This is a genomic window from Hyphomicrobium sp. GJ21 (assembly GCF_001006785.1).
Lineage (GTDB): Bacteria > Pseudomonadota > Alphaproteobacteria > Rhizobiales > Hyphomicrobiaceae > Hyphomicrobium_B.
Genome location: NZ_CDHO01000003.1, coordinates 505,769 through 621,111 on the forward strand (window position 1 = coordinate 505,769; position 115,343 = coordinate 621,111).

General features: G+C 60.4%; 104 protein-coding genes and 1 riboswitch (2 of these 105 running past the window's edge). Of the genes, 56 read left to right on the plus strand and 48 right to left on the minus strand.

Going from position 1 to position 115,343, the window contains the following annotated elements:
* Positions 1-712: the 5' portion of an SDR family oxidoreductase gene (locus HYPGJ_RS10770; protein ID WP_348270903.1), read on the minus strand. It extends 512 nt beyond the left edge of the window; the window shows 712 of its 1,224 coding nt (coding positions 1-712); the start codon lies at positions 710-712; its stop codon lies off the left edge, out of view.
* A 193-nt stretch (positions 713-905) separates the two neighbouring features.
* Here HYPGJ_RS10770 and HYPGJ_RS10775 point away from each other — a divergent pair, with 193 nt between their 5' ends.
* From HYPGJ_RS10775 to HYPGJ_RS10855, 17 genes are all read left to right on the plus strand, one after another.
* Entirely contained in the window at positions 906-1,187 is a 282-nt protein-coding gene (locus tag HYPGJ_RS10775; protein ID WP_013214598.1) for an acyl carrier protein, read from the plus strand.
* 12 nt (positions 1,188-1,199) lie between these two features.
* Positions 1,200-1,670 (plus strand): 3-hydroxyacyl-ACP dehydratase FabZ family protein, encoded by a 471-nt coding sequence (locus tag HYPGJ_RS10780; protein WP_046847173.1) that lies wholly within the window; start codon positions 1,200-1,202, stop codon positions 1,668-1,670.
* Position 1,671: 1 nt separating this feature from the next.
* Complete coding sequence (locus HYPGJ_RS10785; RefSeq protein ID WP_046847174.1) at positions 1,672-2,895, plus strand: beta-ketoacyl-ACP synthase; 1,224 nt, start codon at positions 1,672-1,674, stop codon at positions 2,893-2,895.
* 11 nt (positions 2,896-2,906) lie between these two features.
* Positions 2,907-4,190 (plus strand): beta-ketoacyl-ACP synthase, encoded by a 1,284-nt coding sequence (locus HYPGJ_RS10790; RefSeq protein ID WP_046847175.1) that lies wholly within the window; start codon positions 2,907-2,909, stop codon positions 4,188-4,190.
* 43 nt (positions 4,191-4,233) lie between these two features.
* Positions 4,234-5,298, plus strand: a complete 1,065-nt coding sequence (locus HYPGJ_RS10795) for a zinc-binding dehydrogenase (RefSeq protein ID WP_046847176.1) — start codon at positions 4,234-4,236, stop codon at positions 5,296-5,298.
* A gap of 11 nt (positions 5,299-5,309) precedes the next feature.
* The gene (locus HYPGJ_RS10800; protein ID WP_046847177.1) at positions 5,310-6,506 is read left to right on the plus strand and encodes a beta-ketoacyl-ACP synthase; all 1,197 of its coding nucleotides are present in this window, start codon (positions 5,310-5,312) and stop codon (positions 6,504-6,506) included.
* 7 nt (positions 6,507-6,513) lie between these two features.
* A complete protein-coding gene (locus tag HYPGJ_RS10805; RefSeq protein WP_046847178.1) occupies positions 6,514-7,788 on the plus strand; it encodes a beta-ketoacyl-ACP synthase in 1,275 nt (424 codons plus the stop codon).
* A gap of 236 nt (positions 7,789-8,024) precedes the next feature.
* Positions 8,025-8,132: a pyrroloquinoline quinone precursor peptide PqqA gene (gene pqqA, locus HYPGJ_RS10810; RefSeq protein WP_013214591.1), complete on the plus strand. Its 108-nt coding sequence runs from the start codon at positions 8,025-8,027 to the stop codon at positions 8,130-8,132.
* A gap of 62 nt (positions 8,133-8,194) precedes the next feature.
* Positions 8,195-8,482, plus strand: a complete 288-nt coding sequence (gene pqqD / locus HYPGJ_RS10815) for a pyrroloquinoline quinone biosynthesis peptide chaperone PqqD (protein WP_046847179.1) — start codon at positions 8,195-8,197, stop codon at positions 8,480-8,482.
* Positions 8,451-9,602: a pyrroloquinoline quinone biosynthesis protein PqqE gene (gene pqqE, locus HYPGJ_RS10820; RefSeq protein ID WP_046847180.1), complete on the plus strand. Its 1,152-nt coding sequence runs from the start codon at positions 8,451-8,453 to the stop codon at positions 9,600-9,602. Before pqqD ends, pqqE begins: the two co-directional genes overlap by 32 nt.
* Before the next feature lie 51 nt (positions 9,603-9,653).
* The gene (locus HYPGJ_RS10825) at positions 9,654-10,160 is read left to right on the plus strand and encodes a urate hydroxylase PuuD (RefSeq protein ID WP_046847181.1); all 507 of its coding nucleotides are present in this window, start codon (positions 9,654-9,656) and stop codon (positions 10,158-10,160) included.
* Positions 10,161-10,171: 11 nt separating this feature from the next.
* Positions 10,172-11,239 (plus strand): 3-phosphoserine/phosphohydroxythreonine transaminase, encoded by a 1,068-nt coding sequence (serC, locus tag HYPGJ_RS10830; protein WP_046847182.1) that lies wholly within the window; start codon positions 10,172-10,174, stop codon positions 11,237-11,239.
* Positions 11,240-11,286: 47 nt separating this feature from the next.
* Entirely contained in the window at positions 11,287-11,967 is a 681-nt protein-coding gene (locus HYPGJ_RS10835; RefSeq protein WP_244466095.1) for a dihydroorotate oxidase, read from the plus strand.
* A gap of 109 nt (positions 11,968-12,076) precedes the next feature.
* Positions 12,077-12,706, plus strand: coding sequence for an FmdE family protein (locus HYPGJ_RS10840; protein WP_046847184.1), 630 nt, complete (start codon positions 12,077-12,079; stop codon positions 12,704-12,706).
* A 68-nt stretch (positions 12,707-12,774) separates the two neighbouring features.
* A complete protein-coding gene (locus tag HYPGJ_RS10845; RefSeq protein WP_046847185.1) occupies positions 12,775-13,965 on the plus strand; it encodes an NnrS family protein in 1,191 nt (396 codons plus the stop codon).
* Positions 13,966-14,104: 139 nt separating this feature from the next.
* Complete coding sequence (locus tag HYPGJ_RS10850; RefSeq protein WP_046847186.1) at positions 14,105-14,413, plus strand: hypothetical protein; 309 nt, start codon at positions 14,105-14,107, stop codon at positions 14,411-14,413.
* Between the two features lie 260 nt (positions 14,414-14,673).
* Positions 14,674-16,362 (plus strand): CorA family divalent cation transporter, encoded by a 1,689-nt coding sequence (locus HYPGJ_RS10855; protein ID WP_046847187.1) that lies wholly within the window; start codon positions 14,674-14,676, stop codon positions 16,360-16,362.
* A gap of 311 nt (positions 16,363-16,673) precedes the next feature.
* Here the strand turns inward: HYPGJ_RS10855 and HYPGJ_RS10860 are convergent, their stop codons facing one another.
* The 8 genes from HYPGJ_RS10860 to HYPGJ_RS10900 form a co-directional block, all read right to left on the minus strand.
* Positions 16,674-17,747, minus strand: a complete 1,074-nt coding sequence (locus tag HYPGJ_RS10860; protein WP_159108295.1) for a TonB family protein — start codon at positions 17,745-17,747, stop codon at positions 16,674-16,676.
* Between the two features lie 89 nt (positions 17,748-17,836).
* Positions 17,837-18,181: an antibiotic biosynthesis monooxygenase gene (locus HYPGJ_RS10870; RefSeq protein WP_046847190.1), complete on the minus strand. Its 345-nt coding sequence runs from the start codon at positions 18,179-18,181 to the stop codon at positions 17,837-17,839.
* Positions 18,182-18,308: 127 nt separating this feature from the next.
* Positions 18,309-20,576, minus strand: a complete 2,268-nt coding sequence (locus HYPGJ_RS10875; protein WP_052750881.1) for a TonB-dependent receptor — start codon at positions 20,574-20,576, stop codon at positions 18,309-18,311.
* Positions 20,577-21,017: 441 nt separating this feature from the next.
* Positions 21,018-22,139: an aminomethyltransferase family protein gene (locus tag HYPGJ_RS10880; protein ID WP_046847191.1), complete on the minus strand. Its 1,122-nt coding sequence runs from the start codon at positions 22,137-22,139 to the stop codon at positions 21,018-21,020.
* Positions 22,140-22,316: 177 nt separating this feature from the next.
* Positions 22,317-24,092, minus strand: a complete 1,776-nt coding sequence (locus tag HYPGJ_RS10885; protein WP_046847192.1) for an APC family permease — start codon at positions 24,090-24,092, stop codon at positions 22,317-22,319.
* Between the two features lie 59 nt (positions 24,093-24,151).
* A complete protein-coding gene (locus tag HYPGJ_RS10890; RefSeq protein ID WP_046847193.1) occupies positions 24,152-25,117 on the minus strand; it encodes an electron transfer flavoprotein subunit alpha/FixB family protein in 966 nt (321 codons plus the stop codon).
* Between the two features lie 2 nt (positions 25,118-25,119).
* Positions 25,120-28,311, minus strand: coding sequence for a heterodisulfide reductase-related iron-sulfur binding cluster (locus tag HYPGJ_RS10895; RefSeq protein WP_046847194.1), 3,192 nt, complete (start codon positions 28,309-28,311; stop codon positions 25,120-25,122).
* A 133-nt stretch (positions 28,312-28,444) separates the two neighbouring features.
* Complete coding sequence (locus tag HYPGJ_RS10900) at positions 28,445-30,634, minus strand: FAD-dependent oxidoreductase (RefSeq protein ID WP_046847195.1); 2,190 nt, start codon at positions 30,632-30,634, stop codon at positions 28,445-28,447.
* 499 nt (positions 30,635-31,133) lie between these two features.
* Between HYPGJ_RS10900 and HYPGJ_RS10905 the strand changes: the two genes are divergently transcribed.
* Positions 31,134-31,910 carry an FCD domain-containing protein gene (locus tag HYPGJ_RS10905; RefSeq protein WP_046847196.1) on the plus strand — a complete coding sequence of 259 codons (777 nt, stop codon included), beginning with the start codon at positions 31,134-31,136 and terminating at the stop codon, positions 31,908-31,910.
* A gap of 59 nt (positions 31,911-31,969) precedes the next feature.
* Here HYPGJ_RS10905 and HYPGJ_RS10910 read toward each other — a convergent pair whose 3' ends face one another.
* Positions 31,970-33,244, minus strand: a complete 1,275-nt coding sequence (locus HYPGJ_RS10910; RefSeq protein ID WP_046847197.1) for an ABC transporter substrate-binding protein — start codon at positions 33,242-33,244, stop codon at positions 31,970-31,972.
* 568 nt (positions 33,245-33,812) lie between these two features.
* Between HYPGJ_RS10910 and gdhA the strand changes: the two genes are divergently transcribed.
* Positions 33,813-35,165 (plus strand): NADP-specific glutamate dehydrogenase, encoded by a 1,353-nt coding sequence (gene gdhA / locus HYPGJ_RS10915; protein WP_013214571.1) that lies wholly within the window; start codon positions 33,813-33,815, stop codon positions 35,163-35,165.
* Between the two features lie 68 nt (positions 35,166-35,233).
* On the opposite strand, the gene HYPGJ_RS10920 is transcribed toward gdhA, so the two are convergent.
* The gene (locus tag HYPGJ_RS10920) at positions 35,234-36,445 is read right to left on the minus strand and encodes a DUF937 domain-containing protein (protein WP_046847198.1); all 1,212 of its coding nucleotides are present in this window, start codon (positions 36,443-36,445) and stop codon (positions 35,234-35,236) included.
* Between the two features lie 667 nt (positions 36,446-37,112).
* Between HYPGJ_RS10920 and HYPGJ_RS10925 the strand changes: the two genes are divergently transcribed.
* Positions 37,113-38,045: a LysR family transcriptional regulator gene (locus HYPGJ_RS10925; protein WP_046848332.1), complete on the plus strand. Its 933-nt coding sequence runs from the start codon at positions 37,113-37,115 to the stop codon at positions 38,043-38,045.
* A gap of 11 nt (positions 38,046-38,056) precedes the next feature.
* Here the strand turns inward: HYPGJ_RS10925 and HYPGJ_RS19335 are convergent, their stop codons facing one another.
* The 4 genes from HYPGJ_RS19335 to HYPGJ_RS10940 form a co-directional block, all read right to left on the minus strand.
* A complete protein-coding gene (locus HYPGJ_RS19335) occupies positions 38,057-38,215 on the minus strand; it encodes a hypothetical protein (RefSeq protein WP_200185726.1) in 159 nt (52 codons plus the stop codon).
* Positions 38,216-38,260: 45 nt separating this feature from the next.
* Complete coding sequence (locus HYPGJ_RS10930) at positions 38,261-39,421, minus strand: ligand-binding protein (RefSeq protein ID WP_046847199.1); 1,161 nt, start codon at positions 39,419-39,421, stop codon at positions 38,261-38,263.
* A 762-nt stretch (positions 39,422-40,183) separates the two neighbouring features.
* Positions 40,184-41,491, minus strand: coding sequence for an MFS transporter (locus HYPGJ_RS10935; RefSeq protein WP_046847200.1), 1,308 nt, complete (start codon positions 41,489-41,491; stop codon positions 40,184-40,186).
* Positions 41,492-41,808: 317 nt separating this feature from the next.
* Positions 41,809-42,789, minus strand: a complete 981-nt coding sequence (locus HYPGJ_RS10940) for a catalase family peroxidase (RefSeq protein WP_046847201.1) — start codon at positions 42,787-42,789, stop codon at positions 41,809-41,811.
* A 170-nt stretch (positions 42,790-42,959) separates the two neighbouring features.
* Here HYPGJ_RS10940 and HYPGJ_RS10945 point away from each other — a divergent pair, with 170 nt between their 5' ends.
* The 5 genes from HYPGJ_RS10945 to HYPGJ_RS10965 all read left to right on the plus strand — a co-directional run bounded on the left by HYPGJ_RS10945 (position 42,960) and on the right by HYPGJ_RS10965 (position 46,503).
* A complete protein-coding gene (locus HYPGJ_RS10945) occupies positions 42,960-43,550 on the plus strand; it encodes a sigma-70 family RNA polymerase sigma factor (protein WP_046847202.1) in 591 nt (196 codons plus the stop codon).
* 2 nt (positions 43,551-43,552) lie between these two features.
* A complete protein-coding gene (locus HYPGJ_RS10950; protein WP_013214563.1) occupies positions 43,553-43,762 on the plus strand; it encodes a zf-HC2 domain-containing protein in 210 nt (69 codons plus the stop codon).
* A gap of 141 nt (positions 43,763-43,903) precedes the next feature.
* A complete protein-coding gene (locus HYPGJ_RS10955; protein ID WP_046847203.1) occupies positions 43,904-45,037 on the plus strand; it encodes a DUF2778 domain-containing protein in 1,134 nt (377 codons plus the stop codon).
* A 144-nt stretch (positions 45,038-45,181) separates the two neighbouring features.
* Complete coding sequence (gene msrB / locus HYPGJ_RS10960) at positions 45,182-45,628, plus strand: peptide-methionine (R)-S-oxide reductase MsrB (RefSeq protein ID WP_046847204.1); 447 nt, start codon at positions 45,182-45,184, stop codon at positions 45,626-45,628.
* A 59-nt stretch (positions 45,629-45,687) separates the two neighbouring features.
* The gene (locus HYPGJ_RS10965; protein ID WP_046847205.1) at positions 45,688-46,503 is read left to right on the plus strand and encodes a DNA-3-methyladenine glycosylase; all 816 of its coding nucleotides are present in this window, start codon (positions 45,688-45,690) and stop codon (positions 46,501-46,503) included.
* On the opposite strand, the gene HYPGJ_RS10970 is transcribed toward HYPGJ_RS10965, so the two are convergent.
* From HYPGJ_RS10970 to HYPGJ_RS11005, 8 genes are all read right to left on the minus strand, one after another.
* A complete protein-coding gene (locus tag HYPGJ_RS10970) occupies positions 46,403-47,146 on the minus strand; it encodes a DUF2470 domain-containing protein (RefSeq protein WP_046847206.1) in 744 nt (247 codons plus the stop codon). The two genes, HYPGJ_RS10965 and HYPGJ_RS10970, sit on opposite strands and share 101 nt — an antisense overlap.
* A gap of 174 nt (positions 47,147-47,320) precedes the next feature.
* Positions 47,321-48,418, minus strand: coding sequence for a glycoside hydrolase family 3 N-terminal domain-containing protein (locus tag HYPGJ_RS10975; RefSeq protein ID WP_046847207.1), 1,098 nt, complete (start codon positions 48,416-48,418; stop codon positions 47,321-47,323).
* A gap of 191 nt (positions 48,419-48,609) precedes the next feature.
* Positions 48,610-51,303 carry a TonB-dependent receptor gene (locus HYPGJ_RS10980; RefSeq protein WP_046847208.1) on the minus strand — a complete coding sequence of 898 codons (2,694 nt, stop codon included), beginning with the start codon at positions 51,301-51,303 and terminating at the stop codon, positions 48,610-48,612.
* Between the two features lie 419 nt (positions 51,304-51,722).
* The gene (locus tag HYPGJ_RS10985) at positions 51,723-52,442 is read right to left on the minus strand and encodes a type 1 glutamine amidotransferase (protein WP_046847209.1); all 720 of its coding nucleotides are present in this window, start codon (positions 52,440-52,442) and stop codon (positions 51,723-51,725) included.
* A gap of 137 nt (positions 52,443-52,579) precedes the next feature.
* On the minus strand, positions 52,580-53,914 hold the full coding sequence (gene glnT, locus HYPGJ_RS10990; protein ID WP_046847210.1) for a type III glutamate--ammonia ligase: 1,335 nt from the start codon (positions 53,912-53,914) through the stop codon (positions 52,580-52,582).
* Positions 53,915-53,966: 52 nt separating this feature from the next.
* A complete protein-coding gene (locus HYPGJ_RS10995) occupies positions 53,967-55,307 on the minus strand; it encodes an FMN-binding glutamate synthase family protein (RefSeq protein ID WP_046847211.1) in 1,341 nt (446 codons plus the stop codon).
* Positions 55,307-55,993, minus strand: a complete 687-nt coding sequence (locus HYPGJ_RS11000; protein WP_046847212.1) for a GXGXG domain-containing protein — start codon at positions 55,991-55,993, stop codon at positions 55,307-55,309. The genes HYPGJ_RS10995 and HYPGJ_RS11000 overlap by 1 nt, the downstream gene beginning before the upstream one ends.
* A gap of 22 nt (positions 55,994-56,015) precedes the next feature.
* Positions 56,016-56,909 carry a glutamine amidotransferase family protein gene (locus tag HYPGJ_RS11005; RefSeq protein ID WP_046847213.1) on the minus strand — a complete coding sequence of 298 codons (894 nt, stop codon included), beginning with the start codon at positions 56,907-56,909 and terminating at the stop codon, positions 56,016-56,018.
* A gap of 505 nt (positions 56,910-57,414) precedes the next feature.
* Between HYPGJ_RS11005 and HYPGJ_RS11010 the strand changes: the two genes are divergently transcribed.
* The 4 genes from HYPGJ_RS11010 to HYPGJ_RS11025 all read left to right on the plus strand — a co-directional run bounded on the left by HYPGJ_RS11010 (position 57,415) and on the right by HYPGJ_RS11025 (position 60,433).
* Positions 57,415-58,629 (plus strand): hypothetical protein, encoded by a 1,215-nt coding sequence (locus tag HYPGJ_RS11010; protein ID WP_070104065.1) that lies wholly within the window; start codon positions 57,415-57,417, stop codon positions 58,627-58,629.
* A gap of 150 nt (positions 58,630-58,779) precedes the next feature.
* The gene (locus HYPGJ_RS11015) at positions 58,780-59,553 is read left to right on the plus strand and encodes a ferredoxin--NADP reductase (protein ID WP_046847214.1); all 774 of its coding nucleotides are present in this window, start codon (positions 58,780-58,782) and stop codon (positions 59,551-59,553) included.
* Between the two features lie 167 nt (positions 59,554-59,720).
* The gene (locus tag HYPGJ_RS11020) at positions 59,721-60,080 is read left to right on the plus strand and encodes an SPW repeat protein (RefSeq protein WP_046847215.1); all 360 of its coding nucleotides are present in this window, start codon (positions 59,721-59,723) and stop codon (positions 60,078-60,080) included.
* 23 nt (positions 60,081-60,103) lie between these two features.
* Positions 60,104-60,433, plus strand: a complete 330-nt coding sequence (locus HYPGJ_RS11025) for a cupin domain-containing protein (protein ID WP_046847216.1) — start codon at positions 60,104-60,106, stop codon at positions 60,431-60,433.
* Positions 60,434-60,470: 37 nt separating this feature from the next.
* On the opposite strand, the gene HYPGJ_RS11030 is transcribed toward HYPGJ_RS11025, so the two are convergent.
* The 4 genes from HYPGJ_RS11030 to HYPGJ_RS11045 all read right to left on the minus strand — a co-directional run bounded on the left by HYPGJ_RS11030 (position 60,471) and on the right by HYPGJ_RS11045 (position 63,584).
* Positions 60,471-60,857: a hypothetical protein gene (locus HYPGJ_RS11030; RefSeq protein ID WP_046847217.1), complete on the minus strand. Its 387-nt coding sequence runs from the start codon at positions 60,855-60,857 to the stop codon at positions 60,471-60,473.
* A 12-nt stretch (positions 60,858-60,869) separates the two neighbouring features.
* Complete coding sequence (locus HYPGJ_RS11035) at positions 60,870-61,388, minus strand: hypothetical protein (protein ID WP_046847218.1); 519 nt, start codon at positions 61,386-61,388, stop codon at positions 60,870-60,872.
* A gap of 15 nt (positions 61,389-61,403) precedes the next feature.
* The gene (locus HYPGJ_RS11040) at positions 61,404-61,685 is read right to left on the minus strand and encodes a hypothetical protein (RefSeq protein ID WP_046847219.1); all 282 of its coding nucleotides are present in this window, start codon (positions 61,683-61,685) and stop codon (positions 61,404-61,406) included.
* Between the two features lie 84 nt (positions 61,686-61,769).
* Positions 61,770-63,584, minus strand: coding sequence for an AI-2E family transporter (locus tag HYPGJ_RS11045; protein ID WP_046847220.1), 1,815 nt, complete (start codon positions 63,582-63,584; stop codon positions 61,770-61,772).
* Between the two features lie 165 nt (positions 63,585-63,749).
* On the opposite strand from HYPGJ_RS11045, the gene rfbC reads away from it, so the two are divergent.
* From rfbC to HYPGJ_RS11065, 4 genes are all read left to right on the plus strand, one after another.
* Entirely contained in the window at positions 63,750-64,301 is a 552-nt protein-coding gene (gene rfbC / locus HYPGJ_RS11050; RefSeq protein ID WP_046847221.1) for a dTDP-4-dehydrorhamnose 3,5-epimerase, read from the plus strand.
* 33 nt (positions 64,302-64,334) lie between these two features.
* A complete protein-coding gene (rfbB, locus tag HYPGJ_RS11055) occupies positions 64,335-65,426 on the plus strand; it encodes a dTDP-glucose 4,6-dehydratase (protein ID WP_046847222.1) in 1,092 nt (363 codons plus the stop codon).
* 5 nt (positions 65,427-65,431) lie between these two features.
* Positions 65,432-66,325 (plus strand): glucose-1-phosphate thymidylyltransferase RfbA, encoded by an 894-nt coding sequence (rfbA, locus tag HYPGJ_RS11060; protein WP_200185752.1) that lies wholly within the window; start codon positions 65,432-65,434, stop codon positions 66,323-66,325.
* Between the two features lie 308 nt (positions 66,326-66,633).
* Positions 66,634-68,409, plus strand: a complete 1,776-nt coding sequence (locus HYPGJ_RS11065) for an ABC transporter ATP-binding protein (protein ID WP_046848334.1) — start codon at positions 66,634-66,636, stop codon at positions 68,407-68,409.
* On the opposite strand, the gene HYPGJ_RS11070 is transcribed toward HYPGJ_RS11065, so the two are convergent.
* Positions 68,406-69,608, minus strand: a complete 1,203-nt coding sequence (locus HYPGJ_RS11070; protein ID WP_052750882.1) for an MFS transporter — start codon at positions 69,606-69,608, stop codon at positions 68,406-68,408. The genes HYPGJ_RS11065 and HYPGJ_RS11070 overlap by 4 nt on opposite strands.
* A gap of 197 nt (positions 69,609-69,805) precedes the next feature.
* Between HYPGJ_RS11070 and HYPGJ_RS11075 the strand changes: the two genes are divergently transcribed.
* From HYPGJ_RS11075 to HYPGJ_RS11085, 3 genes are all read left to right on the plus strand, one after another.
* Complete coding sequence (locus HYPGJ_RS11075) at positions 69,806-70,048, plus strand: hypothetical protein (RefSeq protein WP_046848336.1); 243 nt, start codon at positions 69,806-69,808, stop codon at positions 70,046-70,048.
* 234 nt (positions 70,049-70,282) lie between these two features.
* Positions 70,283-71,728, plus strand: coding sequence for an HlyD family efflux transporter periplasmic adaptor subunit (locus HYPGJ_RS11080; protein ID WP_046847224.1), 1,446 nt, complete (start codon positions 70,283-70,285; stop codon positions 71,726-71,728).
* Between the two features lie 14 nt (positions 71,729-71,742).
* A complete protein-coding gene (locus tag HYPGJ_RS11085) occupies positions 71,743-73,713 on the plus strand; it encodes a glycosyltransferase (protein WP_046847225.1) in 1,971 nt (656 codons plus the stop codon).
* 15 nt (positions 73,714-73,728) lie between these two features.
* Here the strand turns inward: HYPGJ_RS11085 and HYPGJ_RS11090 are convergent, their stop codons facing one another.
* Positions 73,729-74,289: a histidine phosphatase family protein gene (locus tag HYPGJ_RS11090; RefSeq protein WP_046847226.1), complete on the minus strand. Its 561-nt coding sequence runs from the start codon at positions 74,287-74,289 to the stop codon at positions 73,729-73,731.
* A gap of 25 nt (positions 74,290-74,314) precedes the next feature.
* A riboswitch (cobalamin riboswitch) is annotated at positions 74,315-74,450 on the plus strand.
* Between the two features lie 36 nt (positions 74,451-74,486).
* Here HYPGJ_RS11090 and HYPGJ_RS11095 point away from each other — a divergent pair.
* From HYPGJ_RS11095 to HYPGJ_RS11130, 8 genes are all read left to right on the plus strand, one after another.
* A complete protein-coding gene (locus HYPGJ_RS11095; RefSeq protein ID WP_013214534.1) occupies positions 74,487-74,696 on the plus strand; it encodes a CbtB-domain containing protein in 210 nt (69 codons plus the stop codon).
* A gap of 19 nt (positions 74,697-74,715) precedes the next feature.
* A complete protein-coding gene (locus HYPGJ_RS11100; RefSeq protein WP_083984101.1) occupies positions 74,716-75,456 on the plus strand; it encodes a CbtA family protein in 741 nt (246 codons plus the stop codon).
* Positions 75,457-75,529: 73 nt separating this feature from the next.
* Positions 75,530-76,408, plus strand: coding sequence for a DUF1289 domain-containing protein (locus HYPGJ_RS11105; RefSeq protein WP_046847227.1), 879 nt, complete (start codon positions 75,530-75,532; stop codon positions 76,406-76,408).
* 115 nt (positions 76,409-76,523) lie between these two features.
* Positions 76,524-76,895, plus strand: coding sequence for a hypothetical protein (locus tag HYPGJ_RS11110; protein ID WP_046847228.1), 372 nt, complete (start codon positions 76,524-76,526; stop codon positions 76,893-76,895).
* A gap of 165 nt (positions 76,896-77,060) precedes the next feature.
* Complete coding sequence (locus HYPGJ_RS11115; RefSeq protein WP_046847229.1) at positions 77,061-77,321, plus strand: hypothetical protein; 261 nt, start codon at positions 77,061-77,063, stop codon at positions 77,319-77,321.
* 81 nt (positions 77,322-77,402) lie between these two features.
* Positions 77,403-78,266 (plus strand): hopanoid biosynthesis-associated protein HpnK, encoded by an 864-nt coding sequence (gene hpnK, locus HYPGJ_RS11120; RefSeq protein WP_046847230.1) that lies wholly within the window; start codon positions 77,403-77,405, stop codon positions 78,264-78,266.
* 99 nt (positions 78,267-78,365) lie between these two features.
* Positions 78,366-79,571 (plus strand): bacteriohopanetetrol glucosamine biosynthesis glycosyltransferase HpnI, encoded by a 1,206-nt coding sequence (hpnI, locus tag HYPGJ_RS11125; RefSeq protein WP_046847231.1) that lies wholly within the window; start codon positions 78,366-78,368, stop codon positions 79,569-79,571.
* Complete coding sequence (locus HYPGJ_RS11130; protein ID WP_046847232.1) at positions 79,564-80,598, plus strand: lysylphosphatidylglycerol synthase domain-containing protein; 1,035 nt, start codon at positions 79,564-79,566, stop codon at positions 80,596-80,598. The genes hpnI (HYPGJ_RS11125) and HYPGJ_RS11130 overlap by 8 nt, the downstream gene beginning before the upstream one ends.
* Here the strand turns inward: HYPGJ_RS11130 and dxs are convergent.
* Complete coding sequence (gene dxs, locus HYPGJ_RS11135; protein ID WP_046847233.1) at positions 80,595-82,541, minus strand: 1-deoxy-D-xylulose-5-phosphate synthase; 1,947 nt, start codon at positions 82,539-82,541, stop codon at positions 80,595-80,597. The genes HYPGJ_RS11130 and dxs overlap by 4 nt on opposite strands.
* A gap of 237 nt (positions 82,542-82,778) precedes the next feature.
* Between dxs and HYPGJ_RS11140 the strand changes: the two genes are divergently transcribed.
* Positions 82,779-83,408, plus strand: coding sequence for an ABC transporter substrate-binding protein (locus HYPGJ_RS11140; protein WP_046847234.1), 630 nt, complete (start codon positions 82,779-82,781; stop codon positions 83,406-83,408).
* A gap of 208 nt (positions 83,409-83,616) precedes the next feature.
* On the opposite strand, the gene HYPGJ_RS11145 is transcribed toward HYPGJ_RS11140, so the two are convergent.
* Positions 83,617-84,582, minus strand: a complete 966-nt coding sequence (locus HYPGJ_RS11145; protein WP_046847235.1) for a VacJ family lipoprotein — start codon at positions 84,580-84,582, stop codon at positions 83,617-83,619.
* A 134-nt stretch (positions 84,583-84,716) separates the two neighbouring features.
* Between HYPGJ_RS11145 and hpnI (HYPGJ_RS11150) the strand changes: the two genes are divergently transcribed.
* Together hpnI (HYPGJ_RS11150) and hpnJ are read left to right on the plus strand one after the other, a co-directional pair.
* Entirely contained in the window at positions 84,717-85,850 is a 1,134-nt protein-coding gene (gene hpnI / locus HYPGJ_RS11150) for a bacteriohopanetetrol glucosamine biosynthesis glycosyltransferase HpnI (RefSeq protein ID WP_046847236.1), read from the plus strand.
* 11 nt (positions 85,851-85,861) lie between these two features.
* On the plus strand, positions 85,862-87,280 hold the full coding sequence (gene hpnJ, locus HYPGJ_RS11155) for a hopanoid biosynthesis associated radical SAM protein HpnJ (RefSeq protein ID WP_013214522.1): 1,419 nt from the start codon (positions 85,862-85,864) through the stop codon (positions 87,278-87,280).
* Positions 87,281-87,296: 16 nt separating this feature from the next.
* On the opposite strand, the gene HYPGJ_RS11160 is transcribed toward hpnJ, so the two are convergent.
* Positions 87,297-89,924, minus strand: coding sequence for an MMPL family transporter (locus tag HYPGJ_RS11160; protein WP_046847237.1), 2,628 nt, complete (start codon positions 89,922-89,924; stop codon positions 87,297-87,299).
* 329 nt (positions 89,925-90,253) lie between these two features.
* On the opposite strand from HYPGJ_RS11160, the gene ispH reads away from it, so the two are divergent.
* Together ispH and hpnH are read left to right on the plus strand one after the other, a co-directional pair.
* Positions 90,254-91,183, plus strand: a complete 930-nt coding sequence (gene ispH / locus HYPGJ_RS11165) for a 4-hydroxy-3-methylbut-2-enyl diphosphate reductase (protein ID WP_046847238.1) — start codon at positions 90,254-90,256, stop codon at positions 91,181-91,183.
* A gap of 41 nt (positions 91,184-91,224) precedes the next feature.
* On the plus strand, positions 91,225-92,373 hold the full coding sequence (gene hpnH / locus HYPGJ_RS11170; protein WP_013214519.1) for an adenosyl-hopene transferase HpnH: 1,149 nt from the start codon (positions 91,225-91,227) through the stop codon (positions 92,371-92,373).
* Here the strand turns inward: hpnH and HYPGJ_RS11175 are convergent.
* The 9 genes from HYPGJ_RS11175 to HYPGJ_RS11215 all read right to left on the minus strand — a co-directional run bounded on the left by HYPGJ_RS11175 (position 92,317) and on the right by HYPGJ_RS11215 (position 102,324).
* On the minus strand, positions 92,317-93,000 hold the full coding sequence (locus HYPGJ_RS11175; RefSeq protein WP_046847239.1) for a phosphorylase: 684 nt from the start codon (positions 92,998-93,000) through the stop codon (positions 92,317-92,319). The genes hpnH and HYPGJ_RS11175 overlap by 57 nt on opposite strands.
* A gap of 3 nt (positions 93,001-93,003) precedes the next feature.
* Positions 93,004-95,001 (minus strand): squalene--hopene cyclase, encoded by a 1,998-nt coding sequence (gene shc, locus HYPGJ_RS11180; RefSeq protein WP_046847240.1) that lies wholly within the window; start codon positions 94,999-95,001, stop codon positions 93,004-93,006.
* Positions 95,002-95,030: 29 nt separating this feature from the next.
* Entirely contained in the window at positions 95,031-96,284 is a 1,254-nt protein-coding gene (gene hpnE, locus HYPGJ_RS11185; protein ID WP_046847241.1) for a hydroxysqualene dehydroxylase HpnE, read from the minus strand.
* Complete coding sequence (gene hpnD, locus HYPGJ_RS11190; protein WP_046847242.1) at positions 96,284-97,126, minus strand: presqualene diphosphate synthase HpnD; 843 nt, start codon at positions 97,124-97,126, stop codon at positions 96,284-96,286. Before hpnD ends, hpnE begins: the two co-directional genes overlap by 1 nt.
* Entirely contained in the window at positions 97,123-98,007 is an 885-nt protein-coding gene (hpnC, locus tag HYPGJ_RS11195; protein ID WP_046847243.1) for a squalene synthase HpnC, read from the minus strand. The genes hpnD and hpnC overlap by 4 nt, the downstream gene beginning before the upstream one ends.
* Positions 98,004-99,170, minus strand: a complete 1,167-nt coding sequence (locus tag HYPGJ_RS11200) for a glycosyltransferase (protein WP_052750883.1) — start codon at positions 99,168-99,170, stop codon at positions 98,004-98,006. The genes hpnC and HYPGJ_RS11200 overlap by 4 nt, the downstream gene beginning before the upstream one ends.
* Positions 99,167-100,177 carry a hopanoid-associated sugar epimerase gene (gene hpnA / locus HYPGJ_RS11205; protein WP_046847245.1) on the minus strand — a complete coding sequence of 337 codons (1,011 nt, stop codon included), beginning with the start codon at positions 100,175-100,177 and terminating at the stop codon, positions 99,167-99,169. Before hpnA ends, HYPGJ_RS11200 begins: the two co-directional genes overlap by 4 nt.
* Positions 100,178-100,325: 148 nt before the next feature.
* The gene (locus tag HYPGJ_RS11210; protein WP_244466096.1) at positions 100,326-101,624 is read right to left on the minus strand and encodes a PQQ-dependent sugar dehydrogenase; all 1,299 of its coding nucleotides are present in this window, start codon (positions 101,622-101,624) and stop codon (positions 100,326-100,328) included.
* Between the two features lie 85 nt (positions 101,625-101,709).
* Positions 101,710-102,324, minus strand: a complete 615-nt coding sequence (locus HYPGJ_RS11215) for a TetR/AcrR family transcriptional regulator (protein ID WP_046848339.1) — start codon at positions 102,322-102,324, stop codon at positions 101,710-101,712.
* A gap of 120 nt (positions 102,325-102,444) precedes the next feature.
* Between HYPGJ_RS11215 and HYPGJ_RS11220 the strand changes: the two genes are divergently transcribed.
* The 4 genes from HYPGJ_RS11220 (at position 102,445) to HYPGJ_RS11235 (ending at position 105,141) form a co-directional block, all read left to right on the plus strand.
* On the plus strand, positions 102,445-102,645 hold the full coding sequence (locus HYPGJ_RS11220) for a hypothetical protein (RefSeq protein ID WP_046847246.1): 201 nt from the start codon (positions 102,445-102,447) through the stop codon (positions 102,643-102,645).
* A 189-nt stretch (positions 102,646-102,834) separates the two neighbouring features.
* Positions 102,835-103,761: an ABC transporter ATP-binding protein gene (locus tag HYPGJ_RS11225; protein WP_046847247.1), complete on the plus strand. Its 927-nt coding sequence runs from the start codon at positions 102,835-102,837 to the stop codon at positions 103,759-103,761.
* Positions 103,758-104,519, plus strand: coding sequence for an ABC transporter permease (locus tag HYPGJ_RS11230; RefSeq protein WP_046847248.1), 762 nt, complete (start codon positions 103,758-103,760; stop codon positions 104,517-104,519). Before HYPGJ_RS11225 ends, HYPGJ_RS11230 begins: the two co-directional genes overlap by 4 nt.
* A gap of 256 nt (positions 104,520-104,775) precedes the next feature.
* Entirely contained in the window at positions 104,776-105,141 is a 366-nt protein-coding gene (locus HYPGJ_RS11235; protein WP_046847249.1) for a winged helix-turn-helix domain-containing protein, read from the plus strand.
* Positions 105,142-105,200: 59 nt separating this feature from the next.
* Here the strand turns inward: HYPGJ_RS11235 and HYPGJ_RS11240 are convergent, their stop codons facing one another.
* The 5 genes from HYPGJ_RS11240 to HYPGJ_RS11260 form a co-directional block, all read right to left on the minus strand.
* Entirely contained in the window at positions 105,201-105,923 is a 723-nt protein-coding gene (locus HYPGJ_RS11240) for an ATP-binding cassette domain-containing protein (RefSeq protein WP_046847250.1), read from the minus strand.
* Positions 105,920-106,618 (minus strand): molybdate ABC transporter permease subunit, encoded by a 699-nt coding sequence (modB, locus tag HYPGJ_RS11245; protein WP_046847251.1) that lies wholly within the window; start codon positions 106,616-106,618, stop codon positions 105,920-105,922. Before modB ends, HYPGJ_RS11240 begins: the two co-directional genes overlap by 4 nt.
* 33 nt (positions 106,619-106,651) lie before the next feature.
* Positions 106,652-107,458: a molybdate ABC transporter substrate-binding protein gene (gene modA, locus HYPGJ_RS11250; RefSeq protein WP_046848340.1), complete on the minus strand. Its 807-nt coding sequence runs from the start codon at positions 107,456-107,458 to the stop codon at positions 106,652-106,654.
* A 111-nt stretch (positions 107,459-107,569) separates the two neighbouring features.
* A complete protein-coding gene (locus HYPGJ_RS11255) occupies positions 107,570-108,571 on the minus strand; it encodes an NAD(P)-dependent alcohol dehydrogenase (protein ID WP_046847252.1) in 1,002 nt (333 codons plus the stop codon).
* 78 nt (positions 108,572-108,649) lie between these two features.
* Positions 108,650-110,038: a PLP-dependent aminotransferase family protein gene (locus tag HYPGJ_RS11260; RefSeq protein WP_348270900.1), complete on the minus strand. Its 1,389-nt coding sequence runs from the start codon at positions 110,036-110,038 to the stop codon at positions 108,650-108,652.
* 216 nt (positions 110,039-110,254) lie between these two features.
* Between HYPGJ_RS11260 and HYPGJ_RS11265 the strand changes: the two genes are divergently transcribed.
* Positions 110,255-110,674 (plus strand): DUF983 domain-containing protein, encoded by a 420-nt coding sequence (locus HYPGJ_RS11265; protein ID WP_046848341.1) that lies wholly within the window; start codon positions 110,255-110,257, stop codon positions 110,672-110,674.
* Positions 110,675-111,393: 719 nt separating this feature from the next.
* On the plus strand, positions 111,394-112,383 hold the full coding sequence (locus HYPGJ_RS19460) for a sugar transferase (protein ID WP_244466097.1): 990 nt from the start codon (positions 111,394-111,396) through the stop codon (positions 112,381-112,383).
* A gap of 105 nt (positions 112,384-112,488) precedes the next feature.
* Here the strand turns inward: HYPGJ_RS19460 and HYPGJ_RS11275 are convergent, their stop codons facing one another.
* The gene (locus tag HYPGJ_RS11275; RefSeq protein WP_244466098.1) at positions 112,489-113,952 is read right to left on the minus strand and encodes an O-antigen ligase family protein; all 1,464 of its coding nucleotides are present in this window, start codon (positions 113,950-113,952) and stop codon (positions 112,489-112,491) included.
* A 133-nt stretch (positions 113,953-114,085) separates the two neighbouring features.
* On the minus strand, positions 114,086-114,592 hold the full coding sequence (locus tag HYPGJ_RS11280) for a hypothetical protein (protein WP_046847254.1): 507 nt from the start codon (positions 114,590-114,592) through the stop codon (positions 114,086-114,088).
* 303 nt (positions 114,593-114,895) lie between these two features.
* On the opposite strand from HYPGJ_RS11280, the gene HYPGJ_RS11285 reads away from it, so the two are divergent.
* Positions 114,896-115,343, plus strand: partial view of a CpsB/CapC family capsule biosynthesis tyrosine phosphatase gene (locus tag HYPGJ_RS11285; protein ID WP_244466099.1) — the 5' portion only. The gene runs 350 nt beyond the window's last position; 448 of the gene's 798 nt are visible here — the first part of the coding sequence; its start codon is at positions 114,896-114,898; its stop codon lies off the right edge, out of view.

The following is a 115,343-nucleotide window of genomic DNA, read 5'->3' on the forward strand; positions in this document are numbered from 1 at the left end:
CGACGATTTCATCCATCAGCCGCGCGACATCGTCATCGCTCGTCACATCGCCGCGGATCGCCCTGCAAAACCCTCCAAGTCCGGAAAGCTCCTGCGCCAGACTTTGAGCGGTTGCTTCACTCCGCTGATAGTTGATCCAGACATTGGCGCCATGCTGCGCGAAAAGGCGCGCCGTCGCCCGTCCGATGCCGCGCGAAGCTCCGGTCACCAGCGCGGTCTTGCCTGCAAGAAGCGAAGACGACGCTACTTGCGGCCGCTCTACGCGCTTCTCCGCTTCCGCCAGACGAAGGACTTTGACTTGCGCCTTTCCGCGCAGGACGCATTCACCGCCGTTACGCAATATCTCTGTTCGCAACGTAACGAGCCGCGTCTCGTGGTCGATCGCTTCGATCGTGCCGCGAGCCTCAACCGTATCACCGATGAAGACCGGCCGCGTGAATTCGATGCTTTGCGAAACGTACAGCGCGCCGCGTCCGGGGATCTTCATTCCCACCAACGTCGACAGGAGACTCGCATTCAAAAAGCCGTGAACGACTCGCTCGGAAAACTCCGTCCGCGCGGCAAATTCATCGTCGACATGCAAAGCGTTGTAGTCGCCCGACAGCCTCGCGAATGCCGCGACGTCTTCCGCTGTAATAGTTCGGCTGAGGCTTTCCGTCTGACCGACGCTGAGTTCACTAAGGCGATCTGGCTGCAGCGGTGTGATCCTTATCGAGGTGCGAGACTACGGCGCAGCGATAGCCAGAAAATTCGCGTCGTCATTTGACATTCGTCAAACGGCACATAGACGGCCATTGCTAGAAGCCGATGCAGTGCGCAGGCAAGAATTGGCGCGCTGTTGACAGCGCAATTCCGGCCTAATTGCCCGCGCTGTGCTGCATGAACCCGATCCAGGAGAATGCCTGATGGCGTCCACGTTCGAAACCGTAGCCGGCATTATTTCGTCGGCTAGCGATATTCCTCTCGAGCGAATAACCCCCGACAGCCACGTCATGAAAGACCTCGAAGTCGACAGTCTATCGTTTCTCGATATAACGTTCGAAATCGACCAGAAATTCGGAATTCAGCTGCCGGTCGAGGAATGGCTCGCGGCGGTTAACGAGGGCAAGGCGAACGGCGCCGACTACTTCGTTCTTCGCAATCTCTGCACGCAAATCGACGGCTTGCGCGCCCCGGCTACCGTCTGAGGCGATCGACAAGTGCGGCTTGAATATTTTCAGATGCTCGACGAGATCGTCGAAGCGGCAACGGCTGATCGTCGAACGCTGATCGCACGAGCATTTGTTCCGGAGCACAGCCCGGTTTTCGAAGGTCACTTCCCTGGCCATCCCATAATGCCCGGCGTCCTGATGCTTGAGACGATGGCGCAGGCTTCGGGTTATCTCCTGCTGACGCTGAACGGCTTCTCGCGCATGATTTTCTTCGCGAGCGCCAAGGAAGCAAACTTCAGATCCTTCGTGCTTCCCGGTAGCACGCTCGAAGTGAAGGCCGAAGTCATCCACGAAGGCTCGGGCTATGCGGTGACGCAGGCCACCCTCAGCCAGAATGGCAAACGCGTCGCCGATGCCCGGCTGACCATGCGCAGCGTGCCCTTCACGTCGCCCGCTCTGCAAGCCCATGTGTTGAATGAGGGCTGGCGATTGAGCCTCGTTGCGACGGAGGCCCGATGATATGCCGAACGGGGACGAGCGCGAGCAGGTCTGGATCACCGGCATTGGCCTGATCAGCTCACTCGGCGTCGGCGTAGACGAGCACTGGAACAAACTTCACGGCGAAACCCCGCCCCGCCCTGTCATCGATGAACGCCGCTTCGCACCGTATACGGTGCATCCGATGCCGGAGATCGATGTCGCGCAACAGATCCCGCGCACAAGCGATCAGCGGCAGATGGATCGCTGGCAGAAATTCGGGGTTTATGCCGCAGGTCTCGCGCTGCGGGACGCAGGCATTGCTGGCAACGACGCTCTGCTCGACAAAACCGATCTTTGCATCGCGGCGGGCAACGGCGAGCGCGATATTGCGCTCGACTCTCGCATTCTCGCGACGGCCGATGCCGACGGGGACGCAGCGCCCCGTCTCAACACCGAGCTGATGACAGGCTTGCGCCCGACACTCTATCTCGTTCAGCTCTCGAACCTGCTCGCAGGCAATATCTCGATCATCCATAAGGCGACCGGCTCTTCGCGCACGTTCAAGGGCGAGGAGATGGCGGGCGTCTCGGCGATCAAGAATGCCGTCGATCGCATCAAAGCCGGACAAGGCGATCTCTTTCTCGTCGGCGGCGCACTCAACGCCGAACGCGAAGATTTTCTTCTCGGCTGCGAACTGACAGGCAGCCTGCATCGCGGCCCGCACAAATCCGTCTGGGACCGGCAAGGCGAAAACGGCGGCTTCATTCCGGGTAGCGTCGGCATCTTCCTCGTTTTGGAATCGAGCAGCCATGCGAAAGCGCGCGGCGCTATGCCCTACGCGCAAATAGCCGGAATAGCGTCGGATCGCTCGCCTCGCGCGCCGGGCGATATCGCGGCGACCGCGAACACACTTCTTAAAGAACTCCCCGTCGATACGAACAATCGCGAACTGTTCGTTATGAGCGGCGCAAGCGGCGCGCGCGAAACGACCGCCGAGGAATTGCAATTTCTTTCTGACGTGCAGAAAGTCGGGATTGAACCGGTTATCCGCGCCTGGGGAAGCATTTTCGGTCACACGCACGAAGCGCATTTTCTCGTCGGCATCGCGCTCGCGGCCCTGGCGCTGTCCAAAAGCGAATTCTATCCGCCCTTCGACACGTCCGGCGTCGAGCATACACGCAAGACATGGGCGGATCAGATCCTCGTCACGACGTTCGGCCATTGGCGCGGCGAGGGCTTGGGCCTCGTCCAGTCGGTCTGGTGAGGACGAAGCGAATGTCCAACGACAACCTCGATCACAAGGGACGGCCGCTGGTTGCCGTGACCGGCCGAGGTATCGTGACCTCGCTCGGCATCGGCAAATCCGACAACTGGAAGAAGTTGACGGCCGGTCAGTCCGGCATCAAACCCATTCAACGCTTCGATACGCGCGGCCTGAAAACAACGATCGCCGGAACCGTCGATCATTTCGACATTGATCCCTATTCGGCATTCGACCTCTCGACCGCAATGGCGGAAGCCGCAGCCGCCGAGGCCATCGAAGAAGCACGCATCGGCAGCCGCTCGTCGTTTCCAGGGCCGCTCATCATCGCGACGCCGCCCTCTGAACTGGAATGGCCGCACTTGCGTCAGCTGTACAATGGGCGGCCGGACTCCGACGTCTCCGGCTATGCGCGCCTGCTCGCCAGCGCGCGCTCCGGCAAGCACGCCGACCTCGCACGTCATGTTCGCTTTGACGCAATCGCCGAGCGCTTGAAAGACCGTTTTTCCACGCGCGGAGAACCACTCTCGATCTGCACGGCGTGCGCATCCGGCGCGACCACCATCCAGCTTGGCCTCGAAGCGATCCGGCGCGGCGATACCGAAGCCGCACTCTGCATCGGCACCGACGCCACCGTTCATCCCGAAGGCCTCATCCGCTTTTCGCTTCTCTCCGCGCTCTCAACCGGAAACGATGCTCCGCAAAAGGCATCGAAGCCTTTCGCAAAACGTCGGGACGGCTTTGTCATCGCCGAAGGCGCCGGCGCGGTCGTGCTTGAATCGCTCAGGGCTGCAAAAGCACGCGGCGCTCCGATCCTTGGCATCGTGCGCGGATGCGGAGAGAAAGCCGACAGCTTTCACCGCACACGTTCGAACCCCGACGGCGCCGCGATGATTGGCGCGATCCGCAAGACGTTGGACGACGCCGGCGCCACGCCAGAGCAGATCGACTACGTCAATGCTCACGGTACCAGCACGCCCGAAAACGATCGCATGGAGTATCTCTCGCTCAAGGCCGTACTGGGAGAGCATCTCGCAAATACGCCGGTCAGCTCCAACAAATCCATGATCGGTCACACACTGATTGCAGCAGGCTCGGTCGAAGCTGTGTTTTCGCTCCTTACGATCGAGACCGGTATTCTGCCGCCGACGATCAACTACGACGAACCCGATCCTGACCTGCCGCTCGACGTGGTTCCAAACACCAGCCGCTCCAAATCCGTCTCGACCGTACTGTCGAATTCTTTCGGCTTTGGAGGACAGAACGTCTGCGTCGTCTTCTCCAGCGAGCCCGCATGACGGACAGAAATCACAGCATCAAAACTATTTCCCGAGGACAGTAATGCAAACGTGTGAATGCACTCACGCTCAACAAACGACAGTCCGCGCGGTCCAGCTGACGGGCGAGCGCGCGCTGGCATTGACGCGCATCGCCGAACCTCCTGCGCCCGCTCCGGATGAAATCAAAGTGCAAATACGCGCGGTCGCGCTCAACCACATCGACGTGTGGAGCTGGCGCGGCATGGCCTTCGCAAAGCGCGAGTTGCCGATCGTCCTCGGCGCCGAAGCATCGGGCGAAGTCCTCGCGGTCGGCTCCGAAGTGAAGGACCTCGCGCCGGGAGACATCGTTGCATTTTACGGCGCCAAGACATGCGGCACCTGCCAGCCTTGCCGCGAAGGACGCGACAACTTCTGCGAAGGCGAGCGCGCGATGTACGGCTTCAACATCGACGGCTTCCTGCGCGACCGCATGAACATTCCGGCCCGCCTCGCCGTCAAAGCTCCGAAAGCCCTGGACGCGATTTCCGCAGCGTGCGCGCCGATCACCTTCGGAACCGTCGAGCATATGCTGTTCGATAACGCCAAACTGAAAGCCGGTGAGACGATCCTCGTCCAGGCCGGCGGCAGCGGCATCGGCACGGCGGCAATTCAGCTCGCGAAATCCGTCGGCGCGACCGTCATCACCACCGTCGGCAGCGACGACAAGATGGAGAAGGTGCGCGCGCTCGGCGCCGATCACATCATCAACTATCGCCGCGAACGTTTCGAAGGCCGCGTCCGCAAAATCACCAATCGCCGGGGCGTCGACGTCGTCTTCGAACATGTCGGACCGGACACGTGGGAGGGCAGCATCCTCTCGCTCTCGCGCGGCGGTCGCCTCGTCACTTGCGGATCGACGACAGGCGTCGCTGCTAAAACCAACCTCTATCTCCTGTTCCAGCAGCAGCTGCGCCTCATCGGCAGCTTCGGGTGCCGGATAGAGAACATGAAAACCGTGATGGGCCGAATGGCCGCCTCCCACATCGAGCCGGTGATCGACACCGTCATATCGCTCGACGATATCGAGGAAGGCCTGCGCCGGCTGGAAGAGCGCCGGGTCTTCGGCAAAATCATCGTCAAATTTTAAACGAGAGAAGCATGACCGAAGCGACAGCGCCACGCGAGGTTTGGATTACCGGGATCGGGCTTATCAGTTCGCTCGGGATTGATGCCGAAACGCACAAGACGCACTTCGAAACTGGCACGGGCCGCGTCTTGGACGAGTCACGTTATGCGCCGTACCCCGTGCATCCCCTCGCACCGCTGGAGTGGTCGAAGCAAATACCTAAGAATAGCGACCAGCGGCAGATGGAGACGTGGCAGCGGATCGGCGTGTATGCCGCAGGCCTCGCCCTCGCCGACGCCGGCATAGCAGGCAATTCAGAACTGCTCGACCGCACCAATCTCGTCGTTGCCGCGGGCAGCGGCGAGCGGGACACGAAAGTGGACTGCGACGTGCTGGAAGCCATTCACTCCGACGATGAAACCGCGCTCCTCGCCAAGAGCGTTCTTCCGAGCGCATTGCGTCCGACGCTCTTTCTGGCGCAGCTGTCGAACATGCTCGCCGGCAACATCTCCATCGTGCACCACGTCACCGGTTCGTCGCGAACGTTCATGGGCGAAGAATCCGGTGCCTTCGCCGCAGCCGAAAACGCCTTCCGGCGGATCTCGTCGGGTCAGGCCGACGTCATCCTCATTGGCGGCGCACTCAACGCAGAGCGCGAAGACCTGCTGCTTGGCTACGAAATCGGCCACAACCTATGGCGCGGCCCGTTCAAGCCGGCTCAGGAAAGAGGCGGGCAAGACGGCGGCGGCTTCATCCCCGGCAGCGTCGGCGCGTTTCTGACGATTGAATCTCGCGCGCACGCCGAAGCACGCGGTGCAAAAGCCTATGCACGCATTGCCGACATCCGAACCGATTACACCGCGCGCAAACAAGGCGACATCGCACGGTCGTTGACCCAGCTGTTCGAGACATTCCTTCCTCGCATTCCCGCCGGCCGTTTGCCCGTATGGGCGGGGAGCAGTGGCGTAGGCCCGTCAACGACGGAAGATCTGGCGTTCTTCGATCTTTTACCGGCCTACGACATCGCGCCCGACGTTCGCGTCTACGGCGACGATCTCGGCTACTCCGTCGAAGCTCACTTTTTCGCCGGTCTCGCGCTCGCAGCGTTGACGACCGATGGCAGAGGCGAGCGCAAGTCTCGCAACCCCGGAGCCGCGAGAAACGCGCTCGTGACGGGTACCGGCTATTGGCGTGGCGAAGCACTCGCCCTTATCGAAGCAATCGGGTGAGCTGAACATGTCTCAAGGTCACGATAAAAAAGGAAGACCGCTCGTCGCCGTCACAGGTATGGGCGTGGTCACTTCGCTCGGAAACGGCAAGGCCGACAACTGGGCCGCGCTGACAGAAGGACGCTCGGGCATCCGCTCCATCACGCGCTTCCCGACCGACGGTCTGCGCACGACGATCGCCGGCACAGTCGATACGCTGAAGGTCTCGCCGTATTCCGCACCGTCGCTCTCCATTGCGATGGCACTGGAGGCTGCCAACGAAGCCCTGCACGAAGCGCAAGCAGGCTCGAACGGCAAGTTCCCGGGTCCGCTCTTCCTCGCAACGCCGCCCGCCGAACTCGAATGGCCGCAGCGGCGAGCGCTTTATCAGAGCGCGCTGGATAAAAACGAGTCGGGATACCGGCGCCTTCTCGCCTCGGCGCGCGCCTCCGACTGGGACGAGATGCAGTCGCTGTTTCAGTTCTCGAGCGTCGCAAATCACGTTGCCGAACGGCTTGGTACGCGCGGACTGCCGACGTCCGTTTCCACCGCCTGCGCATCCGGCGCGACCGCGATCCAGCTCGGCGTCGAGGCGATCCGCCGTGGCGAAGCCGATGCCGCGCTCTGCATTGGAACTGACAGCTCCGTCCAGATCGAGGCGCTGATCCGTTTTTCGCTTCTCTCGGCCCTCTCGACCAACAACGCCGCGCCCGAGCAAGCCTCCAGGCCATTTTCGAAAAACCGCGACGGCTTCGTCATGGCCGAAGGCGCCGGAGCCTTGGTTCTCGAATCCTACGAGGGAGCCAAGCGGCGCGGCGCGCGCATCCTAGGCTTCATCCGCGGTTGCGGCGAGAAAGCCGATGACTATCATCGCACGCGATCCAAGCCGGATGGCACCGCCATCATCGGCGCGATCCGCAACGCCATCGACGACGCCTGTCTGTCGCCGGACGACATCGATTACGTGAATGCACATGGCACGAGCACGCCGGAAAACGACAAGATGGAATATCTTTCGCTGAAGGCCGTGATCGGCGACCGCATCGCAAACGTCCCGATGAGCTCGAACAAATCCATGATCGGCCATACGCTCTCAGCAGCCGGCGCGATCGAGGCAGTCTTCTCCCTCTTGACCATCCGCAACGGCACATTGCCGCCAACGATCAACTACGCAGTTCCCGACGCCGAGATACCGATGGACGTCGTGCCGAACGTCGCCCGGCAAGCGCGCGTTCAAACGGTGCTGTCGAACTCGTTCGGCTTCGGCGGACAGAACGCGGCGCTGGTCATCGCCGCACCCTGATCGACAATTGTTGAAGCAGTCTCTGCGCCTTCGAGGCCGCGTCTCCTCGGTCGCGCGCCTGCGCGATCGCGCGCTGCGCTCGCCACATCACGCCCATCTGACGCATTTTTGATCGGCGCCGCTTATCAACAATCAAGTTCGACCGCATCGACAAATGTGAATGTCGCGCCGGATGCTCGGTGCCGGCACGTACGCCCGCGCAATGGCATTCGACTCGATGCAAGGGAGGAAACACGATGCAAGAGAGCCTGCTTAAGGAGCCGGAAGCAAAGACATGGGTCGCGCCTGCATACTGCGATCTGCGTCTCGGATTCGAAGTCACGGCCTACATCTACGTTCGGTAGCGCAGTGCACGGGAGGCTGGGCTTTCTGTCGGCCTGGTCTCCCGGCGCATCGGAGAGAACACATGGAACCCGACCGGCAGCTCCAAACGTCGGACGTTGTGGAGTTGAATCCCAATTTTCATTTTCGTTGGGAGGAGCCGCAACAAGCCAACGTACTTCTCTACCCTGAAGGCATCGTCAAGCTCAACGAGACGGCAGCGGCGATTCTGGAAGCCTGCACAGGTGGCCAATCCATCGCGGTTGGCGTTGCAGAACTCGCCGAACGCTACGGCAAAGCCGATCTCACCGCCGACGCATTGAAATTTTTGGAGGTTGCGCATGCCAAAGGATGGATCCGGATTAAGTCTTGATGGCCTTGGCCTGCCGCTCTGGCTCGTGCTTGAGCTGACGTACAAATGCCCGCTGAAATGCCCCTGGTGCAGCAACCCCGTCGATTTCGATCAATACCGCAACGAACTCTCGACCGAAGAATGGAAGAAGGTTCTCCGCGCAGGCCGCCGCCTCGGATCGCTGCAATTGGGCTTCACCGGCGGCGAGCCCATGCTCCGCAACGATCTCGAGGAACTCGTCGCTGAAGCTGACAGCCTCGGCTATTACACGAACCTCATCACATCGGGCGTCGGACTGAACAAGGACCGCCTTCGTGCTTTGAAGAAGGCCGGACTGAAACAGGTCCAGCTCAGTATTCAGTCGAACGATCGCCAACACAGCACAAAACTCGTCGGCGTCGACGTGCTCGACCACAAGATCGATATCGCACGCTCCATCAAGACCGAAGGCTTTCCGATGGTGCTGAACGTCCCCGTCAGCCGCTTCAACATCGAACGTACCGAGGCTCTGATCGACCTCGCAGTCGATCTCGGAGTTGAGTATCTCGAGTTCGCCAATCTCCAATACTACAATTGGGCCCTGCTCAACCGCGCGGAACTTCTGCCGACGCGTGAGCAGCTGGCGAAGTCGGAAGCAGCCGTCAACGCCGCCCGCGCGCGGCTCGGCAAAAAGCTGACGATCTTCTTCGTCGTTCCTGACTATTACGATGACCGTCCGAAAGCCTGCATGAACGGCTGGGGCGCCGTGCATCTGACAATCGCGCCGGATGGCACCGCGCTGCCCTGCCAGGAAGCGCGGCTGATCAAAGGCATCGAATTTCCGAGCGTACGCGATCACGAACTCGACTGGATCTGGCACAAGTCCCCGGCATTCAACAAGTTCCGCGGCGACTCGTGGATGTCGGAGCCGTGCCGAAGCTGCAGCGAAAAGGAAAAGGACTTCGGCGGCTGCCGCTGCCAGGCGTTCCTGTTCACAGGTGATGCAGCAAACACCGACCCTGTCTGCTCCAAATCGTCCCACAGGCACCTGATCGACAATCTCATCGCACGCGCCGAACAGCGCGGCATCCCCGAGACGGCGTGCGACGGCACGTTGAAAATGCGCGAGACGAAGCGCCGCCAGCGCTCGGAGGCTCAGTGATGCACCGCCCCTCGGTCGATCATCATCAGGCTTTGCGCGGGACCGCATAGAATGGACATCGCACTGCTCGATCTCGCGGCACGTGTGCTTCACGTTGCCGGCGTGATCATCTGGGTCGGCCACAACTGGGTCAACGTTGTGCAAATTCCAAAGTTTCGCCGCGTGCTTCCCGACGCGCCACAAGAGGCCGTGAAAGGCGTATTCATGGCTGCATCAAAACGCGAGCACGGAATATTCCGCCACGCCTCGCTGGTCGTACTCGCAACCGGCCTTTTTATGCTGTGGCGGCGGGGAGATTTCGTGGAGGCACTATCGCTTTCAGGATCGTCGGCAATCATCGGTCTCGGAGCTTGGACCGGCACGCTCATGGTCTCGAACCTGTGGTTCGTCCTCTGGCCGCATCAGAAAAAAGTCCTCGGCTTCATTGAGGCATCGACGGAGGAGCGCCTGCGCTGCGCCCGCATCACCTTTCTCTCGTCCCGCGTGAATACGGTTCTATCCATGATGACGCTCTTTCTCATGATCGCGGGAGCGCACGGCGGCATCCCACCCGGCTGAGCAGGAGTGAGATGCGTTTCAGCTTTGCCTCCGCGTCGTCCAAGCTCCCACCGCCGGTGCTTGCAGAACTCACCGCGGATATCGCCGAATGGCGAACAAGCTGCATGTCGGCGCTCGAGTTGCCGTTCAACGGAAGCGATTTCGCCGACATCCTGTCCGAAGCCGAGCATGAGCTGAGATCACTTCTCCAGCTTCCGCAGAGCTACAAGGTTCTCTTTCTTCAGGGCGGCGCCTCGACACAATTCGCAGCCTTGCCGATGAACCTCGCAGCCGAGCATCAACCTTGTGATTATGTGCTGTCAGGCCACTGGTCGCGCCGCGCAATCGAAGTCGCATCAGATTGGCGCGATGTCCGCACCATTGTATCCGAACGCGACGGCTTCCTGCCCGACCCCGCATCGTGGCGCCGGTCGCCCGGCGCAGCGTATTGCCACGTCACCAGCACCGAAACCGCCGAAGGGTTGCAGTATCACGAGTTTCCGGAGACGTCGGGAGTTCCCCTGATCGCCGACATGACAGCGGACTTTCTCACACGTCCCCTCCCGATCGAGCGCTTCGGACTTGTCTACGCAAGCGCACAAAAAAACCTCGGCGCCGCGGGTTTGACGATCGTGATCGTAGACGAGAACCTTCTCGGCAAATCGAAGCGCAAAGTTCCACCCCCGCTCGACTACGCGCACCAGGCCTCAGCAAACTCGAAGGTCAACACTCCGCCAACGTTCGCGATCGTCGTGGCGCTCCGAATGTTGCATTGGCTCCGTCAGGAAGGCGGGCTCGATGCCGCCGCCGCGAAGAACCTCGCCAAAAGCAAAGAGCTTTACGCCGTGATCGACGAAAGCGATTTCTATCGCTGTTTCGCTAGCCCTCGCGATCGCTCGACAATCAGCATCTGCTTTCACCTTCCCGATCCGAAGCTCGATCAATTGTTCCTCGATGAAGCCGAACAAATTGGCCTCATGCACCTCAAGGGTCATCCCAACGTCGGCGGCATCCGCGCCTGTCTCTACAATGGCGTGACGGCGGACGCAGCGTCGGCGCTCGCGAATTTCATGTCCGATTTCAAGCGCCGCCGAGGATGACAAGCATCCGGCCATCATTGTCAACGCGATCAGCGCCGGTGGAAGCGATGGGCTTGCACTTCCCCAATCCCATTGGATTAGCCGCAGGGATCGATCGCACTGGGGAACACGCTCCATCGCTTCTTGGCTCAGGCTTCGGCCACGTCGAAATCGGCACCATAAATTCTGAAACAGGATTGGTCGCGCCGCTCCGGCACTCCGCCAACGGTGCTCGCCTCGGCATCAATATCGGCAGCCTGCGACCCGGCCTTGACGATCTCGTCATCGCAGACTTCGAGACACGCCTGAGGCAGGCATCACCCATCGCCGACTACGTCGTCGCAAATCTCACCGCGCCGGCAATGCAGAGAAGTGGAAATTCTCTGCGTGTCGAACAGCTCGTAAGGCGCCTGAGCAAAGTCCGTGACGAAATTTCCGAAGCTCGCGGAAGGCGAACACCACTTCTCGTCAAGCTCGACGGCGGCGCGATCGGCAATCCGATCCCAGCAGCCGTGACAGCAGCGCGCGTGTATGGCCTCGACGGCATCGTTCTCGTATCGGATCGCCTGCGACGCATTGAAGAGATCAGCAATCACATGGCCGCGCTGACCCTGATATCCGTCGGCGGCATCCAAACGGCTGCAGACATTCGCACACGCCTCGTCGCCGGAGCATCGCTGGTCCAGATTCACCGCGCATTCGCCGACGGCGGAAAGCAACTGCTTCTCCGGATGCTCGCCGAGCTCTGAAGCCCTGACACATCGTCAACTCATATTGATGTGCAGCAAATGGGTGCCCCTCCGACATCCCTATCGTTCTTGAAATCTTCACCGGAGCGCGTACGCAAAGAGGTTCGCCATGAGCTTTCCCGACTTCTTCGATAAGGTGCCAGCGATTTCGCTGCGCGAGCCGTTGGCCGTTTTCCTCGGCGCTTCGACGACCGGCGAGATCACCTACACGTACGCCGACGCCGTTAAGCTCGCCGGTCACTCCTGCCCGACCGTTGCCGCCGCCTACCTCATGGTGCGCGAGGGCCTGCGCTATCTATACGGCGATGATCTCCCCGAGCGCGGCGGCATCGAAGTGTACATGCGCGACGGACGCGAGAGCGGAACAACCGGAGTAACCGCATCCGTCGCGACACTGCTGACCGGCGCGGCATCAGAAACGGGATTCGGAGGCATCGGCGAAAGGCAACGGTTCGGCCGTCGCAACCTGCTCCAATTCGATGCCGATATCGATGGTGTCCTCGCACTCAGGCGGCGCGATACGGGACGCGGCGTTAGTCTCGATTTCAATGGGGCACGTGTTCCGCCCGATCCCGGCATGAGAACATTATTCCCAGACGCCGTGTCAGGTCGCGCAGACGAAAGCCAGCAGAAGCGTTTCGCACAGCTCTGGCAAGATCGCGTCGCCCGCATCCTGCTCGATCACGCTGACGATCCCGAACTTGTACGCGCCAGAGCGTGGGCTACCGCATCTAGCTGACAATGCGCTTAGTACGTCGTACACCGCCACGGTTCGCGCTGCGCCAGCGAAGATGCTAGAGTCGATCCATGAAGACGACCGCACAGATTCTGCGCGACTACCGCGGCCCTGCGCTCTTCAGTTTCGGATTTCGTCCCTTCTTTCTTCTCGCCTCGATCTGGGCGGCGCTTTCGGTGCCGTTGTGGTTGCTGTCCTATCTCGCAGCCGGTGACACGGCAGCGGCGATCTTCACGCACGACTGGCACGTCCACGAAATGCTGTTCGGTTACACGGCGGCGGTCATCGTCGGTTACATGACGATCGCCGGAGCAAACTGGACGGGACACTATCCCGTTGCAGGCCGGCCCATCGTCGTGCTCGTCGCCATTTGGATTGCCGGACGCGCCGCGATGCTGGCCTATCCGATGCTCGGTCTCGCAGCCGCTATCGTCGACTCGGCCTTTCTCGTCCTGTTTTCACTTGCGCTCTGGCGCGAACTTCTCGCCGCGACGAACTCGCGTGTCGTTGCTCCCACCGTCGTCATAACGCTGCTCGCGATCGCCAACATCGCGTTCCACGCACGCACGATCTTCCCCGGCATCGGCCCCGTGTCGGAGCGCATGACGATCGGCCTTATCACGTTCCTCATCGCGCTGATGGGCGGACGTCTCCTGCCGAGCTTCACGCGAAACTGGCTAGCGCAGCGGAAGATCACATCGCAGCCTGCACCCTACGGGCGTTTCGATATGTTATCGCTCGTCGCAACTGCTGCAGGACTCGCGGTGTGGGTTGCCTCGCCGGACTCGCGCCTCAGCGGCACGCTGTTGCTGATCGCGGGTCTCGGACTACTGATCCGCCTGGCGCGCTGGAGAGGATGGATTGCCGCGCGCGACGGCATGGTTCTGATCCTGCACCTCGCCTATTTCTGGTGCGCGCTTGGCGTCGCCATGCTCGGCGCATCGGTGCTGTTTCCGGCTGACATACCTGCGACGGCCGCAATCCATGCGCTGACCACCGGCGCGATCGGCGTCATGACTCTCGCCATGATGACCCGCACGACGCTCAGCCACACAGGCCGCGAGCGCCGTGCCGACCGTCCGACGCTGCTGATCTATTGTTTCGCAAATCTCGCAGCGTTGATGCGCACGCTCGCACCGTTGATCGCATCGGCGTATTCCGAACTATTGCTGCTATCCGCGATCTTCTGGTCGTTGGCGTTCGCCGTCTTCGCGTTGAATTATGGCCCGATGCTCACAAAAGCGTGGCATCGCGCATCCTAGGTCTTGAACGATCAAAAAAGCGCGATCCGCAAGCGACGTTCACAAACCCCTCTATTGCGCTGCAACTTAGTTTCGCGGGAACTTTCACCTGCGCGCGGCCGTACCTCTGTTAGCTTCAAAAACAGCCCGAGGATTTACTATGCTTGGAAAACACGGAATCGTCGCCTTGACCGGCGTGGCAGGCGCACTGCTGATCGGCGCGACTGTAGCATCCGCTGCAGACGCACCGTCCTCGACATCTCAACCTTCGGCGTCTTCCTCCAGCACCACACCATCGGCGGCTGGCGGTGAAGTCAACACCGAGCCCGGAAGCCAAGGCAAAACGTCGGATCGCACCCCCGGCAAACGCGATCCTGAGCGCACGCCGAACGCCAGCTCGACCGGCAACACGGGTACGGACGCCGGGCAGACGCACGAAGGAACGTCGGACCGTTCTCCGCAGAAATAAGATTGGCTTGAGGCGGGATCGGACCCTCGATCTCGCCTCTACAGCCGTCACGGGACTGCTGCTTGCTCCTTCCGTTATCGCGACGGAAAGCAAAGCAGCAGATCTTTTTCCCTTCCCGCCAGCTCTGATGTATATTTCAAGGCGCAGAGCCTGCATCGTCTGCAGGCTGTTTTGAAGTTGCTCGATCCCTGTCACGGTACTGTCGCAGAAGCGACATACGGGTTGCCCCGATTTGACCTCGCTGCCATCCGGGTGGGCCGATGCTGGACGAAGTACGAACTGCCGACCAAATCCGACTGGACGCGCAGCAAGGCGTTGCGGAAAAGCGCATTCAGACGTTTCGCCAGATTCTGCTCTGGCCCATCCAACTCGTTCCCGAAAACAACACCACGATCGTAGAGGACTACGCCGCAATCCTGGAGACGCTCGGCCCAGACAATCCCTGGTATGAAATCGCCGACGAATTCACGGGCGACCCCAAAGATTTCCAGCAGCGTCACTACAGCGAATTCGTGACGTTCCTGCCGCCCGTGCAGCGGCTGCTCTACGGCAGCGGCCGCGGCAAACCGGGATCGGTCTGCGCCGAAAGCCCGATCAAAGCCTTCCGCCGAAGCGACGTTGCCAAAATCCGCATCACGCTCAGCGCAGGCGCAGCCCCACTTGAACTCGACGTAACGCACATCGATCTCTACTTCTTCTACGAGATCGACGTCGCGATACTCGCATTCGAGGTCCACGCCAGCGATCTTCCTCTTGTCACCGTGCAAGATCTGATGTTCCGGCTTGGCCGAACCTATCCCGCGTACTGGGAGGAAAACGGCTCCGGCGGACACTGCCCCGACAAGGTCGAATTCATCGGCAACGACGGCGGCGTCCTCGCAGTTTCAGACCACAACGATCAAGCGAAATTCCTCGCGCAGGTCTGTTTGAAGCGTGCAGCGCGCGTCGCTTCGCACTGGCAATTCCTGCTGCACCCTTTGGTGCCGCACCATTCGGATCTCCCCGGACAGATCCGTTACAAACAGCTCGAATATTCCCGCATGCCGCAGATGGATTTCCTAGCGGCAAGCGCCGGAACGGCACTGACGCGCGCCGATTACGTTCGGCTCGCCTTTGCCTCAGGCCCCGGCAGCTGCGATGAGCTTCCTTTCTCGGAAAGCCATCTCTCCAGTTTCGAATCCGCCTTTTGCTACGATCGCTATTACGGACAGCACAACGGCGTCGAATGGCCGGAAAGCCGCTACATGTCTTGCGGGCACACGCTCGTCGTCACCGGCAACGCCGACAATCCGTTTTTCACCGACATCAATCACGGCTGCCAGAACAGTTTCCGGCACGAGCATTTTCTCGTCTTTTTGCTCGCGCATTTTCACAAAGCCGCGCTGCTCATGTTTTCCGACCAGCTCACCGAAGCCATGAGCCGCCTCGATGCGCACGACAAATCAGCCGTTCTGTCCTTCCGGATGGCATCGCGCCGAGCGCTGGAAACATTCCTCCGCTTTACCCATCGCTACTGGTTCCACTCCGTCAGCAATCAGACGCAAGCGCGAGAACTCTTCACGCTCTGCCGCTCGCAGCTCGAGCTTGACCGTCTCTATGACGACATTCGTCAGGAGATTCAGGAAATGAGCGAATTTCTCGAAAACGAAGCGTTGCGCCGGCAGAACGATACGATGACGAGATTGACCGTCGTGACGACGCTCGGCTTGATTGGCACGACGGTGACCGGCTTCCTGGGCATGAACGTCCTGGCTTGGGCCGATGAGCCTCTGCCCTGGCGGATCTGGGCATTCCTCGCCGTGCTCATCCCGACCATCCTGCTGACGCTACTGACGATCGTGAATTCCCGGTCGCTTTCAAATTTCATGGAACGTCTGTCCGATACGGAGCGTACTAAGAACGTCCGTCCGAAACGCCAGAAACGAGCACCGCTCCCTCGCAACGACTGAAGAACGGATTCCGTCGTTTCTCGCGGCGCGCGTTCTGCGGGTGGGCGATGAGCGTCTCGCCTGAGCGAAGCCTGCAACCGCCACGCTACCACTGCGTTTTATTTCTGAGATTTCAGCGCGAACGTGTTCGCCACCGATCGCACCGCTTCATTCAAGTCCGGAACGAGCCATATGATGTAAACGGAGTTACGCAATGCCAACCAGCGAAGCGTTTCCTGTCATCTTCTTCATGCTCAGCTTCTACGCATTTGCAATCGCGCTGCTCTACGCACTCGCGCGCGCTTGGGATCAGACGGCGACACATCGCCAGACTAACGGAAATAGAAGGGAATTGTGAACTGAAGCTGGTTCGGCGTTGCGCCGGACGGTGGATCGCCAAACGGCGCGGCTTTTCGAACCGCCGTCAACGCCGCCTGATCGAGCTTGCCCTTACCCGATGAAGTTGCGATCTCCGCGTAACGTATTTCTCCGGACGGCGTCAGTCCGAACGAAATGCGCGTCGTGCCCGTATAGCCATCGCCGCTCGGCTTGTTACGCGAGAGAATAGTGCGGATGCGCGCCGCATAGTTCAAAATGCTTCCGCGGCTTGCCGAAACTTTGCCGCTAGCCTCGGACTGCGCCATGCTCGCACGCGATGTCGTGCTGCCGGCCGTCGATGCGCGAGACGCCGCTTGCGCCGTAACCTGCCGTTCCTTCCGTTCGGCGTCTTCCTTCTTGCTATCCTCTTCTGAGACGTCCTTCGACTCGATCTCGGTAGGCTTCACCTCTTCGATCGTTTCCGAGGTCTGGATCGCTTTGGTCTCGTGCACCTCGTCGGGCGGTGCCTGCCCGCGAATGACGTGCAGCGGGTCGTCCGTCGGAATGGCCGCGGACGGCGTCACGTCTGCGACGTCGACCGGCTCCGGCGGTGGCTCGGTGGCTTCAACCGCTTCCTTCACCTCGGTCAGAGGTTGCGGAACCGACTCGGCCGCCTGGACGCTGCCCGCCTGCGACTCGGCCGAAGCAGCCGACGCCGTCTGCACATGCTCTGTCTCGATCGACTCCAAGACGACCGTTTGCTCTGTCGCCAAGCTGATCGCATCGGTCTTATCGGACAGCGTTCCGAACGTATCGTCGCTTCCCGACCAGTCGAACATCGTCGAAGCGATCGCCGTATGCAGGCATATTGAAATGACGATCGCGGCGGTGCGCAGCCATTTCAGCGGTTGCTTCGAAGCACTGTCCGAAACGGACGCCAACTTGATCGCTGGCGACGACACATCGGCATGCGCCGGTCGCTCCTGTCTCGCAGTCGGAAGCATCGGCATGCCGCCGTCTGCGCTGACGAGCGTCAGCGTTCGCGGCATCCGCTGCAGCGGCTGCAATGACGCGTCACGTGCGAGCACATGCGCATTCGAATTTCGCGTCGAGGAACTGGAGGAGGCCACAAAAGCCATCTGAACCTGACCTGTGCGAGTCCGGGGGAGCATGTGAGTTAGGCAGCGTCGACCAAGCGCGCGCCTTCAGGCGTAACTTCTTGAAGCACGGTGAAACCCTCGAATTCAGGGCCGGAAATCAGAGAGAATTTTTGCTTGCCATCCGCGTTTGCGTGCGCGTGGCGGAACTGATCGGATTTTGTCCAGGCATCGAAGTCGGCGCGCGAACGCCAGACGGTATGCGAAGCGTAAAGAACATGATCGTCGCGCTCCGGACCCTTCACCAAGTGGAAGACGACGAACCCCGGCGCTTCGTTGAGCGTGCTTTTGCGATTGAACCAGACCTGTTCGAACTCATGCTCCGAACCCTTCACGACCTTCAGCCGGTTCATGGCAATAAACATAGTCACCGCTCCTTTACACATCAGACCGCGCATCGCGATCCGAAACGCCGTATCGGCGAGCCATTCAACCCGCCGATACTCAACTCATTTGCAGCGATCGACCCTTCCAGCCGCGGTTGCCCGCGACTTAGAACTGTGCCTTCGCTGTTAGATAGAACGTGCGGCCCATACCGGTCGAATTGCAGCCCGGAAAATTCGAGCCGTAGCAGGTCGGACCATCGAAGAACGCGGTCGTGAGAGCCGGCGTATAGTCTTCGTTGAAGACGTTATCGATATTGAAGCCGAGCTCGAAGTTCTCGGTAACCTTGTAGGTCGAGAAGAAATCGACCAGCGTATAGCCGGGCATGTACTTGCTGGCATAGAAGCTGCCAACGTTCATGTCGCCGACATCGCTTTCCGAAAAATAGGAAACGCGGCCGCCGAGCGTCACCCTGCGATCGAGAAGTCGAACGCCCGCGGACGTGACGACTGTGTGCTCCGGAACGTAGCTATGCGCGCCAAAACCATCCGTCTGCGACGGCAGGTTGGTGTGCGTATAGGTGTAGCTCAATCCCGCAAAGAAATACCCGGCATCATACATGCCCTGGAGTTCGACACCCTGGACCGTCGAAATGCCTTCGGTGTTGCAGAAGTAGTTGCTGCCGAGCGTTGTCGTGCACGACGCAATATAGTTGTCGACGTTCATATGATAGTAGTCGCCCTTGAACCGGAACGAGTCCGCAGGCGTGAACAGTCCATCTTTCCTGATGTTGGCGCCGACTTCGATGCCTTTCTGGCTTTCAGGATTGAGGAACGGGTTCGGAGCAAACCCGACACCGGCTGCACCCGGATGCGTTCCACCCGCAAACAGCTCACTGACCGAGGGAGCACGCATCGATTCCGAATACGTGATGTAGGGCTGCAGCCAGTCCGTTACCTGAGCTGCGAGCGTAACCTTCGGATCGAACGAGCCGCCGTCCTTATCCAAAATATAGCGTCCAGGAACATATGGCGGATTGGGCAATCCCGCAGCGGGATTGATGTTGACCGAACCGTTCAGGCCGTACATGTCGTAACGCAGGCCGACGATCAGGTCGAAGATGCTCTTGGAGAACGTAGTCTCGGAGAAAAACGCGCTCGTCGACGTATAGCCCGAGCCGTTCACGCCACCGCCAGCCACCGGCCTAAAGCGATTGTACGTATCGACGTCATCGCCGAAGAACTCGTAGCCGTATTGAGATTTGACTCGAATACCGCCGAGATTAAATCGCGACGTGTTCGTAATGTCAGCGCCCATGCCGGTATCGTCGACGACACGTCCCCAAGCAGTGCCCTGCGGTGGTGTACCGACTGTCGGACTGGAATCCGTCCCGTAGCGCATGAGCGCGTGATTATAGTAACCGTTCACCCGCAAATCGATCAGATCGTTCCCGATCGGATTGAAGGCATACTTGGCGGTGTAAGTTTGCGTCTGAACGTTCTGGAAGTACGAGTTGGCGAAGAAGTCATTGTTATAGAAAACGCCGCCAAAGCGAAGCGATTGCTCCGAGTCCGGCGCCAAGTTCACTTTGAACAAACCTGACGTCAGGTCCTGGAATGTCCGCGGAATCACAACGCCGCTGGCATTCTCATAGCTGTCGGGATCTTTGTGGCTCACCGCACCGGCGACACTGATGCCGCCGACGGCTGCCGCGGCCGCGCCCATCTCGGAGAAGCCTTGTCCATTGCTTCCCCAGGTCAGCTTCGAAATTCCACCGAAGTTCTGACCCGGCCTCAGAATGTCTTCGACGTCGAGCGTGCGCATGTTGACGACGCCGGCCAGCGCACCTGCGCCACCAGCTGTCGACACAGCACCGCGCTGAACATCGATACCGCCGATCAAAGCGGAATCGACATACGCGAATCCGGATGCCTCGTGACCGAGGAAGCGGAAATTCTGCCGAGCGCCATCGATCGACATGTTGACACGGCCGTTACCCTCGAAGCCGCGGATATTGACGGCAACCCCGGCGTTCTGCGGACTGATGCGCGTGAAAGTGCCGGGCTGCGAGCGCAGCGCGTCGTTGAGATCGCCGTTGCCGTAGGTCGAGAGCTCGTTGCTCGTGACAACGCTGATGCCGGCCGGCGTGTTGTAGGGCGCATCAGGGTTCTGCACTGACGGTCCCGAATTCTGCGCAACAGGCGCCTCCTCCACCGGCTCGGGCGCCGCAGCCTGCACAGGCTTCGGTTTCGGCTTGCTCTTGGGAGCGCTCGACTTCTTCGCCTTGGCGCTCTGAACGTTGATGCCCGGCAGCTCGGTCTCTTGCGCGTGCGCTGCGCCGGCAACCGTCAGCGCAGCAACGGAGAGACCGAGAGACAGCGATCTGGCGAACGTTCTGAAACTTGGCGACCTATAAAAACTATCGATACGGCACATCGCGATAAACAACCCCCGTTGTTCCTGAATTGAGAAACGGGCTGGCTGGCTAGCGCTGGTCGCGCACCGGGCGGGCTTGCCTCGTTTTCGTCGCACCCTCACTCATCGGGATGCGGGCGAAGACCCCGGACCATGACGAGCATGGTCGGGCATAATTACCCTGATAAACATTACAGAATAAGTCAACAAAAAGAGCAGAGAAACACCCTCGCCCGGAACGTCGCATCTGGATCGCAGATACGCGTTTTGTTGGGGTTTTCGCTCACTTCACGTGGCGGGGCAGAAGACTGGAATTATTCCACGACCACTGGTGTTGCAGATTTCACTCAGAATGGCGGTCGTTGCCACAGCCGCTAACCATTCGAGCGGCGGACGCTAAAAGAAAAATGGCCGGAGGACGCTGACCTCCGGCCAAGGTGCGCGCACGGGAAGGAATGCGCGCTAAGCGACAGGGTGCGTCCTCAGACGCATCGGGTCATAGAAGGGCATACGGACGACGGTTGCGGTGAAGTCGCGGCCGTTGTCGCGGATGGTGAGTTCCGTGCCGAGCTTGGTGAACGCCGGCGCGATCTGCGCCATCGCCAGCGACTTCATCAGATGCTGGCTGTAGGTCGTGCTCGTGACGATGCCGACCTCTTTGCCGTCCGAGAAGATTTTGGACAGCGGCGCAATCGCTTCGTTATGCAAAACCTCAAGGCCCGTGATCAGCGAGCGCTCTTTGCCCTTCTTGGCGGTCAGCGCTTTCTTGCCGATGAAGTCGGGCTTGGAGAGATCGACGGTCCAGTCCGCACGCACTTCCCAAGGTGTCGTGTCGCCATGCGTCATGTCGAAGGGGAAGAACAGAAGGCCGCCTTCTACCCGGACGATGTCGAGGCACGACCACGAGATCGGCGTCACGCCCTGGTCCTTGCCCGCTGCAAGGATCGAATCCCACATGAATTCCGCATCCTTCGCGCTGCAGAATACTTCGTAGCCGCGCTCTGCCGAATAACCGCCGCGCGCGATCTCGACCGGGCGCCCGAACAGCGTTGTCTTCTCATGATGGAAATACGGAAGCTCCGCGAGCTTCATCGGCGTGTGCGGCGCAAGAACTTCCAGGGATTTCGGACCCTGCAGCGACAGGATATGTACATCGTCGTCGCGAGCGACCGTAACGTTGAAACGGCCTTTCGCCGCCGCAGCCGCTTCTTCGAACGAACCGCCGCCGTGCGAGACGCGGTATTTGCCGTCGCCATCGACATAGACGAGCACGTCATCGATCAGGGCGCCGTCTTCATTGACGATATTGCTGATGTGCGAGTCGCCGCGCTTCGCCTTCGAGATATCGGAGGTCAGCAAGTGATTGAGAAACGCCAGTGCATCGGGACCCTCGACGTTGACCATCTTCAGGGCCGACACATCGAATAGGCCGGCCTTGCTGCGGACGATTTCCGTCTCGGCATAAGGGCAGGCGTTATAATTCTGCGGAATTGGCATGTCGTTCCAGGACGACGACAGATCTGAACCCAACGCGCGATGGCGGTCGTTGAGAGCGGAACTTCTTTTCTGAATTGTGCCGTGCATTGAACTTCTCCGACTTACCGATTGTTGTTCGTCTGTGAACGCGCCTTTTCAGAACAAGCCCGCACAAATTGGCGTCAGTGCACTTCGCTAAGGCAGATACTGAGTGGGCGTGAATGGGTGATGGGTATTGTCCGTCCGGACCGAGGAACCAGATCCGGACGGACGACCCCGCTGCCGCTACATATGGAAGAACCAGTTGGCGAACAGCACCGTGCCCAAGCCCGCGAGAAGCGTCAGGTACGGCAGAATTCCGGCCTTGCGGCTGACCATCTCGCCAGGAGCAACGCCGAGGTCTTCATACATGTGCGCCGGGAACCGGCCCTTGTCCTGGACGTAGTGACGGAACCAGAACACCGGCAGGATCAGCGACGCGGTGAACAAACCGGACCACAGAGCATTCGGATTCCAGACCTTCGCGCCAGCGCCCATGAACGTTGCGTTGACGAATGCGAGGATGGCTCCAAGCGCGATGAGGATCGTCGGCGCTTTCCACGGACGCGGACGGTCGGCGTTGTCGATACGATGGATCCAACCCGAGTTCAGGTTGAGGAAGTTGAAGATGATGTAACCGCAGTTCGAAACCGCAAGAATGAAGAAGAAGCTTGCAGCATCGGCACAGGCGATCGCCATCAGGCAGAGGTTGGCGATAAGGTCGGTCCACATGGCGCTGGTCGGCGCACCGTGGTGGTTCGTGTGGCTGAGATAGCGCGGCAGCCAACCATCGACGGACGCCTGGTAGAGCGTACGCGAAGAACCCGCCATCGTGGTCATGATCGACAGCATCAGCGCCATGATCATCATCATCACGAGGAGGCCGGAAACCCAGCCGCTTCCGCCGACCATTCGGCCCATGGCTTCCGCGACACCCGAACCATCGACAACCGACGGAGCGAGCATTCCATCGAGGCCAAGAACGCCTTGGAACGTGAACGGAACGAGGATGAAGAGAAGGAGGCAAAGCAGTCCCGAGAAGAAGATCGCTTTGAACGTGTCGCTGCCCGGATTGCGGAACTCAGCCGTGTAGCAGACGGCCGTCTCGAACCCGTAGGTCGACCAAGCCGCGATGAAGAGACCGCCGAGCACCAGCGTCCAGCCGGGAATATCCCACTGGCCTGCAGCCGGAGCGTACGCTTCCTTCAAAGGCAGGATTGGAGAGTAGTTCGACCAGTCGATTTGGCCCGTCAGGATCGGAACGATACCGACGATCAGCATCGGGATGATGACGACCAGACCGATATACTTCTGGACGTTCGCCGTACCGACGATGCCTCTGTGCTGGATCGCGAAGGTCAACAGCATCAGCGCTGCGCCGATGAAGAACGCGGAGTTGAACGAGAAATGCACCGGTCCAATCGCGCCGGATGCGAGGCTCCACTCGCGAATTGCCGGCGTGAAGGCCGCGACGCCATCCGCGCTCAGCAGTGCCGAGATCGCATCCTGAGCGGTTTTTCCGCTGTTGGCTGCGAGCCATTCGATGACACGCGGGCTATCCGGAGCGATGCTCGAGGCGTGCGCGCTGATCCATGCCGCGACTTGCGGTGCATCAGCTGGCGGAATTGGCGCCAGAGCATTCAGAATGTAAGCGGCCGCGATCGACGAACCGAGCGACAGCACGGGCGTCCATGCGAACCAGTTGCACCACACGGACAGCGGCGCAATCCACTTTCCATAGCGGAGCCATGCAGCGGCGCCGTAAACGGAGGCACCACCTGACTTGTTGGGAAAAAGGCCGGCGATTTCAGCATATGTGAAGGATTGGATAAATCCCATGATCATCGAAACCGTCCAGACAAGGAAAGCAACCTTGCCGACCGTTCCGGCGATCCCGCCGATCGAGAACAACACCAGAGCAGGAACGCCGCTCGCAACCCAGAACGCCCCCCGCCAATCGATACCTCTTACTAGTTCTGTAGACGCGGGCTCACCTATTGCCCGACTCGCCGTATGGTCCATTTTTCGCTCCCATGGTTTCTTTCATTTTTTCCTGCTTTGGATAGTTTTTCGTGCCGTAATCAGTTGAATTGTGCTTCGAGCTCCTTTGCGAATTCGAAGATGTCCATGCAGACGCCGTAGGTTGCGACGTTGAAGATCGGCGCTTCCGGATCGGTGTTGACGGCGATGATGGTGTCGACGTGCTTCATGCCGTAGAGGTGCTGCACGGCGCCTGAGATGCCGAGCGCGACGTAGACTTTGCAGGCGCTCGCGACCTTGCCGGATTGCCCGACCTGATGCGGCTTCGGCAGCCATCCGGAATCGACGATCGGGCGCGAGCAGCCGAACGTGAAGCCGAGCCGGTCGGCGAGCCCTTCGAAGCGCGGGAGGTTGTCTTTTTCCTGGATGCCGCGGCCGACGGAGAGAATGTATTCGGCTTTCGCGATATCGATGTTCGACTGCGGCGCTTCGATGTAGCCCGTGTGCTGCATGCTCTCGGAGGCCTGGATGAGATTGGGCTCGATCGCCGTGCGCTTGGCGCTGCCTTTGGCGTCGGGCACCGGATACGTCGCGCCGCGAAGCGCCAGCACGACGATCTTGCGGTCCGGGAACGCCACCTCGAGGTTGACCTTGTTGCCGTAGGCGCCGCGCGTCGCGGTCAGGCCGGTGGCGTCGGCCGAAAGCGCCAGCACGTCGCTCGCAAAGCCCGCGCCGAGCCGCGCCGCGATGGCCGCCGCGAGCGCCATGCCGTTGACGGTATGGCCGAGCAGGATCAGCTCGGGCTGGTACGTCTTGCCGAGTTCCAGAACGCACTCTTCATAGACGTGCGGATCGAAGTGATCGGCCGGCGCCTTGACCTGCACGATCTCGTCGACGCCCGCGAGGTCGAGCGAGTCGGCGATCGCGCCGATGTCGTTGCCGATGACGGCGACGACGACCGGACCGCCGAGGCCCGCCTTCACCTGCTGCGCCGCCCCGATCGCTTCCCGGGTGATGTCGCGAACCACGCCGTTCAGATGTTCGGCGACGATGAGAATGCCGGCCATGATCAGCCCTTCTTTTCACGAATGAGGTTGGCGATGAACTTCGCGATCTCCGCCGGCGTGCCGGTCAGCATCTCGGCTTTCGACTGCTCGGGGATGTACATGCGCTTGACGACGTAGCCGCCGCTGCCGTCGACGACGCCCGCGCCGCTGACGACGACGAGCGGCTTCTGCTTCGCCTGCTTGACCATCTTCATGGTCGCGAAGCGCGGCGTGTTGATGCCGGTCTGGATGGCGACGACGGCCGGCGCCTTGAGATCGAAGTTGTGCCGGAGGCCGCCTTCGAGTTCACGCGCGAGCTTCAGCGGACCCTTGCCGTCCCACTCGAAGCCGACGACGACAGCGGCATGCGGCAGGCCGAGAATGCGTGCGAGCGCGGTACCGGTGGCGCCGTGCGCCTGGTCGCCCGACTGCACGCCCGAGAACACGAGATCGGGATCTTCCGCCTTCGCGACGCCGGCGATGGCGCGCGCGATGGTGATCGGATCGGCGTTGGCGAGCGAGTCGTCCCAGATCCGCACCGCCCGGTGCGCGCCTTTAGCGAGCGCCTTGAGCAGCGACGCATCGGCATCGCCGTCGCCGACGGTGACGGCCACGACTTCGCCGCCGCCCTGCTTCTCGACGCAGCGGAGCGCTTCCTCGAGCGCCGCGTCGTCCCACTCGTTCAAGGAGAACTCCATGAACTCGCGGCGCACGTCGCGGCCGTCGGCGGTGAAGCCGTATTCGTCACCGAGCTTGGCGACGTTCTTGATGGTGACGAGAATGCGCAGGCCGGTCTTCGGCGGCGCCTGATAGTCGGCGAACGTCGCCGGCGTGACGGGCTTCAGTCCGTCCCACGAGACCGGCGTCAGCTTCTGTTCGACGGCCGGTGCCGCGGGTGCCGCGGCAGGTGCAGCATCCGGCGCCTTCGCTTCCGGTGCAGGTGCTACTTCGGCGGGAGCTTGCGTTGGTGCAGCTGGTGTCGCCGGAGCCTGCTCCGCAACGGCGGCCGGAGCTGCAGCGAGCGCCACGGGGGCGGCCGCCACCGGCAGGCTCGCGAGCCGCGCCGAGATCACGGCGTCGAGCTTCGTCGCCACCGCATCCGAGATGTGCGTTGCGATCGCGGCGACGAGGCGGTCGGCGAGCGGCGGCAGATCCTTGAGGTTGAGCGACTTCAGCTCGATGGCTTCCGCGACCAGCTCGGCCAGATCCTGGACGACGAAATCCTTCTCGTGCCCGCCGGTCTTTCGAGCATCCTCAAACATGGTCAGGTCCTTTGGACAGCAAGTGACGAAGATATCGATGTTGAGCGCCGCCGCTTCGTGCACGCGGTTCTCGGAGGGCTTCTGCGTGCCCTGCGTATCGGGGATCCAGATGCGTCCGCCGCCGGCGCCGCAGCAGAACGAGTTGTCGCGATTGCGCGGCATCTCGATCAGCTCGCAGCCGATCAGCTCCAGCACCTTGCGCGGCGCGTCGTAGCCGCCGTTCAGGCGCCCGAGATGGCACGGGTCATGGAACGTGACGCGCTTGTTGAGCGGCTTTTTGACTTTGAGGCGGCCGCTGGTCAGAAGGTCGGCGAGCACGCTCGAATAGTGCTCGATCGGCGCGACCTCGCCGAAGGCCGGGTATTCGTTCTTGATCGTGTTGTAGCTGTGCGGGTCGGTGGTGATGATGCGCTGGAACGGCTTCGCGCCCTGCATCTGCTCGATGTTGTGGCTCGCGAGTTCCTCATAGAGGCCCTCTTCGCCGACGCGGCGCACGTCGTTGCCCGCCGTCTTCTCGCCCTCGTGCAGCAGCGCGAAGTCTTCGCGTGCGGCTTTGAGGAGCCGCGCCACCGTCTGGCTGACCTTCTGGTTGCGCGGATCGAAGGAGGCGAAGTCGCCGACGAACCACAGCGTCGGGGCGGCATCCTCGCGGATGTCCTTGACGCGGAACTCGAGCGCCTTCGTCCATTGCGAGCGCTTGCGCGAGTTCTCGCCGAAGCTGTTGCCGGTGTCGCCGATCTGCACGATCGTGTTGCGCAGCAAGGGGTCCATCGTGCCCTGCTCGACGAGATGCCGACGCATGCGCACGATGAGGGACGGATGTTCGATGCCGACCGGGCAGATCTCCTGGCAGGCGCCGCAGGTGCGGCAGGCCCAGAGCGTCTCCGGCGCGATGACGCCGCCGACGAGATCGAGCGCCGGCGACGAGCAGCCCTTGGCCTCGTCGTTGTAGGCGCGCAGATCGAGAATGAAGTCGCGCGGGCTGAGCGGATATCCGGCCGTCCGCGCCGGACAGGCTTCATGACAACGGCCGCACTTGGTGCAGGCGTCGAGATGCAGCATGTCCTTCCAGGTGAAGTCCTCGATCGCGGAAATGCCGGCCTTCTCGGCGTCCTTGGGCTCGCCCGGCAACAGCGCCAGCGGCTGCTTGTTGCGGAAGATCAGCGATCCGACGGCGGCGATGATGTGCTTGGCCTTGTACCACGGGATCGCGGCCGTGAACGTCAGCGCCAGGATGCCGTGCATCCACCAGTTCGTATGCCGGATCGCGGCCGCCGTTTCTTCCGTCACGCCGGCGCCGGTCAGCACCTTCGACAGCGCGAGGCCGACCGGCGACCACGCCGCCCACGCGGGCTTGTCGATGATGAGGCCGCAGGCTTCCTGCAGGAAGCCCGAGCATTCGATGAGCAGCAGCGAGACGACGAAGACCCAGTCCTCGATGCGCCAGCCTTCGGCGACGGCGCGCAGCTCCGTCTCGCCGCGATAGTTGCGCACGTAGTCGAGCTTCTTGGGCTTGATCAGCGCCCGGCGCACGATCATGTAGACGAGGCCGATGATCAGGGACAGATGTCCGAGATCGAGCAGCAGGCTCATGATCAGATAGAACTTGCCCTTGACGAACGTGATGCCCGTCAGCGGCTTCAGAAGATCGACCTCGATGAAATAGAGCGTCGTCGCGATGGCGCCGAACAGATAGCCGTAGAAGATGCCCTTGTGCGCGAGGCCCGCCCAGCGATCGCGCCGCCTGAGCGTGCGATGCGAGAAGATGTCCTTCAGCCCACGAACGACGCGGTCGTAAAGCTCGAGCGGCTCGACCAGCGACTTGCCACGCGCATACTTCGCGATGTGCGCATACGCCCCGTACAGGAACACCGCCATCGACAGCGTGCCGAGCATGTAGAACATGATCAGCTGCTGCGTGTTGATGCCCCAAAATAGCTCGCGCGATTCCACCGATTTGTTCCTATCGATCCACGGCAGTGGGCCGTGGCGGATGCATCAATGCAAATGAATGCGTGGCGACAGCAATGCAGTCGCATGGAAATGCCGAGCCGGCACTGGACGCCGGCTCGGCAAGGATAGGCGCTTAACCCACCGTTTCGCGGTCAGAGATCTTGGGATAGGTCTCGTGACCCCAAACCTGGCGCTCACGGATCCAAGGCTGCGCACGCTGCGGGTTGGAGGACTCGAATTCCCGAGCGATGCGATGCCCTTCGAACACGGCCTGTGCAATGAGGCCGGGAGCGAAACAGTCACCTGCTTGATAGACTGCCTGGATGTCGCGCTTCTCCCATTCGTCTTTACGCTTCGCGAGTTCGCGATAGAGACTGTCGTTCGGAACGCGCGCCGTGCAGACCACGAGCGTATCGAACGGAACCTCGACGACATCCGTACCTGCGCGACGCGGAAGCTCGCCCGTCTTCGGTCCGAGATTGCGCTTGTAGCCGTCGCGGAAGAGATAGTACGCGGTGGCCTTCCCGGGCTCGACCTTGGTCAGCCAATGGCTGGTCAGCTCGTGGATCTTCTTCTCGTACATCATGCGGTGAAGGTTCGGCGCTTCAAGCGTGAAGTGCGTGTACGGCGCGACACCCTTGAGCGGAGACAGGATCTTCACGTGCTTGCCGCGATCGGCGAGATATTCCGCGATCGAAACGCCCGTGAAATAACCGTCGCAGTCGACAACGAGAACATTGTCGCCAACCGGCTTGTTCTGCATCAGGATTTGTTCCGGCGTGCAGATGTACGGCAGCGAGGCGTCGATGCCCTCAACGGGACCATGCGTGACGAAGTTCGTGCCGTCGGTCGCCCAATGCGAACCGGTGGCGAGCACAACCTTGTCGGCGCCGTAGTTGAGGATGTCTTCCGCCGTCATCTTGCCGATGCCGGTGTGAACCTCGACCGACTTCAGCTTCTGCAGCTGCAGCTGGCGATAGATCGCAACGCGACCCCACTCTGCGAGACCCGGATACTTGACGACCTTACGGATACGGCCGCCGATTTCGGCGTCTGCTTCGCGAAGGTGGACGTCATATCCACGCTCACCGAGAACACGGGCGCATTCCATGCCGGCCGGACCAGCACCGACCACCAGAACCGAGCACGTGTCTTTGGTTTTGGCGAACTTCTCAGGATGCCAGCCACGACGATATTCTTCGTTGGCCGTAGCGTTCTGCGTGCAGATCATCGGCGGGCCGCCGATTTCCCAGCGCGAGATGCAGACGTTGCAGCCGATGCATTCGCGGATGTCTTCGTAGCGGCCTTCTTCGATCTTCTTCGGAATGAAGGGATCGGCGATCGACGGACGCGCGAAGCCGAGAATGTCGAGACGGCCTTCGCGAATGCGAGCGGCCATATCGTCGGGGCTCGTTTCACGGCTGACGCCGAGAACCGGCACCTTCGCCGCCTTTTTGCAATCGTCCGTCCAGTTGCGCTGATGACCTGCCTTGTAGAAGCGCGACGGACCAGCGTCTTCGCCCCACTCAGCGATGTCGCCGACGTTGAGGTCCCAGAGATCGAGCAGGCCCTTGCTGTCGACGAGTTCGACGAACTTGATGCCTTCGTCCAGAGCTTCGACGCCGTCGGCGCCATAGAGCGTGTCGACCGCAAAGCGCGTGGCGATCGCGGCTTCATGACCGACGGCCGCCTTCACCTTCTCGAGCGTCTCGACCCAGAAGCGGGCGCGGTTTTCGAACGAGCCGCCGTACCCGTCGGTGCGATGGTTGTAGTATTTCGAAAGGAACTGCAGCGGCAGGTAGCTGTGCGCGCCGTAGACGTACACGATGTCGAAGCCGGCCTGGACCGAACGCTTCGCCGCCTCGACGTACAGGTTCTGGAGATGCTTGATGTCGTCCAGATCAGCTTCGTGGCAGTAGGTCAGATATTCGAACTCGGATGCCTGCGAAGTCGGGCCGTAGGAGATCGCGCGCGATTCCATGCACGGCGCGTGCGAGCCGCCGTACCAGAGTTCGACGCCGCCGAGTGCGCCGTGCTTATGCAGGCTGTCGTTGAGATGACGCAGGTTGATGACGTCGCCTTCGTCCCAGATGCGCGCGGAAACGCGGTGGCAGTCGTCGGATTCCGGCGAAATCGAGCAGTACTCTGTGCAGCAGGCGCCCCATCCCCCTTCAGCCTTCATGCCACGATGGGCGGCCTGGGTTCCGGGCTTCTCCGATCCGGCGCCGATGCAATGCGGCACCTGGTAGAACCGGTTCTTCATCGTCTTCGGACCGATCTTGATCGGCTCAAAAAGAATGTCGTGTTTGGGGTTTCTTGCCATGGGCGATCCTCTCCCTCATCAGGGAACCACTTTGGACCATTATTGTCCATTTTGGTCGATAATGTCACTATCCATAGGTCCAAAATTTTCAACCTGGCAACCAGAAAAAAGTGGTTGAGGGCCCAAAATGGTCGTTCAGAAATGCATATTGCAACGCAACAAAGGCAGCAAAATCGCACAAAAAATTAGCACCTGCGACCAAAAAACACTGAAAAATAAAGTCGAATCCATTTGGTTTAAGATGGTTGATAATCGGCCAACAGCATGTTAGAATTTTTTAAATTCTCGCAACGCAAAATCGGTTGGTCGACCATGGAAAACCAAATGACGCAAAAAAGATCAGCTCACAGCTTATTCCTGCGCCAGTTGGCTGGCCCTGTGAGCTATCGACGACCGGTCAGATTCGCGGACGAGAACTGAGCAGGAGCAAGCCGCAGCCCATTCCGACGGGTTATGCGGGAACGTTCGATCGCAATGCCCTAACTGGAAGAAGCACAGCATGGACGACCGAGTGAGCGAAGCCCTACCGCCTTGGGAATTGAGCAGGGACAATCATCCGCTCATCAAGGAACGCGTGAAAGCTGCAGCCGACGCACTGTTTCATCAGATCGCGTCCGGCCAGTATTCGTATGGAACCCGCCTCGCTTCCGAACGTGATCTCGCCAAGGAATTCTCGCTCAGCCGCGCGGCGATCCGGCAAGTCATCGACTTTCTCGAAACCTATGCCGTCGTAAAGCGCCAGCCGAACAGCGGCACGTTCGTGAATTACGTCCCGCCGAAGAATGGCTTCTCCATCGCAAATGCGAAGACCGGAGAAAGCCACCTGATGGACATCCGGGCGATAGCCGAAACCGCATCACCGCTCGAAATGAACATTCTCTGCTCGATCATCGAGCCGGAGATGGTCCGGATCGCGGCGCTCTACATGTCGGTACGCGACCTCGCGAATTTGCGGAGCGTGTTCGACGAAATCGAAAAAATCGTCACCGACGCGGAACTCTTCGCACACCTCGAAAAGAAGTTCCTGATGACGATTGCCGAGGGAACGCATAACCGGCTGCTGATCACCGTCTACCGGATCGTGACGGAAGTTCGCCGGCAGCCGCACTGGTGCGCGACGCGCGTGAAATCCTTGACGCCCGAGCGCATCAGCGACACGCAGAACCGTTTGAAATCGCTTTATATGGCGTTGGAAAATCACGACATCGAAAGCGCGGTCGAGTTCATGAAGCTCGTCATTGCAGGCGCGCAGGATGACCTGTTGAACGCGCGCTGATCCTCGAAGCGCTCGCAGAATTGCGGGTGCGTCTCCGCGCTTCGAAAGCGACAAACGCGTTAGCGGCTCAACGCCAGTTTTTCTTCTCGCTGATCCCACATCAGATTAAGAGCACGCATGTGCTTGATCAGCAGATAGCCGTACGAGCTCCACCACTTGAGAGGCGAGCCAAACTCGACGATACGCGCCTTGCCGTTGCGGATGGCGACGACCGGCCAGTCACCGACAAGCGCGTTATCGATGCCGAACAGCTCATGCCCCCACCACGTGGCTTCGCCGAAAACGTGCTTGCCCTTCCCGCCGACTTTCATCATCGCGAGCACCGTTAGAGGCTCGATCGTGCGCGCACGTTCGACGGCAACCTTCCACATCTGAAGGATTGCCGCATACTCCCACGACACGGCGCTCCACTCGCCCGGATAACGCCGGCAGAACTCGCCGAAAAAGCCTGCAGGATCGCCGAAATTGATGTTCGGAACGTTGAGCAACGGATCATCGAAATCCGGAAATTGGAAGACGAAATTCTCCATGAATTCCGGGCTCGTCTTCTCAACCAGCTCCAGATAGTTATCGCACGTGCACGAAATGATCCGGCCCTTGAAGCCGCGCTTGTAGGCTTCGATGGTCATGGCATGCACGAACGGCTCGTACGCCGTATCCCAGCACAGCACGTCCGGGTTCTTTTCCAGCAATCGGCCGATGATCTCCGAAAAGTCGCTCGTCTGATTGGGAAACAGATGTTCGTCGACCAGCGTCAGGCCGGCGGCCTCGAAAGCTGCGCGGTACGTCGCAATCGACGGCAATCCGTGCTCGTCGTTCTGCGTGCACATCGCCACCGTCTTCAGGCTCGGATCGTCCCGCACGAGCCAATCGACGCCGGTCACGTTGTAGATCGGATGGACTTCGCACGGCGCGATCAACGTGCGCGCATTCGGCGATAGATCGCTCGGCAGCAGCGTCGTCACCAGCGCCTTGCGTTGATTGACGAAGTCGCGCAACGGCCGGGAAAAGTCGTTGCCGCCGAGCATCATCACCAACTGCACACCATGATCCATGAGCAGTTTGCGTGCACCCGCCAACGCCTTTTCAGGCCTGAACTGAGTATCGTAGGGAATGACGTCGACCTGATAACGGCGGTCGCCGATCCGGATTCCGCCCTTTCCGTTCACCCAGTCTTTCCAGATGAGACAGCCCATGAAACCGGGCTCGGCCCAGGATTTCATTTTTCCGGACAACGGCGCGAGCATGCCGACTTTGATAACTTTTTCGGCGTCGATGACCGTTCGAGGCAAGGCCAGCGATAGCGCTGATGTGACCGTGGTAGGAGACCGCATTTCTCGCCTTCTTTCATCCCAGCGCCCTATCTGGGATCGCATCATCGACTCTTAAAGCCGGCGCTCTCGATGGTCGCCACGATTCAGCGACGCTCGTTGTTTAACGCATCGGCGCCTAGCACGGCGCGGCCTCCGATGAAAATTTCCTCGCACCCTAACGTACGAAACACCACCTTTCGAAGCCGGGCGAGATGACATTGCGCGCAACGCACACGCGAACAATACCCGCAGGCATCGTTACACTCTATACTATACATTTTTTGTATACAAAAAGCCGAAACGCGACGTGGCTTAACGCGTCGCACCCATCTCGCGCTCGGACGCTTCGCACGCGCGCCGCTGAATACCAGACAATCGAAGTCCAAAACCGTCGGTTCGACGACCTCCCCTCAGGCGACGACGGCACGGCTCAGTCTTCGCAAAGCAATTAAAACTCACAGTTTCTTATGCCTGCGAGACAAGCAGAGGCGCCAATTTGCGCCGCAGCGAATGATAACAAATTGTTCACATTGCCCAGTAATTGGGCTAGGACCGCTACGCTTCAAACTCAAATCGGAACGCATAAACAGTGGTCAACATTGATGAAAAGCTGGCGCCAATCCTCGCGGAAGTTCTCCGCAGGAATGCCGGCGAAGAAGAATTCCATCAAGCCGTCAGGGAAGTCCTTGGAAGTCTCGGCCGCGTCGTCGCCAAACATCCCCGATATGCCAACAATCACGCTCTGATCGAGCGCCTGTGTGAGCCGGAGCGACAGATTATCTTTCGCGTTCCGTGGGTTGATGACTCCGGACACGTGCGCATCAATCGTGGTTTCCGGGTGCAGTTCAACTCGGCGCTCGGCCCCTACAAGGGCGGCCTACGTTTCCACCCGTCGGTCAACGTCGGCATCATCAAGTTCCTCGGTTTCGAGCAGACGTTCAAGAACGCGCTCACCGGAATGCCGATCGGCGGTGGCAAAGGCGGGTCGGACTTCAATCCGCGCGGCCGTTCCGACGGCGAAATCATGCGCTTCTGCCAGTCCTTCATGACCGAGCTTCATCGCCACCTCGGCGAATACACCGACGTTCCCGCCGGTGACATCGGCGTCGGCGGCCGCGAGATCGGCTTCATGTTCGGTCAGTACAAGCGCCTTACCAATCGCTACGAAGCCGGCGTCCTGACGGGCAAAGGCTTGACATATGGCGGCTCTCGCGCACGCACCGAAGCGACCGGCTACGGCACGACCTATTTCGTGCAGAGCATGCTCGCCACGAAAAAGCAGGCGTTCGAGGGACGCCGCGTCGTCGTATCCGGATCGGGCAATGTTGCGATCTACGCCATCGAGAAGGTCGCCGAATTCGGCGGCAAGGTCGTGGCGTGCTCCGACTCGAACGGCTACGTCGTCGACGAAAACGGCATCGATCTCGCCCTCGTGAAGGAGATCAAGGAAGTCAAGCGCGGCCGCATTTCCGACTACGCCAAGATCAAGGGCGCACCGGTCCGTTATATCGAAGGCGGATCGATCTGGGATGTCCCGTGCGATGTCGCAATGCCGTCGGCGACGCAGAACGAACTGACCGGCAAGGACGCGCAGGCTCTCGTCAACAACGGTGTTATCGCAGTCGGCGAAGGCGCCAACATGCCTTGCACGCCGGAAGCGGTACACATCTTCCAGCAGGCTGGCGTGCTCTTCGCGCCCGGCAAAGCAGCCAACGCTGGCGGCGTTGCCACCTCCGCGCTCGAAATGCAGCAGAACGCATCGCGCGATAGCTGGACGTTCGAGCAGACGGAAGCCCGTCTCGCGATCATCATGCGCGACATCCACGACAGCTGCGCCGAAACCGCCAAGGAATACGGCGCGCCAGGCGACTACGTCCTCGGAGCCAACATCGCGAGCTTCGTCCGCGTTGCGGAAGCGATGGAATCTCTCGGCGTTATCTAAGGCCTATCTATCGATCGGCCGGGCACCGCCAAAACGCGGCAGCGCCCGGCCAATCTTTTTTTGCGCAATCAAGCCGCGGACAACGTATCGAATTCAGCGCGTACGCTGTCGACGGTCGGCTTGATGAGCGCGCTGACGCCCGGGATCGCGAGCGCCTTATCGAACAGCTGATCGAGCATCGGCCGCGTCGCGGCGATCGCATTGACGACCGTTTTACGAACGTCTGGCGAAAGCTGATCGAGCATCTTTTTCAACCGTGAGAATTCCTCGGCCGATTTCGCCAGAGGTTGAGCAACCGCTTGCGCGGACGCCTCGTCTTTGATGCTCGAAAGCGACGAACGCATCCCGTCGACCGCATTTGCGATCTGCGCACCAAAGTCCGTATCTCCGACCTTGACTCCGCGAATACTGTCGAGCGCCTGGAATGGCGCCGGCATGATGTCCGTGCCTGCAGCACCCGTGCTCGTTCCAGTGTTCGACAGCGAGTTCGAATTGGCTTCTGTCTGCGCGGGAGTTTCCGTTGCCGGCGGCGGTGCGACCGCAGTCACGTCCGGACCCGAGCCTGTCCGCATGCTCCAGGCGATGCCGAGCAATGCAAGCACAGCAAGCGCCGGAAGTGCCCAGCGCCACGGCGACGACGCTTCGCGCGACTGATCGCTGTATCGCTCCGCTGTCGTGTATTGCGGCCGCGAGGCTGGGTCCGCAGCTGAGGCGGCGCGCTCAGGACCCATCACGCCGTCGAGAATTCCCGTACCTTGGAGATATTTCGAAAAGCCTGAAGGGATAGCCCGCGCGATACCGTCCTTTTGAGACTCGACGAGGTCAGCGAGACCATCGGCATCGAGCCCTCTCGCGCGTTGCTCTTGCCCGAGCACGCCCAACACGACAGGTGCAAGCAAGCCCATCAGACTTTTCGAGATGCCACCTCCCACGCCCGCGTATTGGCTGACGGCATTGGTGAGCGCCGATGACGTCGAACCGCCGAGAAGTGAATTGAGCAGGCTCGAGCCGCTTTCGACCACACTATTCTGCGTCGGACTGCCGATCACGTTTCCCAGGTTCGAGAGCAGACCCGGCGGCTGCTGCGCGATTGCGTTGTCGAGTGCAGAGACGCCGCCCGGCCTGGAAATCAACGACACCAGCGCGGCGAGAAGACCGGGAATACCGGCCTGCAAGGCTTTTTCTGCTTGTGACCTGTCGAGCCCTAGCCCCGAAGCGATGCGTGTTACGATGTTAGCGCTGAGAGCTTGGGTGATGCTGGAGATCAGATTTGCTGACATGGGAACCGTCCTTCCGGTTGCCCCCCGGATGCAGAACTCCCCTCAAGCTCGGTAATTAGACGCGCAAAGCTCAGCCGAGTCCATCCATTGCACGTCCATGCCACGAAGAAGATGGGGCCGCATTTGATTGAAGAACCTGCACGCGCAAACCTGAGCGCCGTTCAGCGGCGGCAGCTACAGCAACATCGCTTTTGAGAAAAAACGTCTGAGCGCAGCGCGTGAACCTGCGCGATCAGATTCCGTTTCACCGGAAAAAAACAAGGCCGACGCCCAGAGGGCGCCGACCCGTTCGTGGACATCGGGTACGGGAATGAAGAAGGGAGTACCCGACGAACAAAAAATATCTTCAGCCGGCAGACGAGTCAATTGCAAAGAAACTTTTTTTCTTTATAGTCACGATAAAGTGCATCCGAAACGATTTTATTCCGGGTGACCCATGGAATTCGAAGCCAAGAAATCTGAACGCATCATTGCAGATGGGTTGGGGTCAAAGCCGTCGAAGCATCGCGCGACTCCAAGCTGTTCCCAGGTCGCTCCATCTGTCGAAGCATCAGCGCACGACGAAATCGCCGCCACCACTTCGAGCACTAATCGGATCGTCCGTAAGCACCGTAATTCTAATCATGCACCTGCCGCCGAAAACTTACTAACGAATTTTCCGAAGGCCATGAAACTCAAGCACCGAACATTGCCGTTCGACCTTCGCTCGCTGGAGATATTTCTCGCCGTCTGCGAAACCGGAGGCATGGCCGCTGCTGCTAGCGAACTCGGGCTGACGCAGCCTGCCGTGTCACAAACGATTTCCGAGCTCGAGAAGCGCACGGGTACGGATCTGTTCGACAGAAAGTGCCGCCCGCTTGCGCTGACCCTCAGCGGATCGTTGATGCGTCAGCGCGCAACGGCGCTGCTGTCCGACGCACATCAGATCTCGCCTTTGCTACAAGATGCAAAGCAAGGAAAAGTCACGTTCATTCGCGTCGGGCTGGTCGACTCTCTCAACCGCGCCTTGACGATCAAACTCTCGGAATATTTGCAGTCTCGCGCCGGCAAGGTTGCCATCCTCTCCGGCTTGACCGCCGCACATGCGAGCGAACTGCTGACGCGCAAACTCGATTTGTTTTTGGGCGTCGATGATCTCGAAGAAACGGCTGGCCTCGAACGATGGGAGATCGGACGCGAGCCCTACGTTCTGTTGCTGCCCGCAGGCACGCGCATGGTTCAGACAATCGACGATCTGAAGCGCCTCGCGGAAACCAAGCCGTTCATCCGCTTCAGCGCGCGCTCACAAACGGGCGTCGAGATCGAACGTCATTTGCGCCGCCTTGGCATCGTGGCGGCGCAATCGTTCGAGTATGACAGTCCTTATTCCGTAGCCGCGATGGTTTCTGCAGGACAAGGCTTCGCGATCTCCACCGCTCTCTGCGTGTCGGAATCGCAGCTTGGCAGTGACGGCTTGGTCACCTGCCCGCTACCCGGTCCGATCGTCTCGCGAAAACTCTCGGTCGTCGCGCGCTTTCGCGAGCTGGGTCAGATCCCGCGCGACGTCGCGGACGTCACGCGCATCGCATTGGGCGAGCATATCTGCGCCCTGAATATCTGAAGCCTGACCGCTTAAGCCGAGTATTGATGCGCGACCGGCATGACGATGATCGGCTTCATCGGCCCTTCGAGGTTTTCCGTTTCCGGAACCACAACTTGGCCGCTCGTTGCGCTCTGCAACAAACTCTCGTTCGTTTCTGCGGTGGAGGATTTGTCGTCCGCATCGCTCATATCGAACAATCCTTCCCTGTCTGAGCTCAGTTGCGAGCAGCGGCGTTAGTTTGAGAAACTGGGAAACGCCGTCTGACGCTGCAGATTATCGCTTTTTGAAATAAAGACGATAGGAAAAGTCATTCGTTCCGTGTGTCCGAGAATTTCTGCATCGACGCGAAGATTGCTGTGATGCGCAGGCAGGGCAACGCGATCCCAATCGCCTGGAACGAAGCTATGCAAACTTTCGCCTGCCCGGATGCCGCCGGCCAGCGCGATGAGTTCGTGAACGGTGCTGAACACCGGCGCCTTGTAGATCCCAGGTCGTGAAACACACCCGAGCAACGCATAAAGCGTTTGCGGACCGGTCGCGGCATCGCCGTCGAGCGCATCACCCGTCGCAACGATTTCAGGCACCCAAGCGACGAACTCGGGATCGGCGATCAGTGCCGACGCGCTCGGCTCCTCGCTGTTCGACGTCAGACAGATCTGGCGCAAGCTCTGTTGCTCTGACTGGCTTTCGGCGTCGATCAGCGTGAAGCGAACATTCGCCCCAAGTCCACGGTCCTTTAGGAAAAGAAATTCCTTATAGAACTTGCGACACGCACTCTCATGCCTGCGGCTGTAGCAAAGAACGATCTCCGGTGCACCAAGCGCATGCGCGACAATCAGCAGGCCTTCAAGAACCCGTTGCGGAAACTGGCTCAGGAAGAAGGATTGCGCCATTTCGCCGGGCCCATGCTCGTCAATGAGCATCACGATTTTGACGGTCGAGTACCGGGCGCGAAGCTCTCGAATGCGCACGCCGAATGGCGCATCCGCCTTCTCGAACGAGCGAACCGCCGCCGAGGATAGTGAGCAGAGAACGCTTTCGAGACTGCGCCGCTTGGCCAGACAGCTTTTCAGAACCCCATAGCCGCCGGACGCGCAATACTGCTCGAACGACTCGGCTGGTCCGAAGTCCGATGTCTCGCTAGCGCCTGAGTAGATCCGTCCGTCGCGGCTGATGGCCGGCGCGCGCCAGCACTGTGCCAGACATGTCTCGCGCGTGATCTCGTCGCTTCGAACGAGCCCGGACTCGACGAGAGAATGGCAAAACTGTTCCGCTCCTGCCAGCGCGCAGGGCAGCCCCACGCAAACGCGGGCGCGATCTTCATCCGCTGCCTCGGCATCTTGGCTGGAAGCGTGCTCATCGTCCGGCTGCACCTCGCTGTCGTCGCGAAGCACGGACGCAAAATCCGCCTCACACACGTAGCCGCGGCACCGCTGGACAGCTCTGAGCCAGCCGGAAAGACATGAGCGTCTGTTCAATGGCGCCCCGATCGCTGCTGAAGGACTGACTGGTTCGAAGAGCGCGCACGTTTGCTATCCGGGGCGACGCTAGCGATTGCGAGCTCGAAAAAAGACGGCTGAGAGCGGTCACTCCCAGCCGAGTTAGACGCACAGTGGGAAAAAGGCTGTTTGTGCGCCGCGAGGACTAGTGGAACACAACGACCCCCCTTCACTTGCAGATCGACCAGGACGATCGAGGAGGAATACGTTCGCCCTGGCCATTCGCCACGAGCACGCGCCAAGGCCAGGCTGAACGGGACCTCGACACGTTCCGCGAAGAATTCCGATGCCGTCAGATCGCGCGCAGGTCTTGGCGCGCTCGAAAAAGCACCGCGAACTTGACGTGCTTTTGACGTGCCCGACATGAGGAACCACATGCGATCTGTACTGACGACCGCTCGCAGTATTATGTTGGAGAGCACGAGCACAAGTAAAAAAACTTTCTGGCTAAGAAATGATTTTGCATCTGCGAGAGGGACTTCGCGATGCGCCATAAAACGAGGTTTATGAACTCTGGCACGATATAACTGAATTCGCGAGTGAACTTAGCGATTGGTCGACTATGGTCGCAGACAGATAGGCGGAGCGCATGTGGCGTCCGCAAATCAATGCTCACAAATGAACGGGCAAACTGCGGAATAGACCGCCTGCTGACGATCAGCCAGCCTGCTCCTGCGAGGCCAAAGTCGCCGTCTGGACGCCGCGTGAATGCCGGCTGATTCCCCACAGAGCCAGAAATGTGATGATCGACGCCGCCGTCAGATAGAAGCCCACGGCCTGAATGCCGAACTTCGTCGCGAGCGTCGTCGCAACGTAAGGAGCCAGCGAAGCTCCGAAGATCCCGGCAAGATTGAACGCCAGCGACGCCCCCGTATAGCGCACGCCGACTGGGAACGGCTCCGAAAGCGCCGTGCCGAGCGGGCCGTATGTAAAGCCCATCAGCGCGAGGCCGAGAACCATGAAGCCGACGACGCTCGCCACGCTCCCACCGCCGAACAGCGGTTCAAACAACAGCCCGAAGATGCCGATGAGCGCCGTCGCCCAAAGCAGAACCGTCTGACGGCCGACCTTATCTGCGAGCCACGCAGACAGCGGAATAGTCAGCCCAAAGAAGATCACGCCGATCATCTGAATCGGCAGGAACTGCTGCCGCGTATAACCGAGGTTGCTGATCCCCCAGCTCAAGGCAAAAACCGTCATCAGATAAAACAGAACGAATGTCGCCAAAGCGCCGAATGTCCCAAGGATCAGCAGCCCGAAGTGCCGCGAAAATACCGTCGCCAACGGCACGCGCACGCGCTCGTTCTTCTCGATCGCTTTCTGAAACGCCGGCGTTTCCGAGATGCGCAGGCGCACATAAAGACCGACAAAAACCAGAACCGCGCTGGCGATGAAAGGAATCCGCCAGCCGAATGTGAGAAATTGCTGATCGGTCAGCAGTTCAGTGATCGCGAGAAAGATGCCCGTCGAACACAGAAACCCAATCGGCGCGCCGAGCTGCGGAAACATGCCGAACCACGCCTTCTTATCCTTCGGTGCATTTTCCGTTGCGAGCAGCACTGCTCCGCCCCACTCGCCGCCAAGCCCGAGACCTTGGAAAAAGCGACATAGCGCGAGCAGCAATGGAGCCCAGACGCCCGCCGTCTCATAGGTCGGCAGGATGCCGATCATGATCGTCGCGAGACCCATCGTCAGCAGCGCCGCAACCAGCGTCGCCTTGCGTCCGACGCGATCGCCGAAATGCCCAAACAGCATAGCGCCGACGGGGCGCGCGAAAAATGCAATCGAAAACGTCGCAAAGGATTGCAGCGTCGCCGTCGTCGCGTCGGCGCTCGGAAAGAACAATTGCGGAAAAACGAGAACCGCCGCCGTCGCGTAAATGTAGAAATCAAAGAACTCGATCGTCGTGCCCGCAAGGCTCGCAAACAGGACGCGGCGCGTCGAGACGTTCTTTGATCCGGTCAAAGGCTCACCCGATGATGTCTGGTGGATTACGATTCGGCTGCCGGAATATTTCAGCCAACGGAAGCCTCCGCAAGCGGAACCGGCTTACGAGCCCGCAGGCGCCGTCCACCTCACCAAGACACGCAGCTTTGGGCCAGTTTCGTGCCTGGAACTGCGCTGCCGCTAAGAAAAGCGGGCCAGGCCGTGCCAGCGACGGCTCTCCTTCGCGGTCAGCCTCCGCGAAGTCCAGAAAAATGGAGAGAGGCAACGTAGCCCGTGCCTCTCTCCACGGTGCGGGGGCTACCTTCGGCGCTGTAGCCTCCCGCCTTCTCGTCGGCTCAAGGATTTCTGCGCGCGAAGGACGCGGCATACACGGCCCCACGATCCGCAATCATCGGATCGGCAGCCTCTATCCCGGCCGGAACCGCATTCGGCATGAAGACGAGTTCTTTGTTTGCCGCATCGTCGCCCGCGCTTTTCGTCAGCGTGATTGTCCCAAGCGGGACCGTCTTGCGATCGGCGGGCCATGCGAGCGACGGATCGTCGACCTTGTCACCTGCATCCGCGATCTGCGCGACGAGCGTGAACGTCACCGGACCTTCGCCGACGCGCTTTTTGATTTCGTCGCTCAGGTAGGAAGCGGCCGCCGCCTTCGCATCCGCGTCGCTCAGATAGTGCTCTCCCCCAGTCGGCACGATTTGGTAGCGGACGAACGCCGCCTTGCCGTCCTTGTTCGTGAGCTTGAAGGCGTTCACCGCATAGTACGGCAGGCTGGCGAAGCTCACCGGATTGGGCTTCGCGGCAGTCAGGAAGGTCTTGGCAATTGGATGATCGCCAAGGAACGTATCGAGCGGCGTCGGCTTTGGCGTATCGGGCTTGCTCGTCCCAAGCGCGATGAGAAGCTGGCGGAACTCACCGGTAGTCGCGACGGGAAAGCCGTTGAACGAATGCGCGACGATGTCTGTCTCCGAACCATCCGCGAGCTTGAACTTCACGGCCATGCCGCGCGGACTGGCCAAGCCGTCATTATCCGCAATCGTCGGAATACCGGCGAAGTTCGACAACCGCACAGTGACCGGCACAGTCGAACCCGCCTGCAAATGCGGCGCCTTCGACAGCGCGGCGGCTTCGGGCGAGGCAGCGAACGTCCCGGTCAGAACCGTGCCTTTGGCATGAACGGCGCGCGCACCCTCGTGCACGCCGAATACGCCGTTGACGGCATCGACCATCGCGTCGGGCGGAACGTCCTCGGCCTTGGCATTGATAGCGAGCAATGAAATCGCGGCGGCAATCAGCAGCGGAATAGCAGCTTCCTTCATAACCGATCTCCCGTTTGGAACGACGCATTCGAACGAACCCACCCCGCACACACGACCACCGGTCGCGACTGCCGATCGCCAGCCGTGTCACGTAGATTTGCGTTTGGTTTGCTGATTAGTCGGGCGAGAACATCCGGACGTTACGCCCTGTTCGGACGAATTTTATCGACATGGACACCCGCCTTCGCAAAACGATCGCCGAGGAAGCCGCCGAATACAGGCCGCTGCTCTATCGGATGGCGCTGACGCAGCTGAAGAACGCGGCGGCGGCCGAGGACGCAACGCAGGAAGCGCTTCTTGCAGCGATCGAGAAAGCCGACAGTTTCGAACGCCGCTCGACGCTGCGAACGTGGCTTTTCTCCATCCTGCGCTTCAAGATTCTCGACATCATGCGCGATCAGTCCAAGTCGCGACGGCGTGACAGCGAGCTCCCCGCCGAACATGCCGCCATCGACGACGACAATTCCCGCACCTTCGACACGCTGTTCAATGACAGCGGCTGCTGGATCGACACCAAGGACGTCTGGACGAACCCTCACACCGTCGCGGAGCGCGATGCATTCTTCAAAGTCCTTGAAGTGTGCATGACGCGCCTTCCGGCCCGAACCTCACGCGCGTTTCTGATGCGCGAATGGCTCGAACTCGAGCCGCCCGAGATTTGCCGGGAACTCGGGATCACCCAGGGCAACCTGCGCATTCTGCTGTACAGGGCGCGGATGCAGTTGCGGCTTTGCCTCGACTTGAATTGGCAGCGAGATTGACGATGACGAACCCGATCACCTGCAAGGACTCAACCTGGCTCGTCAGTGAATCTCGCGAGCGCACGCTTTCGAAAGAAGAATTGCAGGACCTCGAGGGCCACATCGCGGAATGCCCCTACTGCAAAGGCGCGAGCACGCAGTTCGCCGTCCTTTTCAAACAGCTCGACCATTATCTCGGAAACAGCAGAGCGGAAAAAGACGAGACCGGCTGAGCCAGCCCTCCGCCGCACGATTTTTCTCGCCCGCAGAGATAACGGATTGAGTTTCAATTCAAATTTGGAAGCAACCGCGCCTCGCTCTTGCCCAGACTCATGCGCTATGACTAGCGAGTGAATCGGGCCGGGCGGAACCACGTGATCGACAAACCAACAACATCTCTGTCGAGACTGCTCGTCCTCGCCGCCGCTGGCATGCTGCTGACGGGTTCGCCCGGACGCGCTCAGCAGCCCCCGAATCCTGCCGAAGCAGCTGGCCAGATCGCAGACTTTTTCGGCAAAGTCGGCGACCAGATCTACGAGAACTGCATTTTCGAGCTTTCCGACGAGCAGATCGAGGTTCAGCACGCGCTCGTTAAAGCTTACATCGAGCACGGCGCGAGCGGTGCGTCGGCAAGAAAACTCGCCGCGAAACAGATCCAGCCACCGAAGCTGTCAGCCGAATGCGAGCAAATCCGGAATATGCCGCGCATGGCACAGCCTCCGCCGACGGAAGCCGCGCTTCCGCCCGGTGCCTGGGAACCGAAAGTCGCGGCGACGCCGAAAGCCAAAACAACACCGGCGCCGTCGCCAATACCGCCCGCACGCGCCATCAGCCTCGCGAGCAAGAAAGTTTTGCCGCAGTGGGATTGCGCCGAAGGCGTCGACTACGTCACGATCCAGCACAAGGGTTATCCTCGAAAGCTGACCGGCGGCGAGATCTGCAATCCGTTCCAGGACGTCGTGCATGAAGTCCCGGCTGCGGTCGGAAACTTCCGCTTGGGCTATACGATCAAAACCGGCCGCCTGTTCGTCATCACCGAAGGCGGCGCACGCGGCCAGACGATCGCCTGGGCCATCTCCGGCCGCGAAGTCTGCAGAAACAATCCCGACCCCGACTGCCTTGCGACGCGTGCAGTCGGGCCTTTGCCGCCCGGCGAATACACGTTCTCGGCGAACAAGGATCAGCGCGTCACCTGGGGGCCGACGATAAAGCGCTACGTCATCGGCGTTTACCTCAAGAAGCTCTGGGGCAAGGAGCAGTATACGCCGCAGCAGACGTCAGCCATCCTTGCGCGCGGCAATATCGCAATCCACGAACGCCTGAAGGGTGAAATGTCGGAGGCCTGCCTCGGCCTTGAACCCAATGGCTGGGCTTATGTCGCCTCGCTGATCAAGAATGCGCGCGCCAACGGCCTCAGCGTCTACGTCGACGAGCCCTATCCGCAGGTTGCGGAAAATCCCCCAATCGTCGTTGCATCCTCGTTCTCGCTGACCTCGATTTTCAAATAAGCCGGTTGGCGGTTATGCTGGCGCGAAATCGTGTCTTGCGCTCGCCCGTAATTGCGTCATCACGCCATAAGCGGGCCATGTAACAAGGACGCCCGCCACATCGAAAAACACCCCGGAACGGCGGCGACACTGGAGGAACGCAGAATGAAGTACTCGAAAGACAAGGATGCCATCGCCCGTCTTTCGCCGGAGCAATATCGCGTGACGCAGGAGAGCGGCACCGAGCGCCCCGGCACGGGCGAGTATTTGTACAATAAGGAGCCGGGCATTTACGTCGATGTCGTATCGGGCGAACCGTTGTTCGCATCGTCCGACAAATACGAATCCGGCTGCGGCTGGCCGAGCTTCACCAAGCCCATCGTCGCAACGAACATCAACGAAAAGCACGACGCGACCCACGGCATGGTGCGCACCGAAGTCCGCTCCAAGCACGGCGACAGTCACCTCGGCCACGTGTTTCCCGACGGTCCTCGCGACAAAGGCGGGCTTCGCTATTGCATCAACTCGGCGTCGCTTCGCTTCATTCATCGCGATGACATGGAAGCGCAAGGCTACGCCGCCTATCTTGATCAAGTGCAGGATATTCGCTGACCGCGCGGCATCCGAGAGAATGATCCGCGAGCCATTCAAGTAAGGGCGAGGCACGCTTCGTGCGAAATAACGCGATTTATCGCCTCGACACGCAAGCCGATCTCGAACACGCCGTGAAAAAACTTGCGCGGCGTGATCCGAGGCTTCGCCCCATCCTCGCGCAGACCGGCATGCCTCAACTCAGGCGCCGGCCCGCGGGACTGCCCGGACTGGCGGCAATCGTCGTCGGCCAACAGCTCTCGATCGCGAGCGCGTCCGCGATCTGGTCGCGGCTCGAAATCGCGTTCGATCCGTTTCATCACGACGCGTTGCTTCGTTCGCGCGACGACCGGCTTGCGCGCCTCGGATTGTCGGCGGCGAAAATCAAAACGCTCAAGCATATTGCGCAGGAGATCGCGGACAAGCGGCTCGACCTCGATGCGCTCGCTGACGCCGATGCCGACGAAGCCCACCGCATCCTAACGTCGCTGCATGGCGTCGGACCGTGGACTGCCGATATCTATCTCTTGTTCTGCCTTGGCCACGGCGATGCCTGGCCCGCGGGCGACCTTGCCGTGCAGGAAGCCATGCGCATCGGGCTTGATCTCCCGTCGCGTCCAACCGCCAAGGAAATGAACCCCTTGGCGGAAGACTGGCGGCCATTCAGAGGCGTCGCCGCGCACCTCTGGTGGGCATATTATAAAGTTGCACGCAAACGCGACGGCGCGCCCGTCCCCGAAAGTCGTGCGGGCGCCGGCAGTATCCCGCCGACGCCGAACACGCGACCGATGCGTCTCACGCCTTCTTCGCGAGCGCGACCAGAACCGGTCTCAGATCCTGTGCCGACTGCAGCGGCGCGTCGAACCACAAACGCGCGACGTCGTCCCCAGACGTGAGATCGAGCCCCTCCGGATCGAGAGCCGCGAGCTTCCATCCGGAATTCTTGGCGCCCACCTGCTTTGCATATTTCTCGACGGCGTCCGCATGATCGGAATTCATATGCGAAACCGCGCCTTCTTCCATATCTGCGAGACCCTCGACGCCTTCGAGCGGCGTCGTAAGATCGCTGACCTTCGGCGCGAAAGCCTTGCCGAAGCCGCCATTGAGCGACGCGCGCACAATCTTGAATTTCCAGAACGCAAAATCCGGAAAGTCCGCATAGAGAGAAGACTTCGGATGGCGGCTGAGATAGCGCCGCCGAATGTTATCGCGTTCGCTTCCCGCAGGCACGATTGCCGCCGTACCGATCAGCGTGATGCGCGCGTGCGCAAGCGGATCGCCCTTGCCCGGTTCGCCGACCAGCAGCGAACAGCGTGCATCTTTTTCAAGATTGTTGAAATGCCCGGATAAGCGGGAAATGAGAAAGATCGGAGAGCCGTCCATCGCCGTCGCGAGACTGACGCGCGACACGAACGGAGAGCCATCGACGGGATCGATTGTTCCTAACGCCGCCTGCCGCGCCGTGCGGATCAGCGTTTTGCCGAGCCGTCGCGCGGTATCATCGACCGGTTGAAGAACGTCTTTCTTTTCTGCTGTCATTTCTTCCTCTGCCAAGACAATAGCTGGCTTCGAAACCCCAGTTCGCTATGTCGAAATTGATCGCTGAGCGCAAGAAATATATCGGCAGAAGGAAATCTCCCGTCCGCAACCACGTCGGCGAATTGGCGCATAAAAACGAGTGAATTTGCACAACCGCGCAGGCAGCGGCGCGCTCTAGATGACTTCCACCGTCGCATCTGAAAATAACGCGCCCGCTTTTGCGTGAGCGCGAAGAACATCCTCGGAAAGACGAGTGACGGAATTCTGCGACGTCGTCGCGAGCATCCGATCGACGCGCGCTTTGGAACGATCGAGATCCGCGCCGCTGAGCGCTCCGGAGCGGCGAGCTTCTATCACCCGTTCCGCCAACGGTCGTGCACGCTCCGTATCTCCCCAGTGCGCACAGATCATGAGCATGTCATTACCGGCCGCCATGAAATTGACCGCCATGTCCGGATTGTCGAACAGACGGCTGACTGCGCGCATGCTGACATCGTCCGACACGATCACGCCTTCGAAACCCATCTCCTCGCGCAACAGGCCGTGCGTGATCTTGCGCGACAAGGTCGCCGGCCAATCCGGATCGATCGCCCGGAACAGAATGTGCGATGTCATGATCATGCCGATGCCCGCACCGATCGCCGCCGCGAAGGGCTGCAACTCGCGCCGCCGAAGTTCATCGACGGTGGCGTCGATCACCGGCAGCTCGAGATGCGAATCGACCTGCGTATCGCCGTGACCGGGAAAGTGCTTGCCGCATGCGCGCACGCCCTGGCCTTCCATCGCCTTTGCGAAGGTAAGCGCCTTTGCAACCACGCCTTCGACGGTCGTATCGAACGACCGCGCACCAATCACCGGATTTTTCGGATTGCTGTCGATGTCGAGGACGGGAGCGAAACTGAGATTGATGCCCAACGATGCAAGCTCCGCTCCCATCGCAGCACCGACCGCGCCCGCGTCTTCGCCCCACGCACGCGCATACGTGTACCGCGTGATGGGCGCAGGCGTCCGGCAAACCCTGCCGCCTTCATGATCGATGGCGATGAACAGACGCCCTCGTCCGGTCACTTCCCGGACGTCGCTGACGAGCTTGGCATGGTTGGCGAGCCATGCCTCATAAGGCAGGTCGTGGCAGAAATTGCTTTTGTAAAGAATGATCCCCGCCGGCCGCAGATCGCGAAGCAACGCGCGATCTGCGGGATCGAGCGACGTCGTCGGACGCAATCCGACGATGAAATGATCTCCCACGCTCGCGAGGTCGGGGCTGGACATGCTGAAATCTTCTTGCCGCTGAAACGATATGGAACGCCACAATAGGACTGAGCCCGCATTATGACACCTGCAGCTCCACCGCAATAAGCTCGGCGGAAACTTGACGAGCCAGGCCTTCTCGCCGCCCCCAAAAAAGAAAACGGCGGACCGAAGTCCGCCGTTTCCTCAGCACGGGAAGAAGCTCGAGAGAGTTAGAACTTCACCTTCACGCCACCGTAGGCAGCGAACGGTAGGGCAGGTGTAATCGAGCGTTGACGGCCACCCTCGTCCGGCTCTTCGAACTCGATCGGCGGGGTGTCGGCAGCGCCGCCCACGTTGGCAAGCTCGGCGTTGTAGTAGGTGCCATAGAGCCCGTAGCGACGATCGAAGACGTTCTCGAACAAGCCATAGATCTGGATGTGATCCGTCACATCGTAGGACGTATGCAGGTTAAGTCTCGCAAATCCCGGCAGCGGGCTGTCCTGGTTGCCTTCGTCGCCGGTGAAGAACTGGCTGCTCAGAGCGACGAGGTCCGAACCGAACTTCCACTTCTGTGTCAGCCAATAGTCGAAGCCGACCTTGAAGCGATGCCGCGGCGTGCCCGGCAGGGTATCGCCGGGACGCACGTTGACGCAATGCGGAGCGTCATCGTCCGTAGGATCCGGGGCGCCATCGCATACCACCGCATGCGGATTGTCAGGCGACGACAACTGGATCGAGTCCCTGAACGTCGCATCGAGATAAGTGTAGTTGGCGTAGGCATAGAGCCGGCGCGACCGGTATTCGACGCTCGCCTCGACGCCCTGGCGCAGCGTATCGCCGGCGTTCAGGAAGTAGCCGCGGCCATTCGAGGTCGCATCCGCGACGCTCAGGATATCGTCCGTATTGAGCGTGCGGAAAACGCCGAGGCTCCAGTTAAGCCGGTCCCCCGTCCATCCAAGGCCCTGCTCGCCGCGGATACCGAGCTCAACCGTCCGCGACACGACTTGCTTGAGCGGCGGGTCGGCGGTCAGGAAGCTCTCGATGATGCACGGCAGTTCCGGATCGGAGCACGCGATCTCCGCAGGCGTCGGTGCACGGTTGGCCTCCGAGTAGCCGCCATAGAGCGAGAGGCCCGGAGCAAGCTGATAGGTCAAACCAGCCATCGGATTGAAACGGTTGTACGTGTTGGTGCCGTTCAGCGCTTCGAGTTCTTCGCTGTCCGTGTTGTTCTTGATCTTGATCTGCGCGAAGTTGAAGCGGCCGCCAACCGTCAAAGCGAGGCGATCGGTGAGGTCTGTCGTATTGAGGAAGTACGCGCCGAAATAATCGTTCGTCGTCGTCAGGTTGCGCGGCGTGACGTCGTCGGAACCGCATTCTTCTCCGGGCGCGACGGGCACTGGGCAATCGTCATCATCCGGCGGAGCGACGAACTTGATACCGGTGCCCGCCACAACGAAGCGCGGAAGGAACGTGCCAAGCTCACTGTTCGCCGTATAACCGACACGGCCGTGATCGTAGCTCGTGCCGACGGTGAACTGGTTGCGGTAGCCAAAAAGACGAGACTTGTCGGTCGCCTGCAAGGCGATGCCCCAGCTATCTGCGTCCTGGCTCGTACGATCGATGGAGCCATAATGCGCGGTTGGATCGAAGTTGATCGTGCCGTCCGGATTAACGCCCGGCGTTCCCGGCTTGCCAAACGCGATACCGTCTTCGATACACAGAAGGCCGGGCGCGTCATCGCACTCCTCTGCCTCGGCGATATTGCCGTCAACGTGCTTCTGCTTGAAACGGCGGTAGTAGGCGTTGCCCGAGATCGACAGCGTGTCGGTCGCCTTGACCGTGCCGTTCAGCTGATAAAGCTGGAGCATATTGTCCGTCGTCTGCGGCGACGTGAAGGTGCGATCCCAGCCGCGTTCCGCAAGCAGCTCCTCAGGAGCCGCTGCCGTCACGCCGACATGGTTGTCCGCGCCGGTGAAGTTGAAGTGGAACTCCGACCAGGCGTTCTTGAAGCCGAGATCCAGGTATCCGCGGCGCACTTCAGCATCGGAGAAATCGCGGAAGCCGTCGTCATTGATGGCTTCGAACGCGCCATAGATCCCGAAGTTGCCGACCTGCTGGCCAGCTTGTGTCGAAACCTGCTTGCGTCCGAACGAGCCGAAGCGTGTGTCGACTTCGGCGCCCTGATAGTTGAAGCCGTCCTTCATCTCGATATTGATCGCACCGCCAAGGGCGTTGAGACCGAAGATCGGATTGCCGCTCATCACCGTGATGTTGTTGATGGCGTTCGACGGCAGGAAATCCCAGTTCACGGTATCGCCGAAGGCTTCGTTGATGCGGGTGCCGTTCTGATAGACGGCGAGACCCTGCGCTACGCCGTTGACGGGCGAGGCTTCAAAGCCGCGGTATTGAACGTTTGTCTGGAACTGATTGCCCTGCAGGTCGCCGACGATGATGCCCGGCACGCGAGCTTGCAGCGCTTCCTGCGGAATGACGGTTTCATCGCGCTTGAAGTCGGTCGCCGTGACCTGCGAAACGGCTGCAGGAACCTTCTCGACAGGAATTGAACTCGCCCCAAACGGCGACATCTTCACATTGGACGGCGGAACTTCTGACGTCGACGTCTCTACCGGAGCTTGCGGCGCTGCTTCCGCCACAGGCTGAGGCGCAGGTTGCGGTTGAGCTTTCGGCTTCTTCTGAGCCTGCTTCACCGGCTTCGGTTTGGCCTGCTGCTGGATCACTTTGACTTCAGGGAGGTTGCCCCCGGAGTCGGCCGGCGCTTGTTGCGCGGCAGCTGGCGCCTGATCCGCCGCAGCCGGCGGGTTTTGTGAGGTCGCTCCGGCATCCTGTGCCTGCGCAGAAGCGACGCCATCGCACACCGCAAACAACGCGATGACCGCTGCCGACGCAAAAAGATGACGCCTCATGTCCCGTATTCCCCCATGTTCCCGCTTCCCCCCTTGCCTTTCACTGGCAAATGTTCAGGAGCGGACGTCCCCAGCGGTAAAGCCCAAAAACCGCCACAAGCTACGGAAATGGGCTTTTGCAGGGTGGGTCAATCCTTGCTCGGATAGGATTACTTCCCGATCGGGATTTCCCTACACAGTCGTGGCGAAAGCATCACTAAGTCACGGAATAATAGGAATGCAGCATCGGATAATCGGGAAGTTTTTCCCGATTTTTGAGTGAGTGTTTTTGAGGTTGCCTATCAAAGGCGGAGAATGATTCTCTGCCGCCAGGGCGTGCCAGCGTCGTGCAGACGCCGGACGATGAAAATGCGATTGCCGAGTCGCGAACGACCGCGCCGCAAAGGCGACGCGATCAAAGGATCGTGTGAACGCCGCGATTAGGCCAACCGCAGACCGCTCTTGAAATTATCGTAGATCGTCTTTGCAGTTCGATTGAACGCCGGCAGCCGTTCGGCAACATCAGACTTGAGCCGCCCGGCGGCACCCTTCCCGAGCGCGACGTCAAGAGCCTGCGCGTAGACCGGGATCGCCGCCCAATCCGCCACCGTCTGTTCCATGATCTCGACGTGGAATTGGAAGCCGTAAGCATTATCGCGATAGCGGAAAGCTTGCACCGCGCAGGCATCCGACGATGCCAGCACATGCGCGTCGTCGGGCAGGCTGACGACTTCGGCGCCATGCCATTGCAAGACATCGATCGGATCTGAGATGCCTCGGAAAATACGATCGTTCAAACCCGCCTGGGTTTGCTTCACGGTCAATAGACCGACTTCCGGAGTCTTCCCCAGCGCGACCTCGCCGCCAATCGCGGCAGCGAGAAGCTGGTGTCCAAGGCATATGCCGAGATACGGCCGGCCGAGATCGACGACGAATTTTCGGATCGCGGCTTTCTCAGCAACAAGCCACGGATACTTGTCTTCCTGCCAGACGTCCTGAGGACCGCCCATAACGACCATCATGTCGTATGCCGACAGATCCGGCACCGTCTCTCCGGCATCAAGCTCGACGGTATCCCACGTCCATCCATCGGCTTTGAAGAACTCCCGAAAAATTCCGGGATGCTCGACATCGACGTGCTGAAGTACCAGAATTTTCATCGGCTCAATCCACCTTCTGCATCTCGATGCGCGCGAGCGTTAGGGCTCTTAAACGACACGAACTCGCAGACGGAAAACGTCTGCGAGTTCGAAAGATGATCGATCAGGGAGAATCTTGGCACCCTCCCTGCCGTCCGTCAGATGTCGAGCGTGTGGTCGCGTTCCCACTGCGTGAGGTGGGACACGTACGAGTTCCACTCCTTCATCTTCATCTTGATGTAAGAGTCGGAGAATTCCACGCCGAGTGCTTCCTTGAGCTCCGTGTCCTTGTCGAAGTTCCTCAAGGCATCGAGCAGATTGAGCGGCAGTTTCGGCGCATCCTTCACGAGATGACCGTCCTGGTACATGTCGATGTCCTGGCGCTTGCCCGGATCAGCCGACTTGTTGATGCCGCTGAGGCCTGCAGCAATGATGACCGACTGCAACAGGTACGGGTTCACGGCGCCATCCGGCAAACGGATCTCGAAGCGGCCCTTGCCCGGCACGCGAACCATGTGCGTGCGGTTGTTGCCGGTCCAGGTGACCGAGTTCGGCGCCCACGTTGCACCCGAAGCCGTTCTCGGCGCGTTGATGCGCTTGTACGAGTTGATCGTCGGGTTGGTGATGGCTGCGAGAGCTTCCGCGTGGCGCATGATGCCGCCGAGGAAGTGATAGCCCTGCTTCGACAGGCCCATCTCGTCGGACCCATCATAGAACGCGTTGACCTTGCCCGACTTATCCCAGACCGAGATATGCGCGTGGCAACCGTTGCCGGTGAGGTTCATGAACGGCTTCGGCATGAACGTGGCGCGAAGACCGTGCTTCTCGGCGATCGCACGCGTCATGAACTTGAAGAACGCGTGGCGGTCTGCAGTGAGCAGCGACTCGTCGAAGTTCCAGTTCATCTCGAACTGGCCGTTCGCGTCTTCGTGGTCGTTCTGGTATGCGCCCCAGTTCAGCTCCTGCATGTAATCGCAGATTTCGGCGATCACATCATAACGGCGCATCAGCGCCTGCTGGTCGTAGCAGGGCTTCGCGGCGTTGTCCTTGCCGTCCGACACCTGCGTGCCGTCGGAGTTGGTCAGGAAGAACTCGCATTCGACGCCGGTCTTGACGTAGAGACCTTTGGCGGCGGCCTGCTCGCGCAGCTTTTTGAGGATGACGCGCGGAGCCTGGGCAACCGGCTTGTCTTCCATGACGAGGTCGGCGGCAACCCAGCCGATCTCACGGTTCCACGGGAGCTGGATCAGCGACGTCGGATCGGGGACGCCGAAAAGATCCGGATGCGCCGGCGTCATGTCGAGCCAGGTTGCGAAACCGGCGAAACCTGCACCGTCCTTCTGCATATCGGCGATCGCCGAAGCAGGCACGAGTTTAGCGCGTTGATAACCGAAAAGGTCGGTGAACGAGATCATGAAATAGCGGATACCGCGTTCTTTCGCGATCGTCGCCAAGTCGAGATCTTGCGCACTCGGAGCTAGATCTAAAGGCATTTATCACTCCCGTGATTTTTGTCGTTTGTATTATTTAAATAGAAGGGGCGGCTTACAAGCCGCCCGCCCCATTATTGACTCCAGGAATCCAGTTCGTTCCGGCGAGCGGCACACGTGCCATCGCAGCGGCTTCCATCGTCAGTGCGCAAAGATCTTCCGGCTCGAGATTGTGAATATTGTTGTGACCGGCGGCGCGAGCCACGGTCTGAATCTCGAGGGTCATCACCTTGAGGTAGTTGGCGAGACGGCGGCCGGCACGAACCGGATCGAGAAGCTTCGACAGCTCCGGATCCTGCGTCGTGATGCCGGCAGGGTCTTTGCCCTCGTGCCAGTCGTCATAGGCGCCGGCTTCGGTGCCGATCTTCGCATACTCGGCGTTGAGGGCCGGATCGTTATCGCCGAGCGCTACCAGAGCGGCCATACCGATCGAAACCGCGTCCGCACCAAGAGCGAGAGCCTTGGCCGCGTCGGCACCGTTTCTGATTCCGCCCGAAACGATGAGCTGAACCTTGCGATGCATACCGAGATCCTGCAGTGCCTGCACCGCCGGACGGATACATGCGAGGATCGGCAGACCGACGTGCTCGATGAAGACTTCCTGCGTTGCGGCAGTGCCGCCCTGCATGCCATCGAGAACGATGACGTCGGCGCCGGCTTTGACCGCGAGAGCCGTGTCATAGTACGGGCGCGTACCACCGACCTTCACATAGATCGGCTTTTCCCATTCCGTGATTTCGCGCAGCTCGAGGATCTTGATTTCAAGATCGTCCGGTCCCGTCCAGTCCGGGTGACGGCAAGCCGAGCGCTGGTCGATGCCTTTCGGAAGGTTGCGCATCTCTGCGACGCGATCCGAGATCTTCTGGCCGAGCAGCATGCCGCCGCCGCCGGGCTTCGCACCCTGACCGACAACGACTTCGATCGCGTCGGCTTTGCGAAGATCGTCCGGGTTCATGCCGTAGCGTGACGGCAGGTACTGATAGACGAGCGTCTTGGACTGTCCGCGTTCTTCCGGCGTCATGCCGCCGTCGCCCGTCGTCGTCGACGTGCCGGCGATGCTTGCACCGCGGCCCAGCGCTTCCTTGGCGTTAGCCGAGAGCGCGCCGAAGCTCATGCCCGCGATCGTGATCGGGATCTTGAGTTCGATCGGCTTCTTCGCGAAGCGCGTTCCGAGCGTAACCGTCGTCGAGCATTTCTCACGGTATCCTTCGAGCGGATAACGTGAAACCGACGCGCCGAGGAACAGGAGGTCGTCGAAGTGCGGCAGGTGGCGTTTCGAGCCGCCGCCACGGATGTCATAGATGCCGGTCGCTGATGCACGACGGATTTCCGACAACGTATAATCGTCGAACGTCCAGGATTTCCGCGGCGTGGTCTGGGGGTTATGATAGCTCATCAGTATGCGTCCGCGTTATCGATGTTGAAGTTATAAAGCTTACGGGCCGAACCGTAGCGCTTGAATTCGCTCGACTTGACGTTCGAAAGTCCAGCGTCCTTGAGAAGCTTCGTCAGCGTCTCATGATGCTCGGGACGCATTTCCTTCTCGATGCAGTCGGCGCCGAGGCTTTTGACTTTGCCGCGGACGAACAGCTTCGCTTCGTAGATCGAGTCGCCAAGCGCATCGCCAGCATCGCCGCACACGACGAGATGACCGGACTGCGCCATGAACGCCGACATATGGCCGATGTTGCCATTGACGACGATGTTGATGCCCTTCATCGAGATGCCGCAACGCGAGGATGCGTTGCCTTCGATGACCAGCATGCCGCCACGGCCCGTAGCGCCGGCGTATTGGCTGGCGTCGCCTTTGATGACGACCTTGCCCGACATCATGTTCTCGGCAACGCCCGGACCGGCCGAACCGTGAACCGTGATTGCCGCCTGCTTGTTCATGCCGCCGCAGTAGTAGCCAACGCTACCCTTGACGTCGATGGCAATCGGAGCGTCGACGCCAACCGCGATGGCGTGCTGCCCGCGCGGATTTAAAACTTCCCACGACGCTTCATTGGCGCCCGAGTCTTGACGGTGAAGGTCTTCATTGAGTTCGCGCAGCGAACTCTTCGCGAGATCGATCGTTCTCATATGTCGGCACCCTAGCTGACGATTAGCGTTCCCAGAAATAGACAGTTGCGGGCTCAGGCTCCCACACATGCGCCTTATCGATATTGGGCAGATCAACCAGCGCCCGATATTCCGACCCGAACGCGACGTAATCGTCGTTTTCAGCCATGACCGCCGGCTTGCACGCGATCGGGTCGCGGACGACGCCGAAGCCGTTCTTCGTGCCGACGACGAAATTGAAGAAGCCGTCGAGATCATCGAGCGTGCCGCGCAGGGCGTCGCCGAGGTTGAGACCCTGCTTCATCCGCCACGTGATGTAAGCCGCAGCGACTTCGGTGTCGTTTTCCGTCTCGAAGCGGATGCCGTCGCGACGCAGTTCGCGCCGGAGGCTGGCATGGTTGGACAGCGAGCCGTTGTGCACGAGGCACTGGTCGGGACCGGTCGAGAACGGATGCGCGCCGAGCGTCGTAACCGCCGACTCGGTGGCCATACGCGTGTGGCCGATGGCATGGCTGCCGGACATCTTGGCAAGGTCGAAGCGCTTCGCGACATCGGTCGGGTAGCCGACTTCCTTGTAGATTTCGATCGCCTCGCCGGAGCCCATGATCCGGATGTTCGGGGTGTTCGCCCGGAGCCAGGTCACAACCGCGTCGGACTTGTCCGACGGAACGGTCAGGACGGCATGGCTGGACTTCAGGGCGAGGTCGGCCGCGACGCCGGCTTCTTTCTTGATCCGCTCAGCGAGACCCTTGAAGGCGTCGGCATCGGCCGACTGGATCGTGATCTTGCCTTTGCCCTTGCTCGGCGTGCCATAAACTGCGAACCCAGCCGAGTCCGGCCCACGTTCGCACATCGTCGTCAGCATGCCCGAGACCAAGCTTCCCAGCTGTGGTTCAAGCGCCTGATTTTTAAGAAAAAGACCCACAATTCCGCACATGACGGCCTGCCTTTTTGATTGAGAATGCTACACATCGACTTATGCGACTTTAAGGCCCCCGTCAACCAGTAAGAACATTTATTTCTCGAGAGGAACAAGGAATTTATTTTGCGGCACAATCCGGCTGTCGGCAGCGTGGGACGGGCTCCGTTGGCCAGCCAAGCAAAACATGTCCTCAAAACACAGACTTCGATGCCTGTGAAGCACTTCTTTTTCGCATCCCGAATGATTTACGGGCACCGGCGAGCCGCGGCGGACCCCGCTCCAACGCGGAACACCAGATCATCCGCAAACGGATGATCTCCCATTTGGTGGGGGGCGGACGCGGCACAGCTCATCTGCTCTCGCCGGGACAACGACGTCGCAACTACAATTCGAGATTCAGAACGATGTCGACAATGTTCGCTTACGGTCGCGGATGGTCGCCAAGCACATCGAGACGCTGCCACCGAACAGCGCTAGCATCAGCACCATACGTTCCACGCAACAGTTGTGAGCAAAACTCGTGAGCGCATTTTTCGCGAACTGCGGGCTTTCGAAAAAACTTCTGAGCTTCACATCTTATGAAATTTTTATGAAGCGCTCGACGCGGGCCGCGGTCGCGTTGTCTCTCTCATGCGCCGTATCAGCCGCAATATGGTTCGATGTACCAGCAGCGCACGGCGCCGATCAGGACATCGCAAAACGCCAGGCCGTCTATCGCGAAAAGCTCACCGCGTATGCCCACGCCTTCGAAGCTTATGATGCTCTCGCCGAGCCGTATTGGAAATCGATCTCGAAGAAGCGCGCGAAGCGCCGCGCTCGAGGCTCCTTCGAACATCTCGCGGCGAGCGATTACGTGTTGCAACAGCCGCCCATTTATTCCGGCCCGCCGAAGCCGACGAATCCCGAAGGCGCACCGTCGCCAGCAAAAGACATTCCTGTCGTCGCTGACTTTCTACGAGAAGCCAAAGCGCAATTCGGATTCGTACCCGAGACGCCAGCATCAGAGAATGACTACAAGCGCGCCTACGTCATCGCGGCGCGAGCCGCAGGCCTTACTGCCGCGCAATGCGTCAGAATTTACGCATTCGAATCCGGCGGCGACGGCAAATACGATGTACAGGCCGGCTTAGAATATGATGTGCCGTCCGCACGCGCCATCTCGACAGCCCTCGGCTACAATCAGTTGCTCAGCACCAACAGCGTCGAACTTCTCGCGGAAGCCGGCGATGAATTCGTCTCGAACCTGAAAGCCAAGGCAACCGCCGCAAAAGGCCTGCGCAAGATCGCCATCTTAAAAAGAATGATCGCCTTCAGCCGCAGCGTGCCCGATCGCTGGAACGATCACGCCCGCCTTGCCGATACGCCGAAAGGCATCGGCATCCATGCACTCAATCTCGACATCGACATCGGCCCGCTGCTGCAGGTGAGAAAACTTCTGACCTCGGTTGAATTCGCCAAGCGCCACGGCTTCGATGGATCGCTGTCAGCCGCCGAACTCGAAATGATGAATCTGACCGGCGACGGCAGCGGCTTCGAAATGGTGATGATGCCGGACCGCCTGCGCGAGAAGATCCCGACGTCGAATTTCTTCCAGCGCGGCGGCTATGAGCGCAATCCCGTCGCCGCCACCAACAACACGGTCGCCAAACTGATTGCCGCCACCAACACGAAAATGGACACCGAGGCGCAGCTCAATGGCGCGCGAACCCTGGCCGCCCTTTTCGAAAAATTCTAATCCGTCACGAAAGACGTACAAAAGATTACAAATCCGCGATGATTTGCGTCAGAGCAAAGCTTTCTTTCCTTGACTATCATTTTGGAAATCAATCCACTGCCTGCGCTCGCAATAGCTTGGCGCATCCGTTGTCCAAAGGGATGGGGATAGATGACGGCTTTCACCAGCGAACAAGTGCTCTCGGTCACGCATTGGACCGACACTCTTTTCAGCTTCACGGCAACGCGAAGCCCGAGCCTCCGCTTCGACAGCGGCCAATTCGTGATGATGGGCCTGGAGATCGAAGGCCGGCCCCTGACGCGCGCCTATAGCGTCGTGAGCGCCGCCTACGATGACTACCTCGAATTCTTGAGCATCAAGGTTCCAGACGGCGCGCTGACATCGAAACTGCAGCACATCAAGGAAGGCGACCGTATTCTCGTCGGACGCAAGCCGACCGGCACACTGATCCTTGCGAACTTGAAGGCCGGTAGGAACCTCTATCTCCTCGGAACGGGCACCGGTCTCGCACCGTTCATGAGCATCATTCGCGACCCCGAAGCCTACGAACGCTTCGACAAGGTTGTCCTCATGCATGGATGCCGTCTTGTTTCTGAACTCGCTTACGGCGACAGGATCATGCGCGAGCTTCCCCAAGACGAATATATCGGCGAGGCGATCCGCTCCAAGCTCATCTATTTCCCGACCGTTACGCGCGAGCCGTTCAAAAATCGCGGGCGCGTCACCGAGCTTTTGAAATCGCCGGAGTTCTATACCGAGATCGATCTGCCGGTGATTTCGAGCGAGCACGATCGCGTCATGATCTGCGGCAGCCCTTCGATGCTGAGCGAACTGAAGACATTCTGCATCGATCAAAGCTTCAAGGAAGGCAACTCCGGCGAGCCGGGCGATTTCGTCATCGAAAAAGCTTTCGTCGAAAAATAACTCTGCACCATCTCAACCTCTGATGCGTTCCAGATCGCAGGGCTTGTGCTCGCGCGGCATGAAGCGTTGCGCCGTAAGCTGACTGTGCCGCTTCAGGTATGAACTTCGATAAATAAGGTCTATAGTTTCGAGACGCCCGCCCGCATCCAACCAAGGAAGTCGAGAGCATGGCCGATTGGAATCTGAGAAGCACCCGTCGCGAATGGGACGATTGGCTCGGCATCTTCCTCGGGATCTTGATCGCGTTGGCGCCGTGGATCGTCGAAGAGGACGGAAATTCCTCCGTCGTCGCTAACGCCGCCGTCGCCGGCATCCTCATTATGGTCCTTGCCGAAGCCGATCTCGTCAAATTTCGACGCTGGATCGAAGTCTGCCAGTTGGCGTTGGGCGTATGGGTTGCGGCATCGCCCTTCATCTTCGACTACGCAGCAAGCGGCAGTCTTCGCCTCATCCACATGATCGCGGGCGTCGCCATTGCCGCGCTGAGCCTGCTCGAACTGCGGCAGCGCGGACCAGAACCCGAATAACCACCGATGACCGGAGATCATACATGGCGTTGCATCATGTAAGCCCGGGAGAAATTGCCGACCTCGGACCACTCGGACCAAACCTCGTCGGCACGAAAACATGCGCCGTTGCGAAGACAGCGGCGTTCGAAGCCATCCGTTTGGTTCTGAAAGCGGGAAGCGAGCTGCCGGCGCACGACGTGCCGGGTGAGATCATGCTGCATTGTATTGAGGGACGCGTCGCTCTGTCGTTCGACAATCGAACCGTAGAGCTTTCCGCTGGCCAATGGATCTATCTCGACGGCGGCAAGCGCCATGCCGTCAGCAGCATCGAAGATTCTTCGCTGCTGCTGACGATTCTGTTTCCGCGCTGACGAACTGAACAACCTCGCAGCGCGCAACCCAATTGCGTTACGAAACTGACGAGAGTAACCGCCGGACTTGCTGTTTTACGCGAGCCGGGACGTGATCCGGCAGATAGCCGCTGTTGTGAAGCGACTTCGCCCAGCTACCGATCGTATCGGACGTGCCGGAACGCGCCGACTCCAGCGCATGCTGGATCGAATCCAGGTTTGCGTCGAGCGTGCTTCGCCGGCGAACGGTTGATCGTCCCGCAAGCGTCCCGATCGCAAATCCGAGCACGCCGACGGCAACGAGCGTCAGCACGGGATTGTTTTTAAGAACGTCCACGCCCTCTTGCACGACGTTGGCGACGCCGTTGCCATTGGCGTCATCAGACGTCAGGTTTCGGCCGTGTTCGTCGGTGGTGGCGTAATCGGATGTTGGGGTGCTCTGCATCTGTGAATGACCTCAAGATGTTTGAGAAGACGTATCTGGTTGAGCTTCGGCGGCAGTTCCGCCCGGCCGGCTGACCACATAAAGACCGGCAGCTGCGGCGAGCAGGATCGGCCAGTTTTTCATGCCGGTTCTGAGAACGGCAGGAAGAACGATCGGCGCGGCAGACGTCACCATCGCCATCACCGTTTCGTCGTCGAAAATCGAGGGAGAGCCATTCACGCTCGCAAGCTCATCCTTGGGCGCGTCACTCGCAAGGGTCGAATCTGCCGCTACCGCTTGCTGCCGGCTCTCAGCCTGCCGCCGACGAATTCGAACGACCAGCGCCACGATGAATCCGAGCAGACAGAATGCGCCCGCGACCATCAGCGTGCCGAGTTCAGAACCGTAAATCCGATCGAGATAGAGCGTGAGGCTCGTCGCGCCGAAACCCAGCGCGATCAAAAACGGGATAGCGATGACGATCCTGTTTCCGAGATCACCGATCGCTGAATCGACCGTCTGTTCAGCACGTTTGAAGAGGGCCGCGAACATTGATGTATCCTGTCGTTAGGCCTTCCACAGAGCGCCGAGTACAAAGCCCGCGGCAACCGCCAGGCCAAGCGTCGTCATCGGTTGATCGGCAACGGATTTGTCGAGCGCCTTGGAGAAATTCTTGCCGACCTTCTGAACGTTGGTACTGAGTTCCGCGCCCTGCGCGAGAAGCTCGTCGCGTGTCTGCTCGACGTGCGCCGCTGCGCGTCCAACGGCGTCCGCAGCCCGCGTTCCCGCATCAGTAACGCGCTCCACCATATCGTCTGAACGACCTTCGGGAGTGTCCTGTCGTGCCATTGCTTGCCTCGTTGCTTGAAATGATCGTGCGCCGCATCAATCAGAGACCAAACGTTGCGTCCGGCGACTTTGTTCCGGCCGGACTTAGTAAGTTCCCGTGAGGGCGGCGCCCGGCTGCGGCGCACTCGCGGGGACCGGCGAATGCGCAGCTTCAGAAAGCGTGTCCAAGTTCAGAGAAACGATCAGATCCGCTAAGCGGTTGAACACCTGCGCCTGCGCATCGCCGCGTGACGAGACGGAGATATGTCCCGCCGTCCGCGTGAGATCGAGAACCGCAACTTGCGCGTTCGGGAATTTCTCGGCGCCCTTCTTCGCCATGAAAGCGAGAGCTTTCTCTGCGACACCCGCTACTGTGATGAAAACAAGGTTCTTCGGAGCCGAAACGCGGCCTGGATCGACACTCGACAGCGCCGTTAAGCCGGAGGCACTGAGCACGGCATGGGCCGCACCCGGCACACGCGCATTGATCGCACCGACCATAAATCTTGCCGCGAATGTATCGAAGACGCCACGAACCGGGACGATCAGAACGGCAGCGTCATCTTTACCGACATCCGGAAAAGTCTCCGAAGCGACATCGCCGATCGACTCTTCGAGCTCTTTTATCGCCTCATCGTCGAAGCGCCCGCGACGGCGATCGATCACGGCGAAGTGCAAGGATGGAAAGACGAGATTGTCCAGAACGGCTTCCGACGACGACGTGTCCCGCGCCTCTTCGATCTGATCGTTCGCCGCATACGAGTCGCCTGAAAGCAGGCGGTGATAGAATTCCTGTTGCTCCGATAACGGCGGCTCGTCGCCAAGTAGCACCGAAACGAATTCGAGATCTGGGATGTACCGCCCCAGCACCACGACAACGAGCGTCAGAGGCGCCGCGAGCACCAACCCGATCGGTCCCCAGATCAGCGTCCAGAAACTTGCGGCGAGGATCATCGCGAACGGCGACAGGCCCGCGCGCTTGCCGAGAAAGAATGGCTCCAGCACCTGCCCCATCACGGGCTCTCCGATAGCAAAGAGCGCAAGCGTGCAGATGGCTTTCGTCCAGCCGGGATCGACGGCGGCGGCCAGCAGAATGGGCGGAATCGCAGCGACGTAAACACCGATGAACGGCACGAACCTCATGACGAAGGCCACGACGCCCCAGAGCGGCGCGTTCGGAACGCCGACGATCATCAGCACACAGCCAACGAACACGCCGAACGAAGCATTGAGCATGACCTGCCCCGTGAAGAGGGCGGACAGCCGTTCACCGGCATCCGACATCGCCGACGTCGTCTCGGTCATGTTGTCGGTGCCGAAAACCCGGACGATACGATCCCTGAGATCGCGGTACTGCGCCAACAGGAAAAGCGTGAACAGGAAGGTCAGCGCCATTTGCGCCAGCGGCTCAGCCAGGATTTGGATGCCGTACCAAGTATCGCTGGTGGTTTCCTGCGCGACGACGACTTTCGTTTCTGGCTTGCCGTCCGGCTTGGTCGACTGCTCGCCGCCAAGCTTCAATTCGCGGTTGAGCATTTTCTGGTAGGTTTCGACAGCGTCGATCGCCCGGGTGACGACACCGGACGGCGCCGAACTGCCGACAACGGCGTGAACCTTATCCATGACATTGGAGCGATAAGCTGGAAGCTCAGCCGTCAACGACAAAAGCTGCGAGCTGAGTGCAATCGAGGCGCCGAGCAAAAGCCCCGTCGTCGCCACGACCACCGAGAACACCGAAAGCCATTCCGGCACCGAGTGCTCTTCAAGCCAGCGAACAATCGGTACCAGGATGAAACAACCGATGACCGCGAGCGCCAGCGGGACAAGGACCGCCCGCCCAAGCACGAGCGTCGCAATCACAAGCGCCGCAACCACCAACGCGGCGGACAATGTGCGGAGAGAATTAGCCAGCAGCGGCATAGGGCAGGTTCCAACGAAGCGCTGGTCCTGAACACCTCATCGGCCGCACTTGTTCCGCCACGACGGAACGCAATCGCACATTCTCCAAGAAGTTCCGATTGACGGCCGACGCCGGGCATCCCTATCCAGCTGACGATCACTTTCGATTCAACGCGCGGATCGCCGATGCAGGTGACGAACCTCGAAATTCCAGGCTTGAAGCTGATCGTCCCGCCGCGCTTTGAGGACGAGCGCGGATTTTTCTCTGAAACCTATAGCGAAAAGGCTCTGAAGGAGGCCGGTATTCCTGCCCCCTTCGTTCAGGACAATTTTTCGTTGTCGACGCGCAAGGGCACGATCCGCGGCCTGCATTTTCAGAAAGCACCCTGTGCCCAGGCCAAGCTCGTCCGCGTAAACCGCGGCCGCGTCCTCGACGTAGCTGTCGACATCAGGAGCTCCTCGCCCACCTACGGCAAGCACGTCGCCATCGAGCTAACGCGAGAGAACTGGGCGCAGATCTACATTCCCGCCGGTTTCGCGCACGGCTTCTGCACGCTCGAAGACGACACCGAGGTTGCCTACAAAACCTCCGCACCCTACGCCCCCGAAGCCGAGGGCGGAATTCTCTGGTCCGACCCGACCCTTGCAATCGCCTGGCCCGTTGCCCCGAGCGACGTGACAGTTTCCGACAAGGATGCGCGCCTACCCTCCTTCGCGAATATGGCCATAGCCTTCTGAGACCGCGCGGCTTCTCGGGGGAAGGATGCGCGCATGAAAGTCATCATAACCGGCGGCGCAGGCTTTATCGGCTCCGCGCTCGTTCGCCATCTCGTGCGCGATCGCGATTGGCATGTCGCGAACGTCGACAAGCTGACCTATGCCGCCAATCTCGACTCCCTGATGTCCGTTTCAAGCGCGCCGAACCACCGCTTCTTTCCCGCCGACATCTGCGATGCGTCCGCGATGGACGCCATCTTCGCCGACGTTGAACCCGACGCCATTATCCATCTCGCGGCCGAAACCCATGTCGATCGCTCGATCAACGGCTCGGCGGAATTCATCACGACGAACATCCTCGGCACGCACGTGTTGCTGGAATCCGCGCGGCGCTATTTCTCGAAGCTCGATGAGGCGGCGCAGAGCCGCTTCCGCTTTGTCCATGTCTCGACGGATGAAGTTTTCGGCTCGCTGCCACCCGGCGGCTTTTTTACCGAGACCACGGCTTACGATCCGCGCTCGCCGTATTCCGCGAGCAAAGCCGCCTCCGATCATCTCGCGAGTGCCTGGCACGCGACCTACGGCCTGCCGACAATTACGACCAACTGCTCGAACAACTACGGTCCGCATCAGTTTCCCGAAAAGCTGATTCCGCTCGTCATTCTGAATGCGCTGGAAGGCAAGCCTCTGCCAGTCTACGGCGACGGCCGGCAGGTACGCGATTGGCTTCATGTCGACGACCATGTAACGGCGCTGACCCGCGTTGTCGAACGCGGACGCGTCGGCGAAACCTATAACATTGGCGGCCGCGCACCGATGGAGAACATCGCCGTCGTCGAAGCCATCTGCGAAGCCTTGGACGCGCTCCGTCCGTCGCAGCGGCCGCGGCGCGACCTCATCGTTCATGTCGAAGATCGCCCGGGCCATGACCGCCGCTACGCGATTGATCCGTCGAAGATCGAATCCGAGCTTGGCTGGCGCGCCGAGCGATCGTTCTCAACGGGCATCGCGGATACGGTGCAATGGTATCTGGACAACGAAAGCTGGTGGCGTCCACTGCGTGACGGCATTTACTCGGGATCGCGCCTTGGACTTCTGACTCCCACCGCACCTGCCGAAACTCAACGCATCGGTACCGCCGCGTGAGTGGGATCAAAGGCATCATTCTGGCAGGTGGCAGCGGCACGCGCCTTTATCCGTTGACCCTCGCAATCTCGAAGCAGCTGCTGCCGGTCTACGACAAGCCGATGATCTATTACCCGCTGACAGCTCTGATGCTGGCGGGCATTCGCGACATCCTGATTATCACGACGCCTCAGGATCAGGACCAGTTCAAGCGACTGCTTGGCAACGGCGCGCAATTCGGAGTTCGCCTGAGCTATGCCGTTCAGCCGACGCCAGCCGGGCTCGCGCAGGCCTTCATCATCGGCCGCGACTTCATCGGCGACGATCGATGCGCTCTCGTCCTCGGAGACAATATCTTCTACGGCCACGGCTTCGCCGACATGGTCCGCAACGCCGCGGCACGCCCATCCGGCGCAACGATCTTCGCTTATCAGGTTGCGGAACCCAAACGCTACGGCGTCGTGACATTTGACGGCGCCGGGCGAGCCATATCCATCGAAGAGAAACCACAAGCCCCAAAATCGAACTGGGCGGTGACCGGCCTCTACTTCTACGACAATCGCGTCGTCGATCTGGCGCAGAAGGTTCGCCCCTCCGCGCGCGGTGAGCTTGAAATCACCACGCTCAACGAAATGTACATGAAGCTGGAAAGCCTCTACGTCGTGATGATGGGACGCGGCTTCGCGTGGCTCGACACCGGTACGTTCGACAGTCTGCAGGATGCGAGCGAGTATATGTCGACGATGGAACGGCGACAGGGTCTGAAAATCTCCTGTCCCGAAGAGGTCGCGCTGCGCCTCGGATTCGTTACACCCGACGAAATGCGGACATGGGTCGCGCATCTCGGAAGCAATACCTATGCGCGATACGTCGAAGGCGTCATCGCCGAACTCGACATGCCGAATCAGTCGGCGTCATAATCTGACGACGCGGACCCGTCCGTCCGTACGAAGCGTAATTGCCCCCAGAACCCGGCCGATTCGAACCGCAAGTTCCGGTCCGGCATATTGACATTTTCCGGTTGCTGGCCACACCTGCCCGTGCACGCCACAAATTTTAATTTGGGATAAGGCGCGCGACCGCCAAATGCCGCGCACGGCAACGGGGATTTGCCGGTAAAAGGCTTTGCCGGGCGGTGAAAGGCAGCGCCACATTCATTGCTTGGACGGCATTTAAGAAGAATGCCGGTCAAACGGGGATTCGTCATCGCACTTTGAGCGAGAGGTTCATGCCGTCGGATACGCTGGATTTGCTGAAACGCCTCGCTCGCGACTACGGCCGCGAGTATGCGCCTCAGTACGCCTGGGCAATCGTCGCGATGATCCTCGTCGCGGGCACGACGGCGCTCAGCGCCTACCTGATGAAGTACGTGATCGATACGATCTTCGTACAGCAGAACCGCGCCGCACTGACCGGGATCACGCTCGGCATCGTCGCCATCTTCCTCGTCAAAGGTTTGGCGGCCTACGCGTCCGAAGTGATGGTCGGCACCATCGGCAATCGTCTCGTCGCGGAAACGCAGAGGCGCATGTTCAACCACCTTCTGAAGGTGGACATCGCGTTCTTCCAAAACCATTCCTCGAGCGATCTCGTCACGCGCATTTCAAATAATGCGGCCGCGACGCGCGACGTCCTGAACATGATCTCGATGAGCTTCGGCCGCGACCTGTTCACGATCATCGGCTTGGTCGCAACTATGATCATCCTCGATCCGATCATGACCGCGATATCGCTCATCGGCGGCCCGCTCATCGCCATCACATCGCGGAAGCTGCGCAAGCGCGTGCAGAAAGCCGCCAAGAGCGAGGTGAACAAGACCGCTGGTGTCATTCAGGCGACCCGCGAGCTGAGCCAGGGAACGCAGGTCGTCAAATCGTTCCAGCTCGAGAACCACATGCGCACGCGCGCGATGAACGCCATCAGCGCCGTCGAACGCCTCAACATCAAGATGCTGCGTATCAAGGCGACAGTGAACCCGATGATGGAAGCCGCAGGTGGCTTCGCCGTCGCCGGTGTGGTATTCTACGCTGGTTGGCGCAATCTCAACTACGGCGATACGCCCGGCCAGTTTTTCGCATTCATCACGGCGCTGCTGATGTGCGCCGATCCGGCGCGGCGCGTATCGCGCGTGCATCTTCAGCTTGCGTCCGCCATGGTCGGCGTCCGCATGATGTATGAACTGCTGGACACCCCCGCGAAAGAAGACGAGCCCCCTGGCAAGCCTGCGATCGAAGTCAAAGGCGGCGAAATTGAATTCCACGGCGTCACGTTCTCTTACGTGCCCGGCAAGCCCATCATCAGCGGCTTGAACTTGATCGCCCCGGCAGGAAAGACGACAGCGCTCGTCGGCCTCTCCGGCGGCGGCAAGACGACGATCTTCGCGCTGCTGCAGCGCTTCCGCGAACCCGATTCCGGATACATCACGATCGACGGCCAGAACATCGCGACGTCGTCGCTACCGTCCGTCCGCCGCAACATCTCGACGGTCGGGCAGGATGCCTTCCTCTTCGATGGCACGATCATCGACAATATCCGCACGGGCCTTGAATCCGCGTCCGACCAACAGTGCATCGACGCCGCGAAGTCCGCGAACGCGGACGAGTTCATCGTCAAGCTGCCGATGAAGTATGACTCTCCGGTCGGAGAGCTTGGCACTCAGGTTTCCGGCGGACAGCGTCAGCGCATCGCCCTCGCACGGGCGTTCCTGAAGGACGCCCCGATCATCCTTCTCGACGAACCGACGTCGGCACTCGACAGCCACACCGAGGAAATCATCCAGCGTGAGCTGAAGCAGTTGACGACAGGAAAGACCACGCTGGTCATCGCCCACCGACTCTCGACAATTCTGCACGCCGATCTCATTCACGTCATCGACGCCGGCCGCATCATCGAAAGCGGCACGCACGACGAGTTGCTCGCCCAAGGCGGAGCCTACAGCCGCCTGTTCAAGCTCCAGTTTGCAAAATACGCCGAACAGAAAGATGCGCTGGCCCACGCCGTCTAGTGCGCGGCGCGCACTCCGTCGCGACTGAACGATTGCACCGCGAGGGCCGCGAGCGCGAGCACCGCACCGAAGCCGCAGACCGCGAGCCAGCCGTCGTAATCCCACGCAATGATCCCGCCGATGGAACCCAGAGCGCCGCCGGCAAACATCGTGGTCATGAAAACGGTGTTGAGCCGGCTACGCGCGCCCGGATGAAGGTCGTAGATCACGTGCTGGTTTGAAATCATCGTGCTCTGCGCGCCAAGATCCATGATGATCACGCCCGCCACCAATCCGGCGAGTTGATCCCAGGCGGCGAAGAGCAGCCACGATAGGACGACAAGACCCGCTCCGAGGCGAAGTACAAGCCCGCTTCCGCGCGTGTCCGCCAGACGCCCGGCAAGCGGCGCCGCAATAACGCCGGCCGCACCAACTATTCCGAATAATCCGGCTGCATCGGCACCGAGATTGAAATGCGGCTCTTCGAGGTGCAGCGCAAGCACGGTCCAGAACGCCGAAAAAGATCCGAACGCCGCAGCCTGCATCAGGCTCGCCCGCCGCAGCTTCGGCTCCGAGGTCCAGAGATGCAGCAGTGATCTGAGCGCCGCCGTGTATCTGATGCCCGAGTGCGGATAATTTCGCGGCAAGGCAATCGCCATGGCGATCGCTCCCGCAACAGACATCGGCAACCCGAGCTGAAACATCTCGCGCCAACCGGCATAGGTCGCGACAACACCCGACAGCAGCCGGCTAAGCAAAATTCCGCATAGCAACCCCGCCATCACCATGCCGATCGTGCTGCCGCGTCTCTCAGCGGAGGCGAGCGATGCGGCGAATGGAATGATCTGCTGCGCCACCGACGCACATGCGCCGACGATCAGCGACGCGCCAACCAGCGCCGCAGCATTCGGCGCCAGCGACGCCGCATACGACGCCAGCCCAAGAATGACGAACTGCGCAACGATCAGTCGTCGGCGATCCATAAGATCACCGAGCGGCACAAGCAAAAAAAGCCCGAGCCCGTAGCCGATCTGCGTCGCGGTTGGGATAAGCCCGACCCACCACGAGCCGGAGAACTCCCGCTTGATGACGCCGAGCATCGGCTGGTTGTAATAAATATTCGCAACGGCGACCCCGCAGGCGACGGCCATCGTCAAAATCAATCCGAGGCTCAAGGTCCGTTGACCAAACTGAGCGGATCCCGTCGTTTCGCTGCTCATCCGCCCTTTCGCCGTCAAACGGTCGTGAACATCATGCACTATTGCAGGAGAGTACGCTTCGGAACCAACGTTCTTCCCACCGCGTAACTATTCGGCTTCCATCCGAGCAGGAATTACGTGCCGGTGACTATCCTCGGATGGACATAGGTGCTTTGAACGTACGGCTATACTCGATCCAGCCTGTCATGGAGGATGCAATGAAACTTCTGATAACGGTGATCGCCACTCTGATTATGACGCCTGCCGCTATGGCCGCAGACGTAACCTGCAACGCAGCGGCGAAGGAAAAGAACCTTCACGGAGCCGCACTCAATAGCTTCGTCACCAAGTGCGAGAAAGACGCCAAGGCGAAGTGCGACGCGGACGCCAAGGCAAAGAACCTTCACGGCGCGGCCGAAAAAAGTTTCACGACGAAATGCATCAAGGATGCCTCGGGCTGACGCTCCCAACGGAGCGGGCGAGGCTCGCGATACGGGTCGTCGTCGCCAGACCCGCTCCGCAACTCTTAATAATCTCGTAAGGAATCCGACGACCGAGCCGTCTCTGAATCGGCCACCGATAATGACAAATTAAACTAAATTCTCAGCGTTTATTTATCCGGCCGACGTACAAATTGAAACTTGCGAATTCCGATCAGCGCCTGACTTCAGGTTAGCCCGCAAGGTTCAATTGCAATGAAATATTCTCTCCATCGCGCACCCCGGCTACGCCAGACAGCACAGAGCCAGTCGATCGACAGCGCACGGGCCGAAGAGGCAGCCGACGCCGACTTCAACGCCAAGATGCAGCTCTCGTTTCTCGAGTCCGCGATCCAAGATTGGAAAGCTCAGCGCGCGACAGACAACGACAAAACCGAGAAGACTTTCAGCGACGCAGCCGAAACTGACGCTGCTCCGAAATCCTCGTGGCGAACTCCTCTTTCGAAAATCAAGCCGTCCACGCTTGCCAAGTCCGCGTTGGCGCTTGCTGTGGCGCTGATATTGGGCTGGGCGCCTGCCGTCCGTCTCCTCGCCACCACGAGCGCGGAGGCCGTGGTCAACGCCCGGGTAATCACACTTCGCGCGCCGATCGAGGGCGATGTGACGATGGCCGCCACAGCCACTGACATCGGCAGCACGTTCCGCAACAACGAGGAAATTCTGACGATCCGCAACCGCCGCGCCGACTATTCGCATCTCGACAGTCTGCGCCGCGAGCGCGACCAGCTCGGAACCGCGATCTCGGCACTTGAAGCCAAGAAGCAGCTCCTCGAGCAAAACCTCGTCGAGCTCAGCGAGCAACAGGAGAATTTCCGCGTCGGACGCATCACGCAGCTCGACCAGCGCATCCGCGAAATCGACGCCGACCTGGCCGCCACCGAAGCGCAACACGACATGGCGTTGCAGACATTGACGCGCGCCAGCGCACTGAGAAAAACGGACGCCGTCAGCCAGGCTTATCTTGATAAGGCGCTGCAGGACGAACGCGTGACCAAGAACACGATCCAGAGCCTCACCGAACGCCGCAAGGGATCGATGGTCGAGCTCGAAGCCGCACGCAAGTTCATCTTCATCGGCGACAGCTACAACGACACGCCGCAATCCGCACAGCGCAAGATGGAAGTCGCGCTGGAATTGGCCGACGTTCGCGCCCGCCTCGAAGGCAGCAAGGCGGAACTGGCCGTCCTCATGACACGCATCGACGCGGAAACGCGGCGAAACGAAGAGCTGTCTACTGCCTCGATCCGTTCGACCGTCAACGGCCGCGTCTGGGAAATTCTCACCGCGCCGGGCGAGCACGTCAACGCCGGACAGGACCTCATGCGCCTGCTCGATTGCGGCAGCGCCATGGTCACCGCGAGCGTCAGTGAGACGACCTACCAGAAACTCCGCATCGGTCAGAACGCAACCTTCCAGCCGCGCGGCGGCGGCAAGGAATTGCACGGTCGCATCGTCGGCCTCAACGGTTTGGCAGCGGTGTCCTCGAACAGCGCCATCCAGCAGAGCATGCTGGCGCGCGAGCCCTATCACGTCACCTTGAATTTCCCCGGCCTGACCGAAGGCGCCGAATGTCAGATCGGCCGCTCCGGCCTCGTCAAGTTCGACACGTCGTCCCCTGGTGCCCTGGCTTCAACTGACTGACCGGAGACGGCGTCATGACGTATGCGGCCGGCATGGGCTATTGGGATGCGCTCGCACCTGCGATCGTATTGCTGCTGATTGCGCTCGCAATTCTCCCGTGGGTCAATCGCAACAACACGACGGTGCGTGTGATCGCGATCACCGTCTGCCTGTTCCTCGGCTGGCGCTACATGCTGTGGCGCATTTTCGAGACCATTCCCTCGCCTGAAAACCCGATCGATTTTCTGACCGGCTTGACGTTCACCGCCGTCGAAGCGATCGCGATGCTCGGCGCCACAGCCTCTCAAATCTTCCTGACCCGCACGCGCAATCGAACCGCCGAAGCCGATGCGAATGTAAAGCGTCTTCTCGCCAAGCCGGATGTGCCGAAGATCGACGTGCTGATCTGCACCTATAACGAAGGCGAAGATATTCTCGATCGAACGATCATCGGCGCGCTCAACATCAACTATCCGAACTTCCGCATCTGGGTTTGCGATGACGGCCGCCGCAGCTGGCTCAAGGAATTATGTGAGCGTCGCGGCATTGGCTATCTGACACGTCCCGACAATGCGCATGCGAAAGCCGGCAACATCAACGCCGCTTTGAAGAACCTTGCGGCGCTCGACGAGAAACCGGATTTCATCTCCATTCTCGATGCCGACTTTATTCCGTTGCCGGATTTCCTGACGCGCGCCGTTTCGCTGGCACTCGGCCCCGATGTCGGCGTGGTGCAGACGCCGCAGCACTTTTTCAACCCCGATCCGATCCAAAGCAATCTCGCGGTAACGAAAGTCTGGCCGGACGAGCAGCGCTTCTTCTTCGACATCGTCATGGCCTCTAAGGATGCCTGGAACGCCGCCTTCTGCTGCGGAACGTCGTCCGTCATTCGCTTCGACGCCTTGCAGAGCATCGGCGGCTTTCCGACCGACTCCGTGACCGAGGACTATCTCGTCTCTCTGCGGCTGAGGGAAAAAGGCTTCCGCACCGTTTATCTGAACGAGATCCTGTCTCTCGGCCTCGCGCCCGAAGGGCTCGCCGAATACACCACCCAGCGCGCGCGCTGGTCCCTCGGCTTCGTGCAGATCTGCCGGGGCCATAGCGGCCCGCTGAAATGGGGCAACGGCCTGCCGTTCGTCGATCGCATCATGCTCTGCGAGACCTTCCTTCATTGGTCGGCGACGCATCTCTTCCGCGTGCTCGGCATCATCGTGCCGGCGCTATATCTCATTCTCGATATCCAGGCCGTGCACGCCAACGTCATCGACGCGATCTGGTATCTGGCGCCCTTCATCGTCGTCCAATCCGCCATCTATGTCTGGCTGACGGAAGGGCGCGTGCTGCCTCTGATGACCGATCTCTATCAGATGCTCTGCGCTTCCGAAGTTCTGAAATCCGTCTGGTCCGGATTGCTGCGCCCCAACGGTCAGAAATTCAAAGTGACGGCAAAAGGCGGCGACCGCAGCAAGCAATTCATCCAGTGGCCGCTTCTGCGCATCTTCGGAGCGCTGCTGTTCCTGACCGCATTCGGCATCGCCAATGCCTTCATCTTCGATCAAAGCCGGCCGCTCGCCGAGTCGAGCGCGATCGCGTTTTTCTGGAGCTGGTACAATCTCGTCCTTCTGACGTTGTGTTGCTACGTCTGCACCGAGCAGCAACAGCGCCGTACGGGAGACCGCTTCGACGTGCGCGTTCCCGTGAAGCTTGCCTTCAACGGCGAGCAGCGCGATTATTTCGCGTCCGATCTTTCCGTCAGCGGCATGCATCTGATTGGCGATCTACCGGTTCCAGTCGGAACACCGGTGAAGATCAGCTTCGCCGACATCTCGCTCGAAGCCCACATCCGGCGAACGACGCAAACAGGTTTCGGCCTGCAGTTCGAGACAACCGACAAAGCCAAGATGAGCGTGCTGCGCTACATCTTTTCCTCGCCCCGCGGCGTGACGAGCGGCAACATCAAGCCGCATCTCCTCGCACGCGCTGTCGCTGCCCGCGTGTTCCGCTAGCGAGAATTCGCGTCATCAACCGTTCAGCGACTTCAGCGTCCAACGCTTGCCGTTCGAGCCAAGCTCAACAACGCCGAGCGGCGCGATGTCGACCCGCCAGAACGATACCGGGTTCGCTTCGAGCGCGACGACGACGGCCGCGCGGATGACAGCGGGATGTGTAACGGCGACGCTCCGTCCCTGGCTCTCCGGCGCCGCCCTCAACCAGTTCGCGACGCGCGCCAGAAGCGCCTCGACCGACTCGCCGCCGTGCGGGCTCGCTGCCGTATCCGTGAGCCAGCCGACCATCGCCTCCGGCTCCGACGCTTCGACGTCGGCGAACGTCCGCCCCGACCATCGACCAAGGTCCATGTCCCGAATGAGAGGCTCGATCTTAGCATCGACATTGAGCGCCGCCGCCGTTTCGACCGCTCGCCGCGCCGGGCTGGTCCAGGCGTTTAAGAACTGCGGCAAATCGCCGGAAAGCGCGGATGTATCGCGCCGCGCCTTCTCGTCGATGCCCTCATCCAAGGGGAAGGCCGCCGCACGCGTCGCAGCCGTCGGAGCATGGGAAATGAGCGTCAGCCGCTGGATCATGGGCGTTGCTTTACATTGACAAAGGCTCGGATCAACCTATGGTGGACCTTCGCACGTCATGGGTAGGAAACCGGTGAAATTCCGGAACGGTCGCGCCACTGTGATCGGAGGATGCCGCAAAGCTCCAGCCGAAAGTCAGACCCTCTTGTGATGGGCCAACGCTTGATCGGGACGCGCAATCCCAAGGAGGCCCCTTAATGGCATATTCTTCCGTCATCCAAGACACCGTTGCAACACCCATTCCGGTCCGTGAGATTCTGCCCTGGGCAATCTTCGGCGGACTGCTGTTCCTTCTCGCGATGTATTTCATCGGCGTCGAGGAAGGCGCGATGGCGATCTTCAATGGCATGTACGTGCACGAATTCGTTCACGACGGTCGCCACCTTCTCGGCTTCCCCTGCCACTGATCAGACGCGAGATAAAATCATGGGACAATTGTTGCTCCGCGGCATGCTCGCGGGCCTTTTTGCTGCGCTTCTGGCATTCGGTTTCGCGAAGATCGTGGGCGAGCCGCAGGTCGATCGCGCGATTGCATTCGAAGAATCGCACGCCGCCGCTGAACATCAGGCCAGTGCCAACGGCGCTGCTGCAGCGGCGGAAGAACCTGAACTCGTCAGCCGCGAAGTTCAGGCAGGGTTGGGACTGCTCACGGGCATCGCGATGTTCGGCACCGCTTTGGGCGGACTTGTCGCACTCGCCTTCGCGTTCGCGAGCGGCAGGCTGCTGAAGTTCCCGCCGCGAACGACGGCCATCGTCATCGCTGCGGTCGGATTTCTAGCGCTCTACGTTGTGCCCTATCTCAAGTACCCGGCGAACCCGCCAGCCGTGGGCGCCGAGGACACCATCGCCTATCGCACGCAGCTCTACTTCACGATGATGGTGTTTTCCGCGGCAGCCCTGGCCGTTGCCGTAACTCTCGGACGCGCGCTCTCTTCAAGCCTGGGCTCGTGGAACGCGACGATCGCGGGCGTGCTGACGTACATCGTGCTGGTCACGATTGCCGGCTACGCGCTTCCGACCCTCAACGAAGTCCCGAACGACTTCCCGGCCGATCTCCTCTGGAAATTCCGCACTGCCTCGTTCGCGATCCAGGGCATCCTCTGGGCGACGATTGGGCTTGCTCTCGGCGCTATGGTCGAACGAAGCCAGACGCGAACGGCATACTGACGAGCGATATGATCGGGCCGCTCGCAAGGCGGCCCGAAACATTTACGGCTATCATCATATTAGGGCAGTCGATTTGGCACGGCACTCGCCTTGCGTAGGCATCTGTAAACTCGATCCCGCTACCGGCTTTTGTATTGGTTGCGCGCGTACAGGCGGCGAAATCGCCGACTGGATGGCAATGGACGACGACCGGCGCGATGACGTCTGGCGTCAGCTGCCGGAGCGCCTCGCCAATCTTGCGATCCGCGTGCACCTCCTGCCCTGGACGCCCGCTGAAATCGCAATCTGGACCTGCGAACAGATTTCCGAGCGGCAGGGCACATGGGTCACCGGCGTCCCTGGCGCCGTCGCCGAGTTTCCGTGCACACCGGATCGCCGTATCGGCATCGACACAGGCGACGGATCGATGATCGCGCGCGCCGACGATTCCACATTTCGTCTGCGCATCAACGAACGGCTTCGCGCCTTTGCCTTTACCGACGGCGGACCGATCGTGCTCGCCATGCCGCGCGCGCGCGCAAACATGACGGAACACACGACCATTCAGGATCTCGGAGCCGATACCGACGCGATAAGCACCGCGCATCGGAGCGACCGCCTGTTCGACTTCGGCATCGGCCGCAAGAATGCGCGCTTCTGCGTACGTACCGGCGACAGCGCGCTCGCCGAACGCCTCGCAAGCCAGATCGGCCGGCCCTGGTCCGATCTCATGGCCGATATCGGACCGGACGTCATCGCCGCAAGCCCGCACCGCGTCGTCGAATCGGCGGCGGTACGTATCGAAGTTTACACGCCCATTCCGAGACCGGATCAGAAGTCCGCTTCCGGCGCGCATACTCATTTGCTCCCGGAATTTCTCAAAACGGGCGAAGAAATTCCCGCAAGTCTGGCGTTGCCTGCCTTTGCGATGCCCGTCGCGATTTTCTATCCCACGCCCGCGGCAGGAAACTGAGTTTCTCACCCTTTGTCCCCAGCCCGCCGCAGCTTACGCGCGTTCAGTGTTGAGACGGCCGCGCCGGCGTAGTACGCAAGTCACGGGATCACATTGAGAACAAAGAGAGGATCGCATGCGCAGCGCCAGGCTCGGAACTCTGCTCGTTGCCGCTTTCTGTTTGGGCTCATTTGCCGTCAGCGCGCAGGACGCGCCGCCGATGCAGTCGTCCTTTTCGGCTCTGATCGCCAAAGACTACGAAATTAAAACGGTCACGGTCGTCCCGCTCGAGGTCGCCAAGCGCGCCACCGAGTCGGTTAGAACAGATACCGTGATCGTGACGCTGCAGAACAAGCAGTCCGTCGCCGTCTGTTACCTCGCGTTCGCCAACTGGGCGTTCATGAACAAGACGTCGCTCGATACACCGACGCTTTGCGAAGTTCGTGAAGGCGCGGCAGCCGAACCGCAGGCGACGTCCAATCCGCCGCCGCCCGGAACGACGCCTTAAGCGTGGTTAACGCGCGCCATGCGAAACGCACGGCGCCGATCGCACCGGTTTTCATCGTCGTTTTGCAGAAAACCGCCACAGTTTCACCGCCACGCGCCGGTCAATTGAGCATCTTACAAATGCGATGAGGCATTCACGCTTCTCGCGGCAATTGTGGGACCTCTGATGAAAGCGACAAGTTGGGTTCTCGCGGCTGGATTCGCGACCGTGGCATTCGCCGCAACCGCGAGTCTCGGCCACGCCCACAGCGGCACCGCCGACGAACAGGCCGCGTGCACAGGCGACGTCCTGAGCCTCTGCTTCTTTGAAATTCCGAACGAAGACCGGATTGTCGCCTGTCTCAACCGCAAGCGCGATCGGCTGAGCGAGGCGTGCCGTAACGTCATCGATCCGCCGCCCAAGGCGAAAAAGCCTGCCAAGCGCTGAAAAGCCCGAGTTGGCAGAGCGGCGTCCGCAGTCGTAAAACGCGTCTCGAATCCACGAGCGTCTCGTTTTCGAGGAGCGGCTTTGAAGAAACTCATTGTGACGGCCGACGACTTCGGCCTCTCGCTGCCGGTCAATGAAGCCGTCGATCTGGCGCATCAGCATGGCATCCTGACAGCGGCCAGTCTGATGATGGGAGCACCGGCCCGCGACGACGCCGTTGAACGCGCGCGCAAGCTGCCGCATCTCGGCGTCGGAATTCATCTCACGCTCGTCGACAGCTGCCCCGTTCTTCCGCCGACCGAAGTGCCGGGCCTCGTCGGACAGGACGGACGCTTTTCGACAGACCCTGTCAAATTCGGAACCGCGCTGTTCTTCTCGAAAGATCTTCGCCGCCAAGCCGAAGCCGAGATCACGGCGCAGTTCGATGCCTTCCGCAAGACCGGCCTCACGATGGACCACATCAACGGCCACCAGCATTTCCACATGCATCCGGCGATCTCGAAAATCATCGCCAGGCTCGCCAAGGATTTCGGCAACCCGCCCGTACGCATTCCGGTCGAGCCTCTGTTTCCGTCCTACACGGCAACGTCGGATCGTTTTCGCGACCGCTTGTCCGGATGGGTGTTCTTCTACGCGCAATCGCGGCTTCTGCGGCGACGCGTGCGCGCTGCAGGCCTCGGCGTCAACGATCGCGTCTTCGGTCTGAACGACAGCGGCGCGATGACCGAAACGCGCGTTCTCCAGTTTCTCGACAAACTCCCGAACGGAACGACGGAGTTCTACTTTCATCCCGCCACGCGCCGTTGGCCGGGCGTCGACAACCTGCCCGACGACTACCGCCCGATGGAGGAATTCGCGGCCCTGACGAGCCTCAACGTCAAAGGCAAGGCCAACGCGCTCGGCATCACGCTCGTCCCGTTCCGCGAGGCCGTTCGCCGCGCTTGATCTGCGGCGGCCCGAAGCGCTCGAAACGCCATGCCTGCCGTGCTATGCCCCTTGCCGCCGGACGGCGCGTCGCGGCGTAAAACTCGGACTGAAGCCGTTATGCCGTTCATCGTCTTTTCTATCTGGCAGTTCGCGGGCGTTGCCCTCGGCGTCGCCGGATTGGCCTACCTGATCCTAGCGGTGCGCGCCGTATCGCGCTTCCGCGAGCGCGCGGTTTTTGGCGCCGAACCACGCCCCGGGGTTTCCGTTTTGAAGCCGGTCTACGGCACTAACCCGCAACTCTATGAAAGCCTGCGCTCGTTCTGTCTGCAGGATTATCCGAAGTTCGAGGTTATCTTCGGCGCGCACACGGCCGACGATCCCGCGATCGAGGTCGTCAATCGGCTGATCGCAGAAAACCCCGGCCTCGATCTCCGCCTCGTCGTCGATGAAACGCTTGCCGGACCGAACCGCAAGGCGGCGAACCTCGCCAACATCGCACGAACGGCGAAGTATGACCTTTTCGTCCTCGCAGACAGCGACGTGCGCGTCGATCCTGATTGCATCGCCGCGATGGCCGCGCCGTTCGACGACAAAACCGTCGGTGCCGTCGCCTCGATCTACAAGGGCTGGCCCGCCGACAATACGCCCTCGCGCTTCGGTGCGCTTTACCTGAACGATTGGTTCGTGCCCTCCGTCACGGTCGACGTTGATCTGCGCGGCATCGACTTCGTCTTCGGAGCCATGAGCGCCGTGCGCCGCGAAGCGCTCGACGCGATCGGCGGATTTGACATGCTCGCCGGATGCCTCGCCGAGGATTTCTCGATGGGCCGCTTCGTCGCGCGCCGCGGCTGGCGCGTCGTGCTCTCACCCTATGCCTGCGATACCGTCGTCGCGGAACCGAATTTCGCATCCATGTTTCAGCACGAAGTGCGCTGGCACCGCTCGGAACGCGCCTGCCGTCCGTTCGATCAGTTCATGGCCGTCGTCACGTGGCCGCTCGCGCTGCTGCTGATCTTGTTACTGCCGCAACCAAGCATCATCGGCCTTTCGATCATCGGTGCGCATGTCACGCTCAGGATTATTCTGCATTACCTCGTGCGCCGGAACCTCCGCATCGCCACGCCACCCGAGCCGTGGCTCGTGCCTCTGCGCGAATGCGTCTGCTTTTTCGCCTGGGTCGCAGGCATGTTCGGAAACAACATCAAATGGGGCAAGGAAACCTTCAGCATCCGCGCTTATCGCAAGCTGATGGCCGCCGAAACTGCGGCACACGCCCCGGCCGTAACCGGCCCCTCCATCTCGAAAGCATCGCACGATGTCTGATGAGACCGGTCAAAAGCGCGCCGCACGGTCGGGCCGCGTGAAAACGGGCGTCGCGCTCTGCGCTCTTGCCGGCATCGCGCTGGCGATCATCCTCGTCGTTTATTTCGGAACTGCCGAAGTCGGAGATGCTTTTCTCGCGGCCGGATGGCAGGGGCTCGCCGCGATGGCCGGGCTCTATCTCGCCTCTGTCACGCTCTGCGCCTTCGCCTGGCAGGTTCTCGCGGTCACGCCGCCGGGGAATGCCGTCGCCGTGTTTCATTGGGCACGCCTTCTGCGCGACAGCGTCGCCAACATCCTCGCAATCATCCCCGGCGCAGGCGAAGCCATCGCCGCGCGTGAGCTGACCGTCTCGGGCATGAAGTCGGGCGCCGCAATTGCGACGACCGTCATCGACGTCACGATGGAAATCGTCAGCCAGCTGTTTTTTACGTTGCTCGGTCTCGGATTTCTCGCCTGGATCCGCCCAGGCGAACCTCTCGCATGGTGGGCTCTGGCCGGCCTCGCGATATCGGCTGTCGCGATGGCAGGCTTCGTCGCCGCCCAGCGCAGCGGCCTGTTCCAGTTCCTGCAGTCGCTTCCCGACAAGCTCGGCCTGACGGCTCCTTGGAGCGCCGACGATCAATCGCAGAACATCCACGCTGCCATGGAAGACATCTACAGGCAGCCGAGCCGCCCGATCGTTTCGACGATCCTGCATTTCGTGGCCTGGATCGTCGGCGCGGCGGAAGCCTGGGTGGCTCTGACGTTCATGGGCCACCCGCTCGGCTTCGGCGAAATCCTGGTGATCGAAAGCCTCGTCTTCGCGCTCCGCACGATCGCATTCATCGTGCCCTGGGCCGCAGGCGTGCAGGAAGGCGGCTATATCGCGGTCGGCGCGCTGTTCGGCCTGACGCCCGAAGTCGCGCTCGGCTTGTCGCTGCTGAAACGGGCGCGCGAACTGTTGACGGGCGTGCCGGTTCTTCTCGTCTGGCAGGCGATCGAAGCGCGGCGTCTGCTCAGATCGCCGCGCAACGTGGAAGGCCGCTAACCGCGGATACGGTGTTCCTGCGCGCTCGCTGCTTTGTCGAGCTGCAACGCGCTGCGAACCGTCTCGACGATGCCGGACGCCGACAGCCCCGCCTTCTGGCACATGACTTCCGGTTTATCCTGATCGACGAAACAATCGGGCATCACCTTCGAGCGCACCTTGAGGCCGTGATCCAGCAGACCGTTGTCGGACAGATACTGCAGCACATGGCTGCCGAAGCCGCCGATCGAACCTTCCTCGATGGTGACGAGAACCTCGTGATTCTGTGCCAGCTGCCGGATGAGATCGGTATCGAGCGGCTTCATGAAGCGCGCATCCGCCACCGTCGTCGAAAGACCGAGCGCCGCAAGCTGATCGGCAGCTTTCAGCGCCTCGCCGAGCCGCGTGCCGAGCGACAGCAACGCAACCGTCGAACCCTCGCGCAGAATGCGGCCCTTGCCGATCGGCAGAACCTCGCCAACTTCCGGCATCTGAACGCCGGTGCCTTCCCCGCGCGGATACCGGAACGCCGACGGACGATCGTCGATCGAAGCCGCGGTCGCGACCATGTGCTTGAGCTCGGCCTCGTCTGCCGCTGCCATGATGACGAAGTTCGGCAGGCACCCGAGATAGGCAAGATCGAACGACCCCGCGTGGGTCGCGCCGTCAGCCCCGACGAACCCAGCGCGATCGATCGCGAACCGAACCGGCAGGCTCTGGATTGCGACGTCATGCACGACCTGATCGTAACCGCGCTGCAGGAACGTCGAATAGATCGCAGCGAACGGCTTCATGCCTTCCGTCGCGAGGCCAGCCGCGAATGTCACGGCATGCTGCTCGGCGATGCCGACGTCGAACGTGCGATCCGGAAACTCGCGGCCGAAAACATCGAGCCCCGTGCCATCCGGCATCGCCGCCGTGATCGCAACGATCTTCGGATCTTTTTTAGCTTCGGCAATCAGGCTGTCCGCAAACACGCGCGTATACGACGGCGCCGCCGCTTGCGGCTTCGACTGCACGCCCGTGACGACGTTGAATTTCGCAACACCATGATACTTGTCGGGTGAAGCTTCCGCGGGCGCGTATCCCTTGCCCTTCTTCGTCATGACATGGACGAGGATCGGACCCTGCTTGGCATCGCGCACGTTCTTCAGCACGGGCACCAGTTGCCCGAGGTCGTGCCCATCGATCGGCCCGACATAATGGAATCCGAGTTCTTCGAACCACGCTCCGCCGCCTTGCCACAGACTGCGCGTGTATTCCTCGACGCGAGCCGCACGCCGCTCCCAGCTCTTCGGTAACCGCTGCGCAAGCTGCTTGGCGAAATCGCGAACCGCGAAGTAGGACGCACTCGACGTCGTCCGCGCGAGATACGATGAAAGCGCGCCGGTCGGCGGCGCGATCGACATGTCGTTGTCGTTGAGAATGACGATCAGCCGCTCGTTGCGCGCACCGGCGTTGTTCAGCGCTTCGTAGGCCATGCCGGCGCTCATCGCGCCGTCGCCAATCACGCAGACGACGTTCGTATCGCCGCCACTCATGTCGCGTGCGACGGCCATGCCGAGCCCAGCCGAAATCGACGTCGACGAATGCGCCGCGCCGAACGGATCGAATTCGCTCTCCGTGCGCTTCGTGAAACCGGAAAGGCCATTCGGCTGCCGCAACGTCCGAATGCGATCGCGGCGACCGGTCAGAATTTTATGCGGATAGGTCTGATGGCTGACATCCCAGATGAGCCTATCGCGCGGCGTATCGAAAAGATAATGCAGAGCGACGGTCAGTTCGACGACGCCAAGTCCGGCGCCGAGATGCCCGCCGGTCACCGACACCGCGTCGATCGTTTCCGTTCGCAGTTCGGCCGCGAGTTGAGCCAGATCCGCTTCCGCCAGCTTACGCAGGTCGTCCGGAGTCTTGACCCTGTCGAGAAGAGGCGTTTTGGATGGCCGGCTTACAACTGCATCCATTCCCACATCCCCCAATGCTTCAAAACCTCGCCACGCAAATTATGGACCTTTAGAGCGGCTCAAAAAACGAATGATGCCGCACCCACGGGACTCTGCGGGGAGGTGTTGCAACTGCGCCTCATAATTGGCAAACACCTGTAACAAAATGTGCAAAATAAGGCCATTCTGCTCGATTACGCGATGCGTGGCTTCACGAGGGCCTTTCTAGTGGAAAATGCAATGCGAAGGAGACGGGGAATGCTCCCGACGAGACTGTCCATTTGTAAAAGCATGATTTTGCGCGGCTTCCTGGTCGCAGGATTATTCGCTTCCACCGCCGCGCCGACATGGGCCGCGGAAGCTCCGGATGCGATCAACGGACTGAACGCGCAGTTGCTCGCGACCATGAAGCAGGCGCAGGCTTTGGGCGTTCAGGGCCGCTACAATGCGCTCTCGCCGGTCCTCTCGAAAACATACGACATTGGGTCGATGACCCGTGCTGCTGTGGGCGCGAATTGGGAAGCGCTGCAGCCTGCGCAGAAAGCCGCGTTGACGGATGCGTTCGGACGTATGATGATTGCAACATACGCAAAGCGTTTCGACGGCTTTTCTGGCGAAACCTTCAAGATTACTGAGGTCACCGATCGGGCAACCGATAAGATGGTCAAGACCCAGATCATCCAGAACAACGGCAAGCCGGTCGCGATCAACTATCTGATGCGGAAATCCGGGCCTGAGTGGCGGGTGGTGGATGTCTACCTCGATGGTACCATCAGCGAGCTTGCAAGCCGCCGGGCCGAATTTACATCTATATTGAAGGCCGGCGGACCGGATGCCTTGATCGCCTCGCTGCGAAAACAGGGCGACAGGCTTTTATCGGGCGGCTGATTGAGTAAGCATTTCGCTTGGACGTCATGGCTGTAGTTGGTAGCGCCAGCCATGACGTCTCTCTTTCCTCGTGGCGGCATCCCACAGACACGCAGCCTCGCACGCGCCTGATTTGATGCGCGCACGAGCGCGAGCCGCGAACAGGTCGCGAGCTAAATCGCTCGTCTTCGGCTTATTTCACGAATAATTGGTGCGAGGCGCGTTCGCGTCAGCGGACGGCGGTTCCATCTTCCGCGGCTGGTTCCGCAGCCGGCGCTCCGACAATCACGACGGTGCGCGGCTTGGCCGACCTTGTCTTCGGAACGTCGGTCATCTGACGGCTCTGAAGCATCGTCGGAGACGAAACCAGCGTCATCACAGGCTCGATGGCATTCGGATCGGGCGGCGGCGGCGTGCTCGTGAGCGCGCTCGTATCCAGAGCCTCCTGCAGCTCAGCCTGGCGCTTCTGGTCGGTGACGCTTCTCAGCATCGAATAGAAATCGACCGAACTGTCCTCGAGCGTCTGCATATCCTCAGCCTTGCTGAGGTTCGCGAGCGGACCCGCAACGGTTCCGGCCATATCGACGCGGCTCGCAAGCGTTGCAACCTTCGTCGGGAACAAGGCCGCAGCCGGAATTTGCGCCGCAAATTCGACACCGGTGCCGATCGCATCGCGCACGTTCGTCGGCCCAATGATCGGCAGCACAAGATAGCTGCTCTCGCGATAGCCCCAGACGTACATCGTCTGACCGAAATCGCCGGATTGCTTGCTCATACCCTGAGTTGCAGCAACGTCGAACAGGCCGCCGAGACCGAGTGTCGAGTTGAGCGCGAACCGACCGAGCGTCGTAGCCGCAGCCGCCGGCCGCAGCTGCAGCACGTTGTTGGCGAAGACCATCGGCTCGTTGAGGTTCGTCGTGAACGCATCGATGCGATCGCGGACCTCTTCCGGCACGTTTTCGTTGTAGGCCTTCGCCGTCGGATACAGGACCGAGTGATTGAAATCTTGATTGCTGTCGAAGACCGAGCGGTTGAACTTCTCGTTCGGGTCCGCGATCGTCTTCGGCTCATCGTCTTTTTCGGCCGAAGCGAGATAGGTCGGTGAGGACACGGACGCGCCGGTGCTGGCGCAGCCCGACAAGGCTATGCCAACAATCATGCAGCCGACCCAAGTATGGATGGCGCTTGACGTCACGTCTGGAACTTCCCCCTTGCAGGCCCCCGCCCGTCAGGCATCCTTGATGCTTAGCTCAGCTCTGAATCGGATGCTACCTATAACTGCTATGACTGTTGGAGTATGCCGCTGATAAATCAGAAAGTAGCGTCGAAATGACGTCCGGTCTGTGGCTTGTTTGCACCCTCGTTGCGGTGATCGGTAGCGCATATGCTCTGCTTGCGGCCACGCTCGTCGCCCGATTTGCAGCTGGCAAAAAGCCCGCTCTCAGGGACGCGGAAGACGTCACCCTCCTGAAACCGCTGCACGGATCAGAGCCCGAACTCGATTCCAATCTGAACTCGTTTTGCGCCCAGGCATACGCAGCGGACATTCAGATGGTGTGCGGTGTCCAGGACCCGTGCGATCCCGCGATTCTCTTCGTCCAAAACTTGCGCGCGCAATTTCCGAATAGCGACATTCGCCTTGCCGTCGGCTCAAAGCCTAATTTGGGCAACCCGAAAATCGCGAACATCATCAACATGATGCCGAACGCGGCGCATGATGTGCTAATCCTCAGCGACAGCGACATGAAGGTCGAACCCTACTACGTGGCCGAGATCGTCGCCGCCTTGCAGCAACCCGAGGTTGGTCTCGTGACCTGCCTCTATCGCGGACGCGCCGTTGGAGGAATTTGGTCTCGCCTCGCAGCCGCTGCGGTCGATCAGCATTTCCTGCCGAGCGTCGTAGTCGGATTGCACTTTGGGCTCGCGCAGCCGTGCTTCGGTTCGACGATCGCGCTACGGCGCGAAACACTGCAGCGGATCGGCGGCTTTGACGCCTTCGCCGATGCTCTCGCCGACGATTATGAAATGGGTGCGGCCGTGCGACGGCTTGGTCTCAAGGTCGCGATTCCACCGAATACGCTTGGACATACCTTCGCCGACGCATCGTTCTCGCAAATGATTTCCCACGAGCTTCGCTGGGCGCGAACGATTCGCCTCGTCGATCCAATGGGCTACGCCGGATCGATTGTGACGCACCCATTACCGTTCGCGCTTGCGGCTCTGCCATTGAGTGGCTTCAGTGCCATAGCATTCATGATCCTTGCCGCAACGCTTGCATCGCGCCTTTTCGTTCCGATACAAGTTGAGCGATTACCGGGCGGGGGCAAAAGCGCGCTCCTGCTCAGCCCCTTGCGGGATCTTGTAAGTTTTGCAGTGTTCGTCGCGAGTTTCGTGCCTGGCTCCGTCAGTTGGCGGGGCCGCCGCTACAGCGTCGAAACCGACGGTTCCGTCACGCCCCTTTGAAAGGTGCCGATATGCGCACGCTCTTTTTGCAGGCTCCCTCTTTCGACGGCTACGACGGCGGTGCCGGCGCGCGCTACCAGATGAAGCGCGAGGTGCGCTCGTTCTGGTATCCGACATGGCTCGCGCAGCCGGCCGCGCTCGTCGAAGGCTCCAAACTGATCGACGCGCCGCCGCATGATCTCTCCTTCAAGGACATCGAAGGCGACATTCGCAGCAAAGATCTGATCATCCTGCACACCTCGACGCCGTCGTTCCGTCAGGACGTCAAAACGGCCGAGATGATCAAGGATGTGAACCCGACCGCGAAAGTCGGCTTCATCGGCGCCAAGGTCGCGGTCGAACCCGAGAAGGCGTTCTCGGAAACCTCGGCCATCGATTTCGTCGCGCGCAACGAGTTCGATTTCACGATCAAGGAAATCGCCGACGGTCGCGACTGGGCGAACGTGAAAGGCATCACCTATCGCAACAAGGAAGGCGTCGTCGTTCGCAACGACGATCGCGAGGTCCTTCACAACATGGACCTGCTGCCGTTCGTGACGCCGGTCTACAAGCGCGACCTCGACATCAACAAATACTTCGGCGGCTATCTCAAGCACCCGTACATTTCGTTCTATACGGGCCGCGGCTGCAAATCGCGCTGCACGTTCTGTCTCTGGCCGCAGACGGTCGGCGGACACAACTACCGCGTCCGCTCGATCGAGCACGTCATCGAGGAAGTGAAATACGTCCAGCGCGAATTTCCGCAGGTCAAAGAGATCTTCTTCGACGACGATACGCTGACCGACAACCTGCCCCGCGTCGAAGCGCTGGCCAAGGAACTGGGCAAGCTTGGCGTCGTCTGGTCGTGCAACGCCAAGGCCAACGTTCCGCGCGCGACGCTGGAAGTCCTGAAGGACAACGGCCTGCGGCTGCTGCTCGTCGGGTACGAGTCCGGCAATCAGCAGATCCTGCACAACATCAAGAAGGGCTTGCGCGTCGACGTCGCGAAGCGCTTCTCAAAGGATTGCCGCGAACTTGGCATCGTCATCCACGGCACCTTCATTCTGGGTCTGCCCGGCGAAACGCGCGAAACCATTCAGGAAACGCTGGCCTTCGCCAAGGAAGTGAACCCGCACACCATCCAGGTGTCGCTCGCAGCGCCTTATCCGGGAACGTTCCTCTACAATCAGGCAAAGGAAAACGGCTGGTTTGCTGAGGAAACAGCACTTCTGACCGACGACGGCCGGCAGATCGCGCCGCTCAATTATCCGCACCTCGGGCACACGGAAATCTTCGACTCGGTCGAGGACTTCTACAAGAAGTTCTATTTCCGCCCGTCGAAGATCGCCTCCATCGTCGGCGAGATGATCACCTCGCCCGAGATGATGAAACGCCGTCTGCGCGAAGGCGTCGAGTTCTTCCAGTTTCTGCGCAATCGCGAAGAAGCCTGAGCCGCCGTCCGAGAACTCAAACCGTTGAAGAAGCCGGATCGCCATCGACGGGATCCGGCTTTTTTGCATCCCGCGGCGGGCCCATCAGAATGGGCTGGAACAGCACCGCAGCCGCCAGCGTCGTGCACAGCGACAGCGCCAGCAGTTCACCCATGCTCGACGTTCCGGGATGGCTCGAAAAGAACAGGCTTCCGAACGCCACCGCCGTCGTCATCGCGCTGAACAGCACGGCGCGCGTCAGCGATGAGGCGAGCAAGCTCGTCTCCCCGTCGCGCCATGCGAGCACGTAATAAATCTTGAACGCGACGCCGACACCGAGCAGCACCGGCAGCGCGATGATGTTCGCGAAATTGAGCGGCAATCCGAGCAGCACGCAGAGTTCAAGCGTCACGACGCCCGCTAGCAGCAATGGCACGAGCGTCATCAGAACGTCGCTCACCCGGCGCAGCGCGACGTACAGGATCAGCGTGATCGAGACCAGCGCTAATGCGCCAGCCTGAATGAACGCTGTGACGACGGTCTTCGCCGATTCCTGAATGAGGATCGGAACGCCAGTCGCTTCCGGAGCAACCGCGAGCACAGCCGTCGCAAAGCGCCTGAGATTTGCGTTGTCGTTGCCATCGCCGGTCGGCGCGACCTGAATACGCGCGCGGCCGTCCTTCGTGGTCCAGTCCGACACAATGTCCTCAGGCAAAGATTGCAGCGTAACGGCCTCCGCGCCGAGCGCCGTGCGGATTTGCGAAAGCCGTAGCTTGAAACCATCCATCAGCGCGCGATCCACGGCGGCACGCTGCTCAGGCGTTGCGTCGGCGAGCCGTCCGAGCACGTCGGCCATGCGCGCCGCGATTAGTGACGTCCCGGCCTTCTTCGCCGCATCGGCAAAGCCCGTCGCCGCGTCCCTCAGCGTCGCCTTCGTTGCCTCGTCTGTCGGAGGAGGCTGCGCCGCCGGCTCATCGAGCGACGGCCCGAGCAGTCCGGCGGCGTCCTGAATGACCGCGAGCTTTTCCGGCTGTTGGTCCGGCACGAAGCTCTGAAGCGTCACGACACGCGACACTTCCGGCAAATGCTCGATTTTTTCAGCAAGCACTTTCGCATCCGCAAGTGACGGCGTGAGAATATCTATCGTGTTCGGCGCCGTCGCCGGGTCCTTCATCAGATCGTTGAACGTCGCGACCGACTCGACCTTGTCGCTCCGGAGATTGATCGGATTGAAATCGAAGGTCAGCCGCTGCAGCAATGGCAGCCCGGCGGCAACCGCGATCGCCGTGATCGCCAAAATCGCAATCCGATGCCGCGCCATAAACCGATCCACCGGCGCCAACATGCGATAGCCGACGTCATCGGGCTCGCCCGGCGGATTGAGCAGCACGAGCAGCGCCGGCAAAAGCGTGATGCTCGTCAGAAACGCGATCACCATGCCCGTCCCGGCGATGAGACCGAGTTCCGAAACGCCGCGATAGGCCGTCGGCAAAAACGCGTAAAATCCCGCCATCGTCGCAGCCGCAGCCAGCGCCAGCGGCTTGCCCGCGTTGCGTCCTGCCGCCACTAAAGCCTCGCGCAACGCCTCGAGACTGTGCCGCTCGTGCCGGTATCGAACCGAAAACTGAATCCCGAAATCGACGCCGATGCCGACGAACAGCACCGCGAACGCCACCGAAATGAGGTTCAGCGCGCCGACCATCGCGAGCCCCACCGCCGCCGTCAGCGCCAAGCCCACGAACAGCGACACGATCACCGCGAAAATGATCCGCCCGGACTTCAACGCCAGCCAAAGAATGACGAGAACTGCCGCGATCGTCAGCAACGTGTTCAACGCAAGGCCTTCGGCGACGGTGCCGAATTCCTCGTCAGCCATCGGCACCGAGCCCGTGAGACGCACGCGCACGCCATGCTCGGGCGTCAGATCGAGTTGTCGCGCCGTCTCGCGAATGAGGTCGGACGCCTCCGCGCCAGGCTGCAAATCGCCGAAGTCGAGCACCGGCTTCACTTCGAGAAAACGGCGCAGGTCGGCAGGCGCGGGCTTTGTATTCGTGAGCAATTCATCCCACGAAAAAGACGATGGCCGTCCTGCCAACACATCATCGATCGCGCCAGAAAGAACCTTCAGCGGTTTGTCATAATCGGCCCACGTCGCGCGCTCCGCTTCAACGCCTTGCGGCACGAGTGACAGCGCTTTCGCCAAGCCGTTGAGCGTCGGATCGGCCGCCATCGTCCCAAGCACGGGCTGCGCCTTGATCAGATTTTCCGTGGTTTGCTTGACCTCGTCGAGCGACAGATAAAGCAAGCCGTTCTTTTCGAAAAATGCGCCGCCCTCGCGCCGCCGCACTGCTTCGATCGGCTTCGGCACTTTCGCAGATAGCGCAATGTTCAGCTTGCGCGCCGCCGCCTCGGCGACTTCCGGCGTCGTCCCATCGATAACGACTTCGATCGTATCGCTGTGCTGAGGAAATGCTGCGTCGAACTGCTGTTCGCGCTGCCGCCAGTCGAGATCCGACGAAATGAGCTGGCTCGTATCCGTCGTAATGGCGAAATGCGTGCTGATGTATTGGACCGCACCGGCAGTAAGCGCAATCGCGAGCAGAACAGTCAGCCACGGCAAACGCAGCGCGGCGGCGACGATCCTCGCAACCGTACGTTCAATCATGCCGGCGCAGACTCGCCCTGTCTGCTCATTTCTCGAATAAGGTGATTGCCCATCCCCGGTACGTCTCGTCAGAATTCTTAGTGGATGAAATCGTTGCTTATCAGATGCGTCCTGCCTTCGCACCCAAGCCGACGGTCATGTTGCTTTTAAGACACCAGAGTCGGCCCCTTCGCGACGTAACATGCCCGTGAGTCCATATTCAAATATTTCGGGCGTAAAGTCTGCTGCAATGCGACTTCAGTAAGTGCGGTGCACGAACGCGTTCCGGAAAATGCGGCGAACCGGATAATGCGATCGCGATTGCACATCGGCAGAACGGGGAATTCTGCATGAAAATCATCCTGGCGCAGCCGCGCAGTTTTTGCGCGGGCGTCGTTCGGGCCATCGAAATCGTGGAGCGGGCGCTCGCCACCGGCGACGCGCCGGTCTACGTGCGCCATGAGATCGTTCACAATCGGCACGTCGTCGACGGCCTGAAGGCTAAAGGCGCGACATTCGTCGAAAACCTCTCCGACATCCCATCCGATGCGATCGCGATTTTCAGCGCTCACGGCGTTTCGCGCGCCGTCGAGAACGATGCTGCCGCGCGCAACTTGAACGTCATCGACGCCACGTGCCCGCTGGTGACGAAGGTTCACAATCAGGGCCAGCGCTATTCGTCCCTCGGCCGAACCGTCATTCTGATCGGCCACGCGGGCCATCCCGAGGTCGAAGGCACGCTCGGCCGAATCACCGGCCCGATCCATCTGGTCGAAACGCGAGACGACGTCCTTAACCTCGACCTCCCCGACGATACGCCCATCGCCTACATCACGCAGACGACCCTCAGCGTCGACGACACCCGTCAGACGATCGAGGCCGTCAAAGCCCGCTTTTCGGACGTCATCGGTCCCGAAACGCGCGACATCTGCTATGCCACCCAGAACCGCCAGACGGCCGTCCGCGACCTCTGCCGCCACGTCGAGGTGCTGCTGGTGGTCGGCTCGCCGAACAGTTCGAACTCCAACCGGCTTCGGGAAATCGGGGAAGAGTGCGGCATCCCGAGTTATCTCGTCGCAGATGGCCATCAGGTCGATCCGGAATGGCTTGCCGGAAAGGAAACCATCGGCATAACTGCCGGTGCATCTGCGCCGAACGTCCTTGTCGATGACGTAATCGGTGCGCTAGCTAAGCTCGGCCCGATCGAAATTAAGGCGCTGCAAGGCGTCGAAGAAAAGATAACATTCCGCTTGCCGCCTGAATTGCTCAAAGCCTCGTGAGGGATCGAGGTCGTGGGCATCACTAGAAGGAGCCTTGAGGGGTGGGAATTCCATTAGACCAGGCACTGTCGATTGGTGCCTACGTGCTGAAGCAGCACCTGACGGGCCGCAAGCGGTATCCACTCGTGCTGATGCTCGAACCGCTGTTTCGCTGCAACCTCGCATGCGCGGGCTGCGGCAAGATCGATTATCCCGACAAGATCCTGAACCAGCGGATCTCGGTCGCTGACGCTTTGCATTCGATGGACGAATGCGGAGCGCCCGTCGTCGTCATGGCCGGCGGCGAACCTCTGCTTCACAAAGAGCTTCCCGAGATCGTCGAGGGCGCGCTCGCCAAGGGCAAGTTCGTCACCGTTTGCACCAACGCGCTGCTGCTCGAAAAGAAGATCGATCTCTATAAGCCGCACAAGCGCTTCAACTGGTCGATCCATCTCGACGGCGACAAGGAGATGCACGACAAGTCGGTGTGCAAACAGGGCGTTTACGATCGCGCCGTCGAAGCCATCAAGGTCGCCAAGGACAAAGGCTTCCGCGTCAACATCAACTGCACGCTTTTCAGCGACGCCCAGCCAGAACGCGTCGCGAAGTTCCTCGATGACGTGAAGGCGCTCGGCATCGGCGGCATCACGATCTCGCCCGGCTACGCTTACGAGCGCGCGCCGGATCAGCAGCACTTCCTGAACCGCACCAAGACGAAGCAGATCTTCCGCGACATTCTGAAACGCGGTCGCGGAGGTAAGGCGTGGCCGTTCTTCCAGTCGGCTCTGTTCCTCGACTTCCTTGCTGGCAATCAGACGTATCAGTGCACGCCGTGGGGCAACCCTACGCGCACCGTCTTCGGCTGGCAGCGTCCCTGCTACCTCCTCGGCGAAGGCTACGCCAAAACCTTCAAGGAGCTGATGGAAGGCACCGATTGGGACAAGTACGGCACCGGCAATTACGAGAAGTGCGCCGACTGCATGGTGCATTCCGGCTTTGAAGCGACAGCCGTCGTCGATGCCGTCAAGCGTCCGTGGAAGATCGCCGCCGTCACGCTGATGGGCGTCAAGACCGATGGCCCAATGGCGCCGGACATTCCACTGCACAATCAGCGTCCCGCCGAATTCGTGTTCTCGCGCCACGTCGAGACGAAGCTAGCCGAGATCGACGAAGCCGAGGCCCGGGCCAAGAAGCCGGTGGCAGCGGAGTAAACCGGCCATCGCGCGGCGGGCGGCGAAAGCCGTCCGCATCAGGTCCGGAAGCTGTCCCGGCTGCGACGCCAGCGACTTCAGAACTCCGGCAATATCTGGCGTTCCGTCCGGCTTCATGCCGTTGACCGCCGCAGGCGGTAGCGATTGGTCAGCGCTATCGGCAACGACGCGCAACACCGTGAACGGCAATCCTCGCGCTACGGCGATCCGCGCCACGACGTGACTCTCCATATCTACGATCGCCGCACCGGTCGCACGATGAAGTTCGGCTTTTGCAGCGGCATCACCAACAGCACGCGCAGATCCTAAAACCGCTTCGCACCGCGCGTCCGACAGCGCAGCAAGCAAATGCGCGGTCCATGCATCATCTGTCGCAAACCGGTTCCCATCGAACAGTACCGAGCTCCCGACTATGCATGCGCCTGGCTCAAGCCGCGGCTGCAACGCGCCCGCAATGCCGAAGCTGATGAGACCGCGCGCACCGTCCTCGATCGCACGCTCGATCAGCGCAGCAAGCCGCGTTTCATCGCCGCCGCCCGCGATCGCTTTCACGCACGGCGTGCGCTCTGCAATACGCGCTTCTGCCCGAAGGCCGGTCGCAGCGACGACGAAGCCCGGAGCTTGCACGGCTCACATCCCGACGAGAACGGATTTGGAATTCGCTGCTTTAAGATTGCGGTAGCGCGCCAGCGCCCACAGCGGAAAGAACTTCGAATAGCCGTGATAGCGCAGATAGAAAACGCGCGGAAAACCTGTCGCGGTGAATCGCTCTTCACCCCAGAAACCATCGCTGCCCTGCTTCGCCGCGAGATACGCGACGCCACGCTGAACCGCCGGATGATCGACTTCACCCGCCGCCATCAAACCCATCAGCGCCCAGGCGGTCTGCGATGCCGTGCTCGGCGCAGCCTCATAGCCCTTGTAATCGAGACTGTAGCTCTCACCGTCCTCGCCCCAACCGCCGTCTGGGTTCTGAATCGACAAAAGCCAATCGGCCGCCTTACGCATCGACGGCGCGGACGGTTCAACACCGGCCGCGTTCAGCGCGCAGAGCACCGACCACGTGCCGTAGACGTAATTCATGCCCCAGCGGCCGTACCAGCTTCCGTCTTTCTCCTGCGTGCTTTCGAGATAGCGCAACGCCTTGTCGAGCACCGGGCTTGTTTCGCGACGTTCGCCGAGCTGCGCCAGCATCGAGACGCACCGCGCCGAAACGTCGGCCGTCGGCGGGTCGAGCAGCGCCCCGTGATCCGAAAACGGAATCTGGTTGAGATATTCGTACGTGTTGTCGGCGTCGAACGCACCCCAGCCGCCGTTCTTGCTCTGCACGCCCACGACCCACTCGCGCCCGCGCGCCATGGACTCGCGATAGTGATCACGCTTCGCAGCATCGCCTCCCGCTGCGCGATCCATCGCCATCACGACGACGGCCGTATCGTCGACATCCGGATAATAGGCGTTGGCGTACTGAAACGCCCATCCGCCCGGGCGCACGTCCGGCCGCGATGCCGCCCAGTCCCCGACCGTATCCAGAACCTGAAGCGGCTTCAGCCACGCAAGCGCGCGATCAACATCTTCGTCAGCCTGCGCAACACCCGATTCCATCAGCGCGTGCGCCGCGAGCGCCGTATCCCAAACCGGCGACAGGCATGGCTGGCAATACGCTTCGTCATCCTTGATCACGAGAAGTTTCTCGATCGATCCGCGCGCCGTCACGTAATCCGGATGATCGTGCGAATATCCGAGCGCGTCATAAACCAGCAATGCATTGACCATCGCCGGAAAAATTCCACCGAGCCCGTCTTCACCATTCAATCGCTCGGTCGCGAACGCCACGGCTTTATCGATGGATTTTTTACGCAACGATTTCGGAAACGCCGGCTCGAACAACCTGAGCACCCGGTCGATGCCGCCGAAAACCTGCGACCACGGAAATTTCTGATGCGGACCCTTCGGCCAGTTGCGAACCTGATCCGGCGGCGTGACGAACAATTCGGCAATGCCGACGCCTTTCGGATTCCGCGCCACCGGCTTCAACGCGTTGAGCACCGTCAGCGGAATGAGAACCGTCCGCGCCCAATAGGAAATCTTGTCGATGTGGAACGGAAACCACTTCGGCAGGAGCATGATCTCGACTGGCATCACCGGCACGCCAGACCAAGGAATGGCGCCGAACAGCGCCAGCAGATTGCGCGTGAAAACATTGCTGTGCGACGCGCCGCCCTGCGCCAGAATCCACGCCCGCGCCTTCTGCATATGCGGAGCATCGGGCGCATCGCCGATCATCTTCAGCGCATAGTAAGCCTTGACCGACGCGCTGATGTTCGACGCGCCGTCACGAAACAGCGGCCAGCCGCCGTCGTCCGACTGAATGCGCCGCAGATAACGCGCGATCTTCCCTTCCAGCACCGCGTCAACGGGCTCGGCGAGGTAATGGCGCATCAGCACGTATTCGGCGGGGATCGTCGCATCCGCTTCGAGCTCGAAAACGAAATGACCATCCGGCCGCTGAAGCGCGAGCAGCGAATTGCGCGCCGACGCGATCGCCGTCTCGAGTTGCTGACCCGAAACTTGCCTGATCGCATCCTCCCTGGAGCGTGCAGAAGTTGCAGCCGCGTTCGTCGTCATGGAGGCTCTCCCAGAAGCCTTGCGTCCTATCAGAAACCTCTGGCCATCGCCAGTTTGGCAGCCTTTGCGCCGGATCGGATCGCGCCTTCGATCGTCGCCGGCAGTCCGGTCGCCGTCCAATCACCGGCGAGCAGCATGTTCGACCATCGCGTTTCGGTCACAGGTCTGAGCGCATCCTGCTCCGGCGTTGCGGCGAAAGTTGCGCGCCGTTCCTTGACGATTTGCCACGGCGGCAACGGCGCGTTGAGCCCGGCGATTTTCGCGACTTCCGACCATATCTGTCGCGCCAGCGGTTCGCGCTCCGTCTCATTGAAACGGTCGGCCGCGCTGACCGTCACCGACAGGCGATCGTCGAACGCGAACAGCCACTCCGTCGTGCCGTTGACGACCCCAATGATTTTCGGCAACCCGGCGGGCGGCGCGATCTTGAAATGCAAGTTGAAGATCGCGCGATAATCCGTCGGCACCGTGAGGCCCGGAACAAGCGTTCGCGCCACCCACCCCGGCACGGCGACAATGACTTGATCGTCCGGAGCAAGGCTCAAAGTCGTGTCTGCAAATTGGATCGCATTAACGCGATCCTCGCCGAACTCGAACGCCCGCACGGCCTCATCGAAGCGAATCTCGCCGCCGTTCTCGCGGATGAATGCGACGGCCGGATCAACCAGCGCTGGTCCAAGACCTTTCGGCGCGAACACCGGCCGGCACGCACGCCCGCCCTTCGCCAAGGTTTCGCGAACGACCGCACCGGCGAGCCGCGCCGATCCTTCCTTCGGATCGCAATTCAGCGCCGCAAGCAGCACCGGATAGAGCAGCTTGCGATAGACCTCACTGCTGCCGTCGATCGTCTGCGTGACCGTATCGGACGGACCTGCGCGCAAAAGATTTCCGAGACGTAAGTAATCGCCTGCGTGCGTTCCCGGCACGCGTCGCCCCTTCGAGAAAACCCACCACGGCACTGGCCCGTCATTCGGCCGCAACGCCCAGCGTTCGCCGGACTGTGCGTCGTGAAAGGTGAACGCGGCGTGATCCGCGATCTCCAGCACATCGCGACCGCCGATCACATCGAGGAAGGCAAGCGCGTTCGCGTTTCCAGACAGAACGAGATGATTGCCGTTGTCGATCGTGAGACCCAGCGCCGGCTCGAAAAACGACCGGCAGCGTCCGCCCGCATGCCGCGCCAGCTCGTGCACGACAACCCGCTTGCCACGTCGCGTCAGCTCAACCCCCGCCGAGAGCCCGGCAAGACCGGCCCCGACGATGTGCATCGTACCCGACGACATTAGAAAATGCCGTCGCGAAGCACGGCCCAGATGACGTAACGCTTCGAACGGCGGACATCGGCGCGCGGCGCGTGCCATCCGCGCGTGATAAGCTTCTCGAGAATGCCGCGATAGACCGTCGCCATCATGCGCGGCGAGCGCGCCGAACGGCGCGGACATCGCGCCATCAGAGCTTCCGAGCGCCGATAGTAGTTCCGCGTTTTCTGTGCAATCCCGCGGCAGACGCGGTCAAGTGCCGGATGCACGAGAATCGCGTCGATGTCGGTCTCGGTGATGCCGCCCTCGATCAACGCCTCTTTCGGAAGATAGAGACGGCCGAGCGTCGCGTCTTCGTCGATGTCGCGCAGGATATTCGTCAGCTGCAAGGCGCGGCCGAGATGATGCGCGAGATCGACGCCAAGTTCGCCCTCGATTCCGAAAATGGGAACCGACAGCCGTCCGACGGCTGACGCGGCACGGTCGCAATAAAGGTCGAGCGTCGCCCAGTCGGGAGCATGGATATCGCGGACGATGTCCATTTCCATGCCGTCCACGACGGCGATGAAATCGTCCTTCTTCAATCCGAACTTGGTGATGGCATTCGCAAGATAGCTCGTTCTGAGCGTCGTGCGACCAGTCGCATAGAATTCATCGAGATCGGCGCGATAGCGTGCGAGTTCCGCCAGCCGCGGCTCGCGCGCGCCGCCGTTGTCCGCCACGTCATCGACGGCCCGGCAGAAGGCATAGACGTGATACATCGCATCACGCTGCTCTTGCGGCAGCATGCGCATCGCCGCGTAGAACGAGCTGCGCGATGCCGCGGGCGCTTCATCATGCGCCAATGTCTGAGCTTGCGACGTCATGCGGCATCATCCCTGACGGCTTGATAGATCGCGCGTCTTCCCGTGGCGCGCGCAACGAGCGTCGAAGCCGTGGCCCGCCCCGCGATCAAGGCCGCGCGTCCTTTCGAGAAATGGACCCGGTCGGACAGCGGGTCACGCGTGCTCAACAAGTTGAGAAGCTCACGCGCAAGAGCGACGATAACCGACGTTTCGACGCTCAGCCGCAAGTCCGACACGCCGGGCGGCAATTGCGAGGCTTCCGGCAACAGCTCTTTCGTCCGCGCGACGATGGCGCGAAGACAGGCCAGCAACTGCGGCGAAGAATGCGGCCGCGCGAGATCGGAAACGTCGGCTCCGTGCCGCGCCAGCTCATCGAGCGGAACATACACGCGATCGATATTGCGAAAATCTTTGCCGCAGTCCTGGACGTGATTGATGATCTGCAGCACCGCGCACAGCGCGTCCGACGCAATCCACGTCGATTTCGATTCACCGTGCACGTCGAGAACGAAACGTCCGACCGGCATCGCCGAATACCGGCAATAGTCGATCAGTTCCGCCCAATCGGCGTACCGGTTTTTGGTAACGTCCTGGCGAAACGCCTTGAGAAGATCGAGAGCATGCTGCGGACTGAGACCGCGCTTTTGTAACTCACCACGCAATGGCAGAGCATCGGCCGCAGCGTCGGAGCGGCCGAGCAACGTATCTTCAAGCGCAGAAAGAATTCTGAGCTTCTCCGCCGGATCGAGACTCGCATGATCGGCGGCATCGTCCGCGGCGCGCGCGAAGCGATAGAACGCGAGGATCGGCGCACGGTAACGCGACGCAATGATCCGCGACGCGACGGGAAAATTCTCGTCGTGCTCGGACTTGCCGGATTTGTATTTCGCGTCGACCGTCATTGCTTTCCTGCTTGCGCCTGAACGCGCCCTTTCCAGAGCCCGCCTCGCCCAGCGCTGTGCTGGTAGGCTGAATCTAGCGTAAAGACTAAATAGGCGGCTGCAATAAGAGGCAAGCCGAAGCCCCAAAGTGGGGAACGGTGGTAAAACCGCAACGTTGGCTGAAACGAAACCGCCATGAGCAGGTACGTAATCCCGGCCAAAAGCCACGCAGGATAACTCCCCGCGAGAAAAATGGCTGGTGGCGCCAAATAGATAACGCTCAGCCCGGCGACGGTGCCGAGGAGCAGCAACGGCGAATAATGAAGCTGCGCATATGCCGAACGCGCAACCATGCGGCGAATATCGTCAACCATAGGATACGACCGGAGACTGACGACACGCTCCGACATTCCAAGCCAGATCGGTCCCTGCACCTTCATGTTCTTGGCGAGCGTACAATCGTCGATCAGAGCACCACGGATCGCCGCGATCCCTCCGGCCCGCTCGAGCGCCAGACGCTCGACGAGCATGCACCCACCGGCGGCCGCGGCAGTCCTCGCGATGGCGCGATTGGCCCACGCGAACGGATAGAGCATCTTGAAGAAAAAGACGAAGGCCGGGACCAGTGCCTTCTCCGCGAAGCTCTCGCAGTTGAGCTTGGCCATCACCGATGTCAGAACGCGGTTCTCGCCTGATGCCCGCTGCACGAGCGAGGTCAGAACATCCGGCTCGTAGCCGATGTCGGCATCGGTCAGCAGGAAGTACTGCGGCGCGTCGGCCTGATCGCTCGCGACCGCGATGCCCTGATGCATCGCCCAGACTTTGCCCGTCCATCCGGAAGGCAGCGCTGCTCCACTGACGACGGTGATCTTGCGGCCCGCTTCGTTCGCGATGCGCTGCGCCACATCCGACGTTCCGTCACTGCTCTGATCGTCGACAAGCACGATCGAAAACTCGCCGGGATAATTCTGCGCGGCGAGCGACGCCAACGAACGCGGCAGCACGTCGGCTTCGTTCCGCGCCGGAATGATGGCGACAATGGACGGCCAATCGAAGTTCGGCGGACTATCTCGAAAGTCGTGCACTTCTTCGCGCTCGCGCGTCCGCCAGAAGCCGCCATGTAGCAGAACGAGATAGAGCCACGCCAGAAGCCCTGCGACCGCAATGATTTCGATCGCGCTCATTTCAAGTATCCCGCCGCGCGAAACCAATCGTAAGCATCAGCCAGAGCCTCTTGTGCCGGTCGCGAGCGGTAGGAAAGCTCGCGCTTCGCCTTGGCGGATGAAAAATACATCTTGTACTTTGCCATCCGAATGCCGTCGACGGTAGCGAAAGGTTCGCGCCCCGTGATCCGCGCGGCAGCTTCGGCGCCATACGCAATCGGATACACGAGCTGACGCGGCAATCGTGTTGTCGGCGCTCGGCGTCCGGCGAGCCGCGAAATCTCCGCCAGCATTTGCCCGAGCGTCATGTCATCGCCGCCCAGAATATAGCGTTCGCCGATCCGGCCCTGGGTCAGCGCCGCGAGATGTCCCGCTGCAACATCATCGACGTGCACGAGATTGAGTCCCGTGTCGACATACGCAGGCATGCGGCCGCAGGCCGCCTCGATCACGATGCGCCCTGTCGGCGTCGGCCGCACATCGCGCGGACCAATCGGCGTCGATGGATTGACGATCACCGCCGGCAGCTTGGACTTTGCGACGTAGCGCTCGACAAGACGCTCGGCCAGAACCTTGCTTTTCTTGTAAGCGCCGATGGCTTCTGCTTCAGTCAAAGGCGATTGCTCGTCAACCGGCGTGCCGTCACCGGACGGCCTTAGCGTCGCGACGCTCGACGTATAAACGATGCGCTCGACACTGTTTGCGAGCGCCGCCTCCATCACCGCACGGGTGCCATCGACGTTGGTGCGGATGATTTCATTTGGATCAGGAGCCCAGAGCCGGTAATCGGCCGCGACGTGAAAAACATAGCGCACGTCGCGCATCGACTGCTGGACGAGATCGGCATCGCGAATGTCGCCCTCGACCACATCGAGTCCAAGGCCGCTAAGATTTGCGGGATTGCTGCTGCGTCTGACGAGCGCACGGACCGCAAATCCCTGGTCGAGCAGAAGGCGCGCAACCGCCGAGCCGACGAAGCCCGAAGCCCCCGTCAGAAATGCGATGCCCTTGTCAGACTTGTCGGACAAGCGATCAGCCTCCCGCTCGCAGGCGCTCGGTAATCGACCCGACTATTCTCTGTACGGAACGATAACATTCCAAGACGCAAGACTCCCCCCACAAGCCTTGCTGACGATCGACAGGCGGCATTATCGCGACGCCACCTGAATGTTCTCGTCAGCCCTTATACGTGATCCGCCAGATACGCCCTGCCGCATCGTCCGCGACATAGAGCGAGCCATCCGGCCCCACCGCAAGTCCGGTCGGACGATGGTCGGCCCCGTCCTTGCCCGAGCGGAAGCCGTCGGCAAACACCATATAGCCGCCGGCGGCCTTCCCGTCTGCAAGAGGCTGAAACACGACGTTGTAGCCTTCCTGCGGTCCCGATGAGCGGTTCCATGATCCGTGAAACGCGATGAACGCGCCTCCGCGATACGCTTCCGGAAACTGCGTTGCGTCGTAAATTTTGACGTCGTTCGGTCCCCAGTGCGCGGGAAACGCCGCGACTGGAGGTATCTTCTCGGCACACCGGCCGATGGCCTTGCCGTCGCCACCGTACTCAGGCGCGAGAACGCGCTTGCCCTGCGCGCCGTCGAAATAGCAATAGGGCCAACCGTAATCGCCGCCATCCTGCAGCAACAAAAGCTCCTCAGCCGGCAGTTCCGAACCTTGCTCCGAATTGTAGAACTTCGGCCAGTTCTCATAGAGCTGATCGCGGCCATGTTGCGTGGCGTACACGCGCCCTTTCGCGTCGACAGTGATGCCGACAGCGTTGCGAATGCCGGTCGCGAAACGCTCGTTCTCCGAAAACACCTGATCCGTTTTGTTCGCGTCGTAACGCCAGACGCCCGCGCGCGTTTTCAGCTCTTCACACGGATCGAGTCCGGGCGACTCTTTCGTTCGATCGTCCTGCTGGCATGAATTCGTCGCCGAGCCGAGATCGACGAAAAGATTGCCCTGCGCATCGATCGCAAAAGGCCGGGCCGTGTGATTGCCGTCGATGGGCAGGTCCTTGAGAACGGTCTCAGGCGCTCCTTGCAAAACAACCTCGCCGTCCTTGCGCGGATAGCGAAGGATACTGCCGCGGCTCTCGACATAGAGCCAATCCTTATACAGGAAAATGCCTGTCCCGCCCGGCACGTCGCCGCCGAAGCGAGCGATGATGTCGGCGCGCCCGTCACCGTTGCTATCTTTAAGAGCGACGATAGGGCCCTCGCCCGCTTTTCCTTGCCGGACGGCGGCATTGACATAAACCGTCCCGTCGGACGCAACGGCGATGTGGCGCGGCGCGCCTTCAATGTCAGCAAATACAGTAGCGCAGAACCCGCGCGGCAGGATCAATCCGCCGTTATCCGCAGGGCAAACCGCAGCATTCTCCGACACCGCACCTTTGTTCGCTGCATCCTGGCCGTAAGCAATCGAACTTGCCGCGAGCGAAACAGCCGCGGCAGCTGCGACGCCGGTAACGAACTTCATAGACATCATTCAGTCCACTATTTGAGGCGCAGAGAGACGAAGACTCTGCAGTTTTCGGAAGCGTCGGATTCACCCGGCCAAGACATTAGCCCGGCCACGCCCTCATGGCCATGTCGGCTACATGTAATAGATCATCGCGCGATGCGCCGCCCGCTGCCTGCACGGACATGCCCTGCGTGACAGTCGATACGAAGCGCGCGAGTCGAGCTGCATCCGCGTCGAAGGAAAGATCGCCCTCGTCTATCGCACGTTCAAGGCGAGCACGCAGTTTTTGTTCCGCTTCCGCGCGCCGTTTGCACAGCTCCTGCTTGATCGCGTCCGATGCTTCGCCACACGTCAAGGCAGCCTGCACCGAAAGACAGCCGCGCGGATTGCTCGGATCAGTAAGCGAAATCGCAACGTTCTTGAGCAACCGCGCAACAACATCGCGTGCTGTCGGTTCCGCCAAAGCTTCGTTCAACGCCCGGCCTGGCCCGCGCTCCGCGTACCGATCCAGCGCTCGGCGAAACAGCTCTTCCTTGTTGCCGAAAGCCGCATAAAGACTTGGACGATTGATGCCCATCGCCTCCGTCAGATCGCTGAGGGACGCGCCTTCGTAGCCGCGTTGCCAGAAAACATGCAGCGCCTTGTCGAGCGCGCTGTCGGCATCGAATTCCCTCGGCCGGCCTTTGTGCGCCTGCACTGTATGTCTCCCAGTCATCGCGTGTTCAGACTCGAAATCATACAATTCCATACCTACCGATACAAATATTCGTTGACAGAGCGCCAGCTCCGTCCATATCTTACCACTCGGTACATATATAGATTGACGAGGTGCACGATGAAAGGCTCCCTCTCGAACGCCAGCGCAATCGTCCAGGGCCTGAAAGGCTGGGTCACCCGCCGCCAATCAGCCCTTAGCGACGTCGAGGCATCGGAGCCTGAAGTTGTAGCAGCCTGCGGATGTGAGGACGACACTCGCCCGTTCGCCGAGGAGCGGGATCGCTGGCCGCTCGGACCCGGCGTCGACAACTATTCCTGATTGATCTCAGACCGACAGCGAAACGCATCGCCATCGCGCGTATCGCGTTTCGCATCTAGGCCGCCGCCGCCGCTGGTATACCGCGCGCCTTCTGCTCACATCCACGCAAAGCAACCCGACAACATCGTTGACACGCGAGGCCGTCGCTGCGATGCGGAGCGCCGCTATCAACGCGCCGGAGACCCCACCATGTCGGCCATCATCTCCGTCGCAGATCTTTCCAAGACGTATGCTTCAGGCTTCAACGCTCTGAAGAACATCAATCTTGACATCCGGCACGGTGAAATCTTCGCCCTCCTCGGACCCAACGGCGCCGGCAAGACGACGCTGATCAGCATCATCTGCGGGATCGTCAACGCCAGCACAGGTCGCGTGACCGTCGACGGCAAGGACATCGCCCGCGATTACCGCGCCGTGCGCGCGATGATCGGACTCGTTCCGCAGGAACTCTCGACCGACATGTTCGAGACGCCGTGGGCGACCGTGAATTTCAGCCGTGGCCTGTTCGGCAAGCCGCGCAATCATGCGTTCGTCGAGAAAGTCCTGAGAGACCTTTCTCTGTGGGACAAGAAAGACAACCGCATCATGACGCTGTCAGGCGGCATGAAGCGCCGCCTTCTCATCGCCAAAGCGCTCGCACATGAACCGCGCATCCTCTTCCTCGACGAACCGACGGCCGGTGTCGACGTCGAGCTTCGCCGCGAAATGTGGGATGTTGTGCGCGCCTTGCGTGCGTCCGGTGTGACGATCATCCTCACCACGCACTACATCGAGGAAGCCGAGGAAATGGCCGACCGCGTAGGCGTCATCGCCAAGGGCGAGATCATCCTCGTGGAAGAAAAAACCGAGCTGATGCGCAAGCTCGGCAAGAAGCAGCTCAATCTTCAGCTCCAGTCACCGCTGGCCGCGCTCCCGCCATCGCTCGCCGCTTACGACCTGCAGCTTGTCAATGACGGTCACGAGCTCATTTACACTTACGATACCCACGCCGAGCGCACCGGCATCACGGCGTTGCTGAACGACATGCGCACTGCCGAAATTGTCTTTAAAGACCTGAGCACCGCGCAAAGCTCGCTCGAAGACATCTTCGTAGACCTCGTGAGGCAAAAGAAATGAACATCGAAGCCGTCCGAGCCATCTACGGCTTTGAGATGTCCCGCTGGGGCCGAACGCTGATGCAAAGCATCGTCTCGCCCGTTCTCTCGACGTGCCTGTACTTCATCGTCTTCGGCTCGGCGATCGGCTCGCGGATCTCGCAGGTCGAAGGCGTGGACTATGGCGCCTTCATCGTGCCCGGCCTGATCATGATGCTGCTGCTGACGCAGAGCACGCTGAATGCCTCGTTCGGCATCTATTTCCCGCGCTTTACCGGAACGATCTATGAGCATCTGTCGGCACCGGTCTCACCCTTCGAGATCGTGCTCGGCTATGTCGGCGCCGCGGCGACGAAGTCGGTCATTCTGGGACTTCTCGTGCTGGCGACCGCAAGCCTTTTCGTGCCGCTCCATATCGCGCACCCATTCTGGATGATCGCATTTCTGCTATTAACCGCCCTCACATTCAGCATGCTCGGATTCATAATCGGCATCTGGGCCGATGGCTTCGAGAAACTTCAGATCATCCCGCTGCTCGTCATCACGCCGCTGACGTTCCTTGGCGGCACATTTTATTCCGTGAAGATGCTGCCGCCGTTCTGGCAGAACGTGACGCTGCTCAACCCTGTCGTCTATCTGATCAGCGGCTTCCGCTGGAGCTTCTTCGAAATCTCGGACGTCAACGTCGGCGTCAGCGTATTGATGACGTTCGTGTTCCTCGCGATCTGCATGGCGATAGCGTGGTGGATCTTCAAAACCGGCTATCGCCTGAAGGCATAAGGCGACACCTGACGAAGCCTTGCCTCTGCGAACTTCACATTCATTGAGAGACACAGAGCGCGCCACAAAAATTGCTTCTCGACAGGCAACACGACCGCCGAACCCGCTGGCAGCCTTTTACAAATGCACAAGTTATGCTTAGTCGTTCATATATTGCCCGGTCCGGATTCGAACGCCCGTCCACGGCAAGTCGACAGGTGATGCCCCGCACCGGCATCCATATTCATAGGCAACGTTCAGGCAACGCGGTGTCTCAATGACTGAGATCAAGCTTCGGATAGACTTCGACAAAGAGCGCTACATCGGCCACGGGCGCATCCAGCTTCTTGAGCTGATCGGCGAGCATGGCTCGATCGCCCAGGCCGCGAAAGCCATGGACATGTCCTACAAGCGCGCCTGGTACTTGATGGACGAGTTCAATTCGATGTTTGCCGACCCGCTGATCGAACGCCAGCACGGTGGGCGCGGCGGCGGCGCTGCCAAGCTGACCCCGTTCGGCGCGGAGCTCGTCCGCCAATACCGCGAGATGGAAGCGAAAGCGCTCTCCGTCTTCGCGAAGCCGCTGGCATCAATGGAAAAGCACCTCGCTCGGCATCAGAAAGCCGTGCGCAAGGCCGGTTAGAGTGCTTCCGGCAAAGTCGGAACCGGTTTTCCGATAAGCAGAACAGCCAAACCAAGGCTCTACGTCGAAGCGAAGTCGCTCCTGCGCTTCAATGCATCATCGCCAGGTAGATCCGCTGCACTGCCGATGGACGCAACCCGTCCGGCCTCCAGTCGCACGACCCGCGATGCGAGCCGCTGCACTTCGTTCCGCGAATGCGTCACATAAACGATCGGAACTCTGAACTCGTCGCGTACGTGCTCGATCAATCCCATGATTTCATTGCGGCGCGCATCGTCGACACCGGAAAGCGGTTCGTCCATCAGCAGGATCTGCGGCGACGACAGAAGCGCCCGAGCCAGCGCAACACGCTGCTTTTCGCCGCCCGACAGCGTCGCGGGCCGGCGCTTCAAGAGACCGCCGATCCCAAGCTCACGCGTCACCACGTCAACAGCCGGACCATCGGCCTGCGCCGACCTGAACCAGCGCCCGAACTTGATGTTCTGCTCAACCGTCAAATGCGGAAAGAGCTGCGCATCCTGAAAGACAAAACCGACGCGCCGCTGGTGACAGGGCACAAAGATGCGCTGCGCGACATCCGTCAGCACACGCCCCGAGACGACGACACGCCCCGCGTCGGGCCGCAGCGTCCCCGCAATGATGTTGAGGATCGTGGTCTTGCCCGATCCCGACGGACCAACCAGCGCCGTGATGCCTGAACCGGCCTCAAACGCCACGTCGAGCAGAAAATCTTTCCGCTGCTGACGAACGTTGAGGCTGAGCGATGGCGCGACACCCGTCATTCGAATACGGCAATCTGCTTTTGCACGCGGCGGTTCAACACTTCCGATGCCACGAGCGCCGCCATCGCAATTCCGATCGAAACGAGTGTCAGCCTGAGCGCCTGCCCTTCGCCGCCGGGCACCTGCGTATAGGTGTAGATGGCCGATGGGATCGTTTGCGTCTCACCGGGAATGTTCGAAACAAATGTGATCGTCGCGCCGAATTCGCCCAGCGCCTTCGCGAAGCAAAGAATGGCCCCGACGATGATCCCCGGCAGCGCCAACGGCAGCGTAACGAGAAAGAAAGTCCAAGTCCGGTTGGCTCCGAGCGTCCCCGCCGCTGTCTCCAGCCGCCGGTCGATGGCATCGAAGGAAAGCCGGATCGCGCGCAGCATCAGCGGAAAACCCATCACGCCGCACGCGAGCGCCGCACCGGTCCAGCGAAACGAGAACGACAGCCCGAAATAGTCGTAAAAGAACTTCCCCGCTGCCCCCTGCTTCCCGAACGTCAGAAGCAGCAGGTAGCCGGTCACGACCGGCGGCATCACGAGCGGCAAATGCAGAAAGCTGTCGAGCATGATTTTGCCCGGAAACTTCCACCGCGCCAGCGCATAGGCAGCAAGAACCGCGAACGGCACGGCAAAGATCGTCGCGACCGTTGCCACCCGAAGGCTCAGGAATATCGCAGTCCATTCGTCTTGAGAGAATCCAAGCACGACGCCAGTCCGCTGTTGTGAATACCGCGCGGCTTACTTCAGGATCGTGAAACCTTGCTTCGCAAACGCGGCCTGTCCTTCCGGCGACTTCAGGAATGCGATGAAAGCCTTTGCCGCGTCTGAATCCTTGCTCGCCGCAAGAACAGCGATCGGATAGATTATCGGCGGATGCGTGTCCTCCGGAAAGACGCCCACGATCTTGACCTTCGGTTCGGCCGCTGCGTCAGTCTCGTACACGATGCCGAACGGCGCCTCACCCTGGGCAACCAGAGCCAATGCCGCGCGCACGTTTTCCGCTTGCGCGATCTTCGCCTCGACAGCGTCCCAGACCCCGAGCTTCTTCAATGCCGCCGAACCATATTTGCCGGCTGGAACCGACTTGACGTCAGCCATGGCAAGGCGTCCGTCGCCGAGCGCATCGGCAAGCTTGAAACCCGGCTCGATTTTCAGTGACGCCGTGCTCGCCTGTGGCGCGATCAGCACGAGCCGGTTGCCGAAAAGATTGACGCGGGTCTCGTCATTGATGAGCTTCGCCTTGGCGACATAGTCCATCCAATCGAGATCGGCGGAAATGAAAATGTCGGCTGGCGCGCCCTGTTCGATCTGCTTCGCGAGAGCCGAAGACCCCGCGTAAGACGCAACGATTTTATTGCCGGTGTTCTTTTGATAGTCAGCGGACGCCGCATCCAGAGCCGTCTTGAGACTCGCCGCAGCAAAGACCGTCGTCGTTGTCGTCTCTGTTTTCTGAGCGACTGCGGGCGCCGACAGCAGCGCAAGCGCTAGCGCCCATGCGGCAACCATCTTGAACGGCGAACGTGAACGAATCTGCCCTGCGAGCATCGGCATCTCACCCTTTGCGATAAACGATATAGCCGGGAAGATATCGAGCCGCGCAGCGTTTGCAACCACATTCAGAAATGAAGCATATCGCAGAGGGGATGTTTCGGCAGGCTACGCTTTGAGGACGATTTTGCCGAAATGCGCCCCGCTTTCCATATGCTGCAAAGCTTGCGGAAGTTCCGCGAACGGGAACACACGGTCGATGACAGGCTTCAGTTTGTTTACGGTAATGGCGTCGTTCATGGCTTCGAACATGACGCGGCTGCCGACATATATGCCCTGAACCGTAACGCCCTTCATCACGACCGGAATGGGATTGACCGTGCCGCCGGTCAGCACGCCGATGAGGCTGATGCGCCCTCCGATCCGCACCGCTTCGAGCGATTGCGGCAATGTGCCTGCGCCGCCGACTTCGACGACATGATCGACGCCGCGGCCATTCGTCAGCGCACGTGCCTTCGCGCCCCACTCCGGCGTCGTCTTGTAGTTGATGAGTTCAGACGCACCCATCTCACGCACGCGCTCGAGTTTGGCATCGCTGCTCGACGTGGCGATGACACGCGCCCCCATTGCGTGCGCGAACTGCAGCGCAAAGAGTGAAACGCCACCTGTCCCTTGCACCAGAACCGTCTCTCCCGCAGCGAGCGCGCCTGACGTGACCAGCGCATGCCAGGCCGTGACGGCCGCGCACGGCAGCGTCGCGCCTTCCTCATCCGAGAGACCGGCCGGCACCGGCACGAAACCGTTGTTGTCGAGGATAACGTATTCGGCAGCGACGCCGGGAATTTCGCCGCCGAGCGCGCTCGCCGATTTTTCCGCTGCTGCACCGCCGCCGACCCATCGCTGCATGAATGTGCCTGCGACGCGGTCTCCGGGCTTCGCGCGCGTGACGCCGGGTCCAACCTCGACGACTTCTCCGACTCCATCAGAAAGGATTTGAAACGGGAACTTGAGCTTCGGCGCATAGATGCCGCGAACGACAAGCAGATCGCGATAGTTGATTGACCAGGCGCGCATCTTGACGAGAACCTGCCCGTGCCTGGGCGTGGGCCGCGGGATGTCCTCGAGCGCGAGCCCATCGATGCCGAAGCGCTTCAGCAGGAATGCTTTCATGGATCGCCTCCGAAGGTTTGCCGAAACCGGCCGGGCGACGATTATTCTGCCATTATGCAGCTTCGGCAACTACGCCTTTCATACGATTGCCTTTGAAGGCAGAACGGGCTGCGCAAGAAGCTCGGCCAACAGCTTTAACGCCTGCGTTAGCGACTCTCTGTCTCCAGCAACACCGAGCGAAATGCGAACCGCTTCCGGATGCGTTCGGGAAACCGCGAACTCCGAACTAGGTACGACAGCAAACCCGGCGCGTTCGGCATGACTCGCCAAGTCCACCGCCCGCCAATAGGGCGGCATCATCAACCACACATGGTGACCGTGCGGATCGGATTGGTACGCAAACCGCCCGAGAAGCGATTGCGCGATCGCCTGGCGCGCCGTCGCCTCCTCGCGGATCGCCTTCCGGATATCATCGAGCCGCCCCGTCGTGATCCAGCGTGACGCGACCGCGGCGTTGAGTGGCGGAGCCATCAAATTCATGGCCCGCAGCACTCCGGCGAGACGCAAAGCTTGAGCGTCGCTCGGCACCAGCACATATGCGATCCGCAGCGCCGGAGTCGCGCATTTGGAAAGCGTCTCGATGTGCCACGTCAGCTCCGGTGCAAGATCCGCAAAGGAAGCCGGAGCGTCCTTGAGCAGCGACGAGTACGGATCGTCTTCGATGATCGCAACACGGTATTCGCGCGCAATTCTCGCGATCTCACGCCGGCGTGCTTCCGGCAGCGTCGCTGTCGTCGGATTGTCGATCGAAGGAACGACGTAGAGCACCTTCGGTGGCGCACGCTCACAATGCTCTGCGAATGACTCCGGGATAATCCCATCTTCATCCATCGCGACCGGCTGCAGGACATATCCGCGCTGCTGCGCGATCGCCGTGAGGCCAGGATAGGTGACGAGACCGGCAGCAATGGTTTCGCCGGGCCTGACGAGGCAATCGCATACGGCGAACAGTGCGCTCTGTGCGCCGCTCGCGAGTAGCAGCGACGATGGCTTGACGTCCCCAATCCGCTCGCCGAGCCAGATCGCGCCAGCGGCACGATCCGGAACGCTGCCCGCGCTTTCCTGATAACGAAGATGCAGCATGCCCTGCTCGCTCGCGAGCAGATCTGCGATGGTCTCTGGAATGAGATGCCGAAGCCCCGCCGCTGCAGGCTGCGGAGGAATGTTCAGACTGAGATCGACGGCAGGCGCCGCAAATAGCTCGGACCCGCCACTCTCGAGACGGCGGACGAACGTGCCGCTCCCGACCTTTCCATCGATCAATCCCCGGCGGCGCGCTTCGTTGAACGCACGCGTCACCGTTGTCAGATCGACCCCCAAAGCCTTTGCAATCGCCCGCTGGGGCGGCAACCGGGAGCCGGGAGGGACGCGCCCCGCACGGATGTCCGCCTCGAGCGCATCGACGATGCCCATCGATTTCAGCTCGCCGCCTTCCGCCATGCGCGGACGCCACGAAGGCCGATCCAAGATTTCTGGTTTCCTGTCCATACACTAGACTAACATGTATGGATCAACTGCGCAAACGAGTTAGCTATAAAAATCACGAGTAATTGCGCGATTCTCAGAGCAACGGCTTTGCCACTGCGACACTATTCGCATAGATCATTTGTCGTAAACGCATACAATAAGCATACATTAGAAATTGTCTTTATGCGTGATCCCAGCCAGCGAAAGGAACTCCTGATGTGCGCCGACCATGCTCATAAATGGCCAACCCTTTCTCCGATGAAAGTGGGCATCCGCGGACTGTGCCCCCGCTGCGGCAAAGGCAAAATCTTCGACGGCTTCCTCACGCTGAAAAAACAGTGCCCTGAGTGCGGTTTGGACCTCTCGTTCGCCGATCCCGCAGACGGCCCGGCGTTCTTCGTGATGTGCTTCGGATGCATTCCGGCAGCAGCGCTGGCATGTTGGATTGAAGTCGCCTTCGTGCCGCCGTTCTGGGTCCATTTGGTCACGAGCCTGCCCGCGATCCTGCTGACCTGCATTCCGCCGCTACGCCCGATCAAAGGCTGGCTCGTCGCTAGCCAGTATGTTCACAAGGCCGAAGAAGGCCGTCTCGTCTTCGCCGACAAAGAAATGCCGGCAGACGCCGCACATCGCTGAAAGAAGCAGCCTTAGGCGCCGGCGATTCCCCGGCGCCTGTGGAAAAAGCGACAGCTCACGATAAAGATCAAAATTAGTATTAACACTTTTGTATCAAATATAGTACCGAAGGCATCCGGGCGGTGCCTCCGACGGCGAACCTGCCAGAAAGCGGAGTTCGCATGCATTGTGCATTCCTCCTCGCCATTGATCTGTTTCTTCTGATCACCGCGAATGTCATCGTCTTTTTCTTGAGCGTCGGCTTACATCCGGAAGCATTCGCCGAAACTCTTGCCTACTGCGCGTTGACGGTGGCAATCGCGGTTCCCGTGCTTCTGGCATCAGGTCTGAATAGAACCGTCTGGCGATTCACGACGCTGCATGATTGCTCGCGCGTTGTCGTCGCTGTTTTGATGACGATGGCCATCACTGCCGCAGTCGCGGGCGTGCTCTCATATTTCCACGGCGCGCCTCAATTCATGATTGCGCTCCAATTCCTGGTGATGACGGCCGCACTGGTCGGAATTCGCGCCTTGGCGCGGCTACGGTATGCCGGCCGCAGTCGCCGTCGAGCCAATCGCTCAACCTCTGAGCGCGAAGACATCCTCGTCGTCGGCGTCAACGCGGTGACCGGGCTATTTCTCCGATGCGTAACCGAAAGCGGTGGAAGCAACATCGCCGTCGCTGGAATTCTGTCTGAAAATCGCCGCCACCAGAGACGGAGATTAGGATCACACGCCGTGCTTGGGCGCCCCGGCGACATCGTGAAAATTGTGCACGAACTGGATATCCACGGCGTCAAAGTCAATCGTGTCATTCTTGCTCAATCCTTCGACAGTTTAAGCAGGGGTGCGCAGGACGCCATCCTCAAAGCCAAGACAGACCTGAACATACGCGTCGACACGCTGAATGAACGTTTGAGCTTCGATACTTCGGCGATGCCTTCGCCTAATTCCGCCATCAGAAAACGGAATGACATTACAAGCGCGGCCGCAGCAAAACTTGAAGTGCCAACAGCCTATCTGCGCTGCAAGCGCATTTTCGATATCGCCGCTGGCACGCTGATCGGCATCTGCGTCGCGCCGGTGATGCTTCTTGTCGGAGTGCTCGTATTTTTCGATATCGGGCGACCGATAATATTCTGGCAACAGCGGCCGGGCGCGTTAGGCCGTCCAATCCGGATTCTCAAATTCCGCACGATGCGCGCGGCCCGGAGAGCTGACGGGCAGCTGCTGCCTGACACGCAGCGCCTTTCTCCCATCGGAAAATTCTTGCGCCGCATGCGCCTCGACGAACTACCGCAGGTCTATAATGTCGTGATCGGCGAGATGTCGATGGTAGGCCCACGGCCATTGTTACCCATCGATCAATCGCAACAATTTCGCGGGCGTCTCGACGTGAAACCCGGGCTGACTGGCTGGGCCCAAATCAATGGCGGCCGACACCTCTCCGTCGACGACAAGGCGGTGCTCGACTTATGGTATGCGAGGCACGCCTCGCTCCTCCTCGATTTGCGCATCCTTCTGAGCACGGCGCGAACGGTTCTCCTTGGTGAGCGCATCGATCAAAACGCCATTCGCGAGGCATGGCTCGCGCTCGGCGATACATCGAAAGGCGCGGCGGCCGAACGGCAATCAGATTTCAGTGCCCGAAAACAAACGCTCCGGTGGCCTGCCACTGTCAGCATTCAGCCACAGCCTACCTCGGCAGAAAGCGCTCAACCGCAATAACGTCTCATCTCCGGGCAACGATCTGCGAGCACACGTTTGAGACGTTACGGAAATGCATGTGCTCCCGCATCATCGCGCGTCGACAGACACACGCTTATCCGAATCTCAGTTGCGATCGATCGGCCATTCACCGTCGGCATACCAGAGCGCCCGTTGTCGAACAGGTTGAGGCGTGCGCGATGAGCGACGCGGAACCGTCCGCGATTTCGCCGCCGCCATTCCACGATCTGCTCGCCGAGCTCTCAACGGAGACACGAGCAGCCCAGCAGCAAATGCAAAGACAGCCATATTGGCCGATGTTCGTAGCGGATAATCGACAAGGGAGTGAGCAAGCAACAACCCGGTCGCGACCGCCGCCGATCTCATCAAATTGCGATCGATGCGACGCGTATCATCTGTCTCCGCCGCAGTCCACGCCGCGATCCCTCGGCGCACCAGCCAAACGATGCACACCGATAAAAGCAGAAGCCCCGGAATTCCAGTCTCGACCCACAACTCTAGAAGATCGTTGTGTGCGTGATTGACGTACGTCACCGCAATATCGGACGGCTTTTCGAACGTTTGATAAACCGGCACGAACGTGCCGAGACCCGAGCCGAACGGCATGTAGGCTTCTGCAGCAGAAATCGTATTTCGCACGATCGCAACACGAGCATCCGAAACCGCTTCAGCTCCAAATCGGTCCAGGATTCGAAAAAGCGCAAACGGCGAGCACACCGCCACAACGATCGCGATCGCCGCGAGCAGAAATTTCGACAAGTATCTCTGACCTCGTGCGCGGCGACCGCTCATCACAACAATGAAACCCGCCAACAATGCAACGACCGAGAGGAGCAAGCCGGCTCGAGAACGCGCCATCAATTGCCCAGCCAGCAAGACGATCAAAGCCACCGCGAACACGGCAAAGGATGTGACCGTCTTCGAGTCGAACTTCTCCGTCCGCACTTCTGCCAACGCCTCCGCCGTCCCGAATAGCCAGCAGAGGCAGAACAGCATCGCCACATAGAGCAATGCTGCAAAATGATTTCTGTTCGCAAAGAACCCTACAGCTTCGCTCGTATTCGTGACCGTATAAAAGCGCAGACCGCTGTTCGGGCCACCCGCGACTTGCAGAAGGCCTAGAAAAACACTGACGACAGCGACCGCAATGACGACAAGACTGACGCGCCGTCGTTGCTCGTAGCCGAGCGTCAGTACGGAGAGAAATATCGCAATCGGTGGCACTAGGCTAAGTGCGCTCATCCACGTGGCTTCCGGCGACACTGTGAGCGGAAACGCCGGCAATGGATCGCCTAGCAGCTCACACGTACTCACGATCGCGGATCGCCCGGGTAGCGACGCCCATATCGATGGCGGCAACGGAACGAGTTGCAGCAACGGCAATGCAACGACCATCGCAAGTCCCCACAAAACCCATCGCACACTCGACGTTTCGCGAGACTCGATCAGTCCGATCAGGCCAAGCCAGAGCAGCGGCAATGTAATGATCTGCAAGACTGCGTCACCGAGAAAGCCGGCGCGCGTCGCTCCGCCAAGAACGACGGCAAGGAGGAGAACACCTGCAGTCAAATAGGAACTACGAATCCGCTCGATAACCACACGCGCGCCACCACGCTTGATACCGGAGCGCCGTATCGGCTGACGTACACGTCCCCAGCGAGAGCGCAGCGATTGTCGGAAAGCCCGCAACGCCTACACGGCCTTACGGACTGACGGGCGGAGAATCTCCGCCGCCACCGCCTAGCGCTGACACAGCGACGACGACACCGCCGACCGCGGCTGCACCCAGCAGATACGGCATGAAGTCGATCTGCGGCGTTTGCGAAACGGCGAGCGTCTCCGTGCCTTCGATCCATCCGTCATACAGTGCTGACGACGTTGCATTTGACGCCGAACTCGAATTCGCGCCCGTTTCGACCGCGCCGGAACGACCCGTGGCGCACGGCGACTCGGCTTCGACGGTGAACGACATCCCCATACCCAGATACGTCACGCAACCGTCGGAGAACGTGAGCTTCGCCGAGCTTCCCGCTCTGCTGACGAGCGTATCTCCAACGACAACCTCGCGCGAACCGCGAACGGATTGGTAAGCTCCGTCGCGACTGAGCAGCACTTCACCGCTTTGAACGTCAAGGTTTGCTGCATGCACCGTCGGCACGTTGGCGACCAGCAACAATCCGCCAGCGGCCAAAAAATTTCTGCGAATCATTCGATGCCACCCCACAAAAAGCCAACGCATCATAATAGCACATAAGATTCATTTAAACATAATCCATTGTCCTCATCGCTTCAGGGTAAAAAAGATACACACGCAAATTTTCGTACTCCAGACAACATCTATTTGGGCAAGAAGAAAAATGCAAAAATCATAATAATATGTTGTTTTAAAAGAATATTTCTAAATACAGAATTGCAGTTCTGGCTACGTCCATTGAAGCATCTCAACCGCGAGGGTCGTCTTGACATGACACAAAAGCAAAATAGTACGTTAAGACTAGTCTGAATTTTAGTGGTGGCAGTTCGCGATGAGTTCCACACCATGATCGATCTGCACTGCCACATATTGCCGGGCCTGGACGACGGCCCGCGCGATCTCGAAACGTCGCTTGAAATGGCGCGGATGGCCGTCGCCGACGGCATCACAACCATCGCCTGCACATCGCACATCCTTCCCGGCCTCTACCCCAATACCGCCGCGAAGCTGCTCGCCGCAACCGACCATCTGCGCTGCGCTCTGCATCAGTCGGACATAACCCTCGATCTCGTCTGCGGCGCTGATGCTCACATGGATGTGCAGTTCGCTCAAAAACTTTCACGCCGCGAAATTCCGACCATCGCCAACAGCCGCTACGTTCTTGTCGAACCGCCATACCATGTCGCGCCGATCCGCATGGAGCAGTTCTTTTTCGAGATCCTTCTCGCAGGATATGTGCCGATCCTGACGCATCCGGAACGTCTAC

Excerpts from the sequence above, each read along its gene's own strand:
- HYPGJ_RS10775 (WP_013214598.1), top strand. The coding sequence starts at position 906 with ATGGCGTCCACGTTCGAAACCGTAGCCGGCATTATTTCGTCGGCTAGC.
- HYPGJ_RS10785 (WP_046847174.1), top strand. The coding sequence starts at position 1,672 with ATGCCGAACGGGGACGAGCGCGAGCAGGTCTGGATCACCGGCATTGGC.
- HYPGJ_RS10790 (WP_046847175.1), top strand. The coding sequence starts at position 2,907 with ATGTCCAACGACAACCTCGATCACAAGGGACGGCCGCTGGTTGCCGTG.
- HYPGJ_RS10795 (WP_046847176.1), top strand. The coding sequence starts at position 4,234 with ATGCAAACGTGTGAATGCACTCACGCTCAACAAACGACAGTCCGCGCG.
- HYPGJ_RS10800 (WP_046847177.1), top strand. The coding sequence starts at position 5,310 with ATGACCGAAGCGACAGCGCCACGCGAGGTTTGGATTACCGGGATCGGG.
- HYPGJ_RS10805 (WP_046847178.1), top strand. The coding sequence starts at position 6,514 with ATGTCTCAAGGTCACGATAAAAAAGGAAGACCGCTCGTCGCCGTCACA.
- pqqA (WP_013214591.1), top strand. The coding sequence starts at position 8,025 with ATGCAAGAGAGCCTGCTTAAGGAGCCGGAAGCAAAGACATGGGTCGCG.
- pqqD (WP_046847179.1), top strand. The coding sequence starts at position 8,195 with ATGGAACCCGACCGGCAGCTCCAAACGTCGGACGTTGTGGAGTTGAAT.
- pqqE (WP_046847180.1), top strand. The coding sequence starts at position 8,451 with ATGCCAAAGGATGGATCCGGATTAAGTCTTGATGGCCTTGGCCTGCCG.
- HYPGJ_RS10825 (WP_046847181.1), top strand. The coding sequence starts at position 9,654 with ATGGACATCGCACTGCTCGATCTCGCGGCACGTGTGCTTCACGTTGCC.
- serC (WP_046847182.1), top strand. The coding sequence starts at position 10,172 with ATGCGTTTCAGCTTTGCCTCCGCGTCGTCCAAGCTCCCACCGCCGGTG.
- HYPGJ_RS10835 (WP_244466095.1), top strand. The coding sequence starts at position 11,287 with ATGGGCTTGCACTTCCCCAATCCCATTGGATTAGCCGCAGGGATCGAT.
- HYPGJ_RS10840 (WP_046847184.1), top strand. The coding sequence starts at position 12,077 with ATGAGCTTTCCCGACTTCTTCGATAAGGTGCCAGCGATTTCGCTGCGC.
- HYPGJ_RS10845 (WP_046847185.1), top strand. The coding sequence starts at position 12,775 with ATGAAGACGACCGCACAGATTCTGCGCGACTACCGCGGCCCTGCGCTC.
- HYPGJ_RS10850 (WP_046847186.1), top strand. The coding sequence starts at position 14,105 with ATGCTTGGAAAACACGGAATCGTCGCCTTGACCGGCGTGGCAGGCGCA.
- HYPGJ_RS10855 (WP_046847187.1), top strand. The coding sequence starts at position 14,674 with ATGCTGGACGAAGTACGAACTGCCGACCAAATCCGACTGGACGCGCAG.
- HYPGJ_RS10870 (WP_046847190.1), bottom strand. The coding sequence starts at position 18,181 with ATGTTTATTGCCATGAACCGGCTGAAGGTCGTGAAGGGTTCGGAGCAT.
- HYPGJ_RS10875 (WP_052750881.1), bottom strand. The coding sequence starts at position 20,576 with ATGTGCCGTATCGATAGTTTTTATAGGTCGCCAAGTTTCAGAACGTTC.
- HYPGJ_RS10880 (WP_046847191.1), bottom strand. The coding sequence starts at position 22,139 with ATGCACGGCACAATTCAGAAAAGAAGTTCCGCTCTCAACGACCGCCAT.
- HYPGJ_RS10885 (WP_046847192.1), bottom strand. The coding sequence starts at position 24,092 with ATGGACCATACGGCGAGTCGGGCAATAGGTGAGCCCGCGTCTACAGAA.
- HYPGJ_RS10890 (WP_046847193.1), bottom strand. The coding sequence starts at position 25,117 with ATGGCCGGCATTCTCATCGTCGCCGAACATCTGAACGGCGTGGTTCGC.
- HYPGJ_RS10900 (WP_046847195.1), bottom strand. The coding sequence starts at position 30,634 with ATGGCAAGAAACCCCAAACACGACATTCTTTTTGAGCCGATCAAGATC.
- HYPGJ_RS10905 (WP_046847196.1), top strand. The coding sequence starts at position 31,134 with ATGGACGACCGAGTGAGCGAAGCCCTACCGCCTTGGGAATTGAGCAGG.
- HYPGJ_RS10910 (WP_046847197.1), bottom strand. The coding sequence starts at position 33,244 with ATGCGGTCTCCTACCACGGTCACATCAGCGCTATCGCTGGCCTTGCCT.
- HYPGJ_RS10920 (WP_046847198.1), bottom strand. The coding sequence starts at position 36,445 with ATGTCAGCAAATCTGATCTCCAGCATCACCCAAGCTCTCAGCGCTAAC.
- HYPGJ_RS10925 (WP_046848332.1), top strand. The coding sequence starts at position 37,113 with ATGAAACTCAAGCACCGAACATTGCCGTTCGACCTTCGCTCGCTGGAG.
- HYPGJ_RS19335 (WP_200185726.1), bottom strand. The coding sequence starts at position 38,215 with ATGAGCGATGCGGACGACAAATCCTCCACCGCAGAAACGAACGAGAGT.
- HYPGJ_RS10940 (WP_046847201.1), bottom strand. The coding sequence starts at position 42,789 with ATGAAGGAAGCTGCTATTCCGCTGCTGATTGCCGCCGCGATTTCATTG.
- HYPGJ_RS10945 (WP_046847202.1), top strand. The coding sequence starts at position 42,960 with ATGGACACCCGCCTTCGCAAAACGATCGCCGAGGAAGCCGCCGAATAC.
- HYPGJ_RS10950 (WP_013214563.1), top strand. The coding sequence starts at position 43,553 with ATGACGAACCCGATCACCTGCAAGGACTCAACCTGGCTCGTCAGTGAA.
- msrB (WP_046847204.1), top strand. The coding sequence starts at position 45,182 with ATGAAGTACTCGAAAGACAAGGATGCCATCGCCCGTCTTTCGCCGGAG.
- HYPGJ_RS10970 (WP_046847206.1), bottom strand. The coding sequence starts at position 47,146 with ATGACAGCAGAAAAGAAAGACGTTCTTCAACCGGTCGATGATACCGCG.
- HYPGJ_RS10975 (WP_046847207.1), bottom strand. The coding sequence starts at position 48,418 with ATGTCCAGCCCCGACCTCGCGAGCGTGGGAGATCATTTCATCGTCGGA.
- HYPGJ_RS10980 (WP_046847208.1), bottom strand. The coding sequence starts at position 51,303 with ATGAGGCGTCATCTTTTTGCGTCGGCAGCGGTCATCGCGTTGTTTGCG.
- HYPGJ_RS10985 (WP_046847209.1), bottom strand. The coding sequence starts at position 52,442 with ATGAAAATTCTGGTACTTCAGCACGTCGATGTCGAGCATCCCGGAATT.
- glnT (WP_046847210.1), bottom strand. The coding sequence starts at position 53,914 with ATGCCTTTAGATCTAGCTCCGAGTGCGCAAGATCTCGACTTGGCGACG.
- HYPGJ_RS10995 (WP_046847211.1), bottom strand. The coding sequence starts at position 55,307 with ATGAGCTATCATAACCCCCAGACCACGCCGCGGAAATCCTGGACGTTC.
- HYPGJ_RS11000 (WP_046847212.1), bottom strand. The coding sequence starts at position 55,993 with ATGAGAACGATCGATCTCGCGAAGAGTTCGCTGCGCGAACTCAATGAA.
- HYPGJ_RS11005 (WP_046847213.1), bottom strand. The coding sequence starts at position 56,909 with ATGTGCGGAATTGTGGGTCTTTTTCTTAAAAATCAGGCGCTTGAACCA.
- HYPGJ_RS11015 (WP_046847214.1), top strand. The coding sequence starts at position 58,780 with ATGACGGCTTTCACCAGCGAACAAGTGCTCTCGGTCACGCATTGGACC.
- HYPGJ_RS11020 (WP_046847215.1), top strand. The coding sequence starts at position 59,721 with ATGGCCGATTGGAATCTGAGAAGCACCCGTCGCGAATGGGACGATTGG.
- HYPGJ_RS11025 (WP_046847216.1), top strand. The coding sequence starts at position 60,104 with ATGGCGTTGCATCATGTAAGCCCGGGAGAAATTGCCGACCTCGGACCA.
- HYPGJ_RS11030 (WP_046847217.1), bottom strand. The coding sequence starts at position 60,857 with ATGCAGAGCACCCCAACATCCGATTACGCCACCACCGACGAACACGGC.
- HYPGJ_RS11035 (WP_046847218.1), bottom strand. The coding sequence starts at position 61,388 with ATGTTCGCGGCCCTCTTCAAACGTGCTGAACAGACGGTCGATTCAGCG.
- HYPGJ_RS11040 (WP_046847219.1), bottom strand. The coding sequence starts at position 61,685 with ATGGCACGACAGGACACTCCCGAAGGTCGTTCAGACGATATGGTGGAG.
- HYPGJ_RS11045 (WP_046847220.1), bottom strand. The coding sequence starts at position 63,584 with ATGCCGCTGCTGGCTAATTCTCTCCGCACATTGTCCGCCGCGTTGGTG.
- rfbC (WP_046847221.1), top strand. The coding sequence starts at position 63,750 with ATGCAGGTGACGAACCTCGAAATTCCAGGCTTGAAGCTGATCGTCCCG.
- rfbB (WP_046847222.1), top strand. The coding sequence starts at position 64,335 with ATGAAAGTCATCATAACCGGCGGCGCAGGCTTTATCGGCTCCGCGCTC.
- HYPGJ_RS11065 (WP_046848334.1), top strand. The coding sequence starts at position 66,634 with ATGCCGTCGGATACGCTGGATTTGCTGAAACGCCTCGCTCGCGACTAC.
- HYPGJ_RS11070 (WP_052750882.1), bottom strand. The coding sequence starts at position 69,608 with ATGAGCAGCGAAACGACGGGATCCGCTCAGTTTGGTCAACGGACCTTG.
- HYPGJ_RS11075 (WP_046848336.1), top strand. The coding sequence starts at position 69,806 with ATGAAACTTCTGATAACGGTGATCGCCACTCTGATTATGACGCCTGCC.
- HYPGJ_RS11080 (WP_046847224.1), top strand. The coding sequence starts at position 70,283 with ATGAAATATTCTCTCCATCGCGCACCCCGGCTACGCCAGACAGCACAG.
- HYPGJ_RS11085 (WP_046847225.1), top strand. The coding sequence starts at position 71,743 with ATGACGTATGCGGCCGGCATGGGCTATTGGGATGCGCTCGCACCTGCG.
- HYPGJ_RS11090 (WP_046847226.1), bottom strand. The coding sequence starts at position 74,289 with ATGATCCAGCGGCTGACGCTCATTTCCCATGCTCCGACGGCTGCGACG.
- HYPGJ_RS11095 (WP_013214534.1), top strand. The coding sequence starts at position 74,487 with ATGGCATATTCTTCCGTCATCCAAGACACCGTTGCAACACCCATTCCG.
- HYPGJ_RS11100 (WP_083984101.1), top strand. The coding sequence starts at position 74,716 with ATGGGACAATTGTTGCTCCGCGGCATGCTCGCGGGCCTTTTTGCTGCG.
- HYPGJ_RS11110 (WP_046847228.1), top strand. The coding sequence starts at position 76,524 with ATGCGCAGCGCCAGGCTCGGAACTCTGCTCGTTGCCGCTTTCTGTTTG.
- HYPGJ_RS11115 (WP_046847229.1), top strand. The coding sequence starts at position 77,061 with ATGAAAGCGACAAGTTGGGTTCTCGCGGCTGGATTCGCGACCGTGGCA.
- hpnI (WP_046847231.1), top strand. The coding sequence starts at position 78,366 with ATGCCGTTCATCGTCTTTTCTATCTGGCAGTTCGCGGGCGTTGCCCTC.
- HYPGJ_RS11130 (WP_046847232.1), top strand. The coding sequence starts at position 79,564 with ATGTCTGATGAGACCGGTCAAAAGCGCGCCGCACGGTCGGGCCGCGTG.
- dxs (WP_046847233.1), bottom strand. The coding sequence starts at position 82,541 with ATGGATGCAGTTGTAAGCCGGCCATCCAAAACGCCTCTTCTCGACAGG.
- HYPGJ_RS11140 (WP_046847234.1), top strand. The coding sequence starts at position 82,779 with ATGCTCCCGACGAGACTGTCCATTTGTAAAAGCATGATTTTGCGCGGC.
- hpnI (WP_046847236.1), top strand. The coding sequence starts at position 84,717 with ATGACGTCCGGTCTGTGGCTTGTTTGCACCCTCGTTGCGGTGATCGGT.
- hpnJ (WP_013214522.1), top strand. The coding sequence starts at position 85,862 with ATGCGCACGCTCTTTTTGCAGGCTCCCTCTTTCGACGGCTACGACGGC.
- HYPGJ_RS11160 (WP_046847237.1), bottom strand. The coding sequence starts at position 89,924 with ATGATTGAACGTACGGTTGCGAGGATCGTCGCCGCCGCGCTGCGTTTG.
- ispH (WP_046847238.1), top strand. The coding sequence starts at position 90,254 with ATGAAAATCATCCTGGCGCAGCCGCGCAGTTTTTGCGCGGGCGTCGTT.
- shc (WP_046847240.1), bottom strand. The coding sequence starts at position 95,001 with ATGACGACGAACGCGGCTGCAACTTCTGCACGCTCCAGGGAGGATGCG.
- hpnE (WP_046847241.1), bottom strand. The coding sequence starts at position 96,284 with ATGTCGTCGGGTACGATGCACATCGTCGGGGCCGGTCTTGCCGGGCTC.
- hpnD (WP_046847242.1), bottom strand. The coding sequence starts at position 97,126 with ATGACGTCGCAAGCTCAGACATTGGCGCATGATGAAGCGCCCGCGGCA.
- hpnC (WP_046847243.1), bottom strand. The coding sequence starts at position 98,007 with ATGACGGTCGACGCGAAATACAAATCCGGCAAGTCCGAGCACGACGAG.
- HYPGJ_RS11200 (WP_052750883.1), bottom strand. The coding sequence starts at position 99,170 with ATGAGCGCGATCGAAATCATTGCGGTCGCAGGGCTTCTGGCGTGGCTC.
- HYPGJ_RS11210 (WP_244466096.1), bottom strand. The coding sequence starts at position 101,624 with ATGAAGTTCGTTACCGGCGTCGCAGCTGCCGCGGCTGTTTCGCTCGCG.
- HYPGJ_RS11215 (WP_046848339.1), bottom strand. The coding sequence starts at position 102,324 with ATGACTGGGAGACATACAGTGCAGGCGCACAAAGGCCGGCCGAGGGAA.
- HYPGJ_RS11220 (WP_046847246.1), top strand. The coding sequence starts at position 102,445 with ATGAAAGGCTCCCTCTCGAACGCCAGCGCAATCGTCCAGGGCCTGAAA.
- HYPGJ_RS11225 (WP_046847247.1), top strand. The coding sequence starts at position 102,835 with ATGTCGGCCATCATCTCCGTCGCAGATCTTTCCAAGACGTATGCTTCA.
- HYPGJ_RS11230 (WP_046847248.1), top strand. The coding sequence starts at position 103,758 with ATGAACATCGAAGCCGTCCGAGCCATCTACGGCTTTGAGATGTCCCGC.
- HYPGJ_RS11235 (WP_046847249.1), top strand. The coding sequence starts at position 104,776 with ATGACTGAGATCAAGCTTCGGATAGACTTCGACAAAGAGCGCTACATC.
- HYPGJ_RS11240 (WP_046847250.1), bottom strand. The coding sequence starts at position 105,923 with ATGACGGGTGTCGCGCCATCGCTCAGCCTCAACGTTCGTCAGCAGCGG.
- modA (WP_046848340.1), bottom strand. The coding sequence starts at position 107,458 with ATGCTCGCAGGGCAGATTCGTTCACGTTCGCCGTTCAAGATGGTTGCC.
- HYPGJ_RS11255 (WP_046847252.1), bottom strand. The coding sequence starts at position 108,571 with ATGAAAGCATTCCTGCTGAAGCGCTTCGGCATCGATGGGCTCGCGCTC.
- HYPGJ_RS11265 (WP_046848341.1), top strand. The coding sequence starts at position 110,255 with ATGTGCGCCGACCATGCTCATAAATGGCCAACCCTTTCTCCGATGAAA.
- HYPGJ_RS11280 (WP_046847254.1), bottom strand. The coding sequence starts at position 114,592 with ATGATTCGCAGAAATTTTTTGGCCGCTGGCGGATTGTTGCTGGTCGCC.